The organism is Streptomyces sp. SYP-A7185 (assembly GCF_046103685.1).
Classification (GTDB): Bacteria; Actinomycetota; Actinomycetes; order Streptomycetales; family Streptomycetaceae; genus Streptomyces.
In genome coordinates this window covers 6094580-6207786 of record NZ_CP122310.1, presented here as the reverse complement: position 1 = coordinate 6207786, position 113207 = coordinate 6094580, and the positions used below count along the sequence as shown (strand labels likewise).

The 113207-nt window shown below is 71.3% G+C and carries 102 protein-coding genes, 2 tRNA genes and 1 riboswitch (1 of these 105 cut by a window edge); of the genes, 42 read left to right on the top strand and 62 right to left on the bottom strand.

Annotation, left to right across the window (positions count from 1 at the left end; all coding sequences use genetic code 11):
- Nucleotides 1-303, top strand: partial view of a GTP-binding protein gene (locus QBL25_RS27390; RefSeq protein ID WP_409059621.1) — the final stretch only. Its footprint begins 1725 nt before the window's first position; only the last 303 of its 2028 coding nucleotides appear in the window; its start codon lies off the left edge, out of view; it ends in the stop codon at nt 301-303.
- Between the two features lie 96 nt (nt 304-399).
- On the top strand, nt 400-867 hold the full coding sequence (locus QBL25_RS27385; protein ID WP_409059620.1) for a pyridoxamine 5'-phosphate oxidase family protein: 468 nt from the start codon (nt 400-402) through the stop codon (nt 865-867).
- Nucleotides 868-884: 17 nt separating this feature from the next.
- On the opposite strand, the gene QBL25_RS27380 is transcribed toward QBL25_RS27385, so the two are convergent.
- The 7 genes from QBL25_RS27380 to QBL25_RS27350 form a co-directional block, all read right to left on the bottom strand.
- Nucleotides 885-2075, bottom strand: coding sequence for an HAD-IA family hydrolase (locus QBL25_RS27380; protein ID WP_409059619.1), 1191 nt, complete (start codon nt 2073-2075; stop codon nt 885-887).
- Between the two features lie 118 nt (nt 2076-2193).
- Entirely contained in the window at nt 2194-2484 is a 291-nt protein-coding gene (locus QBL25_RS27375; protein ID WP_409059618.1) for a hypothetical protein, read from the bottom strand.
- Nucleotides 2485-2527: 43 nt separating this feature from the next.
- Complete coding sequence (locus tag QBL25_RS27370) at nt 2528-3124, bottom strand: dihydrofolate reductase family protein (protein ID WP_409059617.1); 597 nt, start codon at nt 3122-3124, stop codon at nt 2528-2530.
- A 56-nt stretch (nt 3125-3180) separates the two neighbouring features.
- Nucleotides 3181-3945, bottom strand: a complete 765-nt coding sequence (locus tag QBL25_RS27365; protein ID WP_409059616.1) for an ANTAR domain-containing protein — start codon at nt 3943-3945, stop codon at nt 3181-3183.
- A 65-nt stretch (nt 3946-4010) separates the two neighbouring features.
- Nucleotides 4011-4631 carry a GNAT family N-acetyltransferase gene (locus QBL25_RS27360; protein ID WP_409059615.1) on the bottom strand — a complete coding sequence of 207 codons (621 nt, stop codon included), beginning with the start codon at nt 4629-4631 and terminating at the stop codon, nt 4011-4013.
- Between the two features lie 215 nt (nt 4632-4846).
- The gene (locus tag QBL25_RS27355) at nt 4847-5962 is read right to left on the bottom strand and encodes a family 2 encapsulin nanocompartment cargo protein polyprenyl transferase (RefSeq protein WP_409059614.1); all 1116 of its coding nucleotides are present in this window, start codon (nt 5960-5962) and stop codon (nt 4847-4849) included.
- A gap of 96 nt (nt 5963-6058) precedes the next feature.
- Entirely contained in the window at nt 6059-7465 is a 1407-nt protein-coding gene (locus QBL25_RS27350; RefSeq protein WP_409059613.1) for a family 2B encapsulin nanocompartment shell protein, read from the bottom strand.
- A gap of 254 nt (nt 7466-7719) precedes the next feature.
- Here QBL25_RS27350 and QBL25_RS27345 point away from each other — a divergent pair, with 254 nt between their 5' ends.
- The 3 genes from QBL25_RS27345 (at nt 7720) to QBL25_RS27335 (ending at nt 9795) form a co-directional block, all read left to right on the top strand.
- Nucleotides 7720-7968, top strand: coding sequence for a hypothetical protein (locus tag QBL25_RS27345; RefSeq protein ID WP_409059612.1), 249 nt, complete (start codon nt 7720-7722; stop codon nt 7966-7968).
- 137 nt (nt 7969-8105) lie between these two features.
- Nucleotides 8106-8696 carry an N-acetylmuramoyl-L-alanine amidase gene (locus QBL25_RS27340; protein ID WP_409059611.1) on the top strand — a complete coding sequence of 197 codons (591 nt, stop codon included), beginning with the start codon at nt 8106-8108 and terminating at the stop codon, nt 8694-8696.
- A gap of 124 nt (nt 8697-8820) precedes the next feature.
- Nucleotides 8821-9795, top strand: coding sequence for a 1-aminocyclopropane-1-carboxylate deaminase/D-cysteine desulfhydrase (locus QBL25_RS27335; protein ID WP_409059610.1), 975 nt, complete (start codon nt 8821-8823; stop codon nt 9793-9795).
- Here QBL25_RS27335 and QBL25_RS27330 read toward each other — a convergent pair.
- Nucleotides 9774-11372 (bottom strand): Na+/H+ antiporter, encoded by a 1599-nt coding sequence (locus QBL25_RS27330; protein ID WP_409059609.1) that lies wholly within the window; start codon nt 11370-11372, stop codon nt 9774-9776. The genes QBL25_RS27335 and QBL25_RS27330 overlap by 22 nt on opposite strands.
- A gap of 46 nt (nt 11373-11418) precedes the next feature.
- Between QBL25_RS27330 and QBL25_RS27325 the strand changes: the two genes are divergently transcribed.
- From QBL25_RS27325 to QBL25_RS27315, 3 genes are all read left to right on the top strand, one after another.
- Entirely contained in the window at nt 11419-11679 is a 261-nt protein-coding gene (locus tag QBL25_RS27325) for a UBP-type zinc finger domain-containing protein (RefSeq protein ID WP_409059608.1), read from the top strand.
- 246 nt (nt 11680-11925) lie between these two features.
- The gene (locus QBL25_RS27320; RefSeq protein ID WP_030780840.1) at nt 11926-12339 is read left to right on the top strand and encodes an anti-sigma regulatory factor; all 414 of its coding nucleotides are present in this window, start codon (nt 11926-11928) and stop codon (nt 12337-12339) included.
- Nucleotides 12336-13400: an RNA polymerase sigma factor SigF gene (locus QBL25_RS27315; RefSeq protein WP_409059607.1), complete on the top strand. Its 1065-nt coding sequence runs from the start codon at nt 12336-12338 to the stop codon at nt 13398-13400. The genes QBL25_RS27320 and QBL25_RS27315 overlap by 4 nt, the downstream gene beginning before the upstream one ends.
- Nucleotides 13401-13485: 85 nt before the next feature.
- On the opposite strand, the gene QBL25_RS27310 is transcribed toward QBL25_RS27315, so the two are convergent.
- A complete protein-coding gene (locus QBL25_RS27310; RefSeq protein ID WP_409059606.1) occupies nt 13486-13938 on the bottom strand; it encodes a hypothetical protein in 453 nt (150 codons plus the stop codon).
- Between the two features lie 93 nt (nt 13939-14031).
- Between QBL25_RS27310 and QBL25_RS27305 the strand changes: the two genes are divergently transcribed.
- Nucleotides 14032-15000 (top strand): diacylglycerol/lipid kinase family protein, encoded by a 969-nt coding sequence (locus tag QBL25_RS27305; RefSeq protein ID WP_409059605.1) that lies wholly within the window; start codon nt 14032-14034, stop codon nt 14998-15000.
- 318 nt (nt 15001-15318) lie between these two features.
- Entirely contained in the window at nt 15319-15576 is a 258-nt protein-coding gene (locus QBL25_RS27300) for a WhiB family transcriptional regulator (RefSeq protein ID WP_016639615.1), read from the top strand.
- Nucleotides 15577-15737: 161 nt separating this feature from the next.
- On the opposite strand, the gene QBL25_RS27295 is transcribed toward QBL25_RS27300, so the two are convergent.
- Nucleotides 15738-17204 (bottom strand): sensor histidine kinase, encoded by a 1467-nt coding sequence (locus tag QBL25_RS27295; RefSeq protein WP_409062798.1) that lies wholly within the window; start codon nt 17202-17204, stop codon nt 15738-15740.
- A 561-nt stretch (nt 17205-17765) separates the two neighbouring features.
- Between QBL25_RS27295 and nagB the strand changes: the two genes are divergently transcribed.
- Nucleotides 17766-18551 carry a glucosamine-6-phosphate deaminase gene (gene nagB / locus QBL25_RS27290; RefSeq protein WP_409059604.1) on the top strand — a complete coding sequence of 262 codons (786 nt, stop codon included), beginning with the start codon at nt 17766-17768 and terminating at the stop codon, nt 18549-18551.
- Between the two features lie 75 nt (nt 18552-18626).
- On the opposite strand, the gene QBL25_RS27285 is transcribed toward nagB, so the two are convergent.
- The 4 genes from QBL25_RS27285 to QBL25_RS27270 all read right to left on the bottom strand — a co-directional run bounded on the left by QBL25_RS27285 (nt 18627) and on the right by QBL25_RS27270 (nt 23328).
- Entirely contained in the window at nt 18627-20120 is a 1494-nt protein-coding gene (locus QBL25_RS27285) for a glycoside hydrolase family 3 protein (protein ID WP_409059603.1), read from the bottom strand.
- A gap of 8 nt (nt 20121-20128) precedes the next feature.
- Nucleotides 20129-20935, bottom strand: a complete 807-nt coding sequence (locus QBL25_RS27280) for a carbohydrate ABC transporter permease (protein ID WP_409062797.1) — start codon at nt 20933-20935, stop codon at nt 20129-20131.
- A gap of 29 nt (nt 20936-20964) precedes the next feature.
- Nucleotides 20965-21945, bottom strand: a complete 981-nt coding sequence (locus QBL25_RS27275; protein WP_409059602.1) for a carbohydrate ABC transporter permease — start codon at nt 21943-21945, stop codon at nt 20965-20967.
- A gap of 108 nt (nt 21946-22053) precedes the next feature.
- Nucleotides 22054-23328: an extracellular solute-binding protein gene (locus QBL25_RS27270; RefSeq protein WP_409059601.1), complete on the bottom strand. Its 1275-nt coding sequence runs from the start codon at nt 23326-23328 to the stop codon at nt 22054-22056.
- Between the two features lie 314 nt (nt 23329-23642).
- On the opposite strand from QBL25_RS27270, the gene QBL25_RS27265 reads away from it, so the two are divergent.
- From QBL25_RS27265 to QBL25_RS27230, 8 genes are all read left to right on the top strand, one after another.
- Nucleotides 23643-24449 (top strand): GntR family transcriptional regulator, encoded by an 807-nt coding sequence (locus QBL25_RS27265; protein WP_409059600.1) that lies wholly within the window; start codon nt 23643-23645, stop codon nt 24447-24449.
- 140 nt (nt 24450-24589) lie between these two features.
- Nucleotides 24590-26743: a carbon starvation CstA family protein gene (locus QBL25_RS27260; protein ID WP_409059599.1), complete on the top strand. Its 2154-nt coding sequence runs from the start codon at nt 24590-24592 to the stop codon at nt 26741-26743.
- Nucleotides 26740-26937 carry a YbdD/YjiX family protein gene (locus tag QBL25_RS27255; RefSeq protein WP_409059598.1) on the top strand — a complete coding sequence of 66 codons (198 nt, stop codon included), beginning with the start codon at nt 26740-26742 and terminating at the stop codon, nt 26935-26937. The genes QBL25_RS27260 and QBL25_RS27255 overlap by 4 nt, the downstream gene beginning before the upstream one ends.
- A 121-nt stretch (nt 26938-27058) precedes the next feature.
- Nucleotides 27059-27328, top strand: coding sequence for a DUF3311 domain-containing protein (locus tag QBL25_RS27250; RefSeq protein WP_409059597.1), 270 nt, complete (start codon nt 27059-27061; stop codon nt 27326-27328).
- Nucleotides 27325-28974, top strand: coding sequence for a monocarboxylate uptake permease MctP (gene mctP, locus QBL25_RS27245; RefSeq protein WP_409059596.1), 1650 nt, complete (start codon nt 27325-27327; stop codon nt 28972-28974). Before QBL25_RS27250 ends, mctP begins: the two co-directional genes overlap by 4 nt.
- Before the next feature lie 131 nt (nt 28975-29105).
- Nucleotides 29106-29183: riboswitch (cobalamin riboswitch) on the top strand.
- Between the two features lie 154 nt (nt 29184-29337).
- Nucleotides 29338-31794, top strand: a complete 2457-nt coding sequence (locus tag QBL25_RS27240) for a ribonucleoside-diphosphate reductase subunit alpha (RefSeq protein ID WP_409059595.1) — start codon at nt 29338-29340, stop codon at nt 31792-31794.
- On the top strand, nt 31794-32816 hold the full coding sequence (locus tag QBL25_RS27235; protein ID WP_365820383.1) for a ribonucleotide-diphosphate reductase subunit beta: 1023 nt from the start codon (nt 31794-31796) through the stop codon (nt 32814-32816). The genes QBL25_RS27240 and QBL25_RS27235 overlap by 1 nt, the downstream gene beginning before the upstream one ends.
- Before the next feature lie 242 nt (nt 32817-33058).
- The gene (locus tag QBL25_RS27230) at nt 33059-34075 is read left to right on the top strand and encodes a helix-turn-helix domain-containing protein (RefSeq protein ID WP_409059594.1); all 1017 of its coding nucleotides are present in this window, start codon (nt 33059-33061) and stop codon (nt 34073-34075) included.
- Here QBL25_RS27230 and QBL25_RS27225 read toward each other — a convergent pair.
- The 10 genes from QBL25_RS27225 to QBL25_RS27180 form a co-directional block, all read right to left on the bottom strand.
- A complete protein-coding gene (locus tag QBL25_RS27225) occupies nt 34029-35378 on the bottom strand; it encodes a cytochrome P450 (protein WP_409059593.1) in 1350 nt (449 codons plus the stop codon). The two genes, QBL25_RS27230 and QBL25_RS27225, sit on opposite strands and share 47 nt — an antisense overlap.
- Entirely contained in the window at nt 35375-36496 is a 1122-nt protein-coding gene (gene cyc1, locus QBL25_RS27220; protein WP_409059592.1) for an epi-isozizaene synthase, read from the bottom strand. Before cyc1 ends, QBL25_RS27225 begins: the two co-directional genes overlap by 4 nt.
- A gap of 304 nt (nt 36497-36800) precedes the next feature.
- The gene (gene def / locus QBL25_RS27215; protein ID WP_409059591.1) at nt 36801-37451 is read right to left on the bottom strand and encodes a peptide deformylase; all 651 of its coding nucleotides are present in this window, start codon (nt 37449-37451) and stop codon (nt 36801-36803) included.
- 64 nt (nt 37452-37515) lie between these two features.
- Nucleotides 37516-38496 (bottom strand): hypothetical protein, encoded by a 981-nt coding sequence (locus QBL25_RS27210; RefSeq protein WP_351163657.1) that lies wholly within the window; start codon nt 38494-38496, stop codon nt 37516-37518.
- A gap of 103 nt (nt 38497-38599) precedes the next feature.
- Nucleotides 38600-39868: an HD-GYP domain-containing protein gene (locus QBL25_RS27205; protein WP_409059590.1), complete on the bottom strand. Its 1269-nt coding sequence runs from the start codon at nt 39866-39868 to the stop codon at nt 38600-38602.
- On the bottom strand, nt 39865-41223 hold the full coding sequence (locus tag QBL25_RS27200) for an HD-GYP domain-containing protein (RefSeq protein ID WP_409059589.1): 1359 nt from the start codon (nt 41221-41223) through the stop codon (nt 39865-39867). The genes QBL25_RS27205 and QBL25_RS27200 overlap by 4 nt, the downstream gene beginning before the upstream one ends.
- Before the next feature lie 183 nt (nt 41224-41406).
- Nucleotides 41407-41751, bottom strand: coding sequence for a mycothiol system anti-sigma-R factor (gene rsrA / locus QBL25_RS27195; RefSeq protein WP_409059588.1), 345 nt, complete (start codon nt 41749-41751; stop codon nt 41407-41409).
- Nucleotides 41748-42428, bottom strand: coding sequence for a sigma-70 family RNA polymerase sigma factor (locus tag QBL25_RS27190; RefSeq protein WP_409059587.1), 681 nt, complete (start codon nt 42426-42428; stop codon nt 41748-41750). The genes rsrA and QBL25_RS27190 overlap by 4 nt, the downstream gene beginning before the upstream one ends.
- 222 nt (nt 42429-42650) lie before the next feature.
- Nucleotides 42651-43364, bottom strand: coding sequence for an alpha/beta family hydrolase (locus QBL25_RS27185; RefSeq protein ID WP_409059586.1), 714 nt, complete (start codon nt 43362-43364; stop codon nt 42651-42653).
- 1 nt (nt 43365) lies between these two features.
- A complete protein-coding gene (locus tag QBL25_RS27180) occupies nt 43366-44181 on the bottom strand; it encodes an SOS response-associated peptidase (RefSeq protein ID WP_409059585.1) in 816 nt (271 codons plus the stop codon).
- A gap of 61 nt (nt 44182-44242) precedes the next feature.
- Between QBL25_RS27180 and QBL25_RS27175 the strand changes: the two genes are divergently transcribed.
- The 4 genes from QBL25_RS27175 (at nt 44243) to QBL25_RS27160 (ending at nt 47789) form a co-directional block, all read left to right on the top strand.
- The gene (locus QBL25_RS27175) at nt 44243-44965 is read left to right on the top strand and encodes a M50 family metallopeptidase (RefSeq protein WP_409062796.1); all 723 of its coding nucleotides are present in this window, start codon (nt 44243-44245) and stop codon (nt 44963-44965) included.
- 44 nt (nt 44966-45009) lie between these two features.
- Entirely contained in the window at nt 45010-46326 is a 1317-nt protein-coding gene (aroA, locus tag QBL25_RS27170) for a 3-phosphoshikimate 1-carboxyvinyltransferase (RefSeq protein ID WP_409059584.1), read from the top strand.
- Nucleotides 46327-46342: 16 nt separating this feature from the next.
- Nucleotides 46343-47356, top strand: a complete 1014-nt coding sequence (rsgA, locus tag QBL25_RS27165; RefSeq protein ID WP_409059583.1) for a ribosome small subunit-dependent GTPase A — start codon at nt 46343-46345, stop codon at nt 47354-47356.
- 109 nt (nt 47357-47465) lie between these two features.
- Nucleotides 47466-47789 (top strand): multidrug efflux SMR transporter, encoded by a 324-nt coding sequence (locus tag QBL25_RS27160; RefSeq protein ID WP_249587857.1) that lies wholly within the window; start codon nt 47466-47468, stop codon nt 47787-47789.
- 121 nt (nt 47790-47910) lie between these two features.
- Here QBL25_RS27160 and QBL25_RS27155 read toward each other — a convergent pair whose 3' ends face one another.
- Nucleotides 47911-48516, bottom strand: a complete 606-nt coding sequence (locus QBL25_RS27155) for a TetR/AcrR family transcriptional regulator (protein ID WP_409059582.1) — start codon at nt 48514-48516, stop codon at nt 47911-47913.
- 162 nt (nt 48517-48678) lie between these two features.
- Here QBL25_RS27155 and hisN point away from each other — a divergent pair, with 162 nt between their 5' ends.
- Both hisN and QBL25_RS27145 read left to right on the top strand, forming a co-directional pair.
- On the top strand, nt 48679-49479 hold the full coding sequence (gene hisN, locus QBL25_RS27150) for a histidinol-phosphatase (RefSeq protein WP_409059581.1): 801 nt from the start codon (nt 48679-48681) through the stop codon (nt 49477-49479).
- Nucleotides 49480-49625: 146 nt separating this feature from the next.
- Complete coding sequence (locus QBL25_RS27145) at nt 49626-50027, top strand: cyclic nucleotide-binding/CBS domain-containing protein (RefSeq protein WP_409059580.1); 402 nt, start codon at nt 49626-49628, stop codon at nt 50025-50027.
- A gap of 75 nt (nt 50028-50102) precedes the next feature.
- Here the strand turns inward: QBL25_RS27145 and QBL25_RS27140 are convergent, their stop codons facing one another.
- Nucleotides 50103-51572 carry a catalase gene (locus tag QBL25_RS27140; protein WP_409062795.1) on the bottom strand — a complete coding sequence of 490 codons (1470 nt, stop codon included), beginning with the start codon at nt 51570-51572 and terminating at the stop codon, nt 50103-50105.
- 140 nt (nt 51573-51712) lie between these two features.
- Here QBL25_RS27140 and QBL25_RS27135 point away from each other — a divergent pair, with 140 nt between their 5' ends.
- The 4 genes from QBL25_RS27135 to QBL25_RS27120 all read left to right on the top strand — a co-directional run bounded on the left by QBL25_RS27135 (nt 51713) and on the right by QBL25_RS27120 (nt 55185).
- Nucleotides 51713-52126, top strand: a complete 414-nt coding sequence (locus QBL25_RS27135) for a Fur family transcriptional regulator (RefSeq protein WP_409059579.1) — start codon at nt 51713-51715, stop codon at nt 52124-52126.
- Nucleotides 52127-52289: 163 nt separating this feature from the next.
- On the top strand, nt 52290-53075 hold the full coding sequence (locus QBL25_RS27130) for an ABC transporter ATP-binding protein (protein ID WP_409059578.1): 786 nt from the start codon (nt 52290-52292) through the stop codon (nt 53073-53075).
- The gene (locus tag QBL25_RS27125) at nt 53072-53956 is read left to right on the top strand and encodes an ABC transporter permease (RefSeq protein ID WP_409059577.1); all 885 of its coding nucleotides are present in this window, start codon (nt 53072-53074) and stop codon (nt 53954-53956) included. Before QBL25_RS27130 ends, QBL25_RS27125 begins: the two co-directional genes overlap by 4 nt.
- Nucleotides 53953-55185: an ABC transporter substrate-binding protein gene (locus QBL25_RS27120; protein WP_409059576.1), complete on the top strand. Its 1233-nt coding sequence runs from the start codon at nt 53953-53955 to the stop codon at nt 55183-55185. Before QBL25_RS27125 ends, QBL25_RS27120 begins: the two co-directional genes overlap by 4 nt.
- Before the next feature lie 77 nt (nt 55186-55262).
- Here QBL25_RS27120 and QBL25_RS27115 read toward each other — a convergent pair.
- From QBL25_RS27115 to QBL25_RS27100, 4 genes are all read right to left on the bottom strand, one after another.
- Nucleotides 55263-55336, bottom strand: a tRNA-Met gene (locus QBL25_RS27115).
- A 214-nt stretch (nt 55337-55550) separates the two neighbouring features.
- Nucleotides 55551-57395, bottom strand: a complete 1845-nt coding sequence (locus tag QBL25_RS27110; RefSeq protein WP_409059575.1) for a sel1 repeat family protein — start codon at nt 57393-57395, stop codon at nt 55551-55553.
- 219 nt (nt 57396-57614) lie between these two features.
- Nucleotides 57615-57688 (bottom strand) — tRNA-Met (locus QBL25_RS27105).
- 50 nt (nt 57689-57738) lie between these two features.
- Nucleotides 57739-60708, bottom strand: a complete 2970-nt coding sequence (locus tag QBL25_RS27100) for a UPF0182 family protein (RefSeq protein ID WP_409062794.1) — start codon at nt 60706-60708, stop codon at nt 57739-57741.
- Between the two features lie 146 nt (nt 60709-60854).
- On the opposite strand from QBL25_RS27100, the gene QBL25_RS27095 reads away from it, so the two are divergent.
- Nucleotides 60855-61397 (top strand): PPA1309 family protein, encoded by a 543-nt coding sequence (locus QBL25_RS27095; RefSeq protein WP_409059574.1) that lies wholly within the window; start codon nt 60855-60857, stop codon nt 61395-61397.
- Nucleotides 61398-61518: 121 nt separating this feature from the next.
- On the opposite strand, the gene QBL25_RS27090 is transcribed toward QBL25_RS27095, so the two are convergent.
- The 4 genes from QBL25_RS27090 to QBL25_RS27075 all read right to left on the bottom strand — a co-directional run bounded on the left by QBL25_RS27090 (nt 61519) and on the right by QBL25_RS27075 (nt 64713).
- Complete coding sequence (locus QBL25_RS27090) at nt 61519-62610, bottom strand: PDZ domain-containing protein (RefSeq protein WP_409059573.1); 1092 nt, start codon at nt 62608-62610, stop codon at nt 61519-61521.
- Nucleotides 62611-62715: 105 nt separating this feature from the next.
- Nucleotides 62716-62886, bottom strand: a complete 171-nt coding sequence (locus QBL25_RS27085) for a hypothetical protein (protein ID WP_361833374.1) — start codon at nt 62884-62886, stop codon at nt 62716-62718.
- A 140-nt stretch (nt 62887-63026) separates the two neighbouring features.
- Nucleotides 63027-63491, bottom strand: a complete 465-nt coding sequence (locus QBL25_RS27080) for a molybdenum cofactor biosynthesis protein MoaE (protein ID WP_409059572.1) — start codon at nt 63489-63491, stop codon at nt 63027-63029.
- Between the two features lie 109 nt (nt 63492-63600).
- Nucleotides 63601-64713: an SDR family oxidoreductase gene (locus QBL25_RS27075; protein ID WP_409059571.1), complete on the bottom strand. Its 1113-nt coding sequence runs from the start codon at nt 64711-64713 to the stop codon at nt 63601-63603.
- Nucleotides 64714-64904: 191 nt separating this feature from the next.
- Here QBL25_RS27075 and QBL25_RS27070 point away from each other — a divergent pair, with 191 nt between their 5' ends.
- The gene (locus QBL25_RS27070) at nt 64905-66398 is read left to right on the top strand and encodes a zinc-dependent metalloprotease (RefSeq protein ID WP_409059570.1); all 1494 of its coding nucleotides are present in this window, start codon (nt 64905-64907) and stop codon (nt 66396-66398) included.
- On the top strand, nt 66395-66919 hold the full coding sequence (locus QBL25_RS27065) for an NUDIX hydrolase (protein WP_409059569.1): 525 nt from the start codon (nt 66395-66397) through the stop codon (nt 66917-66919). The genes QBL25_RS27070 and QBL25_RS27065 overlap by 4 nt, the downstream gene beginning before the upstream one ends.
- A gap of 113 nt (nt 66920-67032) precedes the next feature.
- Here the strand turns inward: QBL25_RS27065 and QBL25_RS27060 are convergent, their stop codons facing one another.
- The 4 genes from QBL25_RS27060 to QBL25_RS27045 form a co-directional block, all read right to left on the bottom strand.
- Entirely contained in the window at nt 67033-67788 is a 756-nt protein-coding gene (locus QBL25_RS27060) for an AIM24 family protein (protein WP_409059568.1), read from the bottom strand.
- Nucleotides 67789-67804: 16 nt separating this feature from the next.
- Complete coding sequence (locus QBL25_RS27055) at nt 67805-68485, bottom strand: AIM24 family protein (RefSeq protein WP_409059567.1); 681 nt, start codon at nt 68483-68485, stop codon at nt 67805-67807.
- A gap of 11 nt (nt 68486-68496) precedes the next feature.
- A complete protein-coding gene (locus QBL25_RS27050; RefSeq protein WP_409059566.1) occupies nt 68497-70194 on the bottom strand; it encodes a TerD family protein in 1698 nt (565 codons plus the stop codon).
- Between the two features lie 117 nt (nt 70195-70311).
- Nucleotides 70312-70908 (bottom strand): M48 family metallopeptidase, encoded by a 597-nt coding sequence (locus tag QBL25_RS27045; protein ID WP_409059565.1) that lies wholly within the window; start codon nt 70906-70908, stop codon nt 70312-70314.
- Between the two features lie 205 nt (nt 70909-71113).
- Here QBL25_RS27045 and QBL25_RS27040 point away from each other — a divergent pair, with 205 nt between their 5' ends.
- Both QBL25_RS27040 and QBL25_RS27035 read left to right on the top strand, forming a co-directional pair.
- On the top strand, nt 71114-72244 hold the full coding sequence (locus QBL25_RS27040) for a ThiF family adenylyltransferase (protein ID WP_409059564.1): 1131 nt from the start codon (nt 71114-71116) through the stop codon (nt 72242-72244).
- A 41-nt stretch (nt 72245-72285) separates the two neighbouring features.
- Complete coding sequence (locus tag QBL25_RS27035; RefSeq protein WP_409059563.1) at nt 72286-73671, top strand: ABC1 kinase family protein; 1386 nt, start codon at nt 72286-72288, stop codon at nt 73669-73671.
- A gap of 48 nt (nt 73672-73719) precedes the next feature.
- Here QBL25_RS27035 and QBL25_RS27030 read toward each other — a convergent pair whose 3' ends face one another.
- The 5 genes from QBL25_RS27030 to QBL25_RS27010 form a co-directional block, all read right to left on the bottom strand.
- On the bottom strand, nt 73720-73920 hold the full coding sequence (locus QBL25_RS27030; protein ID WP_409059562.1) for a hypothetical protein: 201 nt from the start codon (nt 73918-73920) through the stop codon (nt 73720-73722).
- A gap of 129 nt (nt 73921-74049) precedes the next feature.
- Complete coding sequence (locus QBL25_RS27025) at nt 74050-74373, bottom strand: hypothetical protein (RefSeq protein ID WP_409059561.1); 324 nt, start codon at nt 74371-74373, stop codon at nt 74050-74052.
- The gene (locus QBL25_RS27020) at nt 74370-74738 is read right to left on the bottom strand and encodes a WhiB family transcriptional regulator (protein WP_160507109.1); all 369 of its coding nucleotides are present in this window, start codon (nt 74736-74738) and stop codon (nt 74370-74372) included. Before QBL25_RS27020 ends, QBL25_RS27025 begins: the two co-directional genes overlap by 4 nt.
- 167 nt (nt 74739-74905) lie before the next feature.
- On the bottom strand, nt 74906-75286 hold the full coding sequence (locus QBL25_RS27015) for a hypothetical protein (RefSeq protein WP_409059560.1): 381 nt from the start codon (nt 75284-75286) through the stop codon (nt 74906-74908).
- A gap of 163 nt (nt 75287-75449) precedes the next feature.
- Entirely contained in the window at nt 75450-77657 is a 2208-nt protein-coding gene (locus tag QBL25_RS27010) for an ATP-dependent DNA helicase UvrD2 (RefSeq protein ID WP_409059559.1), read from the bottom strand.
- A 151-nt stretch (nt 77658-77808) separates the two neighbouring features.
- Between QBL25_RS27010 and QBL25_RS27005 the strand changes: the two genes are divergently transcribed.
- A complete protein-coding gene (locus QBL25_RS27005) occupies nt 77809-78063 on the top strand; it encodes a glutaredoxin domain-containing protein (RefSeq protein ID WP_409059558.1) in 255 nt (84 codons plus the stop codon).
- Between the two features lie 89 nt (nt 78064-78152).
- On the opposite strand, the gene nudC is transcribed toward QBL25_RS27005, so the two are convergent.
- The 6 genes from nudC to QBL25_RS26975 all read right to left on the bottom strand — a co-directional run bounded on the left by nudC (nt 78153) and on the right by QBL25_RS26975 (nt 89110).
- Nucleotides 78153-79100 carry an NAD(+) diphosphatase gene (nudC, locus tag QBL25_RS27000; RefSeq protein WP_409059557.1) on the bottom strand — a complete coding sequence of 316 codons (948 nt, stop codon included), beginning with the start codon at nt 79098-79100 and terminating at the stop codon, nt 78153-78155.
- A 58-nt stretch (nt 79101-79158) separates the two neighbouring features.
- Nucleotides 79159-80580: a dipeptidase gene (locus tag QBL25_RS26995; protein WP_409059556.1), complete on the bottom strand. Its 1422-nt coding sequence runs from the start codon at nt 80578-80580 to the stop codon at nt 79159-79161.
- Between the two features lie 31 nt (nt 80581-80611).
- A complete protein-coding gene (locus QBL25_RS26990; RefSeq protein ID WP_409059555.1) occupies nt 80612-84163 on the bottom strand; it encodes a UvrD-helicase domain-containing protein in 3552 nt (1183 codons plus the stop codon).
- 73 nt (nt 84164-84236) lie between these two features.
- Nucleotides 84237-84938 carry a hypothetical protein gene (locus QBL25_RS26985; RefSeq protein ID WP_409059554.1) on the bottom strand — a complete coding sequence of 234 codons (702 nt, stop codon included), beginning with the start codon at nt 84936-84938 and terminating at the stop codon, nt 84237-84239.
- A gap of 147 nt (nt 84939-85085) precedes the next feature.
- Nucleotides 85086-88523 carry an ATP-dependent helicase gene (locus QBL25_RS26980; protein WP_409059553.1) on the bottom strand — a complete coding sequence of 1146 codons (3438 nt, stop codon included), beginning with the start codon at nt 88521-88523 and terminating at the stop codon, nt 85086-85088.
- A 167-nt stretch (nt 88524-88690) separates the two neighbouring features.
- Complete coding sequence (locus tag QBL25_RS26975; RefSeq protein ID WP_409059552.1) at nt 88691-89110, bottom strand: MGMT family protein; 420 nt, start codon at nt 89108-89110, stop codon at nt 88691-88693.
- A 200-nt stretch (nt 89111-89310) separates the two neighbouring features.
- Between QBL25_RS26975 and QBL25_RS26970 the strand changes: the two genes are divergently transcribed.
- From QBL25_RS26970 to QBL25_RS26960, 3 genes are all read left to right on the top strand, one after another.
- Complete coding sequence (locus tag QBL25_RS26970; RefSeq protein WP_409059551.1) at nt 89311-92259, top strand: YbhN family protein; 2949 nt, start codon at nt 89311-89313, stop codon at nt 92257-92259.
- Nucleotides 92260-92370: 111 nt separating this feature from the next.
- Nucleotides 92371-93951, top strand: a complete 1581-nt coding sequence (locus tag QBL25_RS26965; RefSeq protein WP_409059550.1) for an alpha/beta hydrolase — start codon at nt 92371-92373, stop codon at nt 93949-93951.
- A gap of 89 nt (nt 93952-94040) precedes the next feature.
- Entirely contained in the window at nt 94041-95600 is a 1560-nt protein-coding gene (locus QBL25_RS26960) for an alpha/beta hydrolase (protein WP_409059549.1), read from the top strand.
- Between the two features lie 66 nt (nt 95601-95666).
- Here the strand turns inward: QBL25_RS26960 and moeZ are convergent, their stop codons facing one another.
- From moeZ to QBL25_RS26900, 12 genes are all read right to left on the bottom strand, one after another.
- Nucleotides 95667-96845 (bottom strand): adenylyltransferase/sulfurtransferase MoeZ, encoded by a 1179-nt coding sequence (gene moeZ / locus QBL25_RS26955; RefSeq protein WP_344520509.1) that lies wholly within the window; start codon nt 96843-96845, stop codon nt 95667-95669.
- A gap of 63 nt (nt 96846-96908) precedes the next feature.
- The gene (locus tag QBL25_RS26950) at nt 96909-97658 is read right to left on the bottom strand and encodes a spherulation-specific family 4 protein (protein WP_409059548.1); all 750 of its coding nucleotides are present in this window, start codon (nt 97656-97658) and stop codon (nt 96909-96911) included.
- Nucleotides 97646-98599, bottom strand: coding sequence for an NAD-dependent epimerase/dehydratase family protein (locus tag QBL25_RS26945; RefSeq protein ID WP_409059547.1), 954 nt, complete (start codon nt 98597-98599; stop codon nt 97646-97648). Before QBL25_RS26945 ends, QBL25_RS26950 begins: the two co-directional genes overlap by 13 nt.
- A gap of 157 nt (nt 98600-98756) precedes the next feature.
- Nucleotides 98757-99983: a hypothetical protein gene (locus tag QBL25_RS26940; RefSeq protein ID WP_409059546.1), complete on the bottom strand. Its 1227-nt coding sequence runs from the start codon at nt 99981-99983 to the stop codon at nt 98757-98759.
- The gene (locus QBL25_RS26935) at nt 99980-101710 is read right to left on the bottom strand and encodes a DUF3492 domain-containing protein (protein WP_409059545.1); all 1731 of its coding nucleotides are present in this window, start codon (nt 101708-101710) and stop codon (nt 99980-99982) included. Before QBL25_RS26935 ends, QBL25_RS26940 begins: the two co-directional genes overlap by 4 nt.
- 201 nt (nt 101711-101911) lie before the next feature.
- The gene (locus tag QBL25_RS26930; RefSeq protein WP_409059544.1) at nt 101912-103597 is read right to left on the bottom strand and encodes a dipeptide ABC transporter ATP-binding protein; all 1686 of its coding nucleotides are present in this window, start codon (nt 103595-103597) and stop codon (nt 101912-101914) included.
- Nucleotides 103594-104583: an ABC transporter permease gene (locus QBL25_RS26925; protein ID WP_409059543.1), complete on the bottom strand. Its 990-nt coding sequence runs from the start codon at nt 104581-104583 to the stop codon at nt 103594-103596. Before QBL25_RS26925 ends, QBL25_RS26930 begins: the two co-directional genes overlap by 4 nt.
- Nucleotides 104580-105572 (bottom strand): ABC transporter permease, encoded by a 993-nt coding sequence (locus QBL25_RS26920; protein WP_409059542.1) that lies wholly within the window; start codon nt 105570-105572, stop codon nt 104580-104582. The genes QBL25_RS26925 and QBL25_RS26920 overlap by 4 nt, the downstream gene beginning before the upstream one ends.
- Before the next feature lie 20 nt (nt 105573-105592).
- Nucleotides 105593-107323: an ABC transporter substrate-binding protein gene (locus QBL25_RS26915; RefSeq protein ID WP_409059541.1), complete on the bottom strand. Its 1731-nt coding sequence runs from the start codon at nt 107321-107323 to the stop codon at nt 105593-105595.
- Nucleotides 107324-107472: 149 nt separating this feature from the next.
- Nucleotides 107473-107565, bottom strand: a complete 93-nt coding sequence (locus tag QBL25_RS26910) for an Ms4533A family Cys-rich leader peptide (RefSeq protein WP_344520500.1) — start codon at nt 107563-107565, stop codon at nt 107473-107475.
- 91 nt (nt 107566-107656) lie between these two features.
- Nucleotides 107657-109147 carry a DUF3152 domain-containing protein gene (locus QBL25_RS26905; protein WP_409059540.1) on the bottom strand — a complete coding sequence of 497 codons (1491 nt, stop codon included), beginning with the start codon at nt 109145-109147 and terminating at the stop codon, nt 107657-107659.
- Between the two features lie 8 nt (nt 109148-109155).
- Nucleotides 109156-110145 (bottom strand): alpha/beta fold hydrolase, encoded by a 990-nt coding sequence (locus QBL25_RS26900; protein ID WP_409059539.1) that lies wholly within the window; start codon nt 110143-110145, stop codon nt 109156-109158.
- Between the two features lie 167 nt (nt 110146-110312).
- Here QBL25_RS26900 and QBL25_RS26895 point away from each other — a divergent pair, with 167 nt between their 5' ends.
- From QBL25_RS26895 to QBL25_RS26880, 4 genes are all read left to right on the top strand, one after another.
- On the top strand, nt 110313-110543 hold the full coding sequence (locus QBL25_RS26895; RefSeq protein WP_409059538.1) for a hypothetical protein: 231 nt from the start codon (nt 110313-110315) through the stop codon (nt 110541-110543).
- Between the two features lie 144 nt (nt 110544-110687).
- Complete coding sequence (locus QBL25_RS26890) at nt 110688-111329, top strand: TetR/AcrR family transcriptional regulator (RefSeq protein WP_409059537.1); 642 nt, start codon at nt 110688-110690, stop codon at nt 111327-111329.
- Between the two features lie 163 nt (nt 111330-111492).
- Nucleotides 111493-111720 (top strand): DUF3107 domain-containing protein, encoded by a 228-nt coding sequence (locus tag QBL25_RS26885; protein WP_055565193.1) that lies wholly within the window; start codon nt 111493-111495, stop codon nt 111718-111720.
- Between the two features lie 231 nt (nt 111721-111951).
- The gene (locus tag QBL25_RS26880; protein WP_409059536.1) at nt 111952-112224 is read left to right on the top strand and encodes a hypothetical protein; all 273 of its coding nucleotides are present in this window, start codon (nt 111952-111954) and stop codon (nt 112222-112224) included.
- Between the two features lie 221 nt (nt 112225-112445).
- Here the strand turns inward: QBL25_RS26880 and QBL25_RS26875 are convergent, their stop codons facing one another.
- Nucleotides 112446-113183: a ferritin-like fold-containing protein gene (locus QBL25_RS26875; RefSeq protein ID WP_409059535.1), complete on the bottom strand. Its 738-nt coding sequence runs from the start codon at nt 113181-113183 to the stop codon at nt 112446-112448.
- Nucleotides 113184-113207 lie beyond the last annotated feature (24 nt).

The following is a 113207-nucleotide window of genomic DNA, read 5'->3' as shown; positions in this document are numbered from 1 at the left end:
CGGCTCAGCGTGCCGGACGACGTGTTCGGCTGGCTCCTGCCCGCGCTGTCGCGGCTGCGGGCGATCCCGCACACCCAGAGCGCACGCGGAGCCTCGTACGTGGTCGAGGGCGAGATCCCGGCGGCCCGGGTCCACGCGCTGGAGCAGCTGCTGCCCTCGCTGACGCGCGGCGAGGGCGAGCTGGAGTCCGCCTTCGAGCGGTACGCGCCGGTCCGGGGCGAGCCCCCGATCCGGCCGCGCACCGACCGCAACCCGCTCTGCCGCAAGGAGTACTTGCGGGAGGTGGCGGGTGTCCGGCGCTGAGCCCCGGGGCCCCGGTTCCCGTGCATCTGTCACATTCCCTCGCCGTGAAACGTCAGAGAGACGACGCCCCGTGCCAGCGCACTTGGAGGAACAGCCATGAACGCGGAAGCCGCAGGACCCCGGACGCCCGAGCAGCGCAAGCACGACACCCTGAAGCGCCTCGCCCACGACATCGACGCCTGGGTGGCCACCGCCGACGCGGACAGCGGGACCCCGTACCTGATCCCGCTGTCCTACCTCTGGGAGGGCGAGAGCCTGCTGGTGGCCACGCCCGACGCCAGCGTCACCGGGCGCAACTTCCGGAGCACCGGCAAGGCGCGGGTCGGCGTGGGGCCGACCCGCGACGTGATCATCATCGAGGGGGCCGTACGCGCCTTGGACGACGGTGATCTGAGCCCCGAGGAGCTCGACGTCTTCGCCGAGAAGACCGGCTTCGACCCGCGCAAGCTCGACACCGTCTACACCTACTTCCGCATCACTCCGCAGCGGCTCCAGGCCTGGCGCGAGGCCGACGAACTGGAGGGCAGGGACTTGATGCTGGGCGGGCGGTGGACGGTGCGGTAGCCGGGGCCCGGCCCGGGTCAGTCCCGGCCGAGCAGCGGGGCGAGCGCCTCGCGGAGGTCGTCGGGTCCGGTGTAGTGCAGCCCCGTCATGCCGAGCGCGACGGCCGCCTCCACGTTCTCCTTGCGGTCGTCCACGAACAGGCAGCGCTCGGCAGGGATGCCCGTGCGCTCCAGGGCGATCTCGTAGATCCGCCGGTCGGGCTTGACGATGCCGACGTCCGCGCTGCTGACCACGGTGTGCGCGAGGTCGTCGATGCCGAGTTCGGCCAGGTCCGCCGCGAGCCAGGGCGTCGCGTTCGTCACGAGCGCCACGTGCAGGTGCGCGCGGGCCCGCCGCAGCAGGTCCACCACGGTGGCGTCGGCGGAGAAACCGGCCTCGGCGAGCGCGGTGCCCAGGGCGTGGCCGCGCTCGTGGGGCACGCGGTCGGCGAGGCCGCGCGCGATGGCCTCCACCCACTCCTGCTTGCCGATCTGCCCGCGCATCAGGGGGCCGTCGGTCTCGGGCGCGAAGGCGATCTCGGCGATGCTGCCGTGCGGGAGGCCCGCGGCGCGCTCCTGCTCCTCCAGGGCGGACATGTCGTAGAAGCGGATCACGCCGTCGAGGTCGCACAGAACGGCGTCGAAGGGCAGCGGATCGGCGTGCTTTCGCGGCTCGGGCGGTACCTGCCAGGTGAAGCGCAGCTTCTCCTTGGCCTCGGCGCCGATGCGGCCGTAGAAGCGGATCGCGCCCTCGTTCCACGCGGGGGTCTGCCACTGGACCTCGGTGAGGCCCAGTGCGCGGGCCTCCGCCGCCACCGCGTCCGTCAGGAGCTCCCCCAGGCCCAGACCCCGGTGGCCGTCGCGCAGGAAGAGGCAGTCCATGTGGACGTACTCGGCGCCGTCCCAGGTGGAGATCTCCGGCGCGCACGTGGCGTAGCCGACGACCTCGCCGCCGGGCAGCTCGGCCACCAGACAGCGCAGCCGCGGGTCCGGCACCTCGAAGAGGAGGGTGTGCAGGCGCCGGTCGAGGCCGGGGGCCGGCGGGGTGCCCTTCTCGTACGCGGCGTGCTCGGCGACGAGTTCCACGACGCGCGGCAGATCGGCGGGGCGGGCGTGCCGCACGCGGGGCGCGTCGCCGCTTCCGTCGCCGGGCGCGTGGGCGTGCTGGGCGTGCTGGGCGTGCTGGGCGCGCGGTCCGTCGCCCGGGTGGTCCCGCTCGGTCATGTCCATGAGCCCATGATGCAGATGTCCCCCGTGGCCCGTGGGACGGATGTGGCCTACTCCTCAGACCGCGGCCGCTTTCCGCAGGGGCGCGCCCTGGACGTGTCCGTTGCCCTCCCCCTGCGGCTCAGTCGTCCTCGGAGGGAGAGGTAGAGGGAGAGGGGGCGGGAGTGGGAGTGGGTGCGGGAGACGGTGTCTCGTCGCCGACCGTCGGCTCGCGCTCCGCGGACCCGCGCTCCGCGGGTTCGTCGACGCACGCGCCGCACTGCGGGTTGTGGCAAGGGCCGGGGCCCCACACGGGGACGTACGCCCCGAGCACCTTGCGCCGCTTGATGGCCGTACCGACTGGCCGTCCGCAGGTCGCGCACACCGGCTCGCGCTGCGGGCGGGGGCCGGAGCGGCTCCCGTCGCTGCCCATACGTCCAGGGTAGGGCGGCGCACGGCGGCCGGAAAGCCGGGCGTCAGGGGTTCCTGCGGTAGCTCCGCACGACGAGGCCGTTGCCGAAGGTACGGGTCGATTCGAGCGTGAACTCAACTGTCACCGTCTCCGCGCCCGCGCCCCCGTCGAACATCGGCATACCGGTCCCCAGCAGCAGCGGATACGTCTTGACCACCAGCTCGTCGATCTCGTCCCGCAGCTCACCCGCGATCTTCGCGCCGCCGCACAGCCAGATGTCGAGCTCGCCGTCCTCCTGCTTGAGTTCGCGGATCTTGCCGGCCGGGTCGCCGGAGATGATCTCGACGTTCGGATCGGGCGACTTGTCGAGGGTGGTGGACGCCACGTACTCGCGCAGGTGCCCGTACGGGCTCGTGATGCCGGCGTCCAGGGCGAGGCGGTAGCTGCCCCTGCCCTGGACGACCGTGTCGAAGTGCTTGTTCTCCGCGTCTTCGAGACCGAGCATCCGGCGGCCCTGCACAGGAACGGTCTCGGGATACTCCGAGCGGAGAAACTCCAGGAACTCCTCGTCCACGAACCGCATGAAGGATTCCGCGTCACCGCTCCGGTCCCCGATGAATCCGTCGATCGACACGGCGACGAAGTAGACGAGCTTGCGCAAGGGAGCTCCTGACTCGGGTGTGCTTCTCGTGGTCCGGGCGGTGCTCTTGTACTGCGTCAGCCCCGCTGAATGCTTTCGGTGTCGAGTTCCCCCGTCACCACCTGCTGTGCGCACTCCGTCAGCCGGAGCCGATGCGCCCGCGCATGGCGTCGCAGGGCCCCGAACGCCTCGTCGACCGTGCAGTGCCAGCGCTCGGCGAGCGTGCCCTTCGCCTGCTCGATGGCGATCCGGCTGGTGAGCGCATGCTGCAACTGGCCCCGCTCCACCTGGCTCTGCTCCAGGGAACGCCGCTGGAGTATGGCGATCGTGGCGACATCCGCGAGGGCCTGCGCGAGCGCGATCTCGTCGGGTCCCATCACCCGCGGCTTCGCCTGGAAGAGGTTCAGCGTGCCGAGCGCCTGATCGCCCTGGCGCAGGGGCAGCACCTGCGTCATCTCGTAACCGGCCGCCCTGGCACGCGTGGTGAACCGCGGCCAGGCGGTGTTCGCCTCCAGGCCGCCCAGCGCGACGTTCGCGTAGGCCGTCCCGGAGCGATGGCAGTCCAGGCACGGGCCCTGGTCCCGCTGCTGCGAGAACAGGTCGCGCACCCAGGCGTGCCGTCCGGACGCCGCCACGAGCTGCAACTCGCCCTCGGAATCGGCCAGCAGGACGCCCGCGGCCGAGACGCCCAGGAGTTCCACGCAACGCACGGCGAGGCTCCGCAGAAACTCGGTCACGTCGAAATCGTCGGTCAAGGAGTCGGCCAGCTCCACGAAAGCCTCCGCCAGAAGTCGCTCGCGGGATGCCGCGCCGGTCACCTCTCGGGTCATTTCACGGGACACGGGGCCCACCCCCCCTTCGTTGTGTCCATGGACAACACAGCGGTGCTGCAACGACTTTATGCGAATCAGCCGGTGCCGCCACCGTCCGTGACGAAAGGCTCCGGCTCCCGCCACATCGGCCACAACCGCGGGCCGTCCGGCAGATCGACGGTGCTTCCGGTGAAACGGAATCCGAGCCGCTCGTAGAGCGCGCGGCTGCGGCTGTTGCTCGCCTCCAGATAGGCGTGCGCCCCCTCCCGGTCGCAGCGTTCGAGCACGGCGCCGATCAGCGCGGTGCCCAGACCTTCGCCCTGCCGTCCGGGGCTCACACCGATCATGTGCAAGTACTGGTGGGGGCGGTCGGTCGGATGCGCCTCACCGGTCAGCCGGGCGATCTCCTCGATCCGGGCGTTGTCCGGGTCCACGGCGGCGCGCAGCCGCGCGGGGCCCTCCTCCGCGTCGTCGTCCTCGCCCGCGGGGACGGACCACCACAGCGCGACGGCCGAACCGTCCTCCGTGACGTCCACGTGGCCCAGGCTCAGGGCGAGGTCGAGGAAGCCTTCCATCAGAGCGCCGTGCCTGCGGCGGCGGTACTCCGCCTCGGGGAAGACCCAGCTGCTCACCGGATCGTCCTGGAACGCCTCGTCGAGCAGCCGGACCACGTCCGCCCGGTCGCTCTCCCCGGCCCTCCGTATGACTACGCCCACCAGCCCGCCCCTTCGCCCCACGGCCACGCCCAACTGCGCGTACCGCCCCACCGGTTGCCTCGGTGGCAGCCTAGGCGATCGGGACCCGGCGCACGGGTGAGCCCCGCACCCTGACCGGATCTCGGCAGGGCGCGGGGCTCGGCAGGGCGCGGGGCTCACGGTGGCGAACGGCCGCCGGGTACTTGCCCGCGGTCTTCTCGGAGAGGTGCGGACGTTCAGTACGAGCGCCGCGTCACGAACTCCGCGAGCGTCAGCAGGCCGCCCGCCGCCTCGGGGGCCGGCACCGCGCCGGCCAGTTGGTTGATCGCGCGGGACATCCGGTCGCCCGCGTGCAGCAGCGCCCAGTCCTTGCCGCCCGCCGCCTCCACGGCGCGCGCCATGCGGTCCAGGTCGCCGTCGGCCGACGGACGTCCGTACAGCTCGGCCAGTTCGGCGGCGGCCGGGGTGCCGGACGCCAGTGCGGCGACCACCGGCAGGGACTTCTTGCGGGCCGCGAGGTCGGCACGGGCCGGCTTGCCCGTGTGCCCCGGATCGCCCCAGATGCCGATCACGTCGTCGATGAGCTGGAAGGCGAGCCCGGCCTCGCGGCCGAACCCGTCCAGCGCGTCCACCACGCCGCGCCCCGCCCCCGCGTACAGCGCCCCCACCGCACAGGCGCAGCCAAGGAGCGCACCCGTCTTGGCCTCGGCCATGGCGAGGCACTCGTCGAGCGTGACCTCGTCGGGGCCGCGCCGCTCCAGCGCGGCGTCGGCGTGCTGGCCCGCGCAGAGCTCGACCACGCAGGAAGCGAGCCGGGCGGCCGCCGCCGGGGCCCCGGGGTGCGGGTCCTCGGCGAGCAGCCGCTGCGCCAGTGCCTGGAGCGCGTCACCGGCCAGGATCGCGTCGGCCTCGCCGAACACGGTCCAGGCGGTGGGCCGGTGCCTGCGGGTGGTGTCCCCGTCGATGACGTCGTCGTGCAGCAGGGTGAAGTTGTGGGTCAGCTCCACCGCCGCCGCGGCCCGGACGGCCAGGGCCTGGTCCCCGCCGAGCGCCCGCACCGCGGCGAGCACGAGCGCGGGCCTGATGGCCTTGCCCGCGTGCCCGGCCGCCGGTGTGCCGTCCGCGTGTTCCCAGCCGAAGTGGTAGAGCGCGATGCGGCGCATGGCCCCGGGCAGCGAGTCGACCGCCCGGCGCAGCTCCGGGTCGACGCGCAGCCGCGCCGCCGTGAGGATCTCCGCGGCCTCGGGCGCGTCGTGCCCCGCCCGGCCCTCGTGTTCCTCGTGTCCGTCGTGACCGTCGTGTCCCTCGTGCTCTTCCTGCTTCTCCGACCTGTCCGTCGTCGTGTCCGTCATGGACTCACCCCGGGGAGGATGCGGACGGTGGCGGTTCCTGGGCCTGCGGGCGCGTACGGAAAGGGTCTACCCGGTGGCGCGCCCGCAGACACGGCCTCATCGCCAGCGGCCGATCTCGACGTTCTCCAGCACGCCCAGCGCGTCCGGCACCAGGACCGCCGCGGAGTAGTAGGTCGACACGAGGTACGAGATGATCGCCTGCTCGCTGATCCCCATGAAGCGCACGGACAGGCTCGGCTCGATCTCGTCCGGGATGCCGGCCTGGTGGAGGCCGACGACGCCCTGCTCCTCCTCGCCCGTACGCATGCAGATGATCGAGGTGGTGCGGGCCTCGGTGACCGGGATCTTGTTGCAGGGATAGATCGGCACGCCGCGCCAGGTGGGGATGCGGTGGCCGCCCATGTCGATGGTCTCCGGCACGAGACCGCGCTTGTTGAGCTCGCGGCCGAACGCGGAGATGGCGCGCGGATGGGCGAGGAAGAGCTTCGATCCCCGCCTGCGGCTGAGCAGTTCGTCCAGGTCGTCCGGGCTCGGCACGCCGTCGTGCGGCTGGAGCCGCTGTTCGTACTCGCAGTTGTTGAGCAGACCGAACTCGCGGTTGTTGATCAGCTCGTGCTCCTGGCGCTCCTTGAGCGCCTCGACCGTGAGCCGCAGCTGGTGCTCGGTCTGGTTCATCGGCTGGTTGTAGAGGTCGGCCACGCGCGTGTGGATGCGCAGAACGGTCTGGGCGACGCTCAGTTCGTACTCACGCGGTGCTGATTCGTAGTCGACGAAGGTGCCCGGCAGCACGGCCTCGCCGACGTGTCCCGCGGAGAGGTCGATGGGCGCCTCGCCGAACTTGTTGGTCCGCTGGGCCGGGATGGACCGCAGCCGCCGCAGGTGCTCGCGCAGCGATTCCGTGCGCTCGGCCACCTGCTCCAGGTCCTGGCGGGGCAGGGTGAGCACGGTGCAGGCGGTCACCGCGCGGGTCGTGTACTCCCAGATGGCCTCGGGGTCGAGCAGGGCCTGCTCGCCGAAGTAGGAGCCGTCGGCGAGCGAACCGAGGACCGTGTCGTCCCCGTACGGCCCGGTGCCGATCTTCTCGACCCTGCCGTGCGCGAGCAGGAACACCTCGTCGGCCTGGCTGCCGAAGGAGGTGATGACCGAACCCGCGGCGAACTCCCGCTGCTGGCAGCGCTGCGCCAGCTCCCCCAGGACCTCGACGTCCTCGTAGTCCCGCAGGACCGGCAGTTCGCCGAGCTCCGCCGGGATGACCTGCACCCGGTCCCCGGTCTTCACGAACGTCACCCGGCCGTCGCCGACCGAGTAACTCAGCCTGCGGTTCACCCGATACGTACCGCCCTGCACCTGCACCCACGGAAGCGTCCGCAGGAGCCAGCGGGAGCTGATCTCCTGCATCTGCGGCGCGGACTTGGTGGTGGTGGCCAGATTCCGTGCGGCCGATGTGCCCAGGCTCTGCTGTGGCGTGGACTGATCCGCCCGGACCTCTTCGCCTACCGACATTGGCAATGCCCTCCCGATCAAGCGCTGATCTGCGTCGGTAACCCTTCCAGCACGGTGAGTGCCCGCGCCATTACACAAACGAGCGGGAATGGATCAGGCGAGACGGGGCACTCACCCGCGTACCAGGAGCGGGGGCCGGGGACGCGGGGAACTCCAAGATCCGTGCATGCGTTGAACGAGACACAACGGCCGATACCCTTCGTGCCGGTATGCACCGATCGGCACTTTTCCGCACCAATCCGTAGGAGACGGCAATGGCAGGCTTCCTGGATCGCGCCAAGGAACAGGCGCAGCGCGGACTCAACCAGGGCAAGCAGAAGATCGACGAGGTCCAGGCGCAGCGCACGGGCGGCGACCTCCTGAAGAAGCTGGGCGCCGCGTACTACGCCCAGCAGCACGGCACGGGAACCCCCCAGGCCACGCAGCAGGCCCTTCAGGCGCTGGAAGCCCACATCGCGACGAACGGCGACGCGTTCCTGCACGGCGGCGACCAGCGCGGCTGACCGGATCGGCTCGCACGGTGCCCGAACAGCGACGCAATCACGCCGAATGGCTGGTCGGCGCACCGTGGTTCCGGTAAAAGCGGACATACAAGACGGTTCGCGACCGGCGGCCGTCGTGCTCCGCAAAGGAGTCGGCCATGGCCCCACCCATGTCCGCGGGCAACTTCATCGGCGTGCTCAAGGACGAAGAGGTGACGGTCGTCGAAGTCGGCGACTGGCGTCACCACAACCGCAACCACAAGGGGCCGTGGGGGCCCGTGCACGGCGTGATGATCCATCACACCGTCACGTCGGGCAGCAGTCGGACGGTGGAGATCTGCCGCGACGGGCACGCCTCACTGCCCGGCCCGCTCTGTCACGGCGTCATCACCAAGGACGGCCGCGTCCACCTCGTCGGGTACGGCCGCGCCAACCACGCGGGCATGGGCGACGACGACGTCCTGCGGGCCGTCATCGCTGAGAAGGCGCTCCCGCCGGACAACGAGGCGAACACCGACGGAAACCGCCACTTCTACGGCTTCGAGTGCGAGAACCTCGGCGACGGCGAGGACCCGTGGCCCGAGGCGCAGCTGGACGCGATCGAGCGGGTCTCGGCGGCCATCTGCCGTCACCACGGCTGGACGCAGCGCTCGGTGATCGGCCATCTCGAATGGCAGCCGGGCAAGATCGACCCCAAGGGCTTCACCATGAACGCCATGCGGGCCCGCATCGAGGAACGCCTCAAGTAGAGGCGCGGACAGCACGCACCCGGAGGCCCGGACAGACAAGCACCCGAAGGCCCGGACGGACAAGGGGTCCGGGCCGGCGGACCGTGACCGTGCCCGCCGCCGCGGCGCCGGGCAGAATGGCGGGGTGAGCACCACCCCGCCGGCCATCCCGCGCCCCGCGCTGCCGTCCCCGCTCCAGGAGCTGCGGGACGACCGGTTCGCGCGGCACGGGATCACCCTCACGCTCAAGCGGGACGACCTCATCCACCCGGACCTCCCGGGCAACAAGTACCGCAAGCTCTCCCTCAACCTGGACGCCGCCGTCGCGGCGGGGCACGGGTCCCTGCTGACCTTCGGCGGCGCCTACTCCAACCACCTCAGGGCGACCGCCGCGGCGGGCCGCCTCCTCGGCGTGCGCACGATCGGCGTCGTCCGCGGCCACGAACTCGCCGACCGCCCCCTGAACCCGTCGCTGGCCCGGTGCGCGGCCGACGGGATGCGCCTGCACTTCGTCGACCGCGCCACCTACCGCAGGAAGACCGAACCGGAGGTCCTGGCCGCCCTCCTGAGCACGCTGGGCGCCGCAGATCCCTACGTCATCCCCGAAGGGGGCAGCAACTCCCTTGCGGTGCGGGGCTGTACGGCTCTGGGCGAGGAGCTGCGCGGCCACGCCCACACGGCGGCCGTGGCCTGCGGCACTGGCGGCACCCTGGCCGGCCTGGCCGCGGGCCTCGCCCCCGGCCAGCGCGCCCTCGGCATACCGGTGCTCAAGGGCGGCTTCCTCGGCGCCGGGACACGGGCGCTCCAGGAGCGGACCTTCGGCGCGCCCACCGCCAACTGGCATCTGGACGAGCGCTTCCACTTCGGCGGTTTCGCCCGTACGACACCCGGACTCACCGCGTTCGCGGACGACTTCGAGGACCGGCACGGCCTGCCCGTGGAGCGCGTCTACGTGGCCAAGCTCCTGTACGCGCTGACGGCCCTCTCCGAAGAGGGCGCCTTCCCGCCGGGCGCCACGGTCACGGCGGTGATCACCGCCGCGGAACCCGTCGGTCCCGCGGAACCCGCCGGTCCCGCGGACCCCGGCGGCCCCGCGGCTCAGTCCTCGACCTCCCGGTAGGCCGCCGCCTCCTCCAGGTCCAGCTTCCGCAGGAGCGTGCGCATCATCTCGTCGTCGATGCGCCGCTCGTCCCGCATCGTCACGAACACCTCCCGCTCCGCCGCGATCGCCTCCCGGGCGAGCCTGCGGTACGTGTCGTCGGCCGACTCCCCCGTGACGGGGTTGGGTTGGCCGAGCCGCTCCCACACGGAGTTGCGGCGCCGTTCCAGGACGGTGCGCAGACGGTCCTGGAGGGGCTGTGGGAGGCAGTTGCGCTCGTCCCGCATGAGTTCCTCCACCCGCTGCTCCGCGGCCTGCGAGGCGGCGTTCTGCGCCTGCGCCTCCGCGAGCGTCTCCGCCTGGACGTCACGCCCCGGCAGCTTCAGGGCCCGGATCAGCCACGGCAGCGAGAGCCCCTGGACGACCAGGGTGCCGATCACCGTGGTGAAGGTCAGGAACAGGACGAGGTTGCGCGCGGGGAACGGCTCCCCGTCGTCCATGACGAGCGGGATGGAGAAGGCGATCGCCAGCGACACCACGCCGCGCATGCCGGCCCAGCTGACGATGAGCGGCCGCCGCCAGTCCATGTCGCTCTCCCGCTCCTTGATGCGCTTGGACAGCATCCGCGGCAGATAGGTCGCCGGATAGGACCACACGAACCGCGAGAGGACGACCAGCAGGAAGACGCCGAGGGCGTACCAGGCCGCCTGGATGCCGCTGTACTCGCCGAGCCCCTTGAGCACCAGCGGCAACTGGAGGCCGATGAGCGCGAAGACGGCCGACTCCAGGATGAACGCGACCACCTTCCACACGGCGGCCTCCTGGAGTCGCGTCTCGAAGTCGACCTCCCAGGAGCGGTGCCCCAGGAAGAGGGCGACGACGACCACGGCGAGCACTCCGGAGGCCCCCACCTGCTCGGCGGCCGCGTACGCGACGAAGGGGATCAGCAAGGAGAGGGTGTTCAGGAGCACCGCCTCCTTCAGGTGCCGGCGCAGCCAGTGGATCGGCACCATGAGGACGAGCCCGACCCCGACCCCGCCGACCGCGGCGACCAGGAACTCCTTGACGCCGCCCGACCAGCTCGCGCCCTCGCCGACGGCCGCCGCGAGGGCGACCTTGTAGGCGGTGATCGCGGTCGCGTCGTTCACCAGCGACTCGCCCTGGAGGATCGTGGTGATCCGGGAGGGCAGGCCCACCTTCCGCGCGATCGCCGTGGCCGCGACCGCGTCCGGCGGCGCGATCACCGCGCCCAGGACCAGCGCGGCGGTCAGCGGCAGGTCGGGGATCAGCAGATAGGCGAGATAGCCGACGGCGAGGGTGGCGAACAGCGTGTACCCGACCGAGAGCAGCGCCACGGGTCTGATGTTGGCGCGCAGATCGAGGTACGAGCTCTCCAGGGCCGCGGTGTGCAGCAGGGGCGGCAGGATCAGCGGCAGCACGATGTGCGGGTCCAGGTGGTAGTCCGGGACCCCGGGCACGTAGGCGGCCACGAGGCCCACCGCGACGAGGAGCAGCGGTGCGGGCACCGGTGTCCGGCGCGCGGCGCCGGCCACGGCGGCACTCGCCGCGATCAATGCCACCAGGGGCAGTACGTCCATGGGTCAGGCCCTCCGCCACACGCGATCCCGTCGTAACCTGGCAATCATGAACGAGTGCCCGCATGTCGCGACGCTGCCGCACCCCGAACCCGCTCCCCTGAGCGAGACCTGCCTGGAGTGTCTGGCGGTCGGCAGTCACCCGGTGCAACTGCGGCTCTGTCTGGACTGCGGCCACGTGGGCTGCTGCGACTCCTCGCCCTACCGCCATGCGACGGCCCACTTCCGGGACACCGGACACGCGGTGATGAGGACGTTCGAACCGGGCGAGAGCTGGCGTTGGTGCTTCGTCGACGGTTCGATCGTCTGAGGCCTGGGTACGTCAACCCGACGCCCGTACTCTCCAATTGGGACCGTGCGACCCCTAGCCACTCTCCGTACCCTTAGGCTTACTATGAGTGACAGCAACGGAGCGGGGTCCCCGGGACACGGAACTGGGGAGCGCGGTAGCGTCACCGCATAACTACGTGGTGCGTTACCCGTGTGACGCAGTCCGGACCGCCGCTGACGGCGGACCTGGAGCCCCGAAAGTGCTTGTACCACCTTGGAGGTGAGGGTGTCCCAGATCGCAGGCGAGCCCGGGAATCAGGACTTCGTCGAGGTCCGCCTTCCGGCTGCGGGTGCCTATCTGTCGGTGCTGCGGACGGCCACGGCCGGCCTCGCGGCCCGTTTGGACTTCACTCTCGACGAGATCGAGGACCTGCGCATCGCGGTCGACGAGGCCTGCGCGATCCTGCTCCAGCAGGCCGTGCCCGGTTCGGTGCTCAGCTGCGTCTTCCGCCTCGTGGACGACTCCCTGGAGGTGACCGTCTCGGCGCCGACCACCGACGGCCGGGCCCCTGAGCGGGACACCTTCGCCTGGACTGTGCTGTCCGCCCTCGCGGGTCAGGTCGACTCCACCGTGGCCGAGGACAACACCGTCTCGATCAGTCTCTACAAGAAGCGCGGCGCGGGACCCGGGCCGGCGTGAGGGGCGGGGAGGGGCCGGTGCGGGACGAAGAGCGCGGCACGCGGGATCTGTCCGGAGGCCGGGGAGGTACGCCGACGAGGGGGCGCGACGCTCCGGTCGAGCCGATGCTCACGGGCATCCCCGAGCAGCAGGCCAGGCCGCACCCGGAGGACTCGGAGCAGCCGGGTCCCCCGACGGTGGCCGACGCGTCGGAGCAGGCAGAGCCGACCGCCGAGGAGGAGCGCCCACAGCCCTCCGCCGGAGGCGGCGCGCAACGGGCGGGATACATGAGCGAACACGGTGAGCAGCAGCACACCCGGCACAATCCGCAGGACCGCAGCGGCGCACGCGCGATGTTCGTCGAGCTGCGCGAGCTGGAGAGCGGCAGTACCGCGTACGCGGAGCTGCGCAACAAGCTGGTCCGCATGCACCTGCCGCTCGTCGAGCACCTGGCCCGTCGCTTCCGCAACCGCGGCGAGCCGCTCGACGACCTGACGCAGGTCGCCACCATCGGCCTGATCAAGTCCGTCGACCGCTTCGACCCGGAGCGCGGCGTGGAGTTCTCGACGTACGCCACGCCCACGGTCGTCGGCGAGATCAAGCGCCACTTCCGCGACAAGGGCTGGGCGGTCCGGGTGCCGCGGCGCCTCCAGGAGCTGCGGCTCGCGCTGACCACGGCGACCGCCGAGCTGTCCCAGCTGCACGGCCGCTCCCCCACGGTGCACGAGCTGGCCGAGAAGCTGGGCATCTCCGAGGAGGAGGTCCTCGAAGGCCTGGAGTCGGCCAACGCGTACTCCACGCTGTCCCTGGACGTCCCGGACACGGACGACGAGTCACCGGCGGTCGCGGACACCCTGGGCGCGGAGGACGAGGCCCTGGAGGGCGTCGAGTACAGGGAGTCCCTCAAACCGCTCCTGGAAGACCTTCCGCCCCGCGAGAAGCGCATCCTGCTCCTGCGGTTCTTCGGCAACATGACGCAGTCGCAGATCGCCCAGGAAGTCGGCATCTCCCAGATGCACGTCTCCCGGCTTCTCGCCCGCACACTCGCGCAGCTGCGCGAGAAGCTCCTCGTCGAGGAGTGACGGAGGAGCAGGCCGCCCCTCCGGGCCTGCTCCTTCGGCAGACCGGTCCCGGGCCGGCCGGCGGACCGGCCCCCGTGCCCGCCGGTTACTTCGCGTCGTCCGGCGCGCTCCCCGGGCCCCGGATGCCGAGGGCCTCGGTCGTGGCCGGATTCACCAGCAGGACGAGCGCCGCCACCGCGACGGCCGCGAGCGCGATCCCGGCCGGGATGGCCATGCTGTCGGCCTGGAGCAGCTGCCAGGCCACCGGAAGCGCCATGATCTGCGTGATGATGGCGGGCCCCCGGCTCCAGCTCCGCCGGCGCAGCAGACCGCGGGCGGCCAGCAGGGGAAGCAGCGCGAGGACGATGAGGGTGACGCCGCCGGTCGTGGCCTGTTCCGGGTTGTCGGGGTCACCCGCCAGACCCATCACGAGCATGTAGACACCGGCGGCGATGAGGGCGGCGCCCTCCAGCCCGGCCAGGGCCGCGGCAGCCGTCAGGCGCCCGGGTCGCGGGCCTTCTTCCGGGGCTTCGGGGGTGGAGTTCCGCTCAGTGCTCACCCTTGCAGGGTAGCTGTGCGTGTCCGGGCTCCGGCCCCCGGCCGGTACCCCTCGGTCTAGGCCGGATCACGACCCCTAGGTACTCTGCTTCGCATGCGTGCACTCCTTGTGGTCAACCCGGCGGCAACCACCACCAGCGCGCGCACGCGTGACGTATTGATCCACGCGCTGGCGAGCGAGATGAAACTCGAAGCGGTCACCACCGAGTACCGCGGGCACGCCCGGGACCTCGGCAGACAGGCCGCGGAGAGCAAGGACATCGAGCTGGTCGTCGCCCTCGGCGGGGACGGCACGGTCAACGAGGTCGTGAACGGCCTGCTGCACAACGGCCCCGATCCGGCCCGGCTGCCGCGCCTTGCCGTCGTTCCCGGCGGTTCCACCAACGTCTTCGCACGCGCCCTCGGTCTGCCCAACGACGCGGTGGAGGCGACCGGCGCCCTGCTCGACGCCCTGCGTGAGGGAAGTGAACGCACAGTGAGCCTGGGGCAGCTTTCGGGCACTCCGGGCACGGAGGACGAAGCGGTCCCCTCGCGCTGGTTCACTTTCGCCGCGGGATTCGGATTCGACGCCGGAGTGGTGGGACGGGTCGAACAGCAGAGGGAGCGCGGGAAGCGGTCCACCCATGCGCTGTATTTGCGCCAGGTGTTCCGCCAGTTCCTCGACGAGCCGCACCGCAGACACGGGATGATCACGCTGGAACGGGCCGGCGAGGACCCCGTGACGGACCTGGTGCTCTCCATAGTCTGCAACACCTCTCCGTACACCTACCTGGGCAATCGCCCGATGTACGCCTCCCCGCAGGCCTCCTTCGACACCGGCCTCGACGTGCTCGGTCTGAGCAAGCTGTCGACCACCGCCGTGGCGCGTTACGGGACGCAGCTCCTGACCTCGACGCCCGAGCGCGGACCTCACGGCAAGCACGCGGTTACGCTCCATGACCTCACCGACTTCACCTTGCATTCGAAGGTGCCGCTCCCCCTCCAGATGGACGGCGACCACCTGGGACTGCGTACGAGCGTGACGTTCACAGGCGTACGCCGTGCACTGCGTGTGATTGTGTGAGTAGAAGGGCCCAAACTCCTTTCACTCGAACGTTTAGGCCAGGGTCCACCCCATGGAAGTACGGCTGTGACTCAGCCGACACTAAGGAATCAAAAAAAACTTCCTTGAAGGGGTTGTATCCGCCGCCGAGGTTTGCGAATCTCTACATGGCGATCGGGACGGCCCGCAACATCGGCCCCACAGATAGCCAGAACCCCCTCCTCAACGCATAGGACATCGTCGCGTTTGTGACGAAAGTCCCTTCCGTCGTCGAGGGATTCGTGAAAGCGTTCACATTCACAAGCAACCTGCATGTAATACCAAGGAGAGGTAGCAGCCATGGACTGGCGTCACAACGCCGTTTGCCGCGAGGAAGACCCCGAGCTCTTCTTCCCCATCGGCAACACCGGTCCTGCGCTGCTGCAGATCGAGGAAGCCAAGGCCGTCTGCCGCCGCTGCCCCGTCATGGAGCAGTGCCTGCAGTGGGCGCTCGAGTCCGGCCAGGACTCCGGCGTCTGGGGTGGCCTCAGCGAGGACGAGCGCCGCGCAATGAAGCGCCGCGCCGCTCGCAACCGTGCACGCCAGGCAAGCGCCTGACGCCCACACCCCTACGAGCCTGAGCCCGGCGGCGCGTACAGCGAGTACGCATCTCCCGCCCCCGAGCCGCAGCCGCGCAGTACCCCCGATGCGCAACGCAACGTGAGCAGTGAGCCCCGGACCACTTCGGTCCGGGGCTCACTGCTGTGCGTCCGCGTGCGTCACTTGTCCGCGCGCACCGGGATGTCGAGGACGACCTGCGTGCCGCGCTCCGGGGCCCGCACCATGTCGAACGTGCCGCCCATCTCTCCCTCGACCAGGGTGCGGACGATCTGAAGGCCGAGGTTGCCCGAGCGGTGCGGGTCGAAGCCGTCGGGCAGACCGACCCCGTCGTCCTGGACGGTGATGAGCAGCCGGGCGTCCTTGCTGGTGCCGCCGCGCACGGCGGAGACCTCGACCGTGCCGGTGTCGCCTTCCTGGAAGCCGTGCTCCAGGGCGTTCTGGAGTACCTCGGTGAGGACCATCGACAGCGGGGTCGCGACCTCGGCGTCCAGGATGCCGAAGCGTCCGGTGCGCCGGCCGGTCACCTTGCCGGGCGAGATCTCGGCGACCATCGCGAGGACGCGGTCGGCGATCTCGTCGAACTCCACGCGCTCGTCCAGGTTCTGGGACAGCGTCTCGTGCACGATGGCGATGGAGCCCACGCGGCGTACGGCCTCTTCGAGGGCTTCGCGGCCGGTCGCGGAGTCGATGCGGCGCGCCTGGAGGCGCAGCAGCGCGGCGACCGTCTGGAGGTTGTTCTTCACCCGGTGGTGGATCTCCCGGATGGTCGCGTCCTTGGTGATCAACTCCCGCTCGCGGCGGCGCAGTTCGGTGACGTCGCGGAGCAGCACGAGCGAGCCGATTCGCGGGCCCTTGGGCTTGAGCGGGATCGCGCGGAGCTGGATCACGCCGTCGCCGCCCTCGATCTCGAACTCGCGGGGCGCCCAGCCGCTGGCGACCTTGGACAGCGCCTCGTCCACCGGGCCGCGGGAGGGGGCGAGTTCGGCGGTCGCCGTGCCGAGGTGGTGGCCGACCAGGTCGGCGGCGAGGCCGAGCCGGTGGTAGGCGGAGAGCGCGTTCGGTGACGCGTACTGGACGATGCCGTCCGCGTCGAGCCGGAGCAGACCGTCGCCCACGCGCGGGGACGCGTCCATGTCGACCTGCTGGCCGGGGAACGGGAAGGACCCCGCGGCGATCATCTGCGCCAGGTCGGACGCCGACTGGAGGTAGGTGAGCTCCAGTCGGGAAGGGGTACGCACCGTGAGCAGGTTCGTGTTGCGGGCGATGACACCCAGGACGCGCCCTTCCCTGCGTACGGGGATGGACTCGACCCGCACCGGGACCTCTTCGCGCCACTCGGGGTCGCCCTCGCGCACGATGCGGCCCTCGTCCAGGGCGGCGTCGAGCAGCGGGCGGCGGCCGCGCGGGACCAGGTGGCCGACCATGTCGTCCTGGTACGAGGTGGGCCCGGTGTTGGGCCGCATCTGCGCCACGGAGACATAGCGGGTGCCGTCGCGCGTGGGGACCCACAGCACGAGGTCGGCGAAGGAGAGGTCGGAGAGCAGCTGCCACTCCGAGACCAGCAAGTGCAGCCACTCGAGATCGGAGTCACCGAGAGCGGTGTGCTGGCGTACGAGGTCGTTCATGGAGGGCACGTGTGCGAGCGTACCTGGCAGGTCCCGCGGGTCTGCTCCGGGCGATTTCCCGACGAGCCGCGGCGCCAGGGCGGGACCCTCAACCCACCCACGGCACCGCAGCCCTTCAGGAACACCGACCACCGGAATGTGCGGTACCGGACGGCCGGTCGGAGGACCCGGCACGGTCAGGGCAGAGAGTGCCGGTTCCTCGGTCCGCTCTCCTGTGCGGGGAGAGCGGATGCTTTACCAACGCATTGTGGACTAGACCATTCGCCCATGTCTACGCGTCGGCAGATGTTTGTCGTTGTCTCTTTCCCCCGCCTGCCGCCCGGCGGACGCGTTCCGCCCAGCCGCGTTATACCCCGCCCCGGACCACCATGGCCAGCCCGACGGGCGGGGTCGGCCGGGAGGGCCGAGCATGGAGACGAGTGTGCGGGAAGGGTGGAACTTGAGGCCCGGGAACCCGGGACCCGGGTGGGCCAGCTCTGCTAGATTGGTCTATACCACATAGACCCCCGTGGGTTCTCTCCCCGGACCCGTGAGTCCCCTCTCCAGATCGGCAGGCCCAGCGTGGAAGTTGTCATCGTCCCGGACGCCAAGGCAGGCGGCGAGCTCATCGCGGAGGCCATGGCCGCCTTGGTGCGCCGCAAGCCTGACGCCCTGCTCGGTGTCGCCACCGGATCCACCCCGCTGCCCATCTACGAAGCCCTGGCCGCCAAGGTCGGCTCCGGTGCCGTGGATGCCTCGCGGGTGCGGATCTGCCAGCTCGACGAGTACGTGGGGCTGCCGGCCGGGCACCCCGAGTCCTACCGCTCCGTGGTGCTGCGCGAGGTCGTCGAGCCGCTGGGGCTCAGCGAGAAGTCCTTCATGGGGCCCGACGGCACCGCCCAGGACGTCCAGGCGGCGTGCGAGGCGTACGACCAGGCGCTCGCGGACGCCGGCGGCGTGGACCTCCAGCTGCTGGGGATCGGCACGGACGGGCACATCGGCTTCAACGAACCGTGCTCTTCCCTCGCCTCGCGCACGCGGATCAAGACCCTGACGAACCAGACGCGGGTGGACAACGCCCGCTTCTTCGACGGCGACATCGAGCAGGTGCCGCACCACGTCATCACGCAGGGCATCGGGACGATCCTGGAGGCGCGGCACCTGGTGCTGCTCGCCACCGGTGAGGGCAAGGCGGACGCGGTCGCCGCGACGGTGGAGGGTCCCGTCGCCGCGGTGGTTCCGGCGTCGGCCCTCCAGCTGCACCCGCACGCGACCGTCGTCGTGGACGAGGCCGCCGCCTCCAAGCTGAAGCTCGGGGAGTACTTCCGGGCGACGTACGCGGCCAAGCCCGACTGGCAGGGTCTGTAAGCGGGGTCGGCGTCACGCGAAGGTGCCGGGGCGCCCCCGCTGGGGGCGCCCCGGCACCTTTCTGTCCGGCGCTGATCACGCCCCTGTGATGACCTCTGCCGCCGCCAGGCCGCAGACCCGTGCCGCTCCGTGGGTGGCGATGTACAGGGCGCCCGCCGGGGATGACCGGGGGACGCCCATCTCGACCACGATCGTGTCCGGGCGGGCGGTCAGGAGGGTGGCCAGGGACTCCGCCATCCACGCGTGGCGGTGGGCGTCGCGGACCACGGCCACGATCCGCCGCTCCCCCGCCTCGGCCAGCGCGAGCGCACCCGCGTCCGCACCCGTGAAACTGCCCGTCTCGGTGCCCGGCAGCAGGCGCTCGAGCTCCGCGGCCACGCCCCACGGGGTCTCGTCGCCCACCGCGATGTTGGCCATCGGGGTGAAGGCGGCGACGAACGGGGCCTCGGTCAGCGGGGCCGTGTAGGACTCCCCGCGGGTGACCGTCAGGGCGCGGCGGGCCGCGACCAGGCCGATCTCGGTGCCGGGCGCGCCCCCCGAACGCTCGGCCGCGCCCGACACCGAAGTCCAGTGGGCGAGGGCCCGCACCCGCGTGGCCGCGTCGGCGAGGCGCTCCTCGGAGAGCTCGCCCGTGCGGACGGCCCCGACGAGGGCGTCGCGCAGGCGCGTGACCGTCTCGTCGTCCGCGAGGCCGCCGCCCACGCAGATCGCGTCGGCGCCGGCCGCGATGGCCAGGACGCTGCCGCGCTCGATGCCGTACGTGGCGGAGATGGCCTGCATCTCCATGCCGTCGGTGACGATCAGGCCGTCGAAGCCGAGCTCCTCGCGCAGGACACCCGTCAGGATGCGGCGCGAGAGGGTCGCCGGGTACTCCGCGTCCAGGGACGGCACGAGGATGTGCGCGCTCATCATGGCCCGCGTGCCCGCGGCGATCGCGGCCCGGAACGGCGCGAGGTCACGCGCCCGGAGCACCTCGGGGTCCACGCCGATGCGGGGCATGTCGTGGTGCGAGTCGACGGCGGTGTCGCCGTGCCCGGGGAAGTGCTTGGTGCAGGCGGCGACGCCCGCGGACTGGAGCCCCTCGACGTACGCGGCGGTGTGCCGGGCCACCAGGCCGGGGTCGGCGCCGAAGGACCGTACGCCGATGACGGGGTTGTCCGGGTTGGAGTTGACGTCGGCGGACGGCGCCCAGTTGAGGTTGACGCCGCACGCCGCGAGCCGGCGGCCCAGCTCGGCGGCCACGTCACGGGTCAGCGCCGTGTCGTCGACCGCGCCGAGGGCGTGGTTGCCCGGGAAGGAGGAGCCGGAGCGGACCTCCAGGCGGGTCACGTCACCGCCCTCCTCGTCGATGGCGACCAGGACGTCGTCGCGCTCGGCGCGCAGCTGGGCGGTCAGGGCGGCCAGCTGTTCGGGCGAGGCGATGTTGCGGCCGAACAGGCCGACCGAGGCGAGGCCTTCACCGATCCGGCGCAGCAGCCAGTCCGGCGCGCTGGTCCCGACGAAGCCGGGCTGGAGGACGGTCAGGGCGTCGCGGGTCAGGGTGTCGGCGGGGCGGGTGAGTGTCGTCATATGGCGTGTTATCCCTTCACGGCGCCGTCGGTCAGACCGCTGACGGCCCTGCGCTGCAGGAAGACGAAGAGGACGAGGATCGGGATGGCGAAGAGCGAGGCGGCGGCCATCGTGGCACCCCAGTCGTCGCCGAAGGCGGTCTGGAAGCCGGAGAGCCACACCGGGAGTGTCTTGGCCTCCGCCTCCTTGTTGAGGACAAGGACGAGCGGGAATTCGTTCCAGGCGGTGATGAATCCGAAGAGCGAGGTGGACATCAGGCCCGGTGCGAGCAGCGGCAGGATCACCCGGCGGAACGCCTGCATCCGGGAACAGCCGTCGACCATCGCCGACTCCTCCAGCTCGCGCGGCACCGCGGCGACGAAGCCGCGCAGCGTCAGGAGCGTGAAGGGCAGGATCATCACCATGTAGAAGAGGGTGAGGGGAACCAGGCTGTTCAGCATGTCGGCGTCGCGCACGATGATGTAGATCGCGATGACCATGACTTCCCAGGGCGCCATCTGGGCCAGCATGAAGCCGATGATGAAGCCCTTGCGGCCCTTGAAGCGCATGCGGGCGAGCGCGAACGCCGACGCCAAGCCGATGATCAGCGAGAAGAGCACGGCGAGCACCGTGACGGTGAGCGAGTTGCCGACCATCGTCCAGAAGTGGTCGGCCTCGACGGCCGTCTTGAAGTGCTCGAACGTCGCGTCGGTCGGGAACCACACCGGGTCCTCGCTGATGATGTCGCCGGTCGGCTTGAAGGCCGTGGCGAACATCCAGTAGACCGGGAAGACGAAGCCGATGAAGAGCACGACGGCCACGGCGTTGGGCCAGATGCGGCGGAACCTCGACGATGCGGTGCCGTTCACAGCTCGTCCTCCTCTTGCTTGAGCACGATCCGCAGGTAGAAGGCGGTCAGGGCCAGCAGGATGACGATGGTGAGCAGCGCGATCGCCGCACCCATGCCGAAGTGCTGGTTGCCCATGCCCTCGATGTAGGCGTAGACGGGCAGGATCTCGGTGAGCCGGTCCGGGCCGCCCTCGTTGAGCGCGAAGACCTGCGCGAACGCCTTGAAGACCCAGATGATCTCCAGGAACGTCGTCGCGTAGAGGAAGGGCCGCAGGTAGGGCAGCGTGACGTTCGTGAAGCGCTTCCAGGCGCCGGCGCCGTCGAGCGACGCGGCCTCGTAGAGCTCCTTGGGGATCGTCGTCGTCGCGGCGTACAGGTTGATCGCCACGAAGGGGATCGACTGCCAGACGATCAGGACGATGACCACGAAGAACGTGGAGTACTGGCTTCCCATCCAGTCGTACTCGGCCATCGAGTGCCAGCCGGCCTTGTCCAGGACCCAGTTGACGACGCCGAAGCGGGTCGCGAACAGCCACTGGTAGACGGTGGTCGAGGCGATGACCGGCATGGCCCAGGCGAGCACGAGGCCGACGAGGAGAAGCGTCCGCATCCGCTTGCCGAGCCGGGCGAGCAGCAGGCCCACCAGGGTGCCGATCAGCATGATCAGTACGACGTTGACCGCGGTGAACGCGATCGAGCGGCCGGTCACCCGCCAGAAGTCCTCGCCGCTGAGGACCTCCTTGAAGTTGTCGATCCCGTTCCACTCCGTGAGGTGGAGGATGAACTGCCTCATGTTGAGGTTCTGGAACGACAGGATCCCGTTGTTGACCAGCGGCCAGCCGAGGAACACCAGGGTGGCCGCGAGTGCGGGAAGCAGCAGCAAGTAGGGCGCGAACGACCGGGCCCCCGTGCGGGGCTTACCCGGATCCGCCGGCCGCCTGTCCGATTTCAGATCCTCCGTCGGGCCGGAGGGCGGCCGTTCGGTCTGCACGGTCATGCTTCGCCATCTCTTTCGTGGGCATCGCGGAACGCAGCGCTGAGCCGGGGCAGCGGGCCCGGGGGAAAAAGACACCCCGGGCCCGAAGTCCCCGGCAGGAGCGCGTCCTTACTGCTTCTGCGACAGGCGCTTGTTGAGCTCGCCCTCGACCTGCTTGGCGGCTTCGTCGTTGGACTTACCGTTCAGCACCGCGGTCATGTAGTTCTTGATCGGGTTCGGCGGGTTCTCCACCGCGGCCCACTCCGGGATCAGCGGGGTGGTGCCACCGCCGGAGGTGGCGGGGGCCATGGCCTCGGCGGCCGGGTTGCCCTTGAGCTGGGCCTCCAGGGCCTGCTTGTTGGGGATGACGCCACCTTCCTTGGCGAGCGCGCCCTCGTGCTTGTCGTTCAGCGCGATCTTCAGGAACTCCTTGGCGAGCTCCTGCTTCTTGCTGGTCGCGGCCACGGCGAGGTTCGAGCCGCCGAGGAAGACGCCCTCGGGCTTGTCGGCGGTGGCGCCGGGGATCGTGAAGTAACCGATGTCCTTCTCGATCTTGGGGTTGGCCTTGATCGCCGTCGCGGCCTCCCAGCTCATGCCGATGAAGGCGCCGGTCTTGCCCTTGGCGAAGACCTCGGCCTGCTGCGGGGTGGCCTCGTCCTTGTTCTTGGGGGCCTTGGAGAGGTCCGCGAACTGCTTGTACGTCTTCATGGCCTTGGCGACCTTGGGGTCGGTCAGGTTGGAGACGTACTTGTCGCCGTCCTTCTTGACCAGCTCGGCGCCCTCACCGATGGTCAGGCCGACGAAGTGGTACCAGTTCTGGCCCGGCAGGTAGATCGGCTCGGCTTCGGTCTTGGAGCCGATCTGCTTGAGGTCCTTGAGGAACTCCTCGCGGGTCTTGGGCGTCTCCTTGATGCCCGCGTCGGCCCAGACCTTCTTGTTGTAGATGACGACGCGGTTCAGGACGAACCACGGGGCGGCGTACTGCTTGCCGTCCACGACCGAGGACTTGTTGATCGACTCGGTCCAGTCGGCGCCGACGCCTTCCTTCAGGTCGCCGAGCTCGGCGAGGCCGCCGGTCTTGGCGTACGCGGCGGTCTGGGTGTTGCCGATCTCGAAGACGTCCGGCGGGTTCTCCTCGGAGAGGGCCGTGGTCAGCTTCTGCTGGATGCCGTTCCACTGCTGGACTTCGAGCTTCAGCTTGGCGCCGGTCTTCTTCTCGAAGGCGGCCTTGACGTCCTTGGTCCAGCCGTCGGGCGTGGAACCGTCCATCGCCCAGAGCGTCAGGGTCTCCCCCTTGAAGCCGTCCGCTCCGGCCTTCTTGTCACCGCTGTCGTCGCCGCCGCAGGCCGCGATCGAGACCAACATGCCCGCGACACCGATGGCCGCTATGAGCTTGCGCTTCACGTCACCCTCCTCAAGGGATGCCAGTCAACCCCCCACCCGCAGCGACCAAATGGACCGAGATCTGCCCGTGGGACTGGAACCTGGTCTTTAATGGTGTAGACCAGTACGGGGAGCTTGGCCTAGACCTTTAGGGGTGTCAAGGGTGTATAAGAAGGGCTGTCAGGTCCGTTATCGGACCGACACCTCAGCGGGCACGGTCCTCCCCCCGAACTCTCGACTTCGCTCGAGCAGGGGGCGCCCCCACGGCCCGGTACGTGCCACGATGTGAGCCGCGACAGACGGAGGAGCCGGTGACGGCAGCAGGAAGGCGGACCATGGGCACCGAGGCGGGGAGTACGGGAACCGAAGCGGGTGCGGCAGCTCCCCTGGAGGCCCCGGAGACCGGCACGGCCGCGCAAGTCGGCCGTACCGCGCGCGTGCCCAAGTACTACCGCCTGAAGCGGCACTTGCTCGACATGACGGAGACACTGCCGCCCGGCACCCCCGTCCCCCCGGAGCGCACGCTGGCCGCCGAGTTCGACACCTCGCGCACGACGGTGCGCCAGGCCCTCCAGGAGCTGGTCGTCGAGGGCCGTCTGGAGCGGATCCAGGGCAAGGGCACCTTCGTGGCCAAGCCGAAGGTCTCCCAGGCGCTGCAACTCACCTCGTACACCGAGGACATGCGGGCCCAGGGCCTGGAGCCGACCTCCCAGCTCCTGGACATCGGGTACATCACCGCCGACGACACCCTGGCCGGACTGCTCGACATCGGCACGGGCGGCCGGGTCCTGCGCATCGAGCGCCTGCGGCTGGCCAACGGCGAGGCGATGGCCATCGAGACGACGCACCTCTCGGCCAAGCGCTTCCCGGCCCTGCGCCGCTCCCTGGTGAAGTACACCTCGCTCTACACCGCCCTCGCCGAGGTGTACGACGTCCACCTCGCGGAGGCCGAGGAGACGATCGAGACCTCCCTGGCAACCCCGCGCGAGGCTGGCCTGCTCGGGACGGACGTGGGCCTGCCGATGCTGCTCCTGTCCCGGCACTCCCTGGACGGCGGCGGCCAGCCGGTGGAATGGGTCCGCTCGGTCTACCGCGGCGACCGCTACAAGTTCGTCGCCCGCCTCAAGCGCCCCACGGAGTGACCCGCCCCGCCCCGGCGCTCCGGTCTTGGGCGGCGGTCAAGACCTTCTCGGCGGCCTGATCCTCTTCGGGGGTCTGGCGCGGGGAACCGTGCTGCTCTACGTTCCTCCCGTCATCGCATGATGAACGGGAGGACAGGCCGGTGCGCACAGCGAATCCCCGAACGATCGTCATCTGGTCCCTCGTCGCGCTGGTGGGCGCCGCGGGATGGACCGTGCTCGCACTGGCGCGCGACGAGGAGGTGTCGGCGGCCTGGATGGTGGCCGCGGCCCTCGGCTCGTACGCCATCGCCTATCGCTTCTACTCCAAGTTCATCCTCCACCGCGTCCTGCGGGTCGACAAGAAGCGGGCCACCCCGGCCGAGCGCCTGGACAACGGCATCGACTTCCATCCGACCGACCGCCGCGTCCTGCTCGGCCACCACTTCGCGGCGATCGCGGGCGCGGGACCGCTGGTGGGGCCTGTACTGGCCGCCCAGATGGGGTATCTGCCGGGCACGATCTGGATCATCGTCGGCGTGATCTTCGCGGGCGCCGTCCAGGACATGGTGGTCCTCTTCTTCTCCACCCGGCGGGACGGCAAGTCGCTGGGCCAGATGGCGCGCGAGGAGATCGGGCCCTTCGGCGGGGCCGCCGCGCTGCTCGCCGCCTTCGCCATCATGATCATCCTGCTCGGGGTGCTCGCCCTCGTCGTCGTCAACGCGCTCGCGGACTCGCCGTGGGGCACCTTCTCCATCGCGATGACCATCCCGATCGCCCTGTTCATGGGCTTCTACCTGCGGGTCCTGCGGCCCGGCCGGGTCAGCGAGGTCTCCCTCATCGGGATCACGCTGCTCCTGATCGCCCTGGTCGCCGGGCGCTGGGTCGCCGAGTCGTCCCTCGCGGACACCTTCACGCTCGCGCCCTCGACGCTGGTCATCTGGCTGGTGGCGTACGGATTCGTCGCCTCGATCCTGCCGGTGTGGATGCTGCTCGCGCCGCGCGACTACCTCTCCACGTTCATGAAGATCGGCACGATTCTGCTGCTCGCGGTCGGTGTCGTCGTCACGCTGCCGACGCTGAAGATGGACCCGGTGACCGACTTCGCCTCGCGCGGCGACGGGCCCGTCTTCGCGGGGTCGCTCTTCCCGTTCGTCTTCATCACCATCGCCTGCGGGGCCCTGTCCGGGTTCCACGCGCTGATCTCATCGGGCACCACGCCGAAGATGATCCAGAAGGAGACGCAGGTCCGGATGATCGGCTACGGCTCCATGCTGATGGAGTCGTCCGTCGCGGTCATGGCGCTCGTCGCGGCGAGCATCATCGACCCGGGGCTCTACTTCGCGATGAACGCGCCGGCTGGCGTCATCGGGGACAACGTCCAGGCCGCGTCGCAGGCGGTGGCGAACTTCGGGTACTCCATCTCGCCGCAGGACCTCGCACAGGCCGCCAAGAACGTCGAGGAGTCCTCGCTGCTCTCGCGCACCGGCGGCGCGCCCACGCTCGCGGTCGGGGTCTCCGAGATCTTCTCGAAGGTCACCGGCGGCTCCATGAAGGCGTTCTGGTATCACTTCGCGATCATGTTCGAGGCGCTGTTCATCCTGACCGCTCTCGACGCGGGCACGCGCGTGGGCCGCTTCATGCTCCAGGACATGCTCGGGAACGTCTACAAGCCCTTCAAGCGGGTCAGCTGGAAGCCCGGGCTCATCATCACCAGCGCGGTCGTGACCGGCCTGTGGGGCTACTTCCTGTGGGTGGGCGTGCACGAGCCGCTCGGCGGGATCAACCAGCTCTTCCCGATCTTCGGCATCTCCAACCAGCTCCTGGCCGCGGTCGCGCTCGCCGTCTGCACGACGCTCCTGGTGAAGTCCGGGCGCCTCAAGTGGGCCTGGGTCACCGGCATCCCGCTCGCCTGGGACGCCACGGTGACGCTCACCGCGAGCTGGCAGAAGGTGTTCTCCAGCGACCCGCGCGTGGGCTTCTTCCAGCAGCGCGCCAACTACCAGGACGCCATCGACGCGGGCAAGGTCCTGCCGCCCGCCAAGAACATGGACGACATGCACACCGTCGTCACCAACTCCACGGTGGACGGCGTCCTGTCGGCCGCGCTCGCCCTGCTCATCGTCGTCGTGATCGTGGACGCGGCCCGGATCTGCGTGAAGCACGTGCGCGACCCGCAGTCCTCGAAGCTGAGCGAGGCGGAGTACGTGGAGTCGAAGCTGGTCGCCCCGGCCGGGCTCATCCCCACCCGGGAGGAGAAGGCCGAACTGGCGGCGGCGTCGTCGCGGGCCGCGGACGACGCGCAGGTCCCGTCATGACGTGGGTGCTGCGCGGGCTGCGCTGGGTGCGGTGGTACACCCGCGAGCTGACCGACGAGTCCGCGTACGACCGGTATGTCGCCCATCGGCGCACGACGCATCCCGGGGCATCCGTGCCCTCCCGGAGGGAGTTCGAGCGAATGCGGACGGACCGCCAGGAGTCCGACCCCACCCAGGGGTTCCGCTGCTGCTGAGCAGGCACGTCGACCCGTCCGGCAGCCGTCCGGAATCCGGACGGGGGTTCCATAGATCAATTCCCTCGCTTAGATTTCCCGCACGTTAAAGGTGGGATAAGCGAGGGAGCGGAGCCGCGAAGTGTCAGATGCGCCTGAAGTGAGCAGACCGGTGATCACGCCGGTCCGCGTGGTCATTGCCCTCTGTCTCGTCGCGCCGTTCGTGGCGATGCTCTGGGTGAGCTCCTACGCGAAGGTCGACCCGACCTTCATCGGCATCCCCTTCTTCTACTGGTACCAGATGCTGTGGGTGCTCATCTCCACCGCTCTCACCATGATCGCTTACAAGCTGTGGCAGCGTGACCAGCGCGCCCGCAAGGCCGAGCAGGCCCAGGGGGGTGCGACCCGATGAACGTGCTCGCAGCGGACACGGGCGGCGTGAACGGCATCGCCCTCGCCGTCTTCATCTTCTTCTTCGCCGCCGTCACGGCGATGGGCTTCCTGGCCGCGCGCTGGCGCAAGGCCGAGACCGAGAGCCTGGACGAATGGGGCCTGGGCGGCCGGTCGTTCGGCACCTGGGTCACGTGGTTCCTGCTCGGCGGCGACCTCTACACCGCCTATACGTTCGTGGCCGTCCCGGCGGCGATCTACGCGGCGGGCGCGGCCGGCTTCTTCGCCGTGCCGTACACGATCCTCGTCTACCCGCTGATCTTCACTTTCCTGCCGCGCCTGTGGTCCGTCTCGCACAAGCACGGATACGTGACCACCTCCGACTTCGTGCGCGGGCGGTTCGGCTCGAAGGGCCTCTCGCTGGCCGTCGCGGTCACCGGCATCCTCGCCACGATGCCGTACATCGCGCTCCAGCTGGTCGGCATCCAGGCCGTGCTCGACGTCATGGGCGTCGGCGGCGGTCCTGACACCAACTGGTTCATCAAGGACCTGCCGCTCCTGATCGCGTTCGCGGTGCTCGCCGCGTACACGTACTCGTCCGGGCTGCGCGCGCCCGCGCTGATCGCGTTCGTGAAGGACGGCCTGATCTACCTCGTGATCGCCGTCGCGATCATCTACATCCCGATCAAGCTCGGCGGGTTCGACGAGATCTTCCGGGCGGCGAGCGACAAGTTCTCGGCGACGAACGAGGCGGCGGGCAAGCCCGTCGCGGGCCTCGCGCCCGGCGAGGCCGGGCAGTGGACCTACGCCACGCTGGCGCTCGGCTCCGCGCTCGCGCTGTTCATGTACCCGCACTCGATCACGGCGACGCTCTCCTCCAAGAGCCGTGACGTGATCCGCCGCAACACCACGATCCTGCCGCTCTACTCGCTGATGCTGGGCCTGCTCGCGCTGCTCGGCTTCATGGCGATCGCGGCCGGGGTGAAGGTGGAGAACGGGCAGCTGGCGATTCCGCAGCTGTTCGAGAACATGTTCCCCGACTGGTTCACCGGTGTCGCGTTCGCCGCCATCGGCATCGGCGCGCTCGTGCCGGCCGCCATCATGTCGATCGCGGCCGCGAATCTCTTCACCCGGAACATCTACAAGGACTTCATCCGGCCGGACGCGACACCCGCGCAGGAGACCAAGGTCTCCAAGCTGGTCTCGCTCCTGGTGAAGGTGGGCGCGCTCGCCTTCGTCCTGACCATGGACAAGACGGTCGCGATCAACTTCCAGCTCCTGGGCGGCATCTGGATCCTCCAGACGATGCCCGCCCTGGTCGGCGGTCTGTTCACCCGGTGGTTCCACCGCTGGGCGCTGCTCGCGGGCTGGGCGGTCGGCATGCTCTACGGCACGGTCGCCGCGTACGGCGTCGCGTCGCCGACGCAGAAGCACTTCGGCGGCTCGTCCGACGAGATCCCCGGCATCGGCGAGATCGGCTACATCGGCCTCACGGCGTTCGTCCTGAACGTGGTGGTCACCGTGGTCATGACCTTCGTCCTGCGCGCCATGAAGGCCCCTGACGGCGTCGACGAGACCTCTCCCGGTGACTACACGGCGGACGTCGGCGACCCCGGCGTCGTCGAGGAACTGCCCCCGGCCACGGCGGGGGCGCCGGGCGGGCACTGATCCCGTTCTCGTACGCTCACCACAGCGGGCCGCCGGAGTGATCCGGCGGCCCGCTGTCGTTCCGACACAAGATATGGGGCTGACTCCCAGGGCCAGCACAAGATGTATGCTCGTGCTCGCTGTCGCCGCAGGGGAATCCGGTGCAAGTCCGGAACTGTCCCGCAACGGTGTATGAGTACGCATTTGTCGTGCTCGTGAGTCCGAAGACCTGTCGACAGCGCACCCGTTCCGACCGGTCCGGGTGCCGACGACGTCCGGGCCTCGTGGAATGGGCTGGTGGACGCGGAGCGCAGCCCTGCCCGGGCGCGCCCGTGTGTCACTCCTGCCCTCCTCAAGGCTCCGAGCCGAGCGAGGGAGTGCTCCGTGACCATCGCGCCAGCCGAACCTGCGTCAGCGCAGACTTCCGACGGTCAGCAGACCGCCGACGGCCCAGGAACCGCGCTGCTGCGTACCCTGACCGACCTCACCGCCGACCTCCCCGACGCCGACCCCGGCAGAGTCGCCGCCGCCGCGCTGCGCGGCCGCTCGGCCAAGGCGGATCTGGCGGAGCTGCGGGAGCTGGCGACCGAGGCCGCCGCGGGGCTCATCTCCGAGGACCCGACGTACTCGCAGCTCGCGGCCAGGCTCCTCAGCCTCAGCATCCGTGACGAGGCGGCGTCGCAGGGCGTGCGCTCCTTCTCCGACTCGGTGGCCGTGGGGCACCGCGAGGGCCTGATCGCGGACCGTACCGCCGCGTTCGTGGCCGACCACACGGACCGCCTGGACGGTCTCGTGGAGGCCGCCCTCGAGGACGGCGCGGACTTCCGCTTCGGCTACTTCGGTCTGCGCACCCTGCACAGCCGCTATCTCCTTCGCCACCCGATCACCCGGCACGTCATCGAGACCCCGCAGCACTTCATGCTGCGTGTCGCGAGCGGTCTCGCCGAGGACGGCAGCGTCCGCGCCCTGGACGAAGTCGCCTCCTTGTACCGCCTGATGAGCCGCCTGGACTACCTGCCGTCCTCGCCGACGCTCTTCAACTCCGGCACCCGCCACCCGCAGATGTCCTCCTGCTATCTCCTCGACTCCCCGCTGGACGAGCTGGACTCCATCTACGACCGCTACCACCAGGTCGCGCGGCTCTCCAAGCACGCGGGCGGCATCGGCCTCTCGTACTCCCGCGTCCGCGCCCGCGGTTCGCTGATCCGCGGCACGAACGGGCACTCCAACGGCATCGTGCCGTTCCTCAAGACCCTGGACGCCTCCGTCGCCGCCGTGAACCAGGGCGGCCGTCGCAAGGGCGCCGCCGCGGTCTATCTGGAGACGTGGCACTCCGACATCGAGGAGTTCCTGGAGCTGCGCGACAACACGGGTGAGGACCAGCGCCGCACGCACAACCTCAACCTCGCGCACTGGATCCCGGACGAGTTCATGCGCCGGGTCGCCGCCGACCAGGACTGGTCGCTGTTCTCGCCGGCCGACGTGCCCGAGTTCGTCGACCTGTGGGGCGAGGAGTTCGACGCCGCGTACCGTGAGGCCGAGGCCGCCGGGCTCGCCCGCAAGACCATCCCGGCCCGCGATCTGTACGGCCGCATGATGCGCACCCTCGCGCAGACCGGCAACGGCTGGATGACGTTCAAGGACGCCGCCAACCGCACGGCCAACCAGACGGCGGAGCCCGGCCACACCGTCCACTCCTCCAACCTCTGCACGGAGATCCTGGAGGTGACGGACGACGGGGAGACGGCCGTCTGCAACCTGGGCTCGGTGAACCTCGGCGCGTTCGTGGACACGGCCGCCGGCGACATCGACTGGGAGCGGCTCGACGAGACCGTCCGTACCGCCGTCACCTTCCTCGACCGCGTGGTCGACATCAACTTCTACCCGACCGAGCAGGCGGGACGCTCCAACGCCAGGTGGCGGCCCGTGGGCCTGGGCGCGATGGGTCTCCAGGACGTCTTCTTCCAGCTGAAGCTGCCCTTCGACTCCCCCGCCGCGCGCGCCCTCTCGACACGCGTCGCCGAGCGGATCATGCTCGCCGCGTACGAGGCGTCCGCCGACCTGGCCGAGCGCCCCCAAGCACCTTCGACAAGCTCCGGTGCAGGGGGGACCCCCATCGGTCCCTTTCCCGCCTGGGAGAAGACCCGCACCGCGCGCGGCGTCCTGCACCCCGACCACTACGGCGTCGAGCTGACCTGGCCGGAGCGCTGGGCCGCCCTGCGGGAACGTGTCGCCGCGACCGGCATGCGCAACTCGCTGCTGCTCGCCATCGCGCCGACCGCCACGATCGCGTCCATCGCGGGCGTCTACGAGTGCATCGAGCCGCAGGTCTCCAACCTCTTCAAGCGCGAGACGCTGTCCGGCGAGTTCCTCCAGGTCAACTCCTACCTGGTGCAGGAGCTGAAGCGGCTCGGCGTCTGGGACGCCCAGACCCGCGAGGCGCTGCGCGAGGCCAACGGCTCCGTGCAGGGCTTCGGCTGGATCCCCGCCGAGGTGCGCGACCTCTACCGCACCGCGTGGGAGATCCCGCAGCGCGGCCTGATCGACATGGCCGCCGCGCGCACGCCGTTCCTCGACCAGGCGCAGTCCCTGAACCTGTTCCTGGAGACGCCGACCATCGGCAAGCTCTCCTCGATGTACGCCTACGCCTGGCAGCAGGGTCTGAAGACCACGTACTACCTGCGTTCGCGCCCGGCGACCCGCATCGCCCGCGCGGCGGCCGGGCAGACCGCCGCCGCCGAGCCCGCGCCCGCCGCCGCTCCCGTACCCGCGCAGGTCACGGCCGAAGAAGCCGTCGCCTGCTCCCTGGAAAACCCCGAGTCCTGCGAGGCCTGCCAGTAATGAGCTCCACCACGAACGCGGAAAAGAACCTGCTTGACCCGGGCTTCGAGCTGACCCTGCGGCCCATGCGCTACCCGGACTTCTACGAGCGCTACCGGGACGCGATCAAGAACACCTGGACCGTCGAGGAGGTCGACCTCCACTCGGACGTCGCCGACCTCGCCAAGCTCTCGCCCGGCGAGCAGCACATGATCGGCCGCCTGGTCGCGTTCTTCGCCACCGGCGACTCGATCGTCTCCAACAACCTCGTGCTCACGCTCTACAAGCACATCAACTCCCCCGAGGCCCGGCTCTACCTGAGCCGTCAGCTGTTCGAGGAGGCCGTGCACGTCCAGTTCTATCTGACGCTGCTCGACACCTATCTGCCCGACCCGGAGGACCGCGCCGCGGCCTTCGACGCGGTCGAGGAGATCCCCTCCATCCGCGAGAAGGCCGAGTTCTGCTTCAAGTGGATGGACTCCGTCGAGAAGATGGACCGCCTGGAGAGCAAGGCCGACCGCCGGCGCTTCCTGCTGAACCTGATCTGCTTCGCCGCGTGCATCGAGGGCCTCTTCTTCTACGGTGCCTTCGCGTACGTCTACTGGTTCCGCTCGCGCGGTCTGCTGCACGGCCTGGCGACCGGCACCAACTGGGTCTTCCGCGACGAGACGATGCACATGAGCTTCGCCTTCGACGTGGTGGACACCGTGCGCAAGGAGGAGCCGGAGCTCTTCGACGACGCGCTCCAGACGCAGGTCACGGACATGCTCAAGGAGGCCGTCGAGGCCGAGCTCCAGTTCGCCCGCGACCTGTGCGGCGAGGGACTGCCCGGCATGAACACCGACTCCATGCGCGAGTACCTCCAGTGCGTCGCCGACCAGCGCCTCCAGCGCCTTGGCTTCGCGCCGGTCTACGGCTCGTCAAACCCGTTCTCGTTCATGGAGCTCCAGGGAGTCCAGGAGCTGACCAACTTCTTCGAGCGGCGTCCTTCGGCCTACCAGGTCGCCGTCGAGGGCTCGGTCTCCTTCGACGACGAGTTCTAGGGCCGCGGGCCCTTCGGAGCTGCGCGGGGCGGACGCCGCCTCGCGCAGCTCGCGGTCGATCCGGCGGTCGTGGAGGTACCCGACGAGCCCGGGTGCGGCCAGCAGGAGGAAGACGGTCAGGACGGTCGCGTAATCGGTGAATGCGTTCATGTCCTCACTGTCCTGCGCGCCGGACGGAAGCGTCAGTGGCAGGACTGCCACACACCATCGACTTACTGCCAGCCCTGCGGCACACTGGCGGCATGTTGCGGACCGGCACCCTGAAGAACGTGGCCGTCGTGCTGCTCGACGGCGCGAACCCCTTCGAACTCGGCGTCGTCTGCGAGGTGTTCGGCCTCGACCGCAGCGACGAGGACCTGCCCGTGTACGACTTCGCGGTGGTCGCGGCGGAGAGCGGGCCCCTGAGCAACCACGCCGGGTTCTCGATCACCGCTGAGCACGGCCTCGACCGGCTCGAAGAGGCCGATCTCATCGCCGTGCCCGCGGGCCAGTCCTTCGTGGACCGCGACTACCCCGAGGAGCTGCTCGCCGCCCTGCGCCGCGCGGTGGACCGCGGGGCACGCGTCCTGTCGGTCTGCTCCGGCGTCTTCGTGCTCGGCGCCGCGGGCCTGCTCGACGGCCGCCGCTGCGCGGTGCACTGGCGGCACGCCACGGAGCTCGCGGTGCGCCATCCGCGCGCCGAGGTCGAGCCCGACGTCCTGTACGTGGACGAGGGTCCCGTGATCACCTCCGCGGGCACCGCCGCCGGGATCGACGCCTGCCTGCACATCGTGCGCCAGGAGCACGGCACCGAGGTCGCCAACGCCATCGCCCGGCGCATGGTCGTACCGCCCCACCGGGACGGCGGCCAGGCCCAGTTCGTGGAGCGCCCGCTGCCGCGCACGTCGTGCGACACGGTGGGCGGGGTGCTGGCCTGGATGGAGCGCCATCTGGACTCGGACATCACCGTCGAGCGGCTCGCCGAGCGGGCCCACATGTCGCCGCGCACCTTCGCCCGCCGCTTCCAGCAGGAGACCGGCACCACGCCCTACCGCTGGCTCCTGCGCCAGCGCGTGCTCCTGGCGCAGGAGTTGCTGGAGAGCTCGGACGAGACGGTGGACGCCATCGCCGGGCGTGCCGGTTTCGGCAACGCCGCGGCGATGCGCCACCAGTTCCTGCGGGCGCTCGGCACCACGCCGAACGCCTACCGCCGTACCTTCCGCGGCCCGGCCGTCAGCGCCGCTCGGCCCGCAGGAGGGCCTTCTTCGGCTGCAGCGTGATGCCGATCTTGGCGTCGGCGTCGGTCTCCGCGACCGGCGCCAGGTGCCACTTCGGCGCCACCGTCGCCAGGATGATGGCGAGTTCCGCCAGGCTGAAATGGTCGCCGGGGCACTTGCGGTTGCCGGTGCCGAACGGCATCATCGCGAACTCCGGGACGTCACCCGCACGTTCCGGATTCCAGCGGTCCGGGTCGAACGCGAGATGCTGCTCGAAGGAACGCGGATCACGCTGCATCGCGTACACGCTGTAGACGATGTCGGCCCCGGCCGGAATGCGGTAGCCGCCGAGGCTGGTTTCCCCCACCGACCTGCGGGTGAATATCCACGCCGCCGGCTGTATGCGCATGGCCTCGGTGACGACATTCCGGGTGTGCGGAAGGCTTCCGAGGTCGGCGAATGTGATCTCCCGGTCCGGGGCGACGGCATTCACTTCTTCAACCAATCTCCTTTCCTGCTCGGGGTGTTCGGCAAGGAGATGGAACGTCCATGCCAAGGTCGACGCGATATTCTCCGCGCCTGCCACGACAAGGGAGATCACATGGTCGTGGACCTCTTGATCGCTGAGCGGCCGGCCCGATTCGTCGCGGGCCCGCAGCATTTCGGCCAACAGGTCGTTCTGGTCACCGCCGGCCGCCCTGCCTTCGGCGATGATCTCGTCGACGAGCGCGTGCAGATCGGCCAGCGCGCTCTGGAACCGCCGGTTTCCCTGGGTCGGCACGCGGTACAGCGGCCCGACCGAGAGGACCATCCTGCGGTAGAGCCCCTCGAAGACCGTGTGCAGCGATTCGGCGATGCGGTCCGCCTTGTCGCTGATCGCGTCGACCTCCAGGAGCGAGCGGGACACGACGCGCACGGCGGTGCGGAACATCTCCGCGTTGATGTCGACCGTGTCGCCCGGCCGCCACCGCGCGGCCGTCGCACGGGCCTCCTCCTCCATCACCTTGGCGTAGTCGGCGATCCGCTCGGGCCTGAACGCGGGCTGCATCATGCGCCGTTGACGCCGGTGCAGCTTGCCGTTGCTGGTCGCCACGCCCTTGCCGAGGAGCACCTCAAGGGTCTCCCAGAGCGGTCCGCCGACGATGTACTCGGGGCTGCGCAGCATCTGCCCGACCAGCTCCGGATCGCAGACCGCGTAGGCAGTCTTGGGTCCCAGCCTTATCCGTACGAGATCACCGTGGTCCCGTAGCGCGGCGAGGAAGCCGAGCGGGTCACGCACCAGGTTCCATGCGTGACCGATGAGCGGGGCACCTCCGCTGACGAGCGGTGGGGTCATGGTCGCGGGTATCGCGGATTCGACGCTCATTCGTCACCTACCACATCGTTTTCGGCCAAGTCGATGATTGCCGCGTCGCTCACATACGGGGGAATGGACCGGTCGTCCCAGGAATCCACCCGATAGCGGCCGGATTCGTGATGGAACCAGTACACGGAAGAGAACCAGTTCCGCATGTTCGCGATGCAGGATTCCACCGCGTCCGCGAGTGCCCTGCCCTGGACGCTTCCGTCCGCCAACTGTCCGGCCAGACGCAGCACTTCTTTCTCCGCGACGAGGAAATCCGATATGCATCGGGTCACCCGGCGGTGTACTTCTGTCACGGCCTCTTCGAGGGAAAGTCCCTCGTGCTGGATCAGGCTGATCCCGAGATTGTGCAATTCATCTCCCGCGAGTTCTTTGGGGAGCGAGCACAGGTCGTTGTACCAGGCGGAGAAATCCTGCGTGGCGAGCGCGGCCCGCCGATATGCCGGATGCTTCCGCACCGCCGACGGCAGCTCGTGGCGTGCCGTGGGCTCCAGCAGGTCGATCCACGTCCAGTGGGCGAACGTCAGCCTGCGCAGCTCAATGTACGCCTCGACCGTCGGGACCGTACCGGTCCTGCGGTTCCTGAACTCCAGGTCGTACGCTTCGATGACGCTGTGGAAATGCCGGGCGAACCGGGCGTTCCAGCTGGCCCCGAGGTGCGAGTACAGCCGCAGGACGCAGTCCGCGAAGCCCGCGACCAAGGGGTCGCGGTGGTGCAGTTGCTGCCGGGGTGCCCGGAGCGCCTCGTGGAGCCCGCGGCACAGGCGGCGCCACTGCGCCGTCCTGCCGTGCACCGAGTCGCGGTCGTGCCGGTCGTCCCACGCGAAGAACCAACTGCTGAGGTCGGCTATCGCGCTGAGCAACTCGTCGGGGGCGCCAATGTAGTAGCCGGCGACCAGGTCGGTGTAGCACAGGCTGTCCGCGTACCGCTCGACCTTGTCCGCGGGCATGAGGCGCATTTCGCGCAGCCACGTCCTGGACTTCTCCTGTAGCTGCGGCCAATACGGATGCAGTTGGCGAGGAAACCCTGACTCGATCACCGGAAGCACCAGCGCCGGTGGCACGGATACCGCCCGCGCATGTGTCTGTGTCGGTGAAATGCCATGTGAATATGCAGGCACGGACAAACCCCTCTCAGCCGCGTGAGACGTACGCCCCTCCCGCCGTACCGGGCGCGCGCCGTTGTGTATCCCCGCGCTTTCCATTCAGCACCACAACTGACCGTTCAGGGAACAGATTTGCGCCATTCACTACCCCCCAGTGCCGAGAAAATCCCTGTACGTGACTGATTCTGGATCATCAAGAGCCTGATTCGATCGCACAGCTGACCGGTCCGGGTCGGTTCATGCGAACGGCCCCTGGCCGGGAAGGAGTTCCCGGCCAGGGGCCGCAGGTGACGCGCGGTGCGCGCGCGTCAGGAGTCGACTAGGCGTTCGGCACCACGGGGTAGCGCGGAGTGCCTTCTTCCATCTGCCGCAGCGCGTCCTTGCGGTCGCGCTTGGACAGGCGGTCGATGTAGAGGTAGCCGTACAGGTGGTCCGTCTCGTGCTGGAGGCAGCGGGAGAAGTAGCCCGTGCCCCGCACCTTGATGGGGTTGCCCTTCTCGTCCTGGCCGGTGACCTCGGCGTAGTCCGGGCGGGCCAGCTCGGCGTAGGCCGTGGGCACGGAGAGGCAGCCTTCGTTCGACTCGTCCAGCTGGCGCCGGTCGGCCGGCAGCTCGCTCAGCACGGGGTTGCACACCGCGCCGACGTGCCGCCTGCCCTCGTCGTCCATGCAGTCGTAGACGAAGACCTTCAGGTCGACGCCGATCTGGTTGGCGGCCAGGCCCACGCCCTCGGCGGTCCGCTGACTGGCGAACATGTCGGCGACGAGCTGTTCGAGGTCGGCGTCGAAGGCGGTGACGTCCTTGCACTCCTTGTGCAGCACGGGGTTGCCGACGACCGTGATGGGCCGGGACGTGCCGCGCTCGCGGTAGCCCGTCTCCCGCTCCTCGCAGTCCTCCGTGTCGATGACGAAGCCCTCGTCGTCTACGGGGAGGACCCCGCCCGAGGCCTGCTGCTCAGTGTCCTGCGCCATTGTCCGACGTACGCCTTCCTGGGGATCCACAAGAGATGGTGCCGGTACAGCCTACGGCCAGGAGTCAGCAGACCTCTTCCAGATCCCGCCAGTCGCGGGAGTCCGGGCTGTCCGCGACCCAGCCGTCGAGCAGCCCGCGCACCAGGGCGGCGGGCGCCGCGATGCCGCATTCGCGCTCGGGCACCCACAGGGCGCCGGGGCTGCGGTGACCGAGCGGCCCGGGGTGGCCCGGCTCGCTGTGGTCGTGCGGGTCCAGGTGCTCGCCGTCGCCCTCGTCGCTCGGCATGCGGCTCTCGGAGCACATGCGGCACAGCAGCCGCACGGACGAGGACCAGTCCTCGGCGGCGAAGCCCGCGTCCGCGGCGAGCTTCTCCAGGGCGTCCCGGTCGTCTTCGGTGGCGGCCTCCAGGAGGACCACCCAGGTCGGGACAGGTGAGGGAGCCCACAGCTCGATCTCGTCGAAGACGGGATACGAGTCCCCCGCCCCCGTCGTCCGCTCGCCGTGCGGGACGCCGTCGTGCAGCACGACCTCTCCCCAGCGGCGCCCGGAGGAGGGCAGCGGGATGGAGAGCACCTCGATCCGCGCGGGGTCGAGCCTGCGGCCCCACACGACCTCGGCCTCCCCCTCGGGCGACAGCCGCACGGCGGCGCTGCCCAGGTCCATGCCGGTCGGCTCCCCGGAGGCGGCCACGCCACCGGGCACCTTCAGGCCGTACGCCTGCCAGGCCCGCCGGGCCAGCGGCCAGTCCTGGAGGGCGGTGGCGGCGATGCCCACGTTCCACCAGTCGGGGGCGCCCGCCGAACGGTCGAGCAGCGCGACGGCCCGCAGGCCCGCGGCCCGCGCCTGCTCCCAGTCGTGCCGGAACTTGTGGAGCAGCGCGAGGTTGAACCAGGACTCCGAGAGCCACGGCTCGAGATCCGCCGCGCGGGTAAGGAGCGCGCCCGCGTCCTCGTACCGCCCGTCGCCGATCAGCGTGAAGGCGCGGTCGGTGGCCTGCCGCCATGAGGCGGAGGGCCGGTGCCGTCCCTTGCCGAAGATCCTCACGATTCCCGCCTGCCGGTACTTGAGTTCCTGCGTTCCGATGTGCCCTGAGGGCCCTCTTCGCATCCAACCACGTACGGTCGGACGGCCGCTCATTACCCATGGGTTACCCAGCCGACGGCAAGCTATGACCGCCCCGTGCGAGCACCCGGGCCAGGGCTTCCACCACTTCGGGCTGATAGTCGCGGCCGGTGCCGAGGCGCAGCCGCTCCAGGGCGTTGAGCGGGCCCGTGGGACCTTCTCCCCGCGCCATCTCGTCGTACGCGTTCGCGGCGCGCACGATACGGGCGGTGAGCGGCTGGTCGCGGTACGGATCCGCCTGCCGCTCCACGACCACGGCGACGTCGCCCTTCACCCCCGTCTGACGCACGACGGCGCCCCCGAGCAGGGCTATCCGCCGCTGTTCGGCGTCCGGCAGGCCCGCGGTCGCGCCCGCGGGCACCGGGTCGAGCAGGGAGAGCTGCCCGATGTCGTGCATCAGGGCCGCGTACTCCAGGACGGCGAGGTCCGGCGCGGAGAGACCCAGCTCACGCCCCACCGCCCGGCTGAGCCCCGCCACCCGGCGCGCGTGGCCCTGCGGGGTGTATCCGGCGATCTCGGTGGACCTGGCGAGCGAGGTGATGGTCTGCCGGTAGGTGGTCCGCACCGCGGCGTACCGCCCGAACGACAGCTGGGTCAGGAGCAGCGGCAGGCTGAACACCGGCAGCGCCCAGAGCCCCGCCACGGCCACCGCGAGCGCCATGACGGCCCCCGTCGCGCACACGGCGGACCCGATGCCGAGCATGGCCCGCAGCTCGTCGCGCAGGAGCGGTCCGAAGGGCCAGCGGGTCCTGGCGTGCGCCATGGCCGCGGCGAGCACGGCGTCGCACAGGGCGGTGAGGACGAGCAGGGCGGCGATGACGGCGGCGAAGCCGGGGCCCTGGCCCACCCACTCCTCCAACTTGCCCGCGTTGTAGAGCGGTTGGAAGCAGGCGGCGGCGAACCCCACCGTGAGCACCCGCCGGGCCACGTGGTCGAGGGCGGGCGCCTTGCCGAGCGCCACGTGCGGCACCGCCCCGACGAGCGCGGCGGCGACCACCACGGCGATCACCTGGAACACCCCGTGGTGCGTGGGCCGCCCGCCGGCCTCCCCCAGCAGCGCGTACGCGAGCGCGCCCGCGGCCCCGAGCGGCGCGGGCTCCCGGTCGCTGCCGCCGGAGCCCCAGCGGGCCAGCTCCCCCACGACGACCAGCGCCCCGAAGGCGAGCGCGATCCCCCCTTCGGCGACGCCGTGCCACAGGGTCCAGGCGAGGGCGATGAGGGTGAGCAGCCCGGCGGAGCCGTGGACCAGGGCCGTCACCGGGGTGGGCGGGCGCCGCGCGCGGGCGGCCCTCACCGCTGGGCCGTCCCCGGGGCGGCGGGGACTCCGGGCTCCCCCTGGCGGGGCCCCGGCACCTCACCGGTGTCCGAGGTGACCGCGGGATGCCATCCGTGCCGGTCCAGGGCCCGCCGCAGGGCGGTGACCATCGCGGGGTCGAACTGCGAGCCCGCGCACCGGCTCAGCTCGGCCACGGCGGCCTCCACGGGCCGTCCCCTGCGGTAGGACCGCGTGGACGTCATGGCGTCGAACGCGTCCGCGACGGCCACCACCCGGGCGAACTCGGGGATCTGCCGCCCCACGAGCCCGTACGGATAGCCGCTGCCGTCGATCCGCTCGTGGTGGTGGAGGATCGCCGCCCGTGCCTCGCCGAGGAAGCCGATGCCGCGCACCATCTCGTGCCCGTACTCGGGGTGCAGCTCGATGACCCGGCGCTCCTCCGGGGTCAGCGGCCCGTCCTTGCGCAGCAGCCGGGTGGGGACGCCGAGTTTGCCGACGTCGTGCAGGATTCCGGCGAACCGCAGGCTCTCCACCCGCTCGTCCGCCATCCCCAGCTCCCGCGCGATCAGCACGGAGGCCCGCCCCACGCGCTCGCTGTGCCCGCGGGTGTACCGGTCCTTGATGTCCACGGCCTGGACGAGCGCGCGGATGGTGGCCTGGTGGGCGGCGCGCTCGCGGTGGTACTGCGCGAAGACCCAGCAGGAGACGCCCATCGGGAGCAGCACCAGGAGGGCGGCCAGTGGCCCGTAGGGACTGCGCCACAGCACCGCCATCATCAGACCGGCCAGGCCGTGCACCGCGACCGGCGCGAACGACCGCAGGAAGAGCCCCCGCCACGCGGTGCGCGCCGGCACCCGTTCCGCGGTGGCCAGGATGCCGCCGTCCAGGACGGTCAGGACGGCGGAGAAGGCGAGGACGGCCGCTCCCGCGGGCACGAGCGCGTACGGAAAGGCGGGCGCGGCCACGGCCTGGTGCCCGCCCAGCGAGCCGTACACCCACGCGGACGCCCAGGCGGCCAGGACTAGTTGGGCCGTGCGCCAGATCCTGCGCACCCACCGGGGGCGGCGCTCCACGCGGGCGAGCAGCGCCCCGGGCACCGCCACGAGCGCGGCGGCCGCGGGCGGCAGCAGGAAGACGGCGGCGAGCAGCACCGGGAAGAAGGTGCCGAGCCCGCCGAGGCCGTGGCGCGGGGTCCCCGCGCGGCGGCCGATGATCCGGCAGCGCGAGGCCTGCTCGCACCCGGCGTAGAGCGCGGCGAGCGACACGAGCGCGGGCCACGGCGTGCGGGCGGTCAGCGCGGGCGCCGCGCAGGCCCCGGCGGCCAGGGCGGCGCACAGGATGTAGGCGCGCGCCCAGGGGGCGATGGACCGCATGGCACTGCCTCCTCCCCCGTGACCGCCCCCGGGATCACGTTCCAAGGTCCGGAGACTAGAACGACCGCCGCGCGCGCAGCGCCCCTCCGGCGGAAATTGGCACCGTACGAGTGACGGCACACGCAAAAAGCAGGCCGTGACGGCTTTCCCGTCACGGCCTGCTCATGCTCAACTACCGGAAGTTCAGGCTTCCTTGGCCCGCAGACCCTTGGCGGACACACTGCCCTCCGCCGTCACCGTCTCCACCGTCACGTCGTGCTCGGGCACCGCCTCGCCCGAGCGGATCAGATCGATGCGGCCCATGACCTTGGCGCGCAGGTCGACGGGGACGTCGTCCTGGCCGCAGCAGCGCTTCACCAGCTTCTTGACCGCCTGCTCCAGGCCGTACTTCTCCAGGCACGGAGAGCACTCCTCGAAGTGCGTCTCGAACTTGGTGCAGTCACTGTCCGGCATCTCGTGGTCCAGGAACTCGTACAGATGGTCCAGGACTTCACTGCAATCCGTCTCGTGCGGCTCTCCGCAGCTCATGAGCCTGAGCCTTTCGCTTCGTTCGACGACTCTGACGCGGCGCCGGCGGGGACGAGGCCGCGGTCACGGGCGTAGTCCTCGAGCATGCCGCGCAGTTGGCGACGGCCGCGGTGCAACCGGGACATCACCGTACCGATGGGTGTCCCCATAATGTCCGCGATCTCCTTGTACGCAAAGCCCTCGACATCGGCGAGATAGACGGCGATGCGGAATTCCTCGGGGATCGCCTGAAGCGCCGACTTCACGTCCGAGTCGGGCAGGTGGTCGAGCGCCTGCGACTCGGCGGAGCGCAGACCGGTGGACATGTGCGACTCGGCGCGTGCGAGCTGCCAGTCCTCGATCTCCTCGGCGGCGCTGCGCTGGGGCTCGCGCTGCTTCTTGCGGTACGAGTTGATGAACGTGTTGGTGAGGATGCGGTACAGCCACGCCTTGAGGTTCGTGCCCTCACGGAACTGGTGGAACGACGCGTACGCCTTGGCGTAGGTCTCCTGCACCAGGTCCTCCGCGTCCGCCGGATTGCGCGTCATGCGCAGCGCGGCCGAGTACATCTGGTCGAGGAAGCCCAGGGCGTCCCGCTCGAAGCGGGCCGTGCGCTCCGCCGACGTCTCGGCGCCTCCGTCGGGTCGCTCCGCCCGGCCGTTCTCGGCCCCTGCGTCGGTCCCAGTGACCGGACCCACCTCCTCCAAAGACGTGATGGAACCGAAAGCAGTCCCACTCGAATCGGAGGATAGACGACGATCCGGTCCCGCCGCCGCCCGAACAGGAGCGGTCTTGGGCGCGCTCAGCACCGTCCATTCCAGGTCAGGGGCGCTGGAGCGGGCCGGGCAGATGGTCGAACCCATGCGGCGGACTTCCTCTCGTACCTAACAGTCTTCGGTGTCTGTTCGGCACAACAGAGGTCACGCATCCAACATTCCCGCCCACCGGATGACGCCATCCGTGATGCGCGTCATGGCCTCGGCCTCGCCGATGCCCGCCCGTTTCGGGATCGCGAAGCCGTGGTCGCCGCAGGGGATCTCCACGAGCTCGTACGCCCCCTCGGGGAACTCCGCGGGCTTTCCGAAGGGGTCGTTTCCGCCCTGCACGACCAGCGTGGGCACGCCGGCGCCGAGCAGTTCCGCCGCGCGCGACTTCTCCGGCTTGCCCGGCGGGTGCAGCGGGAAACTGAGCGCGAGCACGGCTGCGGCGCCCAGCTCGGTGGCCGTGCGGCAGGCGACGCGGGCCCCGGCGCTGCGGCCGCCCGCGATCACCGGAAGGCCGGGCGCGGCGAGCGCGGGCCACAGGCCGCGCCAGCCCGCGTCCAGCGTCTTCGGCGCGGGCGCCAGCTTCTTGCCCGCGACGCGCCAGGGCTGCTCCACCAGGGCGACGGTGACGCCGTGCGCGGGCAGGGCGGCGGCGATGGCCCGCAGGTCGCGCGCCTCGATGCCGCCGCCCGCGCCGTGGCTCACGGCGAGCACGAGGCGGGCTTCGCGCCGCGGGGCGGGATGCCAGGTGACGCGTGCCTCACCGGCGTCGGTCTCGACGGTCTCGGTCCGGGGCTCGGACTGGGGCTCGGACTGGGGCTCGCTCTGGGTCTCGCGCTGGGGCCCACTCTGGGGCTCACTCTTGGTCACGTCAGAAGAGTGTGCCTTCTTCGGGGCCCTCCAGCTCCTTCAGCAGCTCCGGGCCGTTGTTGCGGACGTTGCTGACCGCCGTGGACACCGGGTAGGCCCGCATCAGGCCGTGCGGGGGCGGCTCCAGGAGCGTGCGCAGGTCCTCGGGGTCCTTGCGCGAGGGGTCGAGCCAGGCGTCCCAGCGGTCCGGGGTCAGCATCAGGGGCATCCGCGGGTGGATGTCGGCCAGCGTGCGCGGGCCTTCCTCGGGGGCGACCGCCAGGGGCGCGGTCTCCGCCTCCGTGGTGATCACCGTGCACGTCACCCACCAGGCCAGGGGGTGCTCGTCGGGGAGCGTCTTGTCCCGCCAGAATTCGTAGAGCCCCGCCATCGCGAAGACCGAGCCGTCGGCGGGCGTCACGAAGTACGGCTGCTTGCGGGGGCGCTTCTTCTTGCCCTCGACCTCCAGCTCCCGCTCGCCGGATCCGGTGACCCACTCGTAGTAGCCGTCGGCCGGGATGACGCAGCGGCGGGAGGTGAAGGCCCGGCGGTACGAGGGCTTCTCGTGCACGGTCTCCGCGCGGGCGTTGATCATCCGGGCGCCGCCCTCGGGCGTCTTGGACCAGGACGGGACCAGGCCCCACTTGAGCGTGCGCAGCTGGCGAACCGGGCGGGGGTCTTCCGCGTCTTTCACGGGACGGTCGAGGACCGCGTAGACCTCCTTGGTGGGGGCCACGTTGAAATCAGGGGCGAGCGCTTCTTCCGGCTCCCACTTCTCGATCTCAAAGATTCCTGCGAGATCCTCGGGCCTACGACTCGATGCATACCGTCCGCACATACGTGCCAGACTGCCAGACCCCGTACGACCAGAGGAGCCGGTCCCGAAGATGGCACGAGCAATGGAAGTCACCGCGAACGCCGGTCTGACGGACCTCTGGGACCGGGTCTTCGGCACGCAGGCGGCCCCCGACGAGTGGCTGGTGATCGCCACCGGCCTCGTCGCGCTCGCCGTCGTCGTCCCGCACGGCATCTGGCGGCTCGCCCGCAACGCCATCACCATCGCGCACGAGGGCGGCCACGGCCTGGTCGCCCTCCTGACCGGCCGCCGCCTCGACGGCATCCGGCTGCACTCCGACACCAGCGGCCTCACGGTCTCCCGGGGCAAGCCCACCGGCATCGGCATGATCCTCACCGCCGCCTCGGGCTACACCGCCCCGCCGCTGCTCGGTCTCGGCGGCGCCGCGCTGCTGGCCGCCGGGCACATCACCGCGTTCCTGTGGCTCGCCACGGCGCTGCTCCTGGTGATGCTCGTCATGATCCGGAACGCGTACGGCGCCCTCACGGTGGTCCTCACCGGCGGCACCTTCCTGCTCGTCTCCTGGCTGACCAGCTCGCAGGTGCAGGCGGCGTTCGCGTACGCGGTGGTGTGGTTCCTGCTCCTGGGCGGCGTGCGTCCCGCCTTCGAGCTTCAGTCCAAGCGCAGGCGCGGCGGGGCGGGCGACTCGGACGCGGACCAGCTGTCCCGGCTGACGCACGTTCCCGCCGGGATGTGGCTCTTCCTCTTCCACGCCGTCTCACTGTGCTCACTGATAGGCGGCGGTCGCTGGCTTCTCGGCCTCTGAGCAGCGCCGACTGCGCCGTCACCGTGAGCCACTAAAGTGTGGGCATGACCGTTAACCCAGCGCACAGCACCCTCTGGCCAGCCCCGCACGCGAGCGGAGCCGTCGCCGCGACGGTCCATGTGCCCGGGTCCAAATCGGTCACCAACCGCGGTCTCGTCCTCGCCGCGCTCGCCGCCGAGCCCGGCTGGCTGCGCCGGCCGCTGCGCTCCCGCGACACGCTCCTGATGGCGGGCGCCCTGCGCGCGCTCGGCGTCGGCATCGAGGAGGGCGTGGGTCCGGACGGCTCCGGCGAGGCCTGGCGGGTCATCCCCTCCGGACTGCACGGCCCCGCCACGGTCGACGTCGGCAACGCGGGCACGGTCATGCGCTTCCTGCCCCCGGTCGCCGCCCTCGCCGACGGCCCGATCCGCTTCGACGGCGACCCCCGTTCGTACGAGCGGCCGCTGAACGGCGTGATCGACGCCCTGCGCGCGCTCGGTGCCCGCATCGACGACGACAGCCGCGGCGCGCTGCCGCTGACCGTGCACGGCGCCGGCGCCGTGGACGGCGGCCCGGTCGAGATCGACGCCTCCTCGTCCTCGCAGTTCGTGAGCGCCCTGCTGCTCTCGGGCCCGCGCTTCAACCAGGGCGTCGAGGTGCGGCACACCGGCTCCGCGCTGCCCTCCATGCCCCACATCCGGATGACCGTCGACATGCTCCGCGCGGTCGGCGCCCAGGTGGACACCCCGGAGTCGGGCGGCGAGCCGAACGTGTGGCGGGTCACCCCCGGCGCCCTGCTCGGCCGTGACCTGACCGTCGAGCCGGACCTGTCCAACGCCCAGCCGTTCCTGGCGGCGGCCCTGGTCACCGGCGGACGCGTCACCATCCCGGACTGGCCCGCGCACACCACACAGCCCGGCGACAGGCTGCGGGAGATCTTCACCGAGATGGGCGGCTCCTGCGAGCTGACCGAGCAGGGGCTGGTGTTCACCGGCTCCGGCTCGATCCACGGCCTGGACGTGGACCTGAGCGAGGTCGGCGAGCTGACTCCCGGCATCGCGGCCGTGGCGGCCCTCGCCGACTCCCCCTCGACCCTGCGCGGCGTCGCCCACCTGCGCCTGCACGAGACGGACCGCCTGGCGGCCCTCACCAAGGAGATCAACGAACTCGGCGGCGACGTCACCGAGACCGCCGACGGCCTGCACATCCGGCCGCGCCGCCTGCACGGCGGGATCTTCCACACGTACGACGACCACCGTATGGCCACCGCCGGCGCCGTCATCGGCCTGGCGGTGGAGGGCGTGCAGATCGAGAACGTCGCGACGACGGCGAAGACGCTGCCCGACTTCCCCGACCTCTGGACCGGAATGCTCGGGAACTGACGGGCGGATCCAGAACATGCGCCGCTACGGAAAGAACCCCGACGAGGACGACATCCGCGTCCGCCCCAACCGCAAGGGCAACCGCCCGCGCACGCACATCAGGCCCAAGCACGAGGACGCGTCCGACGGCATGGTCCTCACCGTCGACCGGGGCCGTCTGACGGTCCTGGTCGAGGACCGGACCGTGATGGCCATGAAGGCCCGCGAACTGGGCCGCAAGGCCGCCGTGGTGGGCGACCGGGTCTCGCTCGTCGGTGACCTCTCCGGCAAGAAGGACACCCTCGCGCGCATCGTGCGCATCGCGCCGCGCACGTCGGTCCTGCGGCGCACGGCCGACGACGACGATCCGTACGAGCGGGTGGTCGTCGCCAACGCCGACCAGCTCGCCATCGTCACGGCCCTCGCCGATCCGGAGCCGCGCACGCGCTTGATCGACCGCTGCATCGTGGCGGCGTACGACGGCGGTCTCACGCCGCTGCTCGTCCTGACCAAGTCCGACCTGGCGTCCGCCGACAAGATCCTGGAGACCTACTCCACGCTCGACATGCCCTATGTCGTCACCAGCCGCGAGGAGTTCACCGACGGCGCGGAGCTCGCCCGGGTGCACGAGGTGCTCGACGGCAAGATCACCGCGTTCGTCGGGCACTCCGGGGTGGGCAAGACGACCCTGGTGAACGCCCTCGTCCCGGAGGACCGGCGGCGCAGCACCGGGCACGTCAACGCCGTCACGGGCCGCGGCCGCCACACCACGACGTCGGCGCTGGCGCTGCCGCTCGCGGGCTCACCCGGCGGATGGGTGGTCGACACGCCCGGCGTGCGCTCCTTCGGCCTGCACCACGTGGACCCGTCCCGCGTCATCCTCGCCTTCCCCGACCTGGTGCCGGGGACGGAGAACTGTCCGCGCGCGTGCAGCCACGACGAGGCGGACTGCGCGCTCGACGCCTGGGTGGCGGAGGGGCACGCCGATCCCGCGCGCCTCTACTCGCTGCGCAGGCTCCTCGCGACCCGTGAGCGACGCGACGGCGACTGACCTGGCCGTTGTTTGCGCCGGGGGCGCGGCGGCAAAGGCATAATCGCAGCAAGCCTGATCCGAGCCAGGCGAAGCGGTCACCGAACGTACGTTTGCGGGAGGCAGAGACATGGCGTGGCTGCTGGTCATCGTCGCGGGGTTCCTGGAGACCGGCTTCGCGGTCTGTCTGAAACTGTCGCACGGCTTCACCCGGCTCTGGCCGACCATCACGTTCGCGGCCTTCGCCCTCGGCAGCTTCGGTCTGCTCACCCTCGCGCTGCGCAAGCTCGACGTGGGTCCGGCGTACGCGGTGTGGACGGGCATCGGCGCCGCGGGCACCGCGATCTACGGCATGGTCTTCCTCGGCGACGTGGTCTCCACCCTCAAGATCGTCTCCATCTCGCTGGTGATCGCCGGCGTCATCGGCCTCCAGCTCTCGGGCTCGGCGCACTGACGGCCCCCGGGCCCGGTGCACTGACGGCCCCCGGGCCCGGACAGCTTTCGGCCTCGGCCCGGTGATCCGCCTGTCCGCCTGATCCGCCCGATCCGCCCGATCCGGGCACCGCGCGCTCGTCTCAGGCGTTGATCCAGCGCCCGAGTGTCCCGCGCACCAGCTCCACGGGGTCCTCCCCCGCGGGCGAGGGCGCGACGACGTACGACAGCGCCATCCGTATCGCGCTCTCGCAGGCCATGGCGAGCTCCTCCGTGTCCTTGGGCCGCGCCCGGCCGTTCAGCGCGGTCACCGCCTTCTCCCGGACCAGGGCGAGCAGCTCGGCGGGCGACGGGACGCCCGCGTCCGCGCGCCGCTGCGCCGGTACGGCCGACGCGGAGATCCCGGGCCTGCTCGGCGCGGGCAGCCGCTCGCTCCAGCAGCCGGTGAGCATGGCGCGCGCGAGGTCGTTCCCGCGGGCGGCGGAGATCGTCCACGCGGTCACGGCCGCGAGGCGGTCCACCGGTCCGCCCTCCCCGGCCAACGCCTGCTCCACGCCGTGCAGATACGCGTCGGTCTCGCGGCGGAGCAGGGCGCGCGCGAGGCCGTCCTTGCTGCCGAACTCGTTGTAGAGGGTCTGGCGGGACACTCCTGCGGTGGCCGCGACATCGACCATGCGGACACCTGGCCAGGGGCGGCGGGCGAGCGCCGTGCCGGCCGCGTCCAGTAAGGATTCCCGTGCTGCAGGCATCGTCGCCTCCCGGGGCCGCAGCGGCTCTGCGGCCAGAGTTGACGTGCTCCGAAGCGGTGTCAAGAGGCCCGGCGCGAGGTGGCGCGGTATGCGTCATGTCCCGGAATGGCCCGGACATACGGCGCTGTGGCTCAGGCAGAACGAGATCGATACTGTTCACTCATGCCCGACTACCACGATGATCTGCGTCTTGCCCACGTCCTCGCGGACGCCGCCGACGCCGCGACGATGGACCGGTTCAAGGCTCTGGACCTCAAGGTCGAGACCAAGCCGGACATGACGCCGGTGAGCGAGGCGGACAAAACGGCCGAGGAGCTGATCCGTTCGAACCTGAAGCGGGGTCGGCCGCGCGACGCGATCCTGGGCGAGGAGTTCGGCGTCGAGGGCACGGGTCCCCGCCGCTGGGTGATCGACCCGATCGACGGCACCAAGAACTACGTGCGCGGGGTGCCGGTCTGGGCCACGCTGATCGCCCTGATGGAGGCGGGCGAGGGCGGCTTCCAGCCGGTGGTGGGCGTCGTGTCGGCGCCCGCGCTCGGCCGGCGCTGGTGGGCGGCCAAGGGCGCCGGTGCCTACACCGGGCGCAGCCTGACCTCCGCGACCCGGCTGCACGCCTCGAAGGTCTCGCGGCTCCAGGACGCCTCGTTCGCGTACTCCTCGCTCACGGGCTGGGAGGAGCAGGGCCGCCTTGACGGGTTCATGGACCTCACGCGCGCGGTCTGGCGCACGCGCGGGTACGGCGACTTCTGGCCGTACATGATGGTCGCCGAGGGGTCGGTCGACATCTGCGCGGAGCCCGAGCTCTCGCTCTGGGACATGGCGGCGACCGCGATCATCGTGACCGAGGCGGGCGGCACCTTCACCGGCCTCGACGGCGCTCCGGGCCCGCACAGCGGCAACGCGGCGGCGTCGAACGGCCTGCTCCACGACGAGCTGCTCGGCTACCTCAACCAGCGCTACTGAAGCGCACGCCTCGCTCCCGCACGCCCTGAACCGGCGGCACGCGCCCCCTTGTTGACCGCGGACATCGCTGCGACTCTGAGAGTTCCCCCACTTGTGAACTTGTGAATCGCTTCTCTTGCGGTCCACTCAGGAGGTGGCTCAAGCCCATGCTCGTCCGCGACGCCATGAGCACGGTGGTCCTCACCATCGGCCCCGCCCACACACTGCGCCAGGCAGCCCGCCTGATGTCCGCGCGCCGTGTCGGCGCGGCCGTCGTCCTCGACTCCGATACCTGCGGCCTCGGAATCCTGACCGAGCGCGACGTCCTGGTCTCCCTGGGGCTCGGCCAGAACCCGGACACCGAGACCGCCGGCACCCACACCACGACCGACGTCGTCTTCGCCGCCCCGTCCTGGACCCTGGAGGAAGCGGCCGACGCCATGTCGCACGGCGGCTTCCGGCACCTGATCGTCCTCGAAGGGAACGAACCGGCCGGGATCGTCTCGGTCCGCGACATCATCCGCTGCTGGGCCCCGAGCAGGCGCCCCGCGCCCACGCTCACGGTCTGAGCGCTCCCCGCGAACGGAAGGCGGGCCGGACCCCCGAGGGGATCCGGCCCGCCTTTCTCCCTACGACAAGCGCGGTCAGCCGCGCAGGGCCTGGACCGCGGCCTCCAGACGCTTGCCGAAGTCACCGTCCGCCTGACGGAAGTTGTTGATCGCGCGCTCGGCGATCTCGTCGCGCGAGACCTTGGCGATGAAGCCCGACAGGTTCTCGATCAGACGGACCTTCTCGTCCTCGGACATCAGGCGGTAGAGGTTGCCCGCCTGCACGAAGTCGTCGTCCTCGGCGTGCGAGGGGGCCTCGTGGTTGCCCGTGCCGCCGCTGACCGGCGTGGTCACCCACAGCGGCCGGTCGGTCTGGAAGGGGCCGCCGAAGGAGTTCGGCTCGTAGTTCTTCGCGCCCTTGTGGCGGCCGTCGTACAGCGCGCCGTCACGCGAGTTGGTGCGCGCCTCGGTGGCGTGCGGGCGGTTCACCGGCAGGTGGTCGGCGTTGATGCCGACGCGGTAGCGGTGGGCGTCGCCGTACGCGAAGAGGCGGCCCTGGAGCATCTTGTCCGGGGAGGGACCGATGCCCGGCACGAAGTGGGCGGGGCTGAAGATGGACTGCTCGACCTCGGCGAAGACGTTCTCCGGGTTGCGGTTGAGCTCCAGCTTGCCGATCTCGATCGGCGGGTAGTCCTCGTGCGGCCACACCTTGGTGAGGTCGAACGGGTTGAAGCGGTAGGTCGCCGCCTCGGCCGCCGGCATGATCTGCACCTGCACGGTCCAGGACGGGTACTCACCGCGCTCGATGGCCTCGCGCAGGTCGCGCTGGTGGGAGTCGGGGTCCTCACCGGCGAGCTTGTTGGCCTCGTCCTGGGTGAGGCTCTTGATGCCCTGGTCGGTCTTGAAGTGGTACTTGACCCAGAAGACCTCGCCGGCCTCGTTGTTCCACTGGTACGTGTGCGAGCCGTACCCGTTCATGTGGCGCAGCGTCGCCGGGATGCCGCGGTCGCCGAAGAGCCAGGTGACCTGGTGGGTCGACTCGGGGCTCAGGCCCCAGAAGTCCCACACGTTGTCGGCTTCCTGCGAGCCCGTGTACGGGTCGCGCTTCTGCGTGTGGATGAAGTCGGGGAACTTGATGGCGTCCTTGATGAAGAAGACGGGGGTGTTGTTCCCGACCAGGTCGTAGTTCCCCTCCTCCGTGTAGAACTTCAGGGCGAAGCCACGGGGGTCGCGCACGGCGTCGGCGGAGCCGAGGTTGCCGGCCACGGTCGAGAAGCGCAGGAAGGTCTCCGTCTGCTTGCCGACCTCGGAGAGGAACTTCGCACGCGTCCACCGCGAGACGTCACGGGTCAGCGTGAAGGTGCCGTACGCGCCGGCGCCCCGCGCGTGGACGACCCGCTCCGGGATGCGCTCGCGGTTGAAGTGCGCGAGCTTCTCCAGGAGTGCCTGGTCCTGCACGAGCACCGGACCGCCGACACCAGCGGTCTCGCTGTTCTGATTGTCGGCGACCGGCGCGCCGGCCTCCGTGGTGAGGGGTCCCTGCGTCACGTGCGCCTCCTGCGTCATTACCTGCAAGTCCTGTCCTTCGGCGGTTGCCCTTGGCTTCTGCCGAACTCGATCCTACAATGGACTTTGTCCAAGTCAAGCAGACATCCAAAGTCACACCTCGTCGGGACTTGACCCCCTCGCCTGTTAGGCTGGTTCTCATGAGCGACCTGTTGGAACGACTGCGCGGACGCGGCTGGCGCATGACCGCGCAGCGACGTGTCGTGGCCGAGGTCCTCGACGGCGACCACGTCCACCTGACCGCGGACGAAGTGCACGCCCGCGCCGTGGGCAAGCTGCCCGAGATCTCCCGGGCGACCGTCTACAACACCCTGGGCGAGCTGGTGACCCTCGGCGAGGTCCTGGAGGTCTCCACGGACCGCAGGGCCAAGCGGTACGACCCGAACGCCCACCGCCCCCACCAGCACCTGGTGTGCGCGCAGTGCGGCACGATCCGTGACGTCCACCCCACGGGGAACCCGCTGAGCAGCCTCCCCGACTCGGAGCGCTTCGGCTTCACGATCGAGGGCGCCGACGTCACGTACAGGGGCACGTGCCCGAACTGCGCGGCATAGCCCTTCTCGTACGGTCACGAACCCCCGGCAGCCGGTCAGGCGCCGGGGGTTCGTGCTGCGTGGGCAGCGCATCTCGGCCGGTGCAGGACCCTTCCGGAATCTGACGGTGCGTCATATCGTCGGGCGGGCCCCGTATCCGCCTGCCCTCCGCAAGGAGAATCCCGTGGGAGATCCGCACCCGAAACTAGAAGCCCACGCAGTGACGAGAACCTTCGGCCGCGGCTCCAAGGCCGTGCACGCCCTGGGCCCCGTGGACCTGGAGATGGCCCCGGGCGAGTTCACCTGCATCGTCGGCCCCTCCGGCTGCGGCAAGTCGACGCTGCTGCGCATAGCCGCCGGCCTCCTGCGCCCCAGCGAGGGCGCCCTGAAGATCCGCACCACCGATCCGCGCCCCGCCGCGATGATCTTCCAGGACTACGGCATCTACGACTGGAAGACCGTCCAGGCCAACGTCCGCTTCGGCCTGGACATCCAGAAGGTCACCCGCCGCGAGGCGGACGCCCGGGCCAGGGACTGGCTGACCCGCCTGGGCCTGGCCGACTTCGCCGACGCCTACCCCGCCACCCTCTCCGGCGGCATGCGCCAGCGCGTGGCCATCGCCCGCGCCCTGGCCGTGGAGCCCGAGATCCTGCTGATGGACGAGCCGTTCGCGGCCCTGGACGCCCAGCTCCGCACGATCCTCCAGGACGAACTCCTCGACCTCACCCAGACCACCCGCACCACCACGCTCTTCATCACCCACAGCCTCGAAGAGGCGATCGTCCTCGGCGACCGCGTCCTGGTCATGTCCGCCCGGCCGGGCCGCGTCATCGCCGAGCACCGCCCGCCGTTCCCCAGGCCCCGCACCGGAGACGTCCGCGCGACCCCCGAGTTCACCGCCCTCAAGGGCGAGCTGTGGGACCTGCTGCGCGGCGAGGTGGTCCGCGAGGACGAGGCGGTCCCGGCATGACGACGGCCACCCCGCGCAAGGCGGCGGACCCCGGGGACGACGAGGACGGCGTACTCGTCCGCAGCCCCGGCCCCCAGGAACTGCACCCCGCCCGCACCCACCGCAGGCGCCGCACCCTGGAGACCGGCCTCGCCGTCGCCGTCCCCCTCGCCCTGATCCTCCTGTGGCAGCTGGCCGCCACCCAGGCCTGGATCGACGACCGCGTCTACCCCGCTCCCCAGACCATCCTGGAGGACGGCTGGGAGCGCGCGGCGCGGGGCGACCTGTGGCCCGACGTCTGGGCCACCCTCAAGCGCGTCCTCGCCGGTTACGCCATCGGCACGGTCACCGGCTATGCGCTCGGCCTGCTCATGGGCTCGCTCTCCCTGGTGCGCGCGGCGCTCGAACCCCTCCTGGACGCGCTGTACGTCGTACCGAAGCTGGCCCTGCTGCCCGTCTTCCTGAACATGTTCGGCCTCGGCGAAGGGCCGCAGATCGCGCTCGTGGCGGCCACCGTCTTCTTCTTCGTCTGGATCTCGACGATGGCCGCGGTGCTCGCCGTGCCCTCCGGCCACCGCGACGCGGGCCAGGTCTTCGGCGCCTCGCCCTGGCAGATGTTCCGCCATGTGCTGCTGCCCGCCTCGCTGCCCGCCGTGCTCGTGGGCGCGCGGATCGCGGCGGGGGTCGCCGTCCTGGTGATCGTGGCCTCGGAGCAGATCGCGGCGTCGAACGGGCTCGGCCATCTGATCTTCGACTCCCGGGCGCTGTTCCAGAACGACGTGATGTTCGTCGGCATCGTCTGCGTCGCCGTGCTCGGCGTCGTCTTCTCCGAACTGGTGCGGATCGCGGGCCGGCTGCTCACCCCGTGGGCGCCGCGCGACCGCGGAAGAAGCCAGTCATGACCGTACGTACGAACCCGCTCGGAGGCTCCATGCGTACCCGCACCCGTCGTACCCGTACCCGTCGTACCCATGCCCGTCGTACCCGTACCCGCACCACCGCCCTCACCACGCTGCTCCTGGCGGGCTCGCTGCTCGCCGCCGCGGGCTGCGCCAAGGAGGACGACACCGACCCCGCGGACGCCGCCGCCTCCGCGAAGCCCCGCGCCGTCAAGGCGGTCGCCGGCTGCGGCAAGGGCAGCTGGACGGACCCCGCGGACCTCGCGCCGGACCGGAAACCGGCCCGCTGCGCCAAGGGCGCGCCCGCCCCTCGGCCCCTGGCGAAGGAACGCGACCTCACCATCGCGACCGGCACGCTCAGCGCCGAGTACGTCGCGCCCCTCCAGATGGCCGTCGAGAAGGGCGAATTCAAGAAGGAGGGCCTGAACGTCGACCTCAAGGTGCTCCCCACTCCCGACGCCCTGCCGCTGCTGGCCAAGGGAGACATCGACGCCCAGTGGGCCGCGCCCGAGGCCGCCGTCATGAACGGCATCACCGGTGGCTTCACCATCAAGTGGGCGGCCGGGAACTTCTCCCCCGACGCCCGGTCCAAGAGCGGCCTGTGGGTGAAGCTGAAGAAGGGCGAGAGCCCCGGGCACGTCCCGATGGCGGGCCGCAGACTCGGCACCATGATCGGCAAGGGTTCGGTCATCTCGTACCCCATGAGCAAGGCCCTGAAGAAGCACGGCGGCGGCCTCGACGAGATCCGGTTCCAGCAGCTGGGTTCCGCGGACGTCCTGACCGCGCTCCAGAACGGCGGCACCGACTCCGCCTGGCTCCTGGACCCGGTCTGGCGCAAGGTCGACGGCGACGAGCGGTACGCCTTCCTCGGCGGCCAGCCCCGGGGCGAGCCGCTCGGCGGCCTCCTGTTCGGGCCGAACTTCCTGACCGAGGACCCGGACGCGGGGGTCGCGCTGCTGCGCGCGTACATCAGGACCGTGAACACGTACTTCGCCGGGGACTACAAGGCGGACAAGGCCTTCGTGACCGAGCTCGCGAAGCTCCTGAAGACCGACGAGGCGGTCCTGAGGTCGACTCCGTCGCTGCGCATGGACTGGGAGATCAGGGCCGGCACGACGGACCGGCTCCAGGCGGCGTACGAGGCCGCGGGCGTCGCCGAGGGCGACCGGGTCCCGGAGGGCAGGGCGGTGGACCGCAGGCTGTACGAGGAGGCGGTGGGCCACAAGCGGTAGCGTCCCGGAACGGTGACGTCCAGGAATGCACCAAGGGCCGGAAAGCTTCGAAAAGCATTCCGGCCCTTGGCCTTCAGTAGCGGGGACAGGATTTGAACCTGCGACCTCTGGGTTATGAGCCCAGCGAGCTACCGAGCTGCTCCACCCCGCGCCGTTGTGTTGTAACCGTACGCCAGCGCCCCCGACCAGCGCAAATCCATTCCCGGCCCGGCGCCCACACCGCCCGTCCCTGCTGTGGGCAGGCGTTCCGCAGGGCGGGTGGGCACAGCCCGCCCGCCGGGCCGCACCCGCCCGGCGGCCGCAAGGCGGGACGAGCGCAGGCGCACGGCACACGAGGGCAGAGCGGACCAAGGCGAGGCAGAGGGCTAAGCGGTCAGCTCCTGCTGCAAGGCCTCACGCAGCCGAGCCGCCCGCTCGGACACCTCAGCGGGCCCCAGCTCGACCGCCCGGGAAGCCCACCGCTGCCCCTCCACCAGCTGCCCGCGCCGAGCGTAGAGCAGCGCGAGCCGCAGCGCCGCGCGCCCGTGCCCCGCGTCAGCGGCCCGCGTCCACCACAGCGCCGCCTCCGGCTCACTGCCCTCGCGGGCCAGCAGTAGCCCGAGGTTGAACGCGCCGTTCCGGCTGCCCGCGTCCGCCGCCAGGCGGTACCACCGGGCCGCCTCGACGACGTCCCCGCGCCCCGCGGCCAGCATCCCGACCCGCACCTGCGCACGCCGGTGCCCCTGCTGGGCAGCCCGCTCGTACCACTCCTCGCACTCGGTCTTCACCGCCACCGGCTCCCCGAGCGCGGGCGGGCCCGCGGCGGAGCGCCGCGCGTCGAGCACGGTGCCCAGGCGGTACGCCGCCTCGGCGCTGCCGCCGCCCGCCGCGCACCGCAGATGCCGCTCGGCCTCCTGCTCGTCGCCCTCCCGCAGCCGCGCGGTGCCCACCTGGAGCGCGGCCTCGGTGTGCCCGGCGGCCGCCGCACGCTCGTACCAGGGCAGGGCCGAGTCCTCGTCGTCACGGGACGCGTACAGGATCCCGAGGTTGAAGGCGGCGTCCACGCTGCCCGCCTCGGCGGCCTTGGAGAACCACGGCTCGGCACCCGCCGCGTCGCCGCCCTGGAGCAGCAGCACGGCGAGCGCGTTGGCGGCCTCGCGGTGGCCGGCGTACGCCGCACGGCGGTACCACTGGTCGGCCTGCGCGGTCCGCCCCTGCTCGGCGCAGAGCAGACCGAGGTTGTACGCGCCGTTCACGTCCCCCGCGTCCATGGCGGCCCTGTACCACCGCTCGGCGGTCTGGGTCTCGCCCCGCTCGGCGTGCAGCGCGCCCAGGGCGTTGGCGGCGTTCCCGTCGCCGTCCTGGGCGGCTTTCAGCCACCAGACGGCGGCGCTCTCCTCGTCGCCCGCGTCGCGCAGCAGGAAGCCGAGGGCGCAGGCGGCACGCGCCTCCCCGTCCTTCGCGGAGTTGAGGTACCAGCGCCCGGCCTCCTTCAGCTCGCCGCGCTGCTCCAGGATCGCGCCGAGGTGCAGGGCGGCCCGCCGGTGGCCGCGCGCGGCGGCCTGGCGGTACCACTGCTCGGCCTCGGCCGCGGCGGAACGCGCGCCTTTGGCCTTGGGGTCGGTCCTGGCGGCCGCCTTGGCGCCGGCCTTGCCGCTGCCGGTGCCGCGCTCGGCGGTGGCCCGCCGGTCCAGGGCGCGGGCGATGCGGTAGGCGGCCTCGCGGTGACCGCGCTCGGCCGACGCCCGCATCCAGCGCTCGGCCCCGACGTCACCGCGGTGTTCGAGAAGATCGGCGAGGGCGTACGCCCCCAGGGCGTGGCCCTGCTCGGCGGACTGCCGCAGCCAGTACTCCGCGGCGGGCTCGTCGCCGCGCTCGCGGTGGTGGCGGCCGAGCGCGTGCGCGGCCGCGGCGGAACCGGCGACGGCGGCGACGCGCCACCATCCGGCCGCCTCGTCGGCGTACCCGCGCTGGTGGAGGAGGACCCCGAGGTTGTTGGCCGCGGCGCGGTCGCCCTCGGCGGTCGCGGCACGCAGCAGAGACTCGGCTCCGTCGAGATCACCGCGGCGCAGCAGAAGGCTTCCGAGGACGCTCATCGCGTCGACGTCTCCGGCCTCCGCGGCCAGTCGATGACGCAACTCCTCGGCGGCCGTCCCGGGATCCTCCCGGTCGGCCGGCTGCACAAACCGCCCTGTCTCCAACAGAGTTGCCTTGTCCCCCATAACGTCCATCGTCGCACCACCTGCAACCTGGGTACACCTGGTATACCGCAGCCAGTGAGGTCACTTCAGCGTTTTGTCGACTTGCCCACAGAGAGATAAGTCAAACACGATTCTCCCAACTCCCCCCTCGGGGAGCACGGTTCGCACAGACCAGCGCACGCCGCCACGGGCCCCGGTCACACACGACGAAGGCCCGGATCCGATAAGGATCCGGGCCTTCGTCTTGAGTAGCGGGGACAGGATTTGAACCTGCGACCTCTGGGTTATGAGCCCAGCGAGCTACCGAGCTGCTCCACCCCGCGCCGTTGTGTTCAAACCGTACCACGGCGCGGAGGGGGTGTTTCGCAGCTGGTCAGCCGCCGTTCTTGTCGCCGTCCTTGTCCGCGTTCTTGTCGGCGTCCTTGTCCGCGTTCTTGTCGCCGCCGTCCTTGTCGGCGTTCTTGTCGCCGCTCGCCCCGCTCTTCTCGCCCGCCTTGTCCTGGGCGTCCTCGGCCCGCTGGAGGGCTTCCTGGAGCTTCTCCTGCGCTTCGCCGTACGCCTTCCAGTCGCCGTCCTTCAAGGCCGTCTCACCGTCCTCGAAGGCCTGCTGGGCGTCGTCCAGGGCGGCCTGCACGGTCGGGTCCTCGGACTTCGGCGGCTCGGTGGGCTCGTCGGTGTCGTCGGCCGGCGGCTTGGTGGTTCCGCCGTCGGCGCCGAACACCTGGTTGAGGCCGTCGCTCAGGGAGTCGGCGAACGCGGTCTCCGTGCCGTACGACACGGCGACCTTCTTCAGGAGCGGATACGCCGATTTACGTCCCTGGACGTACACCGGCTCGACGTAGAGGAACCCGTCGTCCAGGGGCACGGTGAGCAGGTTTCCGTAGAGGACGTCGGAGTCGGCGCCCTTCATGTCCCGGACGAAGTTGCCGACCTCGGTCATCGAGTTCAGCTTGTTCTGGACCTGTTCGGGGCCGTCCACGTCGCCCGTGACTCTCAGCAGCTTCATCGTGCCGAAGTTCTCGCTTCTGGCGTCGGCGTCGACCGTCATGAAGGCGCGCAGGTTCGGGCGCCCGCTGGGGGTGAACGTCGTCGTCAGGGAGAACTGCTGCTGCGTCTGGCCCGGCGTCTTCATGGACAGGTAGTACGGCGGGACCGCGCTGTTGTCCTTCTTCGTCGGGTCGTTCGGCACCTGCCAGGCGTCGGACGCGTTGTAGAACTGGCCCGGGTCCGTGACGTGGTAGAGCGTCAGGAGCTCGCGCTGCACCTTGAACATGTCCTGGGGGTAGCGCAGGTGGTCCATCAGGGTCTTGGGGATGTCGCCCTTGTCCTTGACGGTGTCCGGGAACGCCTTCTTCCAGGTCTTGAGGACCGGGTCCTTCTCGTCCCAGGTGTAGAGCTTGACCTCGCCGGTGTACGCGTCGACGGTCGCCTTCACCGAGTTGCGGATGTAGTTGACCTGGTTCTGCTGGGCCACCACCGCGCGCGCGTCGTCCGACTCCGACAGCGAGTCGGCCGTCGTGTCTCCGAGCGTGGTCCGCGAGGCGTACGGATAGCCGTTGCTCGTCGTGTAGGCGTCGACGACCCACTGGATCTTGCCGTCGACGACCGTCGGGTACGTGTCGCCGTCGATGGTCAGCCAGGGAGCCACCGACTCGACGCGCTCCTTGGGCGTGCGGTTGTAGAGGATCCGCGAGCCGTCGCCGATCGCGCCGGAGTACAGCATCTGCGGCTCTCCGAAGGAGACCGCGTAGGCGGCGCGGTTGATCGGGTTGGAGAGGTTGACGCCGCTGTCGCCCTTGTAGCTGTACGTCTTCTGGCCGCCCCCGTCCTCTTCGTAGTCGAGCTCCTTCTGGGGCCCGCCCACGATCGAGTACTGGGTGGTCTTCTCGCCGTAGTAGATCCGCTGCTCGTACGGGCCGAGGTTGCCGGTGGTCGGCAGGCCGGACTCCGTGAAGTCCGGGGCGCCCTTGGAGCCCTTCTTCGTCTCGGTGCCCTTGGCCGTCACCATGCCGTAGCCGTGGGTGTAGGCGAAGTGGTCGTTGATCCAGTTGCGCTTGTCGAGCTTGTCGAGGCTGAGCTCACGCAGACCGACGATGGTGTCCTGGCCGTTGTAGCGGTCCACGTCCAGGGTCTTCGGGAAGCGGTAGTACTCGCGCTCCTGCTCCAGCTGCTGGAACGTCGGCGAGACGATGTTCGGGTCGTTCAGCCGGTAGTTGGCGGCCGAGTCCGCGTCGCTGCGCTTCTTCTTGGGGTCCTCGTCGGCCTTGCCCGCGCCCTTGTAGTCCTCGGGCTTCACACCGCTGATGCCGTACGCGTCGCGCGTCGCCTCGATGTTCTTCTCGATGTACGGCGCTTCCTTGGCCTGCTCGTTCGGCTGGACCTGGAACTTCTGCACGATGGCCGGGTACAGACCGCCGATGAGGATGGCGGAGAGGACCATCAGGCCGAAGCCGATGACCGGCAGCTGCCAGGTGCGGCGCCACAGCGTGCCGAAGAAGAGCAGCGCGCAGATGACGGCGATGCAGAACAGGATGGTCTTCGCCGGCAGGTACGCGTTCGCGTCCACGTAGCGAAGGCCCGTCCAGTCGCCCGTCGCCTTGAAGTCACTGGACTTCACCGCGAGGCCGTACCGGTCGAGCCAGTACGCCACCGCCTTCAGCGTCACGAAGACGCCGAGCAGCACCGACAGGTGCCCGGTGGACGCGGCCGTGGCGCGCGCTCCGGGGCTGGTGATCCGCAGCCCGCCGTACAGGTAGTGCGTGAGGGCGGCGGCGATCAGGGAGAGCACGGTGGCCGCGAAGCCGAAGCCGAGCATGAAGCGGTACCACGGCAGGTCGAACGCGAAGAACGACACGTCCAGCTTGAACTGCGGGTCCTTCTGGCCGAAGGAGACGCCGTTCACCCACAGGAGCCACGTGCGCCACTGGCCCGCCGCGGAAGCGCCCGCGATCAGACCGACGAGCGTGGCGATGCCGAGCAGCAGCCACTTCTTGTACGGCGCGATGCTCATGCGGTACCGGTCGAGGCTCTGCTGCTCCATCGACATGGCACTCAGCGGCGGGCGCAGCCGGTGCGCCAGCCAGATGTTCAGTCCGACCGCGGCCGCCATCAGGAGGCCGAAGACGAAGAACAAGCCGATCTTGGTCCACAGGGTCGTCGTGAAGACCGACGAATAGTTGACCGAGCGGTACCACAGCCAGTCCGTCCAGAACCCCGCGAACATGACGAACACCATGGCGAGAACCGCCAGGATGCCCAACGTCATGAGCAGGGTCCGGACGCGACGGGACGGTCGGCCCACTCTGATCCGTGGCCCCGTCGGGCCTCCGCCGCGGTCCGGCATCTGGAAAGCCAAGGTGCGCACCTCGAAGTTCGATGTTGATTCTGTTGATCCGTCAGGGCCCGGTGATCGTGGACCCACACCTATGCAACTTACTCACGCTTTACTCGGTTCCCGTTTCTCGGGACTAACGAGGCAGGATTGTGACCATGTCCAACACTCCCATGGCAGCGAGCCCCCTCACCCGTGCCGTACTCGAGATCGACGAGTACGCGTCCGGCCTCGGCTGGGACCGGCCCGCACGCCTCTTCGCGCTCGTCGACACGGCGCGACTGCGCTCCCAGGAACCCGGCCTCGCCGACCAGCTCGGCCTCGACAACTCTCCCGAGGTGACCGGCCTCACCCCCATCGAGCAGGAGGAGATCCCGGAGGGCAAGCCGCTGGACGAGTTCCTCGGCACCATCGCCTGGCCGGACGCCGTGGTGGGCTGCGCGCTCACGGTGGAGCGGCTGATGCTGCCCCCGTCGGCGGAGACGTCCGTCCCCGAAGGGCTCAGCGAGACCCAGCTCGCGAAGTGGGTGGCCGAGCACCCGGACCGCCAGGAGGTCCGCATGACGGTCGCGGTGCTCCGTGACGGGGCGCGCGAGTCGGCCCTGCGGCTGCGCGAGAAGGACTCGCCCACCGAGGTCCTCACCGGGTCCGACCTGGTTCCGGGGCTGGCCGAGGCGCTGTCGGCCACGTTCGCCGACTGACCCCGCCGCCGTCTCCCGTACGCGGGTGGGGTCGCCCTCACCCGCGTACGCCCCGCCCGGGACCCTGCCGCCGAATTTCTGTGTGCCTGCGTGCCTGTGTGCCTGCGTGTCCGGGTGGCCGCTACTTCTTGGCCGTGCACTGCGGCAGGTCCGCGGTGTCGCCCTTGCGGATGGCGTCGAGGGAGTCCACCGCGTCGTCGATGGTGTTCACCTTGACCAGCGTGAGGCCGTCCGGGACGTCCTTGGCCGCCGTGGCGCAGTTGTCCTTCGGCGTCAGGAAGTACTCCGCGCCCTTGGCGCGCGCGCCGACCGTCTTCATGCCGATGCCGCCGATCGGGCCGACCTTGCCGTCGTCGTCGATCGTGCCGGTGCCGGCCACGAAACGGCCGCCGGTGAGGTCGTCCGGGGTGAGCTTGTCGACGATGCCGAGCGCGAACATCAGGCCGGCGCTGGGGCCGCCGACGTCGGCGAGCTTGATGTCGATGGTGAAGGGGAACGTGTGATCGGTCCCCGCCTTGATGCCGACCACCGCGCGGCCGTCGTCCTCCGCCTTCTCCGTGGTGATCTTGATCTCGTCCGTCCGGGTCGGCTCCTTGCCGGCCTTCTCGGCGGCGGCCGCCTCCTTGACGGGGACCACGCTGAAGACGACGTCCTGGCCGGCCTTGCGCTTGGTGACCAGCTTGGCGACGTCCGTCATCTCCTTCACGGGCGTGCCGTCGACCTTCCTGATGACGTCGCCCGCGTGCAGCTTGCCCTCGGCGGGGCTGTCCTTGAAGACGGTCGAGACGACCACCTGGGACTTCACCGGGAGGTCCAGCTCCTTGAGCGCCGCGACCTTGGCGCTCTCCTGGGACTGGCTGAACTCCTCGGCGTTCTCCTGGGTCGACTGCTGCTCGGTCTTGCCGTCCGGGTAGAGGGTGTCGTGCGGCACCACGATGTTGTCGTGGGCCAGCCACCCGTACACGGCCTCCGCGATGTTCATGTTGTAGTCGGCACTCGTGACCCGGACCGTCGTCATGTTGAGGTGACCGGTCGTCGGATACGTCTTGTGGCCGGAGATCTGGAGCACCGGCTCGCCGCCGTGGTCGCCGAGGGTGTTCACCGTGGGACCCGGGGACATCTCCGAGTACGGCACTTTGATGAGCACTCCGGCGCAGAGCAGCGCGATCAGCATCAGGGTGGAGGCGAGCATCGTCGCGGTGCGGCGTGGCATGGAACGACAGTACGGGACCTGCCTGTCGGTGCACCGCTGGGGCCGGTCCGTACGGGGCCCAGGAGGCCCTCAGAGGCCCCCTGTGGACGTCGGGGGCCCGATGGCTCAGGTTCCCGAGTGGGACTTGTCCATCGCCTCGCGGAAGGCCGCGTAGCCGTTCAGTTCGCTGTGGTCTCCGGTCTTGCCGGACTTGCGGTTGCGCGCGGCCCAGCCACCCCACAGACCCGCACCGACAGCTGCCGCAAGCGGAATCAGCAACCAGGCAAGTGACGCCATGTCGACCTCCCGACCCCATGAGCGAACGCAACTGACAGATCAGCAGATTAACCATCCGCTGCGACAACGCTCACGCCAGGGGTCGGGTTACGCAACCGGAGACTCTTGGGGCCAACTGGCCCGGTGGAGGCGGCCGGAGATCAGCAGGCGCCGACCCACTCCTCCTGGCCGTCGGAGAAGCGCTGGTGCTTCCAGATCGGCACCTCGTGCTTGAGGTCGTCGATCAGCTTGCGGCAGGCGGCGAAGGCCTCCGCGCGGTGCGGGCAGGAGACCGCCACGACGACGGCGAGGTCGCCCACCGCCAGGTCGCCCACCCGGTGGACGGCGGCCAGGGCGCGCACCGGATACTCGGCGGCGACCTTCTCGGCCACCCGGCGCATCTCGACCTCGGCCGTCGGATGGGTGGAGTACCCGAGCTCGTCGACGTCCGCACCGCCGTCGTGGTTGCGCACCGTCCCCACGAAGAGCGCCGTACCGCCCGCGGCCTCGTCGCCGACGGCCCGGAAGACCTCGTCCAGGGAGAGCGGTGCGTCGCGGATCGCGAGGAGCCTGATGGGGTCCTGCGCGGCCTGCTCGCCGGGGTGGTCGTTCGTGGTGCGTGCCATGCGGCCATGGTGCCGCACGGCACGGACATCACGGAATAGCGCTTTCGCCCGGCACACGCGCGTGCCGCGTTGGAGTTCTCTACAGGCCCGCGGCACGGCCCTGCGTGCCTCAGATCCGGCGCCGCGCCTTCCGGGCGCGCCGCACCACCGCCGCGGCGCCCAGCAGCGCGACCGTCGCGCCCGCGGCACCCGCCGCCGTCGCGTCCTTGCGGCCGAGCCGGCGTCCCGCCACGGTCCGGCGCCCCGCGACCTCCTCCAGGAGCTCCCCGAGCACCTCCTCGTTGGTCCACCGGGGCCGCCAGCCCGCGTCGTGCAGCCTGCTGACGCTGACCACCCACGGGTACATCGTGTACGCGAGGTCCCCGGCCGGGGACGGGGTGAGGCCGATCCGGTGCAGCCGCGCGGCGGCGCCCAGGGCCACCGTGGAGGGCAGCTCCATGCGCCGGATCTCGCTGAGCTCCTCGACCTCCTCCTGCTCCAGCCAGCCGTCGCAGCCGACCGCGAGCTCGCCGTCGACCTTCTCCAGGACGGCGTACTCCAGAGCGCTGCACAGGTCCTCGACGTGGCAGAACTGCCAGGCGGGGCGCGAGCCCGCCACCACGAGCAGCCGGGGCGACTCGAAGTAGCGCGTGAGGGCGGTGTCCGTGCCGCCCACCAGGATCGCGGGCCGCACCACGGTGACGTTCAGACCGGGGTGGGCGCGGGGCGCCCGCCGGGCGAGCCGCTCGACCTCCAGGAGGTCGCCGACGCCGGTCGCCTCCGCGGTGGCGCGCAGTTCGGCGTCCTCGGAGAGGGGCAGTTCGTTGTCCTCCAGCGCCCCGTAGACCATCGCCGACGTGCAGAGCACGACACGGTGGACACCGGCCGCGGCGGCGGCCGTGAGGACGGTCTGCGTGCCCCGTACGTTGTACGCCGTACGGGCCGCGGCGTCCGTCTCCAGGTCGAGGTCGAGCGCGAGGTGGACCACGACGTCCGCGCCCCGCAGCTTCTCGGCGATGGCCGGGTCCCTGACGTCCAGGATGTGCCACTGGGCCTGGGCGCACTCGCCCCGCCGCTCGTCGATGGCGATGACCTGCTTGATCTCCTCGGACGCGGCCAGGCGCTCGGTCAGGAGCGCGCCCACGCCGGAGGCGGCGCCGGTGACGGCGACCACGGGCCCGCGGACAGGGGCCGGAGTAGAAAGGTTTCGCGCTGCGCGAACCTGTGGATCTGGGGAACTCACCAGGCGTCTCCAGCGGTTGTCTTCAGTAGATACGCGCATGACGCGTACGTACCAGGTGGCATCCATCCTGCCGCAGGCCATGAGTCGGCGAAGCACTGAGGCCCGATCCCGTCACGGTGTCTACGCTGGGTGGTGTTGTAGGGCAGCCGCCGCCGGAACAGTACCGGCGGCCTGACGAGCCGAGGAATCCCGTGAGTGACACCCCATTCGGATTCGGCCTTCCGCCGGAGGAGCCGGAGAACGGCGACGAGGGCAAGAAGAAGGACAGCCCCGGAGGGGGACAGGGTGCGGGCGGCCCTGGGAACCCGTTCGGCTTCGGCGGCCTGCCCGGCGCCGGCGGCCCGGGCGGCGACAACCCCTTCGCCGCGATGTTCGGCTCGATGAACCCGAACGACCTGGGCGCCGCCTTCCAGCAGCTCGGCCAGATGCTCTCGTACGAGGGCGGCCCGGTGAACTGGGACATGGCCAAGGACATCGCCCGCCAGACCGTCTCCCAGGGGACGCCCGACGGCACCAAGGACGCGAGCGTCGGCCCCGCCGAGCGCGGCGCGGTCGAGGAGGCCATCCGCCTCGCCGACCTGTGGCTCGACGACGCGACGTCCCTGCCGTCCGGCTCGGGCCTCGCGGTGGCCTGGAGCCGCGCCGAGTGGGTCGAGGCGACCCTCCCCGTGTGGAAGGAGCTGGTCGACCCGGTCGCCGAGCGTGTCGGCCTGGCCATGGGTGACGTGCTCCCCGAGGAGATGCAGGCCATGGCGGGCCCGCTGATCGGGATGATGCGCTCCATGGGCGGCGCCATGTTCGGCCAGCAGATCGGCCAGGCCGTGGGCGTGCTCGCGGGCGAGGTCGTCGGCTCCACGGACATCGGCCTTCCGCTCGGCCCGTCCGGCAAGGCCGCCCTCCTCCCGGCGAACGTCGAGGCCTTCGGCAAGGACCTGGGCGTCCCGCAGGACGAGGTCCGGCTCTATCTCGCGCTGCGCGAGGCCGCCCACCAGCGGCTCTTCGCCCACGTGCCGTGGCTGCGCTCGCACCTGTTCGGCGCGGTCGAGGGGTACGCCCGCGGCATCAAGGTCGACACCGCCAAGCTGGAGGACGTGGTCGGCCAGCTCGACCCGCAGAACCCCGAGCAGCTTCAGGAAGCGCTCCAGCAGGGCATGTTCCAGCCGGAGGACACGCCCGCCCAGAAGGCCGCCCTGGCCCGCCTGGAGACGGCTCTCGCGCTCGTCGAGGGCTGGGTGGACGCGGTCGTGCACGCGGCGGCCAAGCCCCGCCTGTCGTCCGCCGACGCCCTGCGCGAGACGCTGCGCCGCCGCCGTGCGTCGGGCGGTCCCGCGGAGCAGACCTTCGCCACGCTCATCGGCCTTGAGCTGCGTCCGCGCCGGCTTCGGGACGCCTCGCGCCTGTGGGCCTCGCTCACGGACGCACGCGGCGTGGACGGCCGTGACGGCCTGTGGGCCCACCCGGACATGCTGCCGACGGCATCGGACCTGGACGACCCGGACGGCTTCGTGCACCACGAGCAGCTGGACTTCTCCGAGCTGGACAAGATGCTCGGCGAGGCGGCGGGCGGCTCGGCCAAGCCGGACCTCAAGAAGGACACCGGTGACACCGGGGCCGCCGGGGACACCGGGACCGCCGGGGAGACCGACAAGGAGCAGGGCGGCACCGAGGGCGACGGCGAGAAGTGAGCCTTCACGACGACGCGGTCCTCGTGCTGAAGGGCTACGAGGACCAGGAAGAACTGCGCCAGTACTACCTGGACCACCTCGCCGCCCATCCCGAGGACGGCATGTGGAAGGCCTGCACGGACGGACACCTGACGGGCAGCGCCCTGGTGGTCGACCCCGAGCGCGGGCGGGTGCTGCTGACGCTGCACAAGAAGCTGCGGATGTGGCTTCAGATGGGCGGCCACTGCGAGCCGGGCGACCCGACGCTGGCCGCGGCCGCGCTGCGTGAGGCCACCGAGGAGTCGGGCGTGCCGGGCCTGACGCTGCTGCCGGGCGGCCCGGTCCGCCTGGACCGGCACCCGATCCCGGGCCCCTGCACGCAGCACCTGGACGTGCAGTACGCCGCGCTGGCTCCCGCCGACGCCGTCGAGGCGATCAGCGACGAGTCACTGGACCTGCGCTGGTTCGCGTACGACGAGGTGGCGGAGGTCGCCGACACGTCGGTCGTACGCCTGGTGGAAGCAACAAGGGCGCGACTTTAAGAGGGCGCCCTAGGGGCGCCCCGAAGGGGCGCGGGGAACCGCGCGACCAGCCACAGCCGGTCCGCGGTTCCCCACGCTCCTGTCATGTCACTGCTCCCGCCCCCGCGCGGGGGCTAGCTCCAGACGTTGCCCTGGTTCTGCCCCCGGGCCCCCTGCTGTCCCATGCCGAACTGTGCCCGCGCGCCCTGTCCGATGACGGCGTTCTGCGGCGGCAGCAGCTCGCTCGGCTGGACGAGGGCGTACCCCTGGCCCATGAAGCTGAGCTCCCAGCCCTCACCGGTGTTGCCGCGCCGCCGCCACACCCCGGAGGAGTGCGTCTGGGCCTGCATCTGCACCCGCAGGCCGTTCGACCAGGCGACGACCGCGTCGGCGTCGGCGTTCACGTACTGGTCCGGCGTGACCTGGAGCATCAGCGGCTGGCCCGACGTCATCAGGGCGACCTTGCCGCGGCCCGTGATGTTGAGCTGGTACTTGCCCGAGCCGGAGATGCCGTACTGGCTGTCCACGGCGATGACCTGGTGGGTCAGCGACGAGTCGAGCGCGAGGACGTAGCTGCTGTCCACGGTCAGGCCGTCCTGGTCCACGTCCACCACGTGGATGTACTGGGCCAGGTTGGCGAGGTAGACCGTGCCCTGGCCGTGGCAGCGCATGAGGTCGAGACCCTCGCCGGTGTGCGCGCGGGCCCGCTGGTTGCCCTGGCTCTGGTACTCGGCGTCGAACTCGACCAGGCCCTGGTAGGCGACCATGGCGCCCTTGCGGGCCAGGACGTCGTCGTGCCCCGTGAGGGCGACCCGCAGCAGCTGCGGGTTCTGGACGGCGTAGCGCTCCTGGGTCTGCTGCTCGGTGTGCGCGAAAAGTGAACTCTGCATGGTGTCCTGCTCCCCCTCAGCCCCGGGCCCGGAGACGGTCGGTGCTGTCCTCGCTGGGCTGTACGACGACGATGCCCTCGCCGGAGAAGCCCATCTGGTAGGCCTCGCCGCTGCCGCGCCCGATGAGCGAACCGGCCTTGAAGCTGCGCTTGCCCTTCACCTTGAGGTTCGGGGACCACGCGATCAGGGCGTCCGGGTCGACGTACGTCTCGTCCTCGCCGCGTCCGCAGTCGACGACGATCGGCGTGCCGCGGGAGGTCAGCGCCACCCAGCCCTGGCCGGAGATCTTGATGTTCCACAGGCCCTGGCCGGCGAACTTGGCCAGGCCCTTGACCCGCTCGACGCCCCACTGGAGGCTCGCGTCGAAGGCCAGGAGGTTCGTGCCGTTCACCGAGAGCGAGTCGCCCGCGAGGTTGATGACGACGACGTCGGCCCCGTAGTCGGCGAGGTAGAGCAGGCCGTCTCCGGAGCACTTCATCAAGGGCGCGCCCTCGCCGGTCATCCACTCCCGCGCGATCTGGCGCACGGCGGGCGGATTGGGCTCGTACTGCACGAACCCTTCGTAGGCGACCATCGAGCCCACGCGCGCGAGGAGGTCGTTTCCGGTCTGCATCGCCACCTTGAGCATGTGGTGGCCGTGGTTCTCCATACGGGCGGCAACGGGCGCCGGGGCGAAGCCCGAGAGTTGCTGATTCATGACGGGCTCCCTCAGACCTCGAACGGCTGGACGATGATGAAGTTTCCGGGCGCACCCCGGAACTGGAGGTTCACGCTCTCCCCCGTGGAGCCCGCGTACGCGTTGCTGCGCAGCCGCACCTGGCTGGAGACGATCGCCTGAGCCGCCGCCGACCAGGCGACCACGGCGTGGCAGTCGGCGAACGTCGTCGGCGTGACGGGCAGGACGACGGGCACGCCGTGCGTCTTGACGACGACCGTGCCGGTGCCCTGGAACTGCATGACGAACAGCGCCCCGCCGGGAATCCCGTGGCCCTCGATCCTGCGCACCTCGTGCTGGAGGGACTCGTCGAACGCGAGGACATTCTCCGCGGAGACACAGATCGCGTCGCCCTGGAGCTCGATGGGGTGCAGATGCGTGGCCTCCTCGGCGAGGAAGACCTGGCCGCGGCCCGAGCAGCGCATCAGCTGCATCTCCTGGCCGGTGGAGTTGCCCACGACGCGGCCGGCGAAGCCCGCGCCCTTGTAGCTGAACTCGACCTTGCCCTGGTAGAGCACCATGCTGCCCTGCCGGGCGAGCACGGCCTGCTCGCTGACGCCGAGGTCGACGCGGACCAGCTTGTCGTTCTGCTGCGTCCAGCGCTGACCGGTGGGGGCCTCGCGGTACTTCTGGAGGGCCGCGGCCACTCCGGCGCCCTGCGGGGCCGCGCCCTGCCCAGCGGCGGGCTGACCGGGGAACTGACCGGGGGGCTGCTGGCCGTAGCCGGGCGGCATCGGGGCGCTCGGCTGCTGGCCGTAGCCGGGCGGCGGGGGCGCGGACTGGCCGGGGACCTGGCCGAACTGCGGCTGGTGGGGCGCCTGGGGCTGCTGGGGCTGGTGGGGTGCTTGGCCGGGCTGCTGGCCGTACGGCGCGGGAGCCGGCGGGGGCGGGACCGTGCCGCCGGGCGGCTGGTTCAGCGGCGCCACGATGGTCTGCGCGGCGTGCACCGAGGGGTCCGCCGGTGCCGGGGCGGGCGGCGGGGTGGCGCCCTGCGGGGGCGCGAAGTGCTGGGCGGGAGCGGGAGCGGGGGCCGGGGCGGGAGCCGGGGCCGGGGTCTGCGCGGGTGCGGCGGGGGCGCCGAACGCGGGCGGGGCGGCGGCCTGGGCGGGCGGCGCGAAGGCCGGGGCGCCGGTGGGCTGCGGTGCCTGCGGGGCGGGCTCCTCCTCGGCGACCTCGCCGCCGAAGTTCCTCAGGAGCGCGTCGAGACCGCCGTCGAAGCCCTGGCCGATGGCGGCGAACCGCCAGACGTCCTTCAGGTAGAAGTCGCCCAGCATCACGGCACGTTCCGTGGAGAACTCGGCGCCGTTGAAGGAGTAGCGGGCCACTTCCTCGCCGCCCGCGACGATCCGGATGTATCCGGGGGCGACCTGCGACATCTGTCCCGCGCCGTCGATCGTCGCGGTGAACGACAGCTTCTGGATCTTCGCCGGGATGCGGTCGAGCGTGACCCGGAAGGACTCCGTGTCGCCCGCCTGGGCGCCGAGAAGCTGGATGGACTCCTCGGGCGACTTCGGCTGGTTGAAGAAGATGAAGTAGCTGTCGTCCGACAGGCGCTCGTCCGCGTCCAGGCCGAAGCAGCTGATGTCGAAGCTCAGTCCGGGGGCGGAGATCTGCACGCCTACGTACAGATCGGTCCCAGCGGTGAGGTCACTGATCTTGGCCTTGTGGCCGCGTTGGAATTCCCTGGCCATACGTAACGACCGTCCCCCATCCCGAATGTAAATGCGTCGCGTCAGGCTAACCGGAAAGTCCGACGGCGGACCAAGCCGGTACAGACCCGGTACACAACGTCCGCGGGCGGGGGAAGTTCACTCGTCGCGGGCGGCGGGCAGGTGGGGCAGCCGGTCGGCCGCGACCACACCTTCGAGGTACCCACGGGCCCGTTCCGTACGGGGATAGGCCTCGAGGAGCTGCCAGAAATTGGGGCCGTGCCCGGGGACGAGCAGGTGGGCGAGCTCGTGGACGAGGACGTAGTCGACGACGTACTCGGGCATGCCCTGCAACCGGTGCGAAAGGCGGATGCTGCCCTCCGACGGGGTGCACGAGCCCCACCGGGTGTTCTGGTTCGTGACCCAGCGAACGGAGGCGGGCCTGGCCCGGCCGCCGAAGTACTGCTCGGAAAGCCGCTCGGCGCGCTCGGCGAGTTCCGCGTCGCCCAGGACCCGTTTGCTCTCCTGGGCCGCGAGCTTGTCCAGCATGACGTTGACCCAGCGCTGCTCCTCGGCCTCGGACATCCGGGCGGGGATGAGCACGACGGTCCGGTCGCCCTCGCGGTACGCGGAGACCGTTCTGCGGCGGCGGGCGCTCCGTCTGACCTCGACCGCGCTCGCCCCCGAGCCGGGTGGCGGCGGGCTGGTCATGCTGCGCTGTGGGTTTCCGGCGCGGTGCAGTGGGTCGGCGGGCACGCCCCGACGTTACCCGCTGGGCGTGGGGGAAGTCCCGCCTCCGGGACGGTTCGGCGGGGTATCGCTCCCCGTGCGATCGATTAGTACGACGAATACCCCCAGCCTGTGGACAACGTTCCGCGACTGTTCGCCGAGGCGGGCATTCTGGCTGTCGACCGGTGGTGCGGACGGGAACGGCGCCACAGAAGCACGGGGGACGAAGACCATGTATCCGATCTTGAAACCGGCGTTGCGGCGCGGCTGGCGCGATCTGAACACGATCCAGTTCGGCGTGGCGCCCGCCCACGCCCTGGTGCTGGGTCCCGTCGACACGGCGACGGGCAGCTTCCTCCAGCTCCTGGACGGGACACGCGGGCTGCCGCTCCTGCGCGAGGAGGGCAAGCGGATGGGCCTGCCCGACGACCACGTGGACACGCTGGTGCGGCGGCTGTCCAGGGCCGGGCTCGTCGACGACGCGCGGGGCGGCGGCGAGGCGGCCGAGGCCCTACGCGAGCGGACGGCGGCCATGGACCGGCTGCGCCCGGACCTCGCCGGTCTTTCGGTGGTGACCCGCGAGCCGGGCGACGGGATGCGGCGGCTTGCGGCCCGCCGCGCGGGGCGGGTGCAGGTGCGGGGCGCGGGCCGGGTGGGAGCGGTGGTGGCCTCGGTCCTGTCGGGGGCGGGCGTGGGGCAGGTCGACGTGATGGAGGGCGGGGTCGTCGAACCCTGGGACGTGGCGCCGGGCGGGCTGCCCGCCGAAGCGGTCGGCGACCGCAGGGACACCGCGGCGCGGCGGGCGGTGCGGCAGTGGGCTCCGGACCGGCCGCCCCGCCGGGCCCGGGGAGAAGGCGAGGCGGGGCTGTCCCTCGTGATCCTCGCGCCGCGGGACGGGCTGGACGTCCACGCGCCCGATCCGCGCGCCGCCGAGGCACTCGTCACATCGGGGACCCCCCATCTCTACGCGGGGGTGATCGAGGGAACCGGAGTGGTGGGGCCGCTCGTCCTCCCGGGGACGACGGCCTGCGCGAACTGCCTGGCGCTTGGCCGCGCCGAGCGGGACCCGACCTGGCCGCGCATGCTGGCACAGTGGCGTTCAGGACGTGCCCGCCCGGTCCACGCCTGCGATCTGGCACTGTCGACCACGGTCGCCGGCCTCGCCGCGGCGCACGCCCTGGCCTTTCTGGACGGAGCGGCACCGGCGAGCGCGGGGGTCCGCTGGGAGGCGTCCGTGCCGGGATTCGACTGGCACGCACGGCCGGTGCCACCGCATCTCACGTGCCCGTGCGGGGCGGGTGTGATGGATAAGGGGGAACACCCCACCGGGGACGAAGAGCCGCACGACACAATGGCCGGGTAACCGCCTGCGAGGGCGTGGCTGTCTGGGACTTGGAGGGGCGCATGTCTGATCTTCCCCGGAAGGCGGTAACCCGAACCGCCAAATTGGCCGCGCTGCCACTCGGCTTCGCCGGGCGGGCGACCTGGGGGCTCGGGAAGCGGATCGGCGGCAAGTCGGCGGAGATCGTCGGCCGTGAGCTCCAGCAGCGCACGGCGGAGCAGCTGTTCAAGGTGCTCGGCGAGCTCAAGGGCGGGGCCATGAAGTTCGGCCAGGCCCTGTCGGTCTTCGAGTCGGCGCTGCCGGAGGAGGTCGCGGGGCCCTATCGCGCCGCGCTGACGAAGCTCCAGGAAGCGGCGCCGCCGATGCCGACGCGCACGGTGCATACCGTGCTCGCGGAGCGCCTGGGCGAGGACTGGCGCGAGTTGTTCCTGGAATTCGAGGACAAGCCGGCCGCGGCCGCCTCGATAGGCCAGGTCCACCGCGCGGTGTGGGCGGACGGTCGCGAGGTCGCGGTCAAGGTGCAGTATCCGGGGGCGGGCGAGGCGCTGCTCTCGGACCTGAACCAACTCAGCCGGTTCGCCAAGCTGCTCGGACCGCTGATCCCGGGCATGGACATCAAGCCGCTCATCGCCGAGCTGCGCGACCGCGTCTCCGAGGAGCTCGACTACGGCCTGGAGGCCCAGGCCCAGCGCGCGCACGCCGAGGAGTTCGCGGACGATCCGGACGTCGTGGTGCCGGGCGTGGTGCACCAGTGCGATCAGGTCCTGGTGACCGAGTGGATGGACGGGACGCCGCTCTCGGACATCATCGCGGACGGCACCCAGGAGCAGCGGGACCGGGCGGGACAGCTCCTCGCCCGTTTCCTCTTCTCGGGTCCGGCGCGCACCGGCCTGCTGCACGCCGACCCGCATCCGGGCAACTTCCGCCTCGTGCCGGACGAGAAGGACGGCTGGCGGCTCGGGGTCCTCGACTTCGGCACGGTCGACCGGCTGCCCGGCGGGCTCCCCCCGACCATCGGCCGCTCCCTGCGGATGACGCTGGACGGCGAGGCCGACGCGGTCTACGCGATGCTGCGCGAGGAGGACTTCGTCCAGGAGTCCGTGGAGCTCGAACCGGACGCGGTGCTCGACTATCTGCTGCCGATCATCGAGCCGATGCTGGTGGAGGAGTTCACCTTCACTCGCGGCTGGATGCGCGGCCAGGCGGCGCGGGTGGCCGATCCCCGCTCCCCCGCCTATCAGCTGGGCAAGCGGCTGAACCTCCCGCCGTCGTATCTGCTGATCCACCGTGTGACGTTGAGCACGATCGGGGTGCTCTGTCAGCTCGGGGCGACCGTGCGGATGCGGGAGGAGCTGGAGGAGTGGCTGCCGGGCTTCCTGGAGGAGGAGCCGGACGGTCACGAAGAACAGGAAGAGCTGGAGGCGGACGACCCGGCGGCCGGAGCCTGAGGCTCACCACCGGGTGGCTTGAGGCTCACCACCGGGTGGGCCTGAGGCTCACCACCAGGGGGAGTCGAGGCGGCCCTCGATGGCTCTGAGGTTCTCGCGGGCGCAGGAGTCGCAGAAATAGCGACGCACGCCGTTCTCCACGGAGCAGGTCCAGGTGGGCGGCGTGCCTTCGGCGACCGTGCCGCAGCGGGAACACACGAGTTGCTCGGCATTCTCGCTGCCCGCGGGCTGAGGAGTCTGCTGGTCCACCCTGCGACCCTATCGCCGCTCCCGGGGGTTCGCAGGGCACAACGCACCGCGGGGGCCGGTCCGTTCGGACCGGCCCCCGCGGGCATCGTGGTGAAGCTCGTCGGTCGCGTCAGCGTGTGGGCCGACGCGTCACTGCATGACGGCGAGGGCGAGCGCGCGCCGGGCACGCAGCGACGCGCGCTCGGCGCGGCGCTGCATCCGACGGGCCGCCATCAGACGGACGGCGGGGCGCTGGGCCTCGGCCTCCCGCATGCGTTCGTGCATATGCGCACGAGCCATGGCTTCTGGGATGAGTTGCATCTCGCGGGTCCTGTTCTGACGCGAGTCGTTCGCGCCGGTGGTGGTGAAGTCCGGGGTGGCGGAGCCTGCGGGCTCGGCGGTGGCTGCCTTCATCGGGGCCTGCTTCTTGGGGTCGTGCGTCAGGGGGCGATCGATGGTTCCGGCGGTGTTCATGCGGCGACCGGGTTCTTGCGCGGACGCCCACGCGGACGCTTGCGGGCCACGACGACACCCTGGACGAAGAGCTCGCCGCCCCAGACGCCCCACGGCTCACGCCGCTCCTTGGCGCCGGCGAGGCAGGCCTCCATCAGCGGGCAGGTGCGGCAGAGCGACTTGGCGTACTCGACGTCGGCGGGCGACTCGGCGAAGAAGACCTCGGGGTCGTAGGCACGGCAGGGAACGGGTACGCCGAGGTTCTCGATGGCGTCGTCGAGCGCGGTGAGCGCGGTGAGGGGAGTCAAGGTCGGGTCCTCCGTGGGAGCGGGCGGCGGGAGAGTCTCTGAAGGCGGTACGGACGGGGCGTGCGCTTCGAGTTGCACGGTGGTGTTTTCCTCGTCTGGTCGTGCCGGCCTGGGTCGGCCGGTTGGCGGCTGGTACCGGGTCTTGCTCGGCCCCTTCGCTCCGTCATCCCGTTTTGGGGAAAACAGAAGGGCCGCGGATCCCGGGTGGGGTTCCGCGGCCCTGAAGGCGCCGGTCTGATCGAGGATCAGACTGGATCACTCCAGGGTTCGAGCCCACGGAAGGCCCACATCGTGTGGTGCTGGTGCTGCGTCGTCTGCTTCTTGGATCCGGCACCGGCGGCGGCAAAGGCATAGGCCTGCGCCTGAGCCGTCACTACTGCTTCCGGTGCCTTGGTCGCTCGCTCGCTGCCTTCATTGACCTCACGCATCGGAAGCACGGCGACAGCGGTACCGAGGGTGCGCGGGCGGGCCAGAGGCAGGACGGAGGACTCCGGACGGACGGCGGCGGCAGCAATGCCACCGGACAGACCGGTGCCCAGGTTCGAGAAGCCGAGCAGGCAGGAAGCGACGACCGAGCGATCGGTCATTTTCGCGGTGCTGATGAAGCTCTTGTTGATGCTGATCACTGGAATCGCCTCCTCTCGGCGTCTATGGGATCGGCCGGGACCGATCCTGCGGGCTATTAAGTACAGCACGGGGCGAGGGCTTCGGAGAAGCCGCCGTTCCCGTGCTTAAGAACCTATGGGTCTTCCTTGCGCATGCGCAAACTATTTTTTCGACGAGTTTGAATCAGTCGACATCGGCGCCCCTTACACGCTCCTCACCTGCACAAATGGCGAGGACATCGGAGCCGAAGCGATTCAGCTTGCGGACGCCGACGCCGGGAATGCGGGCCAGCTCGCCCTCCTCGTCCGGCGAGGCCTCCGCGATGGCCATCAGGGTCTTGTCCGTGAACACGCAGAAGGCGGGCTGTCCCAGGAGCTCGGCCTGGCCCTCGCGCCACTCCCGCAGGCGTTCGTACAGCCCCTCGTCCATGTCGGACGGGCAGTCCTCGCACCGCATCAGCTTCATCTCGCCCGCGTCGGTCAGGGACCGCCCGCAGACCCGGCAGCGGGCCGGTGACCTGCTCGTCCTCCGGCGGCTGCGGGGGCCGGGGCTCTCCTCGCCGCCGGTGCCGCGCTCCACGCCGCCGGGACCGCCGCCCGCCGCGCGCGCCCCGCTGCCCGCGCCCGAGCCGGGCCGCAGCCCGTCGAGGAAGCGGCTGGGGCGGCGTCCGCCGCGGCCGCCCGGGGAGCGGGACAGGGCCCAGGACAGGGAGAGGTGGACACGGGCCCGGGTGACGCCCACGTACAGGAGGCGGCGCTCCTCCTCCACCTGCTCGTCGGTCTTGGCGTACGTGATCGGCATCATGCCCTCGGCGAGACCTACCAGGAAGACGGCGTCCCACTCCAGGCCCTTGGCGGCGTGCAGCGAGGCGAGCGTGACGCCCTCGACGGTCGGCGCGTGCTGGGCGCTCGCGCGCTCGTCCAGCTCCCCCACGAGGTCCGACAGCGTCGCGTCGGGCTTGGCCCGCGCGAAGTCCTCGGCAAGGCGCACCAGGGCCGCCAGGGACTCCCAGCGGTCGCGGGCCGCGCCGGAGCCCGCGGGGGGCTGGGTCGTCCAGCCCTTCGTGGACAGGACGGCCCGCACCTGCGAGGGCAGGTCGACGACGTCGTCGAGGAGGGAGTCGTTGCCCCCGAAGCGGGCCGCGCCGCGCAGGGCCGCGCCCGCCTCCCTGACCTCGGTGCGCTCGAAGAACCGCTCGGCGCCCCGCAGCTGATAGGCCACACCGGCGTCGGCGAGGGCTTGTTCATAGATCTCGGACTGGGAGTTCGTGCGGAAGAGGACCGCGATCTCGCTCGCCGGGACGCCGTCGGCGATGAGGGCGCGGATGCGGCGGGCGGCGCCTTCGGCCTCGGCGGGCTCGTCCGCATACTCCGTGTAGAAGGGTTCGGCTCCGGCTTCGCGCTGGGAGATCAGCTCCAAGCGGTGGTCGGCGGCGCGGCCACGGGCCTGGGAGAGCAGGCCGTTGGCGAGGTGGACGACCTGGGGCGTGGAGCGGTAGTCCCGGACGAGCTTGACGACCGTCGCCCCGGGGTGGCGGGTGCGGAAGTTCAGCAGGTGGTCGGGGGTCGCGCCGGTGAAGGAGTAGATCGTCTGGCTGGCGTCGCCGACGACGCAGAGGCTGTCGCGGTCGCCGAGCCACAGCTCCAGGAGGCGCTGCTGGAGGGGGCTGACGTCCTGGTACTCGTCGACCACGAAGTGCTGGTACTGGGCGCGGACCTGGTCGGCGATGTCGTGCCGGTCCTGGAGGATGCCGACGGCCAGGAGCAGGACGTCCTCGAAGTCGATGACCGAACGATCGCGCTTGAGGTCTTCGTACGCGCCGTAGATCTGGGCGATCTCCGCCGCGTCCCGGGGGATGAGGCGGCCGGACTTCGCGGCGGCGGCGGCGTAGTCCGCGGGGACGGTCTGGGTGACCTTGGACCACTCGATCTCGCTCGTCACGTCCCGCAGTTCGTTGCGGTCCAGGCGGATGCGGGAGGCGGCCGCGGCGTCCGCGACGAGTTTGATCTTGCGGTCGACGATCCGGGGCAGCTGGCCGCCGACCGCCTTGGGCCAGAAGAACTGGAGCTGGCGCAGGGCCGCGGAGTGGAACGTGCGCGCCTGGACCCCGGAGGCGCCGAGCTGGCGCAGGCGGCCGCGCATCTCGCCCGCCGCGCGGTTGGTGAACGTGACGGCGAGCACGCTGGCCGGCTGGAGGATGCCGGCCCGCACGCCGTAGGCGATCCGGTGGGTGATCGCGCGGGTCTTTCCCGTGCCCGCGCCCGCCAGGACACACACCGGCCCGTGCAGGGCGGTGGCCACCTCGCGCTGCTCGGGGTCGAGCCCGGCGAGCACCGCGTCGGCAGAGTCCGGGACCTGCGGGAAGAGGGTGGAGCGCGTTGCTGCTGTCACCCCGCCATGCTGCCAGGTCGCCGGAGGCGCGTGAGCACGGTTGTCCACAGGGAGGCGGGTGCAGTCGTACTAATACGGGAATGGTGGCCGGGTCACGTACGTTCTGGTCATTGCGATGACGCACCCCGAGCAGCAAAGGAGCGCGAGACACATGCCGGGCACTGTGACGATGTACAGCACCACGTGGTGCGGCTACTGCCGCAGGCTGAAGAGCCAGATGGACCGCGAGGGCATCACGTACAACGAGATCAACATTGAGCACGACCCGGATTCCGCGGCCTTCGTGGAGAAGGCGAACGGCGGGAACCAGACGGTCCCGACCTTGCTGGTCGTCTCCGACGCGGGCACCGAGTCCGTGATGACGAACCCGAGCCTCGCCCAGGTGAAGCAGGCCATCGCCGCCTGAGTCTCCCGCTCCACCGCGAAGACCCCCGCACCTCAGGGTGCGGGGGTCTTCTGCGTCCGCGTGCCGCGGGGGACGGCGTGCGGCGGGGCTCAGCCGACGCTGCCCGGCTTCGGCAGGGGCTTTCCGTACCAGAGTTCGATCAGCCGGGCCGCGATCGAGATCCCGTAGGGCGGCAGGACCTCTCCGGACTCGAACGCCGCCCGCAGGTCCTCCCGGGAGAACCAGCGGGCCTCCTCGATCTCCTCGCCGTCGACGTTGATCTCCGAAGAGGTCGCCGACGCCATGAAGCCCAGCATGAGGCTGGAGGGGAACGGCCAGGGCTGGCTGGCGACGTACTCGACGGCGCCGACCGTCACGCCGGCCTCCTCCCAGACCTCGCGGCGCACGGACTGCTCGATGGACTCGCCGGGCTCGACGAAGCCCGCGAGGGTCGAGAAGCGGCCTTCGGGCCAGTGCACCTGGCGGCCGAGCAGGAGGCGGTCCTCGTCGTCCGTGACCGCCATGATCACGGCCGGGTCCGTCCGCGGGTAGTGCTCGGCGCCGCACGCCTGGCAGCGGCGGATGTGGCCGGCCGCCGCGATGACGGTGCGCTCGCCGCAGCGCGAGCAGAAGCGGTGCAGGCGCTGCCAGTTCTCCAGGGCCACGGCGTGCACCATCAGGCCCGCGTCGCGGGGCGACAGGAGCAGGCCCGCCTCGCGCAGGCCCGCGGGGCGCGCCTGCTGGTCCATGCGGCCCGGCAGGGAGTCCTTCTGGAGCGCGAAGTAGCTGACGCCGTCGTCGTCCGTGCCCAGGAAGTAGCGGTGGGCCTCGGTGAGGGGTGCCTCAAAGGACGGGGTCATCACCAGTTCGGTGGTGCCGTCCGGCGTCTCGTCGATGAGGACCTGGCCGCCGGAGACCACGAAGACCCGTGTCGTGGGGTGGCTCCAGGCGGCGGCGAGCCAGGCCTCGTCGAGGCGGTGGTGGGCCGCGCGGTCGATGCCGCTCGGTGCGGTGAGCGAGACGGGACGATCAGCGGTGCGGTCGGTCCAGGTGGTCACAGGTGCTTCCAACTCCCCCGATGGAATGGGTGGTTCAGCAAGGTCGTCAAGGCGGGGCTCAGTGTGCCGCGCGCCAGTGCTCGGCGAGATCGCCCCACAGGTAGGCCGTCGTCTCGACTCCCTTGAGGAGCAGGTCGATCTCGACCTTCTCGTTCGGCGCGTGCCAGCCGTCGGACGGCACGGAGATGCCCAGGAAGAGCACGGGGGCGGCGAGCACGTCCTGGAGGTCGGCCGCCGGTCCCGAACCGCCCTCGCGGGTGAAGCGGATCGGCTGCTCGAACGCCTGCCCCATCGCCCGTACGACGGACTGGAGGGCGGGGTGGTCGAGCGGCGTCAGGCACGGGCGCGTGGCGGCGCCGAAGGTGATCGTGTGGCTGATCCCGGCCGGCAGCTGGTCGGCGACCCAGGTGCGCACGGCGTCCTCGACGCGGTCGGGGTCCTGGCCCGCGACCAGCCGGAAGGACAGCTTCAGGAGGGCGGACGACGGAATGATCGTCTTGCCGCCCGCTCCCTGGTAGCCGCCGCCGATGCCGTTCACCTCGGCGGTGGGGCGGGCCCAGATGCGCTCCAGGGTGGTGTGGCCCGCCTCTCCGTGGGTCGCGTGCGACTTGGCCGTACGCAGCCAGCGCTCCTCGTCGAAGGGCAGCTCGGCGAAGAGTTCGCGCTCGCGGTCGGTGAGTTCGGTGATGCCCTCGTAGAAGCCGGGGACGGCCACGCGCGCGTGCTCGTCGTGCAGCGCGGCGACGAGACGGGCGGCGGCGGTCGCCGGGTTCGGCACCGCGCCGCCGAAGGAGCCCGAGTGGATGTCCTGGTCGGGGCCGCGCAGCTCGATCTCGCAGTCGGCGAGGCCGCGCATGCCGGTGCAGACCGTGGGGGTGTCCTCCGCCCACATGCCGGTGTCCGAGACGATCACCGCGTCGGCCGCGATGCGCTCCTTGTGCTCCTCGATCAGCGCGCGGAAGTGCGGGGAGCCCGACTCCTCCTCGCCCTCGATCAGGAGCTTCAGGTTCACCGCGGGGGCGCTGCGGCCGGTGGCGGCGAGGTGGGCGCGGACGCCGAGTGTGTGGAAGAACACCTGGCCCTTGTCGTCGGCGGCACCGCGCGCGTAGAGGCGATTGCCCTGGACGACGGGCTCGAAGGGGTCCGTGTGCCAGCCGTCCTCGCGGGCCGCGGGCTGCACGTCGTGGTGGCCGTAGACGAGGACCGTGGGCGCCTTTGGGTCCCCGGAAGGCCACTCGGCGAAGACGGCGGGAGCGCCGGGCGTCTGCCAGACCTCGGCGGTCGGGAAGCCGGTCTCCTTGAGGCGTGCGGCGAGCCAGTCCGCGCTGCGCCGCACGTCCGGCGCGTGGTCGGGCTGTACCGACACCGAGGGGATGCGCAGCCACTCGGCGAGGTCGTCGAGGAAGGCGGCACGGTGGGACTGAATGTACGTACGAACGGCGCTGACGCCACTGACGTCACTGTCAACGGACTGGCTCATGGTCACGAGCCTAGCCGCCTCCGGGAGCCGGTCACGCCGGTGGTTCGTCACCCGGACGCCCGCCCGGTTCCTCCAGCAGGATCCGCTCCAGCTCGGCCCGGCCGGGCAGGTGCGCGGGGCGCGAGGTCTCGCCGCTGCGCACGTACAGGAACGAGGCCTTCACGGACTCCGGGGGCAGATCGTGCAGCTCGGCCCAGGCCAGACGGTAGACGGCGAGCTGGAGGGGGTCGGCGGTGCGGGTGCGGCTCGTCTTCCAGTCGACGATCTCGTACGTCACGTCGTCGCCGTCCACCTCCTTGTAGACCGCGTCGATGCGGCCGCGGACGACGCGGCCGGCGAGCGTCAGCTGGAAGGGCACCTCGACGCGGTGCGGGGAGCGGTGGGCGTACTCGGTGCGCTCGAAGGCCTCCTTGAGCGCCTCCAGGTCGCGTTCGTCGGCGATCTCGGCCTCGCCCGGACCGCCGCCCGGCAGGTCCTCGGGGGCGAGCAGCGGGAGGCGCAGCTCCTCGAAGCGGGTCTCGATCCAGGCGTGGAAGCGGGTGCCGCGCCGGGCCGCGGGCTGCGGCGGGCGCGGCATGGGGCGCGCGAGTTCCTGCGCGAAGCCCTCCGGGTCGGCGGCGAGACGCAGCACCTCGGACGCGGTGAGCGACGCGGGTACGGGGATGTCCCTGACCGCCTCGCGGGCGCGCAGGAGCTCGCCGGTGAGGGCGTCCAGGTCGCGGTCCCAGGAGGCGAGCGTGCGGGCCTCCTCCGGGGTGAGGCGGGGGCGCTCCGGGGCGGGCCCGGGCGGGTGGGGCAGCGCCTCGGGCTCGGGGGCCTGGTGCGGGACGGGGGCCTGGTGCGGATCTGCTCCGGGGGCGGTGGGCGGGTGCACGCGCGCGTGGGGCAGCGCGGGGCGCTCCTGGGCCAGGGCGTCCCAGTCCTCCGGGGTGACGTCCGGCACTTCGCCCTCTTCGAAGGGCGGCTCCTCGTCCTCGGGAGGGGGCGGCCAGTCCGGGTCCTCGGCCGGGGGCACGTCGTCGTACGCCGAGGGGTGGGGCTCCTCGTGCGAGCGGGCGTCGTCCGGCGGGCCCTGCCCCGTAAGGAGGTCCAGATGCGTCAGGACCGTCTGCGCGGCGGCCCTGCGGCGGGCCAGGGAGGCGTCGTCCAGCGGCAGCGGCCACGCGTGCTCGGCGGCGCCCTTCGCGAGGGCGGGGTTCTCCTCGTCCTCCTCCGGTTCGTCCGCCCAGGCCTCGATCTCGCCGTGGCCCAGCACGCAGTGGTCGTACAGCGCGCGGAGGAAGTCCGAGGGGCCGCGCGGCTTCTTCTGCGAGGGGCCCCACCAGTGGCCGGAGCCCAGGAGCAGCGAGCGGGGGCGCGTGAACGTCACGTAGCCCAGGCGGAGCTCCTCCGTGCGCTGGTGCTCCTTCATGTCCTCGTGGAACGCCTTCATGGACCGGGCGTCCCACGCCTCGATGTCGGGCAGGGTCGCCGCGTCCCCGCGCAGCGCGTGCGGGACGACCTTGCCCTGGGCCGTCCACTTCTCGCGGCCCTGGGTGCTGGGGAACGTCCCGGTGACCAGGCCGGGGACGGCCACGACGTCCCACTCCAGGCCCTTCGACTTGTGGGCGGTGAGCACCTTGACCGTGTTCTCGCCGCCGGGCAGGGCGTTGTCCAGGCCCTTCTCGTACTGCGCGGCCGTCCGCAGGAAGGCGAGGAAGGCCAGCAGGCTCGCCCCGCCGTCGTTCGCGGCGAAGGACGCGGCGACGTCCAGGAAGTTCGAGAGGGTCTCGCGGCGGCGGGCCGCCAGGGCGTGCGGCGACGCGGAGAGCTCGACCTCCAGGCCCGTGACGGCGAGCACGCGGTGCAGCACGTCCATCAGCGGGTCGGCGAGCGAGCGGCGCAGGTCGCGCAGTTCGGCAGCGAGACGGGCGAACCGCACCCGTGCCTCCGGCGAGAAGGGCAGCCCGTCGTCCTCCGCGTCCCCCTCCAGGGGCGTCTCCAGGAACGTGTCGAGCGCGTCCGCGAGCGATATCACCTCGGCGGGGTCGACCCCCTCGACCGCTTCGGCGAGCCGCCGGTCCGGGTCGTCGCCCGGGGCCGCACGCCCGTGCCGTACGAGAAGGCGGGCGCGGCGGCCCAGGAGGGCGAGGTCGCGCGGGCCGATGCGCCAGCGCGGGCCGGTCAGCAGGCGCACCAAGGAGGCGTTGGCGCCCGGGTCTTGGAGCACCTCGCAGACGGCGACCAGGTCGGCGACCTCGGGCAGGTGCAGGAGCCCGGAGAGGCCGACGACCTCCACGGGGACGTCGCGGGCGACCAGGGCGCCCTGGATCTGCGCGAAGTCCGTCGCCGTGCGGCACAGGACCGCGATCTCGCCGGGGGCCTTGCCGGTGCGCACGAGGTGCGCGATCGAGTCGGCGATCCAGTCGATCTCCTCGGCGTGCGTCCGCAGCAGGGCGCAGCGCACCATGCCGTCGCGCTCGGCGCCGGGCGCGGGCCGCAGGGCCTCCACGCCCGCGTGCATCGCGCGCAGCGGCTCCGCGAGGCCGTTCGCCAGGTCCAGGAGGCGGCCGCCGCTGCGGCGGTTCTCGCTGAGCGCGTGGCGGGCCGCGGGGCGTCCGTCGGCGTGCGCGAAGTGCTCGGGGAAGTCGTCGAGGTTCGCCACGGAGGCGCCGCGCCAGCCGTAGATCGCCTGGCAGGGGTCGCCGACCGCCGTCACCGGGTGGCCCGTGCCGCCTCCGAAGAGGCCCGCGAGGAGGATGCGCTGGGCCACCGACGTGTCCTGGTACTCGTCGAGCAGGACGACGCGGAACTCCTCGCGCAGGATCTCGCCGACCTCCGCGCGGGTGCGGGCGAGGGTCGCGGACAGGGCGATCTGGTCGCCGAAGTCGAGGAGGTCGCGGGAGCGCTTCGCCTCCCTGTAGCGGCCCACCAGATCGGCCAGTTCGAGCCGGGCCGCCGCCGTCTCGGGCACCTTGCGCAGGTCGGCGTTGGAGAGCTTGGCGCCCTCCAGGGCGCGCAGCAGCTCGGTGTCGTACGCGCGGAGCCTTTCGGGCCGTACGAGATGTTCCGCGAGCTCGCCGTCGAGCGTAAGGAGGTCGCTGACGAGGTCGGGGAAGGAGCGGGTCAGCGCGGGATAGGGGCCCGGTGCCTCGCGCAGCACGCGCGCGGCGAGCTGGAAGCGGGTGGCGTCGGCGAGCAGCCGGGCGGTGGGTTCGAGCCCTATGCGCAGCCCGTGGTCGGTCAGGAGGCGGCCCGCGAAGGCGTGGTACGTGGAGATGACCGGCTCGCCCGGCGGGTGGTCCGGGTCCAGGGCCTCGGGGTCGGTGACCCCGGCCTTGACGAGGGCCTGGCGCACCCGCTCGGCCAGCTCACCGGCCGCCTTGTTCGTGAACGTCAGGCCGAGGACCTGCTCGGGGGCGACCTGCCCGGTGCCGACCAGCCAGACCACGCGGGCCGCCATCACCGTCGTCTTGCCCGACCCGGCTCCGGCCACGATCACCTGCGGGGCGGGCGGCGCGGTGATGCAGGCCGTCTGCTCCGGGGTGAACGGGATGCCGAGGAGCTCTTTGAGCTGCTCGGGGTCGGTGATACGAGGTGGCACGTCAGAGAGGCTAGCGGCGGCCACCGACAATCGGGGCATGCCCGGTCGCCGGTGACCGCCGTCGCCTCGTGCGTCAGGACTTCATGAGCTCTTCCATGTCCATGATCTCGCTCGACGCCGGCGCCTTGACGGTGACGGTCTTGCCGTAGTCGGAGAAGTGCATCGTCCCCGGGTCCTCCTTGCCGGAGGTGACGACCTTCAGGAAGTACGGCTTGCCCTCGGCGGCGACGTAGAAGGTGGTCTTCTTGCCCGCGTCGTCCTTCGTGAGGACGGCCGCCTTCTTGCCGTCCACCTCGGAGTCCTTCTCGCGCTTGAGCTTCTTCAGCTCCTTGGACCGGAACATGGCGTCGGCGTCACAGACGCCCTCGCCCTTGGCGTTCGGCGTCTTCACCCACTTGTCCTCGAGCTTGAGGGTCGCGGCCTGACCGCTGCCGCCCATGGCGTCCTTCCAGAACGCCTCGTCGCCCTTCATGTACTGGTTGTCGCCCGAGACGAGCAGCTCGGCGACGCCACCCTTGCCGCCGTCCATCTTGCCCTTGCAGTCACCGGACTTGGCGACCGAGAAGTCGACCTTGACCGTCTTGGCGTCCTGCTTGCCCTCGCCGGACACCCGGAAGGAGCCCGCGCCCTTGGACGCGTCGGCCGCCTTCTTGGCGATCTTGTCGGCACTCATGCCGTCGAACGGGTCCTTCTCCTCGCTGGAGCAGCCCGTCACGCCGACGAACACGGCGGCGCATGCGACTGCCGCGGTCAGGAGCTTCCGGTTGGCTGCCATGTCTGTATCTCCTAGGGAAGGTGCACGATCGGAGGTCCACTGGTGCACAAATCAGCTTTACCGAGACTTTAGATGGCCTGTGAGGCTGCTATGAACGCACGTGCCGTGACGTGAGCTTGGCCACCAACCGCACGGGTGGCGCACACGTCAGTCCACGACCTGCCGGCCCTCCGGGCGGGCGCTGCACGAGGCGCGGAACGCGCAGTGGGTGCAGTGCTGTCCCGTGGTCGGCGAGAAGCGTTCGTCCAGCACCTTGCCGGCCGCGGTGGCGAGCAGGTCGCCCACCCAGTCCCCCGAAAGGGGCTCCTGGGCCTGCACCTTGGGGAGGATCTCGCCGCCGTCCTTCTTGGCGGCCCCCTGACGCAGCTGCACCAGTTCCGCGCCGCCCGCCTCCGGGCGTTCGCCCCCGAAGACGTCGTCGACCGCGCCTTCGCGCAGGGCGAGCTGGTAGACGGCGAGCTGCGGGTGGCGGGCGACCTCGGCGGCGCTGGGGGTCTGCTTGCCCGTCTTGAAGTCGACCACGTACGCGCGCCCGTGCGCGTCCTGCTCGACGCGGTCCATGGAGCCGCGGACGCGTACTTCGTAGGGGCCCGCTTCGAGGGTCACGTCGAAGTCGTGCTCGCTGCTGACGGGGGTGCGGGCCGCGCGGTCCATCACGTGCCACTGGAGGAAGCGTTCGAGCGCCACGCGCGCGTGGCCCTTCTCCTGCTCCGACTTCCAGGGGGCGTCGAAGGCCAGCGCGTCCCAGACCGAGTCGAGGCGCTCCATGAGGACGGCGAGGTCGGCGGGTGTCCTGCCGGACGCGACCTCGTCGGCCAGGACGTGCACCACGTTGCCGAAGCCCTGGGCGGCGGTCGCCGGGGCGTCCGCCTTCACCTCGCGGCCCAGGAACCACTGGAGGGAGCAGGTGTTGGCGAGCTGGTCCAGGGCGCTTCCGGAGAGGACGACGGGCTTGTCGCGGTCCCTGAGGGGGACCTCGCTCGCCGTCGGCTCGTACATCCCCCACCAGCGGTACGGGTGCGCCGAGGGCACGAGCGGCCGCCCGTCGGCGTCGCTGAGCGCGGCGAGCCGGGCCAGGCGCTGGGCCGCGGCCTCCCGCAGCGGCGGGGAGACCCGGGGGTCGACGGTGGTGGAGCGCAGCTCGGCGACGAGCGCGGAGACGGACAGGGGGCGGCGGGGGCGGCCCGTGACGTCCTTGGGTTCGACGCCGAGTTCGGTGAGGAAGCGGGAGGGCTGGTCGCCGTCGTCCGCGGGCGCCTTGACGGCGGTGACGACGAGGCGTTCACGCGCGCGTGTGGCGGCCACGTAGAACAGCCGGCGCTCTTCGGCGAGGAGCGCTCCGGGGGTGAGGGGTTCGGCGAGGCCGTCGCTTCCGATGCGGTCGGCCTCCAGGAGGGAGCCGCGGCGGCGCAGGTCGGGCCAGAGGCCCTCCTGGACGCCGGCGACCACCACGAGCCGCCACTCCAGGCCCTTGGAGCGGTGCGCCGTCATCAGGCGTACGGCGTCGGGGCGTACCGCCCTGCGCGTGAGGGTGTCGGCGGCGATGTCCTGCGCCTCGGTCTCCTCCAGGAAGTTGAGGGCGCCGCGGCCCCCGGTGCGTTCCTCGGCGCGGGAGGCGTACGCGAACAGGGCGCAGACCGCGTCGAGGTCCCGGTCCGCGTTGCGTCCCGCGGCGCCGCCCCGGCGCGCGGTCCGCTCCAGGCGGCGCGGCCACGGGGTGCCGTCCCACAGCTCCCAGAGGGCCTCCTCGGCGGTGCCGCCGCCCGCGAGCCGCTCGCGGGCCTTGCGCAGCAGCGCGCCGAGCCGCTGGGCGCCTCGGGCGTACGCGGGGTCGTGCGCGACGAGCCGCTCCGGCTCGGCCAGCGCGCGGGCCAGCAGCTCGTCGGAGGGCGCGGGCAGATGATTGCCCGCGGCCCGCTCCTCCGCGCGAAGGGCCCGCCCGAGCCGCCGCAGATCGGCGGCGTCCATCCCGGCGAGGGGCGAGGCGAGAAGCGCCAAGGCGGTCTCGGTACCGAGCCAGACGGGGGCGGGGGGCCCGGGGGGCGTGGTGGCTTCGGGCTGGGGCTCGGACTCGGGCTCGGGCTCGGACTGAGGCTCGGACTCGGGCTCGGACTCGGGCTCGGACTTGGACTCGGAGGGCGTGGAGGCTTCGGGCTCGGGCTCGGGCGCCGGGCCCTGGGACACCACCGCCTCCGCCACCGCCCTCAGTGCCGTCAGCAGAGGGGTCACCGCTGGTTCGTGGCGGAGGGCGATGTCGTCGCCGTCGATGTCCAGGGGGACGCCCGCCGCGGTGAGGCTGCGGCGGACCGCCGGGATCGTGTGGGCGCCCGCGCGGACCAGGACCGCCATCTCGCCCCAGGGGACGCCGTCCTCCAGATGCGCGCGGCGCAGGATGTCCGCGATGTTGTCGAGCTCGGCGCCGGACGTCGGATAGGTGTACGCCTCCACCCGGCCGCCGTCCCTGACCGCGGCCAGCTCCCTGTGGGCCCGTACCTTCTCGGCGGGCAGCCGGGTCAGCGGCATCCGCCGGGTGAGCAGGCGGGTGGCGGCCAGCAGGCCGGCGCCCGACCTGCGGGACGTCGTGAGGACCTCCACCGGCGCCGGGGTGCCGTCCGCGCGCGGGAAGTCGGAAGGGAACTCCAGGATGCCGTTCACGTCGGCGCCGCGGAAGGTGTAGATCGACTGGTCCGGGTCGCCGAACGCGACGAGGGAGCGCCCGCCCCCGGCCAGCGCGTGCAGCAGCCGCACCTGCGCGGGATCGGTGTCCTGGTACTCGTCGACGAACACGGCGTCGTACTGCGTGCCGAGCGCCCGCGCGACCTCGGGGCGGCGCGCGAGCAGGACCGCGCGGTGCACCAGTTCCGCGTAGTCGAGCACGCCCTGCATGTCGAGCACGTCCAGGTACTCCGCGAGGAACGCCGCGGCCGCGCGCCAGTCCGGGCGCCCCGCGCGGCGCGCGAAGGCGTCCAGGGCATCGGGCCCGAGCCCCAGTTCACGGCTCCGCGCGAGCACCGCGCGCACCTCGTCGGCGAAGCCCCGCGTCGTCAGACAGGCCCGCAGCTCGTCCGGCCAGCGGACGTGGGCGCGCCCCTCCCCCGCCAGGTCGATCTGGCCCGCGAGCAGCTCCCGTACCGCCACGTCCTGCTCGGGGCCCGAGAGCAGCCGGAGCGGCTCGACGAACAGGTCCGCGTCCTGGTGGGCGCGGATGAGGGCGTAGCAGAAGGAGTGGAAGGTCGTCGCCTGCGGCGCGTTGGCCGCGCCTATGCGCAGCGCCATGCGGTCGCGCAGCTCCACCGCGGCCTTGCGGCTGAACGTGAGGACGAGGACCCGCTCCGGCTCCGTGCCCTTCGCGATCCGCGCGGCGACGGACTCCACGAGCGTCGTCGTCTTGCCGGTGCCGGGCCCCGCGAGGACGAGCAGCGGACCGCCGGGGTGGTCAACCACCGCACGCTGACGTGCGTCAAGACGAGGGGGATCCACGCGGACCGGCGGGGTGCGCACCAGCCGATAGGCACCCTGGGTCCCCTGTCGCGCCTGGTGGTGCGACGGGTGCCGGGTGTGCCGGGCGGAAGAAGTGGAGCTCACGTGGGTCGCCGGTCCTGGTGGGGTTACGGATCGAAAATCAGCTGCGCGATGGCTGCGGGGTGAGGGAAATGCGTGCGGTCGACGCTACGCCAGGGGACGTGCGGGACGCGTCGCTTCCCCCGTACGGGCCACCGGGCCCCCGCGACGCCGCGGGATGGCCGAAGCTGTCAGGTGTGAGCCTCCGGAGCCCGCGGGTGAGCGGCCCCGCCGCCCGCCGTCGCGTCGTCGACGGCCGCCGCGCCGTCCCAGCGCGCCCTGCGCATGTCGAGGCGCGGCAGATGGCCCTGGGACGCCCGGCTCGCCTCGCGCAGCGGCGTGCCCTCCGCGCGGTAGTGGTCCATCGCCCGCAGTTCGTGGCCCGGCAGGAGCACGCCGTCCGAACGCACGACACGCCACCACGGCACGGCCCCTCCGTAGAGGGCCATCGCCCGGCCGACCTGCCGGGGGCCGCCCTCCTCCAGCCACTCGGCGACGTCCCCGTAGGTCATCACCCGCCCCGGCGGGATCAGCTCCGCGACCTCGAGCACCCGCTCCGCGTACTCGGGATACTCCGGAAGGTCTTGCTCCGCTCCACTCTCCTCGCTCATCCGGTCCATCCTGCCGCACCCCACCGACACCGTGAGCGGCCCGCGACAGAGTGTGCGGTACGAGACAAACTGGAGCCCGGTGAACACTTTGCGCCCCCGCATTGCACCCTGATGCCCCCCTCTGTCGGTGGGACATGCCACCATCATGCGGGCGGTGACTGGTGATACGAGATCAAGAAGAGGCGACGGAGCAGCAGGACGTGCACCCCGATGAGACGGCGGGCACCCCTGCGGCCGAGGCGCACCCGGACACCGGTGGGCACTCCCTGAAGAAGCACGAGAAGCACGAGAAGTCCGGCGAGAAGCCCGGCGAGAAGCACGAGAGGCCCGGCGAAGACGCACGGGACGCCGCCTCCGAGGTTCCCCGCGCCTACGAAGCCCAGGACGCCTTCGTGCCCGCCGAGAGCACCGACGAGAGCGCCGACGAGAGCCTGGACCACGGCACAGGCCAGGGCACAGGCCAGGACGCCGGCCAAGGCGCCGGCCAAGGCGCACGCCGGAGCGCGGACGACTGCGCCGACGGCGAGGAATCCCACAGCGACCGGGTCGCCGGTGACGAACCGCTGCTCGCCGCGCGCGTGCACCGCCCCTCGGACCTCATGCGGCTCCTCGTCGGCGTCCTCGGGATCGTCGTCGTCCTCGCCATCGCCGCCTTCGCCCACGGCACGACCTCGGGCCTCGCCCAGGACATCGACAAGGGCACGGACCAGGCGCCCGACCTCCTGATCAAGTTCGCGGGCCTCACCGCCAGCATCGGTGTCCTGCTCGTACCCGTCGCCTTCGCCATCGAACGCCTGGTCAAGCGGGACGGACTGCGCATCGCCGACGGCGTCCTCGCCGCCGTCCTCGCGCACGGCGTGACGCTGGCCACCGATCTCTGGGTCGCCAAGGCCGCGCCGGGCTCCATCCAAGAGGCCCTGACCCGGCCGTCCCCCGGCGATCTGCACGCGCTCACCGATCCCGTGCACGGCTATCTCGCCCCGGTCATCGCCTATATGACGGCCGTGGGGATGTCCCGAAGACCACGGTGGCGCGTGGTCCTGTGGGTGGTGCTGCTGCTCGACGCCTTCACCATGCTGGTCACCGGCTACACCACGCCGTTCTCGATCATCCTGACGGTCCTGCTCGGCTGGAGCGTGGCCTACGGCACGCTGTACGCGGTCGGCTCGCCGAACGTCCGGCCCACCGGCCAGACACTGCTCGCCGGCCTGCGGCACGTCGGCTTCCACCCGGTGAGCGCGGCCCGCGAGGACTCCCCGGACAGCGAGCACGACCGCGGCCGCCGCTACTTCGTCACCCTGGAGGACGGCCCGCCCCTGGACGTCACGGTCATCGACCGCGAACAACAGGCGCAGGGCTTCTTCTACCGCGTGTGGCGCAGGCTCACGCTGCGCGGCATCACCCAGCGCCGCAGCCTTCAGTCGCTGCGCCAGGCCCTGGAGCAGGAGGCCCTCCTCGCGTACGCGGCGATCGCGGCCGGGGCCAACGCCCCCAAGCTGATCGCCACCTCCGAGCTCGGCCCCGACGCGGTGATCCTCGTCTACGAGCACACCGGCGGCCGCACCCTGGACTCCCTGCCGGACGAGGTCATCACCGACGAGCTGCTGTGCGACACCTGGCGGCAGGTGCGGGCGCTCCAGTCGCGCCGGATCGCGCACCGCAGGCTCGCGGGCGACGCGATTCTGGTGGATCGTTCCGGCACGGTGATCCTGACCGACCTGCGGGGCGGTGAGATCGCCGCGGGCGACCTGGTCCTGCGGATGGACATCGCCCAGCTCCTGACCGCCTTCGGACTGCGCGTGGGCGCCGAGCGCGCGGTCGCGACCGCGGTCGACGTGCTCGGCCCCGACTCGGTCGCCGACTGCCTGCCGCTGCTCCAGCCCATCGCACTGACCCGCTCCACCCGGGGCACCCTGCGCAGGCTGGCCCGGGAGCGGTCGCAGCGCGAGCGCGAGGCGGTCCTCGAGGCGTCCCGCAAGGACAAGCTGGCCCGCGCGGCGGAGGCGGACGCCGACGCGGCCGCGGACGCCCTGGAGGCCGCCGAGGGCGGCGGCAAGGGCCCCGACCGCAAGACCGTCCGGGCGGAGAAGCAGGCCGAGAAGCAGGCCATAGACGTCGCGCTCGACCAGGCCCGCGAGGAGGACCTGCTCACCCAGATCCGGCACCAGGTGCTGCTCATCCGGCCGCAGGCGCCCGTCGAGCCCGCCCAGCTGGAGCGGATCAGGCCGCGCACGCTCATCAGTTTCATCGCCGGCGCCATCGGCGCGTACTTCCTGCTCTCGCAGCTCACGCACGTGGACTTCAACACCATCGTCGGCGAGGCGGAGTGGGGCTGGGTCGCGGTGGCCGTGGCGTGCTCGGCGCTCAGCTACTTCGCTGCGGCGATGAGCCTGCTGGGCTTCGTGCCGGAGCGGGTGCCGTTCCTGCGGGCCGTGCAGGCGCAGGTCGCCGGGTCGTTCGTGAAGATCGTGGCGCCCGCCGCGGTCGGCGGCGTCGCGCTCAACACGCGCTTCCTCCAGCGCTCCGGGGTGCGCTCCGGTCTCGCGGTGGCGAGCGTCGGCGCCTCGCAGCTGTTCGGCCTCGGCTCGCACATCATGCTGCTGATGATCTTCGGTTATGTGACCGGCACGGAGAAGACGCCGTCCCTCTCGCCGTCCCGGACGGTCATCGCCGGTCTCCTCTCGGTCGCGGTCCTGGTGCTCGTGGTGACCGCCATCCCCTTCCTGCGGAAATTCGTCGTCACGCGCGTGCGCTCGCTCTTCGCGGGCGTCGTGCCGCGCATGCTGGACGTGCTGCAACGCCCCCAGAAGCTGCTCACGGGCATCGGCGGCATGCTCCTCCTGACGCTGATGTTCGTGCTCTGCCTCGACGCTTCGGTACGTGCCTTCAGCACCACGGAGATGAAGCCGCTGACCCTGGCCAGCGTCGCCGTGGTCTTCCTCGCGGGCAACGCGCTCGGCTCGGCCGCGCCCACGCCCGGCGGTGTCGGAGCGGTCGAGGCGACGCTCACCTTCGGTCTGATCGCAGTGGGAGTGCCCAAGGACGTGGCGGCGCCCGCGGTCCTGCTGTTCCGGCTCCTCACGCTGTGGCTGCCGGTGCTCCCGGGGTGGCTGTTCTTCAACCACCTGACGAGGAAGGGCCTTCTCTGAGAGAGGAGGCTCTGAGGGACAAGCCCCTGAGGAACGGCCTTCTCTGAAGGAAGCGGCGCCCGTTCACGGAAGGCCGAGCCAGCCGTGCGCCCCGTCTGCGCCCCCCGCAGGATGGGAAGCATGCCCAACCTGAAGGCGCGTGTCGCCGCCACCGTGCTCCTGCTGTCTGCGTCCCTCGCGGCCTGTGGCGGTGACGACTCCAAGGACACCAAGGACACCAGGGACACCAAGGACTCAGCGGACGCGAACCTCTCGGCCCAGGAACTGAGCTGGAAGGACTGCCCCGCGCCCAGCGCCTCCGAGGGCGGCGGCGAGGCCCCCTCCCCGCTGCCGGGCGGCGCCGCCTGGCAGTGCGCCACCATGAAGGCCCCCGTCGACTGGGACGAGCCCAAGGGCGACACCCTCGACGTCGCCCTGATCCGCGCCGCGGCGAGCGGGCAGAAGGACAAGCGGATCGGCTCGCTCGTCTTCAACTTCGGCGGCCCCGGCGGCTCGGGCGTCACCACGCTGCCCGCCTTCGGCGAGGACTACGCCAAGCTGCGCACCCGCTACGACCTGGTGAGCTTCGACCCGCGCGGCGTCGGCCGCAGCGCGGGCGTGAAGTGCGAGGACGACGAACAGCTCGACACGTACTTCCAGCAGGACGCCACCCCCGACGACGACGCCGAGCGGAAGAAGCTCGTCGAGAACGTGAAGGGCTTCAACGGCGCCTGCGAGAAGAACTCCGGCGAGGTGCTCCCCCACGTGCGCACCACGGACGCGGCCCGCGACATGGACCTGATGCGCCAGGTGCTCGGCGACGACAAGCTGCACTACTTCGGCATCTCGTACGGCACCGAACTCGGCGGCGTCTACGCCCACTTGTTCCCCAAGAAGGTGGGCCGAGCCGTCTTCGACGCGGTCGTCGACCCCACCGAGACGGCGGAGGAGGGCTCGCTCGGGCAGGCCGAGGGCTTCCAGCTCGCCCTCGACAACTACGCCGAGGACTGCACGTCCCAGGTCGAGGACTGCCCGGTCGGCGACACCGGGCAGGACGTCAAGGACAAGATCGCGAAGCTGCTCGACGGCCTGGACGCCAAGCCGCTGCCCGGCCTGGGCGAGCGCGAGCTGACGCAGACCGCCGCCACGAACGGCATCGCGCAGTCGCTGTACTCCAAGGACTTCTGGCCGTACCTCACCGAGGGCCTGGACGAGGCGTACGACGGCGACGGCAAGATCCTGATGACGCTCTCCGACTCCATGAACGGCCGCAACCAGGACGGCACCTACAGCAACATCCAGGCCGCCAACATCTCCATCAACTGCGCGGACGACAAGGCGCGCTACACGCCGGAGTACGTCGAGAAGAAGCTCCCGGCGTTCCGTGAGGCGTCGCCGCTGTTCGGGGACTACCTGGCGTGGGGCATGGTCGGCTGCACCGACTGGGCGGTGGACGGCGCCGCCGACCACCCGGACGTCGGCGCGGCGGGCGCACCGCCCATCGTGGTCATCGGCAACACCGGCGACCCGGCCACGCCGTACGAGGGCGCGAAGAAGATGGCGCAAGCACTCGGCAAGGGGGTCGGGGTCGAGCTGACGTACAAGGGCCAGGGGCACGGGGCGTACGACAGCAAGAACACCTGTGTGCGCGACGCGGTGAACGGCTATCTGCTCGACGGCACGGTGCCCAAGGAGGGCACGGTCTGCTCGTGACGGGAGGGCGGGCCGCACGGCCCGCCCAGGTCACCGTCGGTGGCCCCGCCTACTATGGCTTGACTGTCTTCCGAGGGGGGAAGCGCTCCATGCCGCGTTTCGTACGGTCAGCAGCACTGGCCGCCGCAGGGGTTCTGGTGGCGGGGCTCGCCGTCGGCTGCGGTGGATCCGACGGGGGCGAGGGCGACGCGAAGCCCGCGCCGACCGGCCCCGAGCAGTCACCGAAGCCCGACCCCTCCTCCACCCTGCCCGCCTCGCTCACGGGCCAGAAGCTCGACTGGGGCGGCTGCAAGGCCACCGGCAGCGAGCCGGCCCCGGGCTCCGAGTGGCAGTGCTCGACGCTCAAGGTCCCCCTGGACTACGCGAAGCCGGACGGCGAGACGATCGACGTCGCGCTGATCCGCGCCAGGTCCACCGGCGAGGGCAAGCGCATCGGCTCGCTCCTGTTCAACTTCGGCGGCCCCGGCGGCTCCGGCGTCTCCATGCTGCCGTCGTTCGTGGACATGTACGGCACGCTGCGCGAGCGGTACGACCTGGTGAGCTTCGACCCGCGCGGGGTCGCGGGCAGCGAGGGCATCCGCTGCCGCAGCGACCGGCAGACGCAGGCCGCGGAGGCCGTCGACCTCACCCCGGACACCCCGGCCGAGGAAGCGGCGTACTTCAAGGACGCGGCCGACTTCGGCGCGGGCTGCGCCCGTGCCGCGGGCAAGCTCCTGGGCCATGTCTCGACGGTCGAGGCCGCCCAGGACATGGACGTGATGCGCCAGGTGCTCGGCGACGAGAAGCTGCACTACATGGGCGTGTCGTACGGCACCGAACTGGGCGGCACGTACGCCCACTTGTTCCCCGGCAAGGTCGGGCGGCTGACGCTGGACGCGGTCGTCGACCCGAGCGCGGACTCCATCGGCCACGCCAAGAACCAGGCGCGGGGCTTCCAGCGCGCCCTGGAGAACTACCTGAAGTCCTCGGGCCAGGACCCCGAGGCGGGCTCGCGGAAGATAGTGCGCCTCCTGAAGCGCCTCGACGCCGAGCCCCTGCCGGGGTCGGGCGACCGGAAGCTCACCCAGTCCCTGGCGCTCACCGGCATCACGGTCACCCTGTACAGCCAGCAGAGCTGGCCCGCCCTGACCCGCGGCCTGGAGCAGGCCGAGAAGGGGGACGGCGCGGCGCTGCTCCAGCTGGCCGACGCCTACAACGAGCGGGACGAGTCCGGGCGTTACAGCACGCAGAGCCATTCGCAGCGCTCCATCGCCTGCCGGGACGACACGGCGCGGACGACGCCCGCGCAGGCCAAGGCGCAGCTGGCCGACTTCCGGGAGATCTCGCCGGTCTTCGGCGAGTTCATGGGCTGGGACACGGCGGGCTGGTGCCACAAGTGGCCGGTGGCCGGGCTGCACGACTCCCCCGACGTGAGCGCGCCGGGCGCGGCGCCGGTCCTGGTCGTCGGCAACACCGGAGACCCCGCGACGCCCTACGAAGGCGCCCGCAAGATGGCGGACGAGCTGGGCAAGGGGGTCGGCGTCGAGCTGACCTGGAAGGGCGAGGGCCACGGCGCGTACGGCAGCGGCAGCGACTGCGTGGACGACACGGTCGACGCCTACCTGCTGAACGGCAAGGCCCCGCGGGACGGCAAGGTCTGCGAGACCTGAGCCGCACCGGACGCAGAGGGGGCCCGCACCGGACGGTGCGGGCCCCCTCTGCGTTCAGCGCCGGGCCTAGTAGACAGGCTTCTCGGGCTCGATCTGGTTGACCCAGCCGATCACGCCGCCGCCCACGTGCACGGCGTCGCTGAAGCCCGCGGACTTCAGCACGGCGAGGACCTCCGCGGACCGGACACCGGTCTTGCAGTGCAAGACGATCTTCTTGTCCTGCGGCAGGCTCTCCAGGGCGGTGCCCATGAGGAACTCGTTCTTCGGGATCAGCTTGGCGCCGGGGATCGAGACGATCTCCCACTCGTTCTGCTCGCGGACGTCGATGATCTCGATCTTCTCGTCCGCGTCGATCCACTCCTTGAGCTGCTTGGGAGTGATCGTCGAGCCGAGCGCCGCCTCCTGGGCCTCGTCCGACACGACGCCGCAGAAGGCCTCGTAGTCGATGAGCTCGGTGACGGTGGCGTTCGGGCCGCAGACCGCGCAGTCGGGGTCCTTGCGGACCTTGACCTGGCGGTACTGCATCTCCAGGGCGTCGTAGATCATCAGGCGGCCGACCAGCGGGTCGCCCACGCCGGCCAGGACCTTGATCGCCTCGGTGACCTGGATGGAGCCGATCGACGCGCAGAGCACGCCGAGCACGCCGCCCTCGGCGCAGGACGGGACCATGCCGGGGGGCGGGGGCTCCGGGTAGAGGCAGCGGTAGCACGGGCCGTGCTCGCTCCAGAAGACGGAGGCCTGGCCGTCGAAGCGGTAGATCGAACCCCATACGTACGGCTTGTTGAGCAGCACGCAGGCGTCGTTGACCAGGTAGCGCGTGGCGAAGTTGTCCGTGCCGTCGACGATCAGGTCGTACTGGCTGAAGATGTCCATCACGTTCTCGGCTTCGAGCCGCTCTTCGTGGAGGATCACGTTCACGTACGGGTTGATGCCGAGGACGGAGTCCTTCGCCGACGCCGCCTTGGAGCGGCCGATGTCGGCCTGGCTGTGGATGATCTGGCGCTGCAGGTTCGACTCGTCGACCTCGTCGAACTCCACGATGCCGAGCGTGCCGACGCCCGCCGCGGCGAGGTACATCAGCGCCGGTGACCCGAGGCCGCCGGCGCCGACACACAGCACCTTGGCGTTCTTCAGCCGCTTCTGCCCGTCCATCCCGACGTCGGGGATGATCAGGTGGCGGGAGTACCTGCGGACCTCGTCGACGGTGAGCTCAGATGCTGGCTCGACCAGGGGTGGCAGCGACACGGAGACTCCGTTGGTCGGTATGTGGAAACGGTTGTTCTGTCCGTAACACTGCCACGCCCCTCTTCATTCCGAGACACCCGTTCCGATGCGCGAGACGATTTCGTCCCAGTACCCGGGCATGGACTCCCACGGGTCGTCCGCGCCCCGGCCGTCGACCCGGTCGGTGAAGTAGATCGTCGACGCGCCCTGCCAGCGTGCGATGCGCAGTGCCTCGTCGAGGTGGCCGCGCGGCATGCCGTGGACGAAGTGGCAGAACCGCTCGGGCGGATAGTCGGCGGTCCACTCGGCCACCTGCGACCAGCGGTAGTCGCTCCAGGGGCCGGAGAAGGTCACCAACTGATCGGCGGATTCGGCGTATCCGGGATAGGGGTGGGTGCCGTGCCCCAGGACGATGTGCGCGTCGTCACAGAGCGCCCGCAGGGTGGTGACCGTCCTGCGCACCTCGGGGAGCGCGGCACGCTCCGTGGGGCAGCGGTCCAGCGAGAAGCCGTCGACCTGGTACCAGTCGAGGTAGCGGTGGGCGTCGGAGATCAGCTCCCCGAAGCCGCGCGCCCCGTACGTCACGTCGAGGTGACCGAGAACACGTACGCCCGCGTTCCGCAGCCGCCCCGCCGCCGCCAGGCAGTGCGGGTCGGGCCGGTCCCCCGGGCCTCTGCTCACATTCAGGACGACCCAGTGCAAAGGGGTGGCGGGGCGGGTGAGTTCGGACCATTCGGCGGGTGCGACCAGAGGGTGCGCGAAGCCGGGGATGCCGAAGCCGAGACGTACGTCGGTGTGTGCGGTGCCGGTGCCGGTCCTTGTCAGATGCGGCATGCCGCCTCCATCCAGATGTCGGCGAGTGATTCTTCGAGGTTGATGCGGGGGCGCCAGCCGAGCCGGTCGCGCGCGGTGCGCACGTCGGCCTGCTGCCAGCTGCCGCACCCGTCGGGATAGGGGTAGGCGGCCGGGCTCCCGTGGTCGGATTCGCTCCGGGGGTGCCCGATGGATTGCCTCAGGGCGCCCTGGTCGAGTTCGTGCAGGGCGCCGCCGTACCCGGCGACGCGCGCCAGGACGGCCGCCGCGTCCCGCAGCCGTACGGCACGGCCCGCGCCGATGTTCACGATCCCCTGGGCGGCGGAGAGCGAGGCGGCGTGCACGGCGCGTGCCACGTCGCGTACGTCGATGAAGTCCCGCTGGACGCCGAGTCCCCCGAGCTTGAGCTCGCCGTCACCGGCCTGCATGGCGCGCCGCATGGCCTCGGCGAGCCGCCCGAGCGGGGAGCCGGCCGGGGTGCCGGGCCCCGCGGGCGAGAACACCCGCAGGACGACGGCGTCGAGACCCGACCCGAGGACGAGTTCGGTGGCCGCGAGCTTGCTGACGCCGTACGGTCCGCCGGGCCTGGGCACGGCGTCCTCGGCGGTCGAGGACCCCGGCTGGCTCGGCCCGTACTCGGCGGCGCAGCCCAGCTGCACGAGCCGCGCCCCGCAGCCGCTGCGGCGCAGGGCCTCGCAGACGGTGGCGACGGCGACGGTGTTGTGCCGGGTCAGCTCACGGGCACCGCCGCGCGTGGCACCCGCGCAGTTGATGACGACGCCCGGGTGCACGGCGTCCAGGAAGCGGGTGAGCGCGCCGGGGCTGCCGCTCGCGAGGTCGAACCGTACGTCCGAGTCGTCGCCGCGGCCGAGCGCGGTGAGCTGCACCGCCGGGTCGGCGAGCAGCCGGTCGGCGACGAAGCGGCCGAGGTATCCGTTGGCTCCGATCAGCAGCACCCTCATCGGGCGGCTCCCGAATCGGATTCTCGGATGCTGGGGGTGCTCATCTGGCGTTCTCCTTCAGGGGGTTGCCGTAATGCACGGGGTAAGGCCCGCGGTGTCGGCCCCGCGGGAGAGTGAGGTGTCGGATGGGGTGAGCCGGGGTCGGCGGCGCGCATTCTCAGGGCGCCCCGTCCCCGTGCGCGGAGGCCCGGCCGAGCACCCGCAGGCAGTGGAGCAGCAGCACACCGGCCGCGGCGCCGCACGCGACGACGGGCACGGCACCGGGCCCCCAGGCCCGGACCGCCTCCTCCACCGGCGCCGCGAGCCAGGCGACGCCGGGCAGGCGGGCCGCGAACACGGAGGCGAGGCAGACCACCTCCACCGCGCCCGCGGCCCCCAGCATCAGCAGGGGGGCGCGCAGGAAGCCGTACGAGGAGAGGAGGCGGGCGAGGAGCAGCAGCGCGCCCAGGGCGCCGGCCCCGGCGGAGGCCGGGACGCCGTAGACGGCCCCGGCCCCCACGAGGAGGGCCCCCAGGGCGCACACGTACAGCGCGACGGTCCCCAGCAGCAGGGGCCGCACGGCCGAGGTGAAATCGGCGAGCCCCCGGCTGAGCGAGAGCCGCCGCCGGGCCCCCGCGGCGAACAGCCGCGCGCACCACACGGCGGGCGCGACGGCGAGCGAGAGCGCGAGGGCCGCGGCGGTCGACGGTGCCCAGGGCCCGTCGGGGCCGCCGGAGAGGGCGGCCCGCAGCAGACCGTCGCCGAAGAGGGCGTACGCGACGAGGAAGCAGCTCCACGCGTGCGTGGCCGGTGGGACATGGCGCGCGGCCCGCAACGGCCCGCGCCGGAGGGCCACCCGCAGGGCGGCGGCCACGGCGAGTGCTCCGCCGAGCCCCACGGCGTACCGCGTGTGCCCCGCGCTCAGCTCGACCCCTGCGGCGGCGAGTCCGCAGACCGCGCCCGGGAGCAGGGCGAACAGCGCCCATCCGGTGGGTCCTTCGGGGCCCCGGCGCGAGGCGGCGGGCGCGGGGGCGCCGCGCTCCTCCTCGTCGCGGGGCACGCGCGCGTACATCTCCTCGGCGAGGGCGAACACGTCCCGGTGCCTGAACCGCGCCGCGGTCCGGTCGGTCACGCCGTGCGCTTCGAGGCCCGCGGCGATCTCCAGCGGGTCGACCGCGCGCTCGCACAGCTCGCGGTGCCGGTGCATCAGGGCCTTCACCGGGTCCACGGCGCCGCGCCGGGCGGGCTTGGCGGGGCCGGTCCCGGCAGCGCCCGCCACCGTCCCGCGCCAGGCCGCGGGCTCGCGGACCAGGGCCGCTTCGGCCACCAGCTCCTCCGAGCGCGGGTCCCAGCCGCCGGGGCTGTCGGGCGCCCGCGGGGTGTCCACCTGCTGGTCGTGGCTCATACGCCCGCCCCCTTCAACTGCTCGGTGCCGTCCGCCTCTTGGGCCCAGCTGGGGGCGCCGGCCGGGCCCGCGCCCGCGTCTCCCGCGCCCGCGGCGACCGCCCACCGTCCCGGCAGGTACGCCTCCGCCGGATGACCGAAGGGCACGGGCTCGCCCGCGTCGTCGAGGGCCTCACGACGCACCGGGCAGTGCGAGACGATCTCCAGGTAGATGTCGCGGAACGCTTCGGTGTTCTGCTCCACGGTGAACAGTTCGAGCGCCCGCGCACGCGCCGCCGCCCCGAGCCGCTCGCGCCGCCCGGCGTCGCGCAGCAGCGCCACGCACGCCTCGGCGAGGGCCCGCGGATTGCGCGGCGGCACGACGAGCCCGGTGCCGCCGATGACCTCGACGACCGCGCCGACATCGGTGGAGACGGTGGCGCGCCCGCAGAACATGGCCTCGACGAGGCTGATCGGGAAGCCCTCGACGACGCTCGACAGGACGACGACGCTCCCGGCGGCGTACGCGTCCGCGAGCTCGGGGGTCCCGGGTGCGCCGATCTCCTCGAAGGACACGGGGTTGTCGCCGACGGCGTGCACGCCGTCCGCCTCGTCCGGGAAGAGCTGCGCGGCCAGCGCTTTGCAGTGCGCGAGGTAGGCGTCGGCCTCCGGGCCCTCGGCGGACGCCCCGACGATGCGCAGCCGCGCCTTCGGCTCGTCCTTGCGGACCTCCGCGAAGGCGTGGAGCAGGGAGATCAAGTCCTTGGCCGGTGCGATGCGCCCGACCCACAGGAGCGTGTCGGGGTCGCCCGGGTCCTCCCGCTCGCCGACCTCCGCGAAGCGGGACGCCTCCATGCCGGGGTAGACCGTGCGCAGCTTCGCCCGCTCGGCCCCGCACCGCTCCTGCCAGCGGCGGGCGTGCGTGTTGCCGGGCGTGATGAGGGTGGCCTTGCCGTACACCTCGGTGGCGAGCCTGCCGTGGAAGGAGGTCAGCAGCGCCCGCGCCGGCGCGCTGAGCGCCTCGTCGCCGGTGGCGAGGTAGTGCGCCCGCAGCTGTACGCCGTACTCGGTGACCAGGAGCGGCACTCCGGAGAAGTGCCGGGCGAGGAGGCCGGGGATGGCCGCCGGGCCGCCGGAGGTGGCGTGGCACAGATCCACCGCGCCGAGGCCGTCGTCGCCGTACCAGTCCAGGGAGAGGGGTCGCAGGGCGCGCTCCAGGAGGCCCGCCACGACCAGCAGGTCGGACACCCGTGCGGTGCGCGCGGCGCGGAGTGCGCCCGGCGCGCGGCAGGCGCGTTCCAGGGCGCGCACCACCGTTTCGGAGCGCAGTGCGCTCACCAGGCCGCCCTGGTCCCTGGCGAGGTCGGCGAGGCCGTAGAGCGCGCTGCCGAAACGGTCCGCCAGGGCGTCCGAGGCGCCGGAGCCGTGCGGGGCGCCGGCCGCTCCGGAGTCGCAGACGGCCGCGGCCAGGTCGCCGAAGCACTCCGCGAAGCGCCGCCGCGCCCGCCGTCCGTACCCGGCTCCGAGGGCCACGCCGTCGTCGTCGACCGTCCACAGGGGCGCCGTCCGCACGCGGTTCACCTGGGGCGGCAGCTCGATCCAGCCCTGCGCATCCTGCCGCTCGCTGCGGCTGAGCGCGTAGACGTCGAATTCGTGCTGCCCGAGCCCGCGCACGAGCCGGTCGCACCAGAGCCTGGCCTCACCGCTCACATACGGATAGCCACCCTCCGTAAGCAGTCCGATGCGCACGCGTACACCCCCGATCTCCCATGTGGAGAGCCCCCGTTGACCCGGCGGCTCGCAGCGGGACGAACGTATGCGGACATGCCGGTGGCGTGATGGACGGTTGTCCATCACGCCACCAAAAGGGGTGAACGGCAGTAACTTTCCCGCGCCGGTTGCGTTCTGTCGCGCTATGGCGCCGGGAGAGCGCTCTTTCGCTACGGAGGGTTAAGCTGCGGCCAGCTCCCTGCGGGCCGTACGGCGGCGCGCCGCGGCCTCCGGGTCGAGGGCGGGCACGGCCGCCAACAGCTGTCTGGTGTACGCCTGGCGCGGCGACCCGTACACCTCGTCGACGGTTCCGTGCTCGACGATCCGCCCCGTGCGCATCACCGCGACCCGGTCGCTGACCTGGCGTACCACCGCGAGGTCGTGGGCGATGAAGACGAGGGCGAGCCCGTGCTCCTCCTGGAGTTCGGCGAGCAGCGCGGTCACCTGGGCCTGCGTGGTCACGTCGAGCGCCGACACCGGCTCGTCGCACACGATGACCCGCGGCTCGGCCGCGAGGGCCCGCGCGATCCCGACCCGCTGGCGCTGGCCGCCGCTGAACTCGTGCGGATAGCGCCCGTAGTACGCCGGATCGAGCCCCACGCGCTCCATGAGGTCACGCACGCGTGCGCGCACGGCGGCATCGTCGCGCTCACCCCGTGCGCGCAGCGGATCGGCGATGGACTCCCCGATGCCGCGGCGCGGGTTGAGCGAGGAGACGGGGTCCTGGAACACCATCTGCACCCCGGCCCGCACTCCCCCGCCCGGCGCCGAAGCGCCCTCGTGCCGGATCTCCCCGGCCGAGGGGTCCAGGAGCCCCACCAGCATCCGGCCGAGGGTCGTCTTGCCGCTGCCGCTCTCCCCCACGATCCCGAGCGTCTCCCCCCGGCGGACCGTGAGCGAGACCCCGTCCACCGCGGCGAACGCGCGCTTGCCGCGGCCGAACTCCTTGCGCAGGTCCACCGCTTCGAGGACGACGTCACCCCGCGCGGGAGCGGCGGCCTCGCGCGGCGAGTCGACGCGCGGCACCGCCCCGAGCAGCTCCTTGGTGTACGCCTCCCGGGGCGCCCCCAGGATCTCGCGCACGGGCCCGCGCTCGACGGCCCGCCCGTACCGCATGACCAGGACGTCGTCGACGCTCTCCGCCGCCACGCCCACGTCATGGGTGACCAGGAGCAGTCCCATCCCCGTCTCGGCCCGCAGCACGTGCAGCAGGTCGAGGATCTGGGCCTGCACGGTGACGTCCAGGGCGGTCGTCGGCTCGTCGGCGATCAAGAGCTCGGGCTCGCAGGCGAGCGCCATGGCGATGAGCGCGCGCTGCCGCATGCCGCCGCTGAACTCGTGCGGCCGGGACCGCGCCCTGCGGACGGCGTCCGGGATGCCCACCCGGTCGAGGACGTCGACGGCACGCGCGCGTGCCGCCCGGCGCGAGGCGCCCGTGTGCACGCGGTACACCTCGGCGATCTGGTCGCCCACCGCGTAGTACGGGTCGAGGGACGACAGCGGGTCCTGGAAGACCATGGCCGCCTTCCCGCCCCGCAGCCGCCGCAACTCCTCGCCCGACGCCTCTTGTACGTCGATGCCGCCGACCCGCACCTCACCGCCGACGTGCGCGCCGGTGCCCCGGTGGAGCCCGAGCAGCGCGGACGCCACCGTGCTCTTGCCGGACCCCGACTCGCCGACGAGACCGAGCGCGGCGCCCTTCTCCAGCGTGAAGGAGAGCCGGTCCACGGCGCGCGTCTCCCCGAAGTCGACCACCAGGTCGGTCACCTGGACGAGGCTCTGGGCCGGGTTCTGGTCCGGGTTCTGGGCCGGGTTCTGGGCCGGGTTCTGGGCCGGGTTCTGGGCCGGGTTCTGGGCCGGGCTCATGACAGGACCACCCTTCGGTCGGCCACCGCGTACAGGACGTCCGCGACGGCGTTGGCGAGCACCACGAAGAAGCCGGTCACCAGGACCATGCCGACCACGACCGGCAGATCGACGACCTTGACGGCGTGCACGAGTTCGCGGCCCATGCCGGGCAGCCCGAAGAGCGTCTCGCTGAGCACCGCGCCGCCGAACATCGACCCGAAGTCGTTGGCGCTGAGCGCGATGACCGGCGCGACCGCGCCCCGCAGGGCGTGCTTGCCGATGATCGAGCGCTCCCCGACGCCGTACGCGCGAAAGGTCCGCACATGGACGTCGGCGAGGGTCTCCAGCATCGAGGAGCGGGTCAGGCGCGCGTACTTGGCGGCCTCGATCAGCGCGAGGGAGAGCCAGGGCAGGAGCAGGTTCCACGCCCACTGCTGCGGGTCGTCGGTGAACGGCACGTACTGCGGGAAGGGAAGCCAGTTGAGCTGCCCGCAGACCACGATCATCAGCAGCAGGCCGATGACGAAGACGGGCGTGGCCGTGCCCGCGAGCGTGACGGCGGTCAGGACGCGCTCGGTGACGCGCCCGCGCCGCCAGGCGGACAGGACGCCGGTGCCGACGCCGAGGATCAGCCACATCACCATGGCGCCGAGCGCGAGCGACCCGGTGACCGGCAGCTTCGCCAGGATCAGCTGGGTGACCTGCTGGTCGCTCTGGTAGGAGAGCCCGAGGCAGGGGGCGTCGCAGTGCTCCACGCCCGTGCCCGTCGAGTAGGTCTGGCCGGTGACGATGCCCTGGAGGAAGTCCCAGTAGCGGACGTACACGGGGTCGTCGAGCCGCAACTGCTCGGAGACCTGCGCCACTTGGGCCGGTGAGCAGCGCGGCCCGCAGGTGATCTGGGCGACGTCGCCGGGAGCGACGTAGAAGACCGCGTAGATGATCACGGAGATGGCGAGGAGCGTGACGAGGGCGCCCACCGAGCGCCTCAGGAGGAAGCCGGTCATGCCTTGCCCTCCCGCTTGCGTCCGGTCCCGACCCGCAGCCGCGACGCGGCCCTCGGATCGAGCGCGGTCCGCACGCCGTCCCCGAGGACGGTCAGCGCGAGCACGGTCACGAACAGCGCCCCGGCGGGAAGCAGGAGGTACTGCGGTGCGGCCTGGTACCAGATGTCGGCCGAGGTCAGCATCTGTCCCCAGGACGCGGTCGGCGGTTTGACGCCGACGCCGAGGAAGGACAGCGCGGCCTCCACCGTGATGTTGATCGGGACGAGCAGGGCCGCGTAGGTGATGACGGGGGCGGCGAGTCCCGGCAGGAGTTCGCGGCGCGCGATGCGCCGGGTGCTCCAGCCGCTGAGCCGGGCGGCGGCCACGTGGTCGAGCTCCTTGAGGGTCATGGTCTGCGCGCGCACGATCTTGGCCGTGCCGCCCCAGGCGACGAGCCCGATGACCAGGGCGACCAGGACCGGGCGCGGGAAGCCGCTGGGCACGATCGCCATCAGGGCGAGCGCGAGGACCATCAGCGGCATGGCGACGATGACGTCGGTGGCGCGGCTGAGGACCTGGTCGACCAGGCGGTTGCCGAGCCCGGCCGCGATGCCGATGCCGACGCCGAGCACGACCTGGACGACGGTGGCGGCGAGCGCGACGCCGAGGGAGACCCGGGCGCCGTACACGAGCCGGGCGAACAGGTCGCGGCCGGTCTGCGGTTCGACGCCGAGCCAGTGCTCGGCGCTGATCCCGCCGAACGGGCCGATCGGCACACCGCCGCGGCCGGAGTCGATGAGGTCGGGGTGGTACGTGCTGGGGTCCTGGCCCTCGATGGCGGTGAGCAGCGGCGCGGCGAGCGCGACCAGGACGAGAAGCGCGACGACGGACGCCGCGACGAGGGCGGCGCGCTGCGTGCGCAGCCGCCGCCAGAACTGACGGGCACCGGAAGTCGGGGCGGACGCCGTGGCGCCCGTCCCCGCTTCCGAGGCCAACAGGGCCTCGCTCATGGTGATGTGACCGCTGGCCCTTACTTGACCGCGACCTGGGAGATGTCGAGGACACCCGTCCAGTCGCTGATCACGATGTTCTTGACGTCCTTGCCGTACAGGCGCTTGTAGACCGGGTGGAAGAGCGGCACGGTCAGGGCCTGCTCACCGATCTTCTTGTCGAGGGCGCCCCAGCGCTCGGCGGCCGCGTCGAGGTCGGTGAGCTTGTTGATCTCGTCGATCTCGTCGTTGACGGACTTGTCGTCCAGGAAGCCGGTGTTGAAGTTGGCGCCGTCCTTGACGATCTGCCGCCCGTCGAAGATCGGGGCGAGGAAGGGGCCGCCGGAGGGCCAGTCGGCTCCCCAGTGGGCGAGGAAGAGGCCCGGCTCGTCCTTGGCGCTGTGGATCTTGTCCGAGTAGTCGTTGTCCTCCAGGCCCTGGAGCTTGACGGTGATCCCGGCCTTCTTCAGGGCGTCCTGGATCGCGGTGGCGATCTCGGGGCTCGTCTCGAAGTCCTTGGCGTTGGAGTGGGTCAGCGTGATGGTGAGCCCGTCCTTGTGACCGGCCTCCTTCAGGAGCTCCTTGGCCTTCTTCGCGTTGCCGGACTTGCCCGCGGGGAAGTGGTCGTACTTCGTGTAGCCGAAGGACTTCTGGTTGGGCAGGTACGTGGTCGCGGGCTCGGCGAGCGACGAACCGCCGGCGGCGTTGATCACGGACGACCGGTCGACGGCGTACGAGATGGCCTGGCGCACCTTCGGGTCGTCGAACGGCTTCACCTTCGGGTTGAAGGCGAGGTAGTTCGTATAGCCGAAGTGCCCGGTGCCGACGCGCGAGGCGAGCGCCTTGTCGCCGGTGACCTTGGCGAGCTCGGCGGGGCCGAGGTTCGTGTCGGTGGTCACGGCGGCGGCGTCCGCGCCCTGGCCGGCGGAGAGCCGCTGGTTGATGACGGAGGAGTTGAGGCCGGACCGCACGTCGATCTTGTCGGGGTAGGCCTTGCGCTCGGGGTCGGTCTTCGCCGACCAGTGCGGGTTGCGCTCCAGGATCAGGCGCTCGCCGTCGTTCTCGTTCTTCACGACCTTGTACGGGCCCGAAGAGACCGGGTGCTCCTCGTACTTGGTGCCCTTGTCCTTGCTCTTGGGGACGGGCGTGAACTGCGTCTGCGTCGCCAGGTAGGGGAACTCGCCCTCGGGCTTGTTCAGGTGGAAGACGATGGTGCGCTCGTCGGGCGTCTCGATCGACTCGAGGCCCTTGCCGCTCTTGTCCTTGTACGGCCCGGCGTACTTGTCGCCGCCGATCAGCCAGTCCCTCAAGTAGGGGGCGCCACCGGAGAGTTCACCGGCGAAGGAGCGCTCGATGCCGTACTTGACGTCGGCGGAGGTGATCGGCGAACCGTCCTCGTACTTGAGCCCCTTCTTCAGGGTGTACGTCCACACGGTGGCGTTCTTGCTGGACTTGCCGAGGTCCGTGGCGAGGTCGGGCACGACCTCCGCGCCCTTGGCGCCGTCCTCGCGGTTGCGGGTGGTCAGGGTGCGGAAGACGAGCGAGGGGACGTTGCCGCCGCCGGAGGTGTAGAGCCGGGCGGGGTCGAAGTCGACCTGCGGGTCGCTGTTGAGGACGGTGAGCGTGCCGCCCTTGGCGGGCTTGCCCTCGGCGCCCCCGGCGCCCTTGCCCTCGGAGCCCTCGGGACCCGCGCAGGCGGCGGCGCCCGCTGCCAGGACGAGGCTGACGGATGCCGCTGCCACACGGCGGGCTATGACGGACGGTTGACGCATGGGTAGGGGCCTCTCGGGAGCGCTGCACGGCACACGGGCGTACGGCAGCAATCAGCAGGAAAGAGCAGAGCTCGCCCCGGGGGTCGCCGAAAGAGGGTCAGGACCGCGGAAGGGTCATGAGGATGCGACGCACGCGCCTGGGGCGGACGTCAGCAACAGTGAATGTCGGACACGCAGAGCGCGGTCACGCCAAAGAGCGCCAGCTCAAGGGCGGCGCGCGAGGAGGCGTGACGAGGCGACATGCGGAGAAATATGAACGAACTTTCGGCGGATGTCAAAGCTTCCGATCGGAAAACGACCGTATGCCGAGCATTTCCGTCTCACTCCGTGGGCTCAACTTTTGGGAAACGCCCAGGGGTTGGCCTTGCACTTGATGCCGTCGTGGTCGAGGAACTTCGTCTGCTGCTGCATGACGGGCGCGAGCTCGCCGTCCTTCGCGCAGTCCGTGTGGTTGAAGCCGAGCCGGTGACCGACCTCGTGGTTGATGAGCATCTGCCGGTACGGGTGGATGCGGTCGCCGTAGGTCTTGGCGCCCTGCGCCCACCGATAGGCGTTGATCATCACGCGCTCCGTGGCGGCGGAGTCGCAGGAGACGTTCTGCTGCATCGTGTCGAGCCCGGACTTCGCGCACCATTTCGCGGTGGTGCCGGGGCTCGCGAGCGTGATGACGAAGTCGGGCTTCCCCGAGGAGATCCGCTCGAAGGCCCGGCCGCCCTGGTGCGCCCAGCTCCGGTCGTCGTTCAGGGTCTTCTGCACGGCCGCCGCGAACAGCTCGCCGTCCAGACCCATCCCCTTCTCGACGTCCACGCGGTAGCGGAACAGCTGCCCCTTGCCCGGCGCCTTGTCGAAGCCGGCCATCGCCTCGAAGTCGCCGGAGGCCGTGAGCTTGGCGTCCAGCGGGTACTTCTCGGCCATCTTCGCCTCGTACGTCGCCGGGGCGGACTCGGGAGGCGTGGGCCGGTCGTCGGAGCGGGAGGCGTCCTCGCCCGCGGCGCGGCTGCCCTGCTCCTTCGCGGCCTGGGTCCGGGGAGTGGCGGAGTCCTTGGGTCCGTCGGTCACCTGGCCGGCCACCACGACCGCGAGGACGGTGGTGACCGCGGCGGCGGCTATCCCGGTGAAGGTGCGGCCCCTACCGCCGCCGGTGCCTTCCGGGAGGTCGCTGAGGTCGCCGTCGCCGGGAGCACCGGGGCCGCCGTCGGTCCCGGCGCTCCTGCGGGTCGCATCGGTCTTGTCGGTCCCGTCGGTGCCGTCGGCCGCCCAGAGGTCTCCCCGTGCTTCCTCGTCCTCGTCGACCGCGCGGTCCCAGTCCGTGACGGAGGCGTACGGATCGGGGAGCGGGGGCGTACGCCGCGGCGAAGGCCCGGTCACGGTGGGCGTGGCGCCGGTCGCGCCGCCGCCGAAGAGGTCCTCTTCGGCGAACTCGTCGCCGAACGCGTCCACGTACTCCCTGCGGGGCCCCGGCACGCGGGGCGGCGCGGTCCGCGCTCCCGGTGTCCCGTGGGCGGCGCCCGGCCGCGGCCCGGCTCCCCAGGCCCCGCCCGGCTCACGCTGCTCGGGGTGCCCGCCGCGGACGTGCGGCATGCCGCGCGGCGGGGTGGCCTGCGGGACGCCGTGCGGCGGGGTCGACGCCCGGGGGAAACCGTGCGGCGGTGTCGCCTGCGGGAATCCGTGGGCGGGCGTGCCGTCGTCCCCCGGGGCGCGTCGGCGGCGGCCCGTGCCGGGGCCCGCGGGGCGCGTGCCCTGGGGTGACGGTATGTCGTCGGTGTTGGTGTTGCCCGTGGTGTCCGCGAGGTCGGCCGAACCCCGGCGGCTATGACGTCCCACTCGCCGCCTCAGCTCCCCGCGCCCGGTTGACCGGATGCATTCAACTCGCCCGTGTCCGCGAGCAGTTCGCGGAATGCCGTGGCCACCGTATCGGGATACTCCATCATTGCCACATGTCCTGCGTCCGGCAGGGTGAGCAACCGTGAGTCACGGAACGCGGCGGCGGCCTTCCGGGCCATGCGGTACGAGACGAGCAGGTCCTTGCCTCCGTAGACGAGCAGCGTCGGCGCGAGCACCCGCTCCGCCTGTCGCCACAGGCCGTGCTGCCCGCCCAGGGTGTAGGCGTTCACGATGCCGCGCGCCGAGCGGGCCATCGCGTCCCACATGTACGGAAGGGCGAGCCTGCGCTCCATCTCCCGCACCGCCGCGCTGTACCCCTCCGGCGAGACCCGGTCCGGGTCCCCGTAACAGAGTGCCATGACGCCGCGGACACGCTGCTCGGCGGTCCAGTCCTTGGTGAGCCGGGTGAACAGGGCCGCGACGCCGGGCACCGCGAGGAGGCCGGTCGGCAGTGCCGTGCGCTGCACCCGCAGCTCCGGGAGCGCGGGCGAGATCAGCGTGAGGGTGCGGACCAGATCGGGGCGGACGGCGGCGACGCGGGTGGTGACCGCCCCGCCCATCGAGTTCGCGATCAGATGGACGGGCCCGTCTTCGCGCGTGTCCAGATAGCGGATGACCGCGCGCGCGTGCCCGGTGACCGAATAGTCGCCGTCGTCCGGCGGCGGCGAGTCGCCGAAGCCCGGGAGGTCGACGGCCGCACAGTCCACGACGTCCTCGAGCAGCGGCATCAGGGCCGACCAGTTCTGCGACGATCCGCCGAGCCCGTGCACGAAAAGGGCGGACGACAGCCCCTCACGGACCGAGGGCCTGGAACGCACGGAAAGCGTGAGCCCGGGGAGGGTGACCGAATCGAGCTGCTCGCCCGGCGCGACCGCGACGACACCCGGCTTGGGCGCGACGGAAGCGGCGATCACGTTCGGCAGCTCGGTCGAAGACATGCGGCAATGTTACGAGACGATCACACGGTGGTTCATGTGTTCGCAGTCACAGATCCGGCCGATCTCGCCCGGAGATCGCGTAGCGCCCGCATCGAGGGTCTCCTACGCTCATAAGTGAGGGCGATCAGGGCACTCGCACCACTAGTCCTCAAGGGAAGAGAGCCACGATGACCGTCGACCCGTCCGACCCCGAGACCTTCGAGGCCGAGGTAACCGCCGACCACACCATCGGCGACAGCAGCACCGAAGCACCCGAGGCCGATGCCGCGGAGCAGCAGACCGAGCTGACGCCGCGCGAGGACGACTCCTTGCAGGACGCGGACCCGGCAGCGGGCAGCGAGGCGGACCTGGCCGAACAGGCCCGCGTCGTCAGTCTCGACGAAGACGACTATCGCTGAGCTGCCCGTGTTTGCCCTGCTACGCACGGCTTTCACGGCCATCCGGTCCGTGAAATTCTCCGCTCGTACCGCGCACATCACGGTTACCGAAAAGTACGATGGCCGCGCGGCGCACACCGCACATTCACGATCATGGGAGGCGGCGTGACAGCCATCGAGCAGACAGAGGCAGCGCGCCCGCGGGGCACACGCCTGCCGCGTCGTGCCCGACGCAATCAGTTGCTGGGCGCGGCGCAGGAGGTATTCGTCGCGCAGGGGTATCACGCGGCGGCGATGGACGACATCGCCGAGCGGGCCGGAGTCAGCAAGCCGGTGCTCTACCAGCACTTTCCCGGCAAGCTCGACCTCTACCTCGCCCTGCTCGACCAGCACTGCGAATCACTGCTCCAGTCCGTCCGTACGGCGCTGGCGTCCACCTCGGACAACAAGCTGCGCGTCGCGGCCACGATGGACGCGTACTTCGCGTACGTGGAGGACGAGGGCGGCGCGTTCCGGCTGGTCTTCGAGTCGGACCTGACGAACGAGGCCGCGGTCCGCGAGCGCGTGGACCGGGTGACTCTCCAGTGCGCGGAAGCGATCTGCGAGGTCATCGCCGAGGACACGGGCCTGCCCCGTGACGAAGCGATGCTGCTCGCGGTGGGCCTCGGGGGCTACTCCCAGGTGGTCGCCCGGTACTGGCTCGCCAGCGGCAGCACGGTCCCGCGCGACAAGGCGGTGGAGCTGCTGACCTCGCTGGCCTGGCGCGGTATCGCGGGCTTCCCGCTGCACGGCCTGGAAGGCAGCTGACGCCGGCCCGGGGCCGGGATCACGGATCCCGCGTTCTGTTCCCGATCTCTGTTCGCTACCGGCGTGCAGCGGCGGAACCGTACGCATCGCCTCACCGGGCTAATGTGTGCTGAGTACGGCGCGGCAGGCCGCGCACATCACTGACCGTCGGAGGGACAAAGCCGTGGAGGTCAAGATCGGCGTGCAGTACGCGCCCCGCGAGATCGTGCTGGAGAGCGGCCAGAGCGCCGAGGAAGTCGAGCACGCGGTGTCCGAGGCGCTGACCGGCAAGTCGCCGCTGCTGAGCCTCGTGGACGACCACGGCCGCAAGGTCCTGGTTCCGGCCGACCGCCTCGCGTACGTCGAGCTCGGCGAGCCGACCGCACGCAAGGTGGGCTTCAGCGCCCTGTAGTCCGGGGCGCTGCACGCAGGACGAAGTACGGGAACGGCCCGGTGGTGACAACCACCGGGCCGTTCCCGTGTGTTGGCTCCGACCTGATGTGTGGTGGCTCCGACCCCATGCGCCGACTGCGATGTTCCGACGCGGCCCGTGCGGGAACCCTATGGAGGATTGCATTCCGGCCCCCGGGGGTAAGACCGGCTACGACCGTTTTGCACCTGGCCGCGAGGGAGGGAACACCCTGTGATTCTGGAAGCACTCGGATCCGCACTGCTCGGTTTCGCCCTGGCATGGGTTGCGGCCCACCGACTGGCCCACCGGCTCCCCGCACGCAACCTGGTCCTGTCGACCGGGGCCGCGGGCGCAGTGATCGGGTCCTTCGTCACGCACATGGCCCTGGGCGCGGGCCACGCACTCGGCACGCTCGTGGGCGCGGTGGCCGTGGCGGCCGCCCTGCTCTCCCTCCTGCTCCGCCCGAGCAGGAGCCGCCTACGCCGTCGCTCAGCGACGGCGTAGGGCAAGAAGCCCCGGAAGGGGCGCGGGGAACGGCGCGAACAGCCTCCACGCACCCGCAGAGAACGGGGGACATCCGCCCCCGAAGGGGCGCGGGGAACGGCGCGAGCAACCAGGACGCGCCCGCAGAAAAAAGAGAGGCACCCGCGCCCGAGGGGGCGCGGGGAACGGCGCGCCCAGCCACGACGCACCCGCAGAGAAACACCGCACCCCCCAGCGGAGCGCTACGCGGCGAGCCCCAGCGCAGCCATCCGCTTCGTGTGCGCCTCGGTGATCCGCGAGAACATCCGCCCGACCTCGGCGAGGTCGAAGCCGTCGGCAACGCCCCCGACCAGCATGGTCGACAGGGCGTCCCGGTCGGCGACGACCCGCTGCGACTGCGAGAGCGCCTCGCCCATCAGCCGCCGCGCCCACAGCGCGAGCCGCCCGCCCACCCGCGGATCCGCGTCGATCGCGGCGCGGACCTTCTCCACGGCGAAGCTCGCGTGCCCCGTGTCGTCGAGCACCCCGAGGACGAGCCCGCGGGTGTCGCCGTCGAGCCGCGCGGCGACCTCGCGGTAGAAGTCACTGGCGATCGAGTCGCCCACGTACGCCTTGACCAGGCCCTCCAGCCAGTCGGACGGCGCCGTCTGGCGGTGGAAGCCGTCGAGCGCGGCCACGAAGGGCTCCATGGCCTCGGTCGCGTCCGCGCCGATCGCCGAGAGCCGGTCCCGCAGCTGCTCGAAGTGGTGGAACTCGGCCGACGCCATCTTCGCCAGCTCCGCCTTGTCGCCGAGCGTCGGCGCCAGCTTCGCGTCCTCCGCGAGCCGCTCGAACGCCGCGAGCTCTCCGTAGGCGAGCGCTCCGAGCAGGTCCACGACCGCGGCGCGGTAGTTCGGGTCGGCGGCGGCGGTCGTCCAGTCCTGGGCGGCGATTCCCTTGGGTTCGGCAGGCGTGTCAGCGGCGGTGTCAGGCGTCTCCATAAACCGCACAATAGCCCGCTCGCA

What these genes read in the sequence shown, in the direction of transcription:
- QBL25_RS27380 (WP_409059619.1), bottom strand. Translation starts at nt 2,075, where the DNA reads ATGGACATGACCGAGCGGGACCACCCGGGCGACGGACCGCGCGCCCAG.
- QBL25_RS27100 (WP_409062794.1), bottom strand. Translation starts at nt 60,708, where the DNA reads ATGCCGGACCGCGGCGGAGGCCCGACGGGGCCACGGATCAGAGTGGGC.
- QBL25_RS27125 (WP_409059577.1), top strand. Translation starts at nt 53,072, where the DNA reads ATGACGACGGCCACCCCGCGCAAGGCGGCGGACCCCGGGGACGACGAG.
- QBL25_RS27180 (WP_409059585.1), bottom strand. Translation starts at nt 44,181, where the DNA reads ATGTGCGGACGGTATGCATCGAGTCGTAGGCCCGAGGATCTCGCAGGA.
- hisN (WP_409059581.1), top strand. Translation starts at nt 48,679, where the DNA reads ATGCCCGACTACCACGATGATCTGCGTCTTGCCCACGTCCTCGCGGAC.
- QBL25_RS27285 (WP_409059603.1), bottom strand. Translation starts at nt 20,120, where the DNA reads ATGACGACACTCACCCGCCCCGCCGACACCCTGACCCGCGACGCCCTG.
- QBL25_RS26875 (WP_409059535.1), bottom strand. Translation starts at nt 113,183, where the DNA reads ATGGAGACGCCTGACACCGCCGCTGACACGCCTGCCGAACCCAAGGGA.
- mctP (WP_409059596.1), top strand. Translation starts at nt 27,325, where the DNA reads ATGAACGTGCTCGCAGCGGACACGGGCGGCGTGAACGGCATCGCCCTC.
- QBL25_RS27175 (WP_409062796.1), top strand. Translation starts at nt 44,243, where the DNA reads ATGGAAGTCACCGCGAACGCCGGTCTGACGGACCTCTGGGACCGGGTC.
- QBL25_RS27060 (WP_409059568.1), bottom strand. Translation starts at nt 67,788, where the DNA reads ATGCAGAGTTCACTTTTCGCGCACACCGAGCAGCAGACCCAGGAGCGC.
- QBL25_RS27295 (WP_409062798.1), bottom strand. Translation starts at nt 17,204, where the DNA reads ATGAACGACCTCGTACGCCAGCACACCGCTCTCGGTGACTCCGATCTC.
- QBL25_RS27235 (WP_365820383.1), top strand. Translation starts at nt 31,794, where the DNA reads ATGAGCTCCACCACGAACGCGGAAAAGAACCTGCTTGACCCGGGCTTC.
- aroA (WP_409059584.1), top strand. Translation starts at nt 45,010, where the DNA reads ATGACCGTTAACCCAGCGCACAGCACCCTCTGGCCAGCCCCGCACGCG.
- QBL25_RS27120 (WP_409059576.1), top strand. Translation starts at nt 53,953, where the DNA reads ATGACCGTACGTACGAACCCGCTCGGAGGCTCCATGCGTACCCGCACC.
- QBL25_RS27345 (WP_409059612.1), top strand. Translation starts at nt 7,720, where the DNA reads ATGGCAGGCTTCCTGGATCGCGCCAAGGAACAGGCGCAGCGCGGACTC.
- QBL25_RS27375 (WP_409059618.1), bottom strand. Translation starts at nt 2,484, where the DNA reads ATGGGCAGCGACGGGAGCCGCTCCGGCCCCCGCCCGCAGCGCGAGCCG.
- QBL25_RS27255 (WP_409059598.1), top strand. Translation starts at nt 26,740, where the DNA reads ATGACGTGGGTGCTGCGCGGGCTGCGCTGGGTGCGGTGGTACACCCGC.
- QBL25_RS26975 (WP_409059552.1), bottom strand. Translation starts at nt 89,110, where the DNA reads ATGAGCGAGGAGAGTGGAGCGGAGCAAGACCTTCCGGAGTATCCCGAG.
- QBL25_RS27025 (WP_409059561.1), bottom strand. Translation starts at nt 74,373, where the DNA reads ATGAACACCGCCGGAACCATCGATCGCCCCCTGACGCACGACCCCAAG.
- rsgA (WP_409059583.1), top strand. Translation starts at nt 46,343, where the DNA reads ATGCGCCGCTACGGAAAGAACCCCGACGAGGACGACATCCGCGTCCGC.
- QBL25_RS26965 (WP_409059550.1), top strand. Translation starts at nt 92,371, where the DNA reads ATGGGAAGCATGCCCAACCTGAAGGCGCGTGTCGCCGCCACCGTGCTC.
- rsrA (WP_409059588.1), bottom strand. Translation starts at nt 41,751, where the DNA reads ATGAGCTGCGGAGAGCCGCACGAGACGGATTGCAGTGAAGTCCTGGAC.
- QBL25_RS27230 (WP_409059594.1), top strand. Translation starts at nt 33,059, where the DNA reads ATGTTGCGGACCGGCACCCTGAAGAACGTGGCCGTCGTGCTGCTCGAC.
- QBL25_RS26945 (WP_409059547.1), bottom strand. Translation starts at nt 98,599, where the DNA reads ATGAGGGTGCTGCTGATCGGAGCCAACGGATACCTCGGCCGCTTCGTC.
- QBL25_RS26920 (WP_409059542.1), bottom strand. Translation starts at nt 105,572, where the DNA reads ATGAGCGAGGCCCTGTTGGCCTCGGAAGCGGGGACGGGCGCCACGGCG.
- QBL25_RS26910 (WP_344520500.1), bottom strand. Translation starts at nt 107,565, where the DNA reads ATGTCGCCTCGTCACGCCTCCTCGCGCGCCGCCCTTGAGCTGGCGCTC.
- QBL25_RS27035 (WP_409059563.1), top strand. Translation starts at nt 72,286, where the DNA reads ATGTCTGATCTTCCCCGGAAGGCGGTAACCCGAACCGCCAAATTGGCC.
- QBL25_RS27160 (WP_249587857.1), top strand. Translation starts at nt 47,466, where the DNA reads ATGGCGTGGCTGCTGGTCATCGTCGCGGGGTTCCTGGAGACCGGCTTC.
- QBL25_RS26925 (WP_409059543.1), bottom strand. Translation starts at nt 104,583, where the DNA reads ATGACCGGCTTCCTCCTGAGGCGCTCGGTGGGCGCCCTCGTCACGCTC.
- QBL25_RS27055 (WP_409059567.1), bottom strand. Translation starts at nt 68,485, where the DNA reads ATGAATCAGCAACTCTCGGGCTTCGCCCCGGCGCCCGTTGCCGCCCGT.
- QBL25_RS27330 (WP_409059609.1), bottom strand. Translation starts at nt 11,372, where the DNA reads ATGGACGTACTGCCCCTGGTGGCATTGATCGCGGCGAGTGCCGCCGTG.
- QBL25_RS27090 (WP_409059573.1), bottom strand. Translation starts at nt 62,610, where the DNA reads ATGCCACGCCGCACCGCGACGATGCTCGCCTCCACCCTGATGCTGATC.
- QBL25_RS26930 (WP_409059544.1), bottom strand. Translation starts at nt 103,597, where the DNA reads ATGAGCCCGGCCCAGAACCCGGCCCAGAACCCGGCCCAGAACCCGGCC.
- QBL25_RS27385 (WP_409059620.1), top strand. Translation starts at nt 400, where the DNA reads ATGAACGCGGAAGCCGCAGGACCCCGGACGCCCGAGCAGCGCAAGCAC.
- QBL25_RS27140 (WP_409062795.1), bottom strand. Translation starts at nt 51,572, where the DNA reads ATGACGCAGGAGGCGCACGTGACGCAGGGACCCCTCACCACGGAGGCC.
- QBL25_RS27305 (WP_409059605.1), top strand. Translation starts at nt 14,032, where the DNA reads ATGCGTGCACTCCTTGTGGTCAACCCGGCGGCAACCACCACCAGCGCG.
- QBL25_RS27340 (WP_409059611.1), top strand. Translation starts at nt 8,106, where the DNA reads ATGGCCCCACCCATGTCCGCGGGCAACTTCATCGGCGTGCTCAAGGAC.
- QBL25_RS27095 (WP_409059574.1), top strand. Translation starts at nt 60,855, where the DNA reads ATGTCCAACACTCCCATGGCAGCGAGCCCCCTCACCCGTGCCGTACTC.
- QBL25_RS27300 (WP_016639615.1), top strand. Translation starts at nt 15,319, where the DNA reads ATGGACTGGCGTCACAACGCCGTTTGCCGCGAGGAAGACCCCGAGCTC.
- QBL25_RS26995 (WP_409059556.1), bottom strand. Translation starts at nt 80,580, where the DNA reads ATGAGCCAGTCCGTTGACAGTGACGTCAGTGGCGTCAGCGCCGTTCGT.
- QBL25_RS27110 (WP_409059575.1), bottom strand. Translation starts at nt 57,395, where the DNA reads ATGGACGTTATGGGGGACAAGGCAACTCTGTTGGAGACAGGGCGGTTT.
- QBL25_RS26900 (WP_409059539.1), bottom strand. Translation starts at nt 110,145, where the DNA reads ATGTCTTCGACCGAGCTGCCGAACGTGATCGCCGCTTCCGTCGCGCCC.
- QBL25_RS26940 (WP_409059546.1), bottom strand. Translation starts at nt 99,983, where the DNA reads ATGAGCCACGACCAGCAGGTGGACACCCCGCGGGCGCCCGACAGCCCC.
- QBL25_RS27325 (WP_409059608.1), top strand. Translation starts at nt 11,419, where the DNA reads ATGAACGAGTGCCCGCATGTCGCGACGCTGCCGCACCCCGAACCCGCT.
- def (WP_409059591.1), bottom strand. Translation starts at nt 37,451, where the DNA reads ATGGCGCAGGACACTGAGCAGCAGGCCTCGGGCGGGGTCCTCCCCGTA.
- QBL25_RS27050 (WP_409059566.1), bottom strand. Translation starts at nt 70,194, where the DNA reads ATGGCCAGGGAATTCCAACGCGGCCACAAGGCCAAGATCAGTGACCTC.
- QBL25_RS27085 (WP_361833374.1), bottom strand. Translation starts at nt 62,886, where the DNA reads ATGGCGTCACTTGCCTGGTTGCTGATTCCGCTTGCGGCAGCTGTCGGT.
- QBL25_RS27265 (WP_409059600.1), top strand. Translation starts at nt 23,643, where the DNA reads ATGGGCACCGAGGCGGGGAGTACGGGAACCGAAGCGGGTGCGGCAGCT.
- QBL25_RS27200 (WP_409059589.1), bottom strand. Translation starts at nt 41,223, where the DNA reads ATGCGGTCCATCGCCCCCTGGGCGCGCGCCTACATCCTGTGCGCCGCC.
- QBL25_RS27225 (WP_409059593.1), bottom strand. Translation starts at nt 35,378, where the DNA reads ATGAGCGTCGAATCCGCGATACCCGCGACCATGACCCCACCGCTCGTC.
- QBL25_RS27145 (WP_409059580.1), top strand. Translation starts at nt 49,626, where the DNA reads ATGCTCGTCCGCGACGCCATGAGCACGGTGGTCCTCACCATCGGCCCC.
- QBL25_RS26895 (WP_409059538.1), top strand. Translation starts at nt 110,313, where the DNA reads ATGACCGTCGACCCGTCCGACCCCGAGACCTTCGAGGCCGAGGTAACC.
- QBL25_RS26950 (WP_409059548.1), bottom strand. Translation starts at nt 97,658, where the DNA reads ATGCCGCATCTGACAAGGACCGGCACCGGCACCGCACACACCGACGTA.
- QBL25_RS27005 (WP_409059558.1), top strand. Translation starts at nt 77,809, where the DNA reads ATGCCGGGCACTGTGACGATGTACAGCACCACGTGGTGCGGCTACTGC.
- QBL25_RS27350 (WP_409059613.1), bottom strand. Translation starts at nt 7,465, where the DNA reads ATGTCGGTAGGCGAAGAGGTCCGGGCGGATCAGTCCACGCCACAGCAG.
- QBL25_RS26985 (WP_409059554.1), bottom strand. Translation starts at nt 84,938, where the DNA reads ATGGCAGCCAACCGGAAGCTCCTGACCGCGGCAGTCGCATGCGCCGCC.
- QBL25_RS27275 (WP_409059602.1), bottom strand. Translation starts at nt 21,945, where the DNA reads ATGACCGTGCAGACCGAACGGCCGCCCTCCGGCCCGACGGAGGATCTG.
- QBL25_RS27355 (WP_409059614.1), bottom strand. Translation starts at nt 5,962, where the DNA reads ATGACGGACACGACGACGGACAGGTCGGAGAAGCAGGAAGAGCACGAG.
- QBL25_RS26915 (WP_409059541.1), bottom strand. Translation starts at nt 107,323, where the DNA reads ATGCGTCAACCGTCCGTCATAGCCCGCCGTGTGGCAGCGGCATCCGTC.
- QBL25_RS27155 (WP_409059582.1), bottom strand. Translation starts at nt 48,516, where the DNA reads ATGCCTGCAGCACGGGAATCCTTACTGGACGCGGCCGGCACGGCGCTC.
- QBL25_RS27040 (WP_409059564.1), top strand. Translation starts at nt 71,114, where the DNA reads ATGTATCCGATCTTGAAACCGGCGTTGCGGCGCGGCTGGCGCGATCTG.
- QBL25_RS26960 (WP_409059549.1), top strand. Translation starts at nt 94,041, where the DNA reads ATGCCGCGTTTCGTACGGTCAGCAGCACTGGCCGCCGCAGGGGTTCTG.
- QBL25_RS27080 (WP_409059572.1), bottom strand. Translation starts at nt 63,491, where the DNA reads ATGGCACGCACCACGAACGACCACCCCGGCGAGCAGGCCGCGCAGGAC.
- QBL25_RS27135 (WP_409059579.1), top strand. Translation starts at nt 51,713, where the DNA reads ATGAGCGACCTGTTGGAACGACTGCGCGGACGCGGCTGGCGCATGACC.